General features: G+C 67.4%; 99 protein-coding genes, 1 tRNA gene, 2 pseudogenes and 1 CRISPR repeat array (2 of these 103 only partly in view). Of the genes and pseudogenes, 51 read left to right on the top strand and 51 right to left on the bottom strand.

The window, feature by feature from the left end; all coding sequences use genetic code 11:
• From AZL_RS04570 to AZL_RS04610, 9 genes are all read right to left on the bottom strand, one after another.
• On the bottom strand, window positions 1–94 hold the beginning of the coding sequence (locus AZL_RS04570) for a phage Gp37/Gp68 family protein (RefSeq protein WP_012973485.1). It extends 896 nt beyond the left edge of the window; 94 of the gene's 990 nt are visible here — the first part of the coding sequence; the start codon lies at window positions 92–94; its stop codon lies off the left edge, out of view.
• A complete protein-coding gene (locus tag AZL_RS04575) occupies window positions 87–371 on the bottom strand; it encodes a hypothetical protein (protein ID WP_042442546.1) in 285 nt (94 codons plus the stop codon). Before AZL_RS04575 ends, AZL_RS04570 begins: the two co-directional genes overlap by 8 nt.
• 5 nt (window positions 372–376) lie before the next feature.
• Window positions 377–2,362, bottom strand: a complete 1,986-nt coding sequence (locus AZL_RS04580; protein ID WP_012973486.1) for a DNA cytosine methyltransferase — start codon at window positions 2,360–2,362, stop codon at window positions 377–379.
• Between the two features lie 8 nt (window positions 2,363–2,370).
• Window positions 2,371–2,553 (bottom strand): hypothetical protein, encoded by a 183-nt coding sequence (locus AZL_RS04585; RefSeq protein ID WP_042442547.1) that lies wholly within the window; start codon window positions 2,551–2,553, stop codon window positions 2,371–2,373.
• A gap of 4 nt (window positions 2,554–2,557) precedes the next feature.
• Window positions 2,558–2,914 carry a hypothetical protein gene (locus AZL_RS04590; protein WP_052293628.1) on the bottom strand — a complete coding sequence of 119 codons (357 nt, stop codon included), beginning with the start codon at window positions 2,912–2,914 and terminating at the stop codon, window positions 2,558–2,560.
• Between the two features lie 17 nt (window positions 2,915–2,931).
• Complete coding sequence (locus AZL_RS04595; RefSeq protein ID WP_042442548.1) at window positions 2,932–3,249, bottom strand: hypothetical protein; 318 nt, start codon at window positions 3,247–3,249, stop codon at window positions 2,932–2,934.
• Window positions 3,246–3,590 carry a hypothetical protein gene (locus AZL_RS04600; RefSeq protein ID WP_012973488.1) on the bottom strand — a complete coding sequence of 115 codons (345 nt, stop codon included), beginning with the start codon at window positions 3,588–3,590 and terminating at the stop codon, window positions 3,246–3,248. The genes AZL_RS04595 and AZL_RS04600 overlap by 4 nt, the downstream gene beginning before the upstream one ends.
• Before the next feature lie 2 nt (window positions 3,591–3,592).
• A complete protein-coding gene (locus tag AZL_RS04605) occupies window positions 3,593–4,279 on the bottom strand; it encodes a hypothetical protein (protein WP_042442549.1) in 687 nt (228 codons plus the stop codon).
• Between the two features lie 172 nt (window positions 4,280–4,451).
• Window positions 4,452–4,706, bottom strand: a complete 255-nt coding sequence (locus AZL_RS04610) for a transcriptional regulator (RefSeq protein WP_086935385.1) — start codon at window positions 4,704–4,706, stop codon at window positions 4,452–4,454.
• A gap of 84 nt (window positions 4,707–4,790) precedes the next feature.
• Here AZL_RS04610 and AZL_RS04615 point away from each other — a divergent pair, with 84 nt between their 5' ends.
• The 4 genes from AZL_RS04615 to AZL_RS04625 all read left to right on the top strand — a co-directional run bounded on the left by AZL_RS04615 (window position 4,791) and on the right by AZL_RS04625 (window position 8,599).
• A complete protein-coding gene (locus AZL_RS04615; protein ID WP_086935334.1) occupies window positions 4,791–5,276 on the top strand; it encodes a helix-turn-helix domain-containing protein in 486 nt (161 codons plus the stop codon).
• A gap of 110 nt (window positions 5,277–5,386) precedes the next feature.
• Window positions 5,387–5,542 (top strand): hypothetical protein, encoded by a 156-nt coding sequence (locus tag AZL_RS36235; RefSeq protein WP_158305963.1) that lies wholly within the window; start codon window positions 5,387–5,389, stop codon window positions 5,540–5,542.
• 2 nt (window positions 5,543–5,544) lie between these two features.
• Window positions 5,545–7,182, top strand: a complete 1,638-nt coding sequence (locus tag AZL_RS04620; RefSeq protein WP_012973490.1) for a recombinase family protein — start codon at window positions 5,545–5,547, stop codon at window positions 7,180–7,182.
• A 166-nt stretch (window positions 7,183–7,348) separates the two neighbouring features.
• Window positions 7,349–8,599: a tyrosine-type recombinase/integrase gene (locus AZL_RS04625; protein ID WP_012973491.1), complete on the top strand. Its 1,251-nt coding sequence runs from the start codon at window positions 7,349–7,351 to the stop codon at window positions 8,597–8,599.
• A gap of 5 nt (window positions 8,600–8,604) precedes the next feature.
• Here the strand turns inward: AZL_RS04625 and AZL_RS04630 are convergent, their stop codons facing one another.
• Both AZL_RS04630 and AZL_RS04635 read right to left on the bottom strand, forming a co-directional pair.
• Window positions 8,605–9,285 (bottom strand): hypothetical protein, encoded by a 681-nt coding sequence (locus tag AZL_RS04630; RefSeq protein ID WP_148219199.1) that lies wholly within the window; start codon window positions 9,283–9,285, stop codon window positions 8,605–8,607.
• Between the two features lie 342 nt (window positions 9,286–9,627).
• On the bottom strand, window positions 9,628–10,020 hold the full coding sequence (locus AZL_RS04635) for a hypothetical protein (RefSeq protein WP_148219200.1): 393 nt from the start codon (window positions 10,018–10,020) through the stop codon (window positions 9,628–9,630).
• 228 nt (window positions 10,021–10,248) lie between these two features.
• Here AZL_RS04635 and AZL_RS04640 point away from each other — a divergent pair, with 228 nt between their 5' ends.
• The 5 genes from AZL_RS04640 to AZL_RS04660 are packed head-to-tail and all read left to right on the top strand — an operon-like array spanning window position 10,249 to window position 16,955.
• Entirely contained in the window at window positions 10,249–11,805 is a 1,557-nt protein-coding gene (locus AZL_RS04640) for a ferritin-like domain-containing protein (RefSeq protein ID WP_012973494.1), read from the top strand.
• Window positions 11,802–13,214 (top strand): hypothetical protein, encoded by a 1,413-nt coding sequence (locus AZL_RS04645; RefSeq protein ID WP_012973495.1) that lies wholly within the window; start codon window positions 11,802–11,804, stop codon window positions 13,212–13,214. The genes AZL_RS04640 and AZL_RS04645 overlap by 4 nt, the downstream gene beginning before the upstream one ends.
• Window positions 13,214–14,077 (top strand): hypothetical protein, encoded by an 864-nt coding sequence (locus tag AZL_RS04650; protein WP_042442553.1) that lies wholly within the window; start codon window positions 13,214–13,216, stop codon window positions 14,075–14,077. Before AZL_RS04645 ends, AZL_RS04650 begins: the two co-directional genes overlap by 1 nt.
• Window positions 14,074–15,516: a radical SAM/SPASM domain-containing protein gene (locus AZL_RS04655; protein WP_012973497.1), complete on the top strand. Its 1,443-nt coding sequence runs from the start codon at window positions 14,074–14,076 to the stop codon at window positions 15,514–15,516. Before AZL_RS04650 ends, AZL_RS04655 begins: the two co-directional genes overlap by 4 nt.
• The gene (locus AZL_RS04660) at window positions 15,513–16,955 is read left to right on the top strand and encodes a flavin-dependent monooxygenase QhpG (RefSeq protein ID WP_247894275.1); all 1,443 of its coding nucleotides are present in this window, start codon (window positions 15,513–15,515) and stop codon (window positions 16,953–16,955) included. The genes AZL_RS04655 and AZL_RS04660 overlap by 4 nt, the downstream gene beginning before the upstream one ends.
• Before the next feature lie 33 nt (window positions 16,956–16,988).
• On the opposite strand, the pseudogene AZL_RS04665 reads toward AZL_RS04660, so the two are convergent.
• Window positions 16,989–18,197: pseudogene (locus AZL_RS04665) on the bottom strand (IS701 family transposase); the annotation flags it as partial.
• 112 nt (window positions 18,198–18,309) lie between these two features.
• Entirely contained in the window at window positions 18,310–18,750 is a 441-nt protein-coding gene (gene nikR / locus AZL_RS04670; protein WP_012973500.1) for a nickel-responsive transcriptional regulator NikR, read from the bottom strand.
• Between the two features lie 213 nt (window positions 18,751–18,963).
• Here nikR and nikA point away from each other — a divergent pair, with 213 nt between their 5' ends.
• The 5 genes from nikA to nikE are packed head-to-tail and all read left to right on the top strand — an operon-like array spanning window position 18,964 to window position 23,968.
• Window positions 18,964–20,544, top strand: coding sequence for a nickel ABC transporter substrate-binding protein (nikA, locus tag AZL_RS04675; protein WP_052293629.1), 1,581 nt, complete (start codon window positions 18,964–18,966; stop codon window positions 20,542–20,544).
• 16 nt (window positions 20,545–20,560) lie between these two features.
• The gene (nikB, locus tag AZL_RS04680) at window positions 20,561–21,505 is read left to right on the top strand and encodes a nickel ABC transporter permease subunit NikB (RefSeq protein WP_012973502.1); all 945 of its coding nucleotides are present in this window, start codon (window positions 20,561–20,563) and stop codon (window positions 21,503–21,505) included.
• Window positions 21,502–22,365 carry a nickel ABC transporter permease subunit NikC gene (nikC, locus tag AZL_RS04685; protein ID WP_012973503.1) on the top strand — a complete coding sequence of 288 codons (864 nt, stop codon included), beginning with the start codon at window positions 21,502–21,504 and terminating at the stop codon, window positions 22,363–22,365. Before nikB ends, nikC begins: the two co-directional genes overlap by 4 nt.
• Complete coding sequence (locus AZL_RS04690) at window positions 22,362–23,144, top strand: nickel import ATP-binding protein NikD (RefSeq protein WP_148219201.1); 783 nt, start codon at window positions 22,362–22,364, stop codon at window positions 23,142–23,144. The genes nikC and AZL_RS04690 overlap by 4 nt, the downstream gene beginning before the upstream one ends.
• Window positions 23,141–23,968, top strand: coding sequence for a nickel import ATP-binding protein NikE (gene nikE / locus AZL_RS04695; RefSeq protein ID WP_012973505.1), 828 nt, complete (start codon window positions 23,141–23,143; stop codon window positions 23,966–23,968). Before AZL_RS04690 ends, nikE begins: the two co-directional genes overlap by 4 nt.
• A gap of 56 nt (window positions 23,969–24,024) precedes the next feature.
• On the opposite strand, the gene AZL_RS04700 is transcribed toward nikE, so the two are convergent.
• The 7 genes from AZL_RS04700 to AZL_RS04730 all read right to left on the bottom strand — a co-directional run bounded on the left by AZL_RS04700 (window position 24,025) and on the right by AZL_RS04730 (window position 32,003).
• Window positions 24,025–25,254, bottom strand: coding sequence for an ISAs1-like element ISAzs5 family transposase (locus AZL_RS04700; protein WP_012973506.1), 1,230 nt, complete (start codon window positions 25,252–25,254; stop codon window positions 24,025–24,027).
• Between the two features lie 98 nt (window positions 25,255–25,352).
• The gene (gene ftsY, locus AZL_RS04705; RefSeq protein WP_012973507.1) at window positions 25,353–26,561 is read right to left on the bottom strand and encodes a signal recognition particle-docking protein FtsY; all 1,209 of its coding nucleotides are present in this window, start codon (window positions 26,559–26,561) and stop codon (window positions 25,353–25,355) included.
• A gap of 22 nt (window positions 26,562–26,583) precedes the next feature.
• The gene (mtaB, locus tag AZL_RS04710) at window positions 26,584–27,855 is read right to left on the bottom strand and encodes a tRNA (N(6)-L-threonylcarbamoyladenosine(37)-C(2))-methylthiotransferase MtaB (protein ID WP_012973508.1); all 1,272 of its coding nucleotides are present in this window, start codon (window positions 27,853–27,855) and stop codon (window positions 26,584–26,586) included.
• Window positions 27,852–28,703 carry a diaminopimelate epimerase gene (dapF, locus tag AZL_RS04715; RefSeq protein WP_012973509.1) on the bottom strand — a complete coding sequence of 284 codons (852 nt, stop codon included), beginning with the start codon at window positions 28,701–28,703 and terminating at the stop codon, window positions 27,852–27,854. Before dapF ends, mtaB begins: the two co-directional genes overlap by 4 nt.
• An 89-nt stretch (window positions 28,704–28,792) precedes the next feature.
• Window positions 28,793–29,215, bottom strand: coding sequence for a GtrA family protein (locus AZL_RS04720; RefSeq protein ID WP_012973510.1), 423 nt, complete (start codon window positions 29,213–29,215; stop codon window positions 28,793–28,795).
• Between the two features lie 5 nt (window positions 29,216–29,220).
• Window positions 29,221–30,267, bottom strand: coding sequence for a glycosyltransferase family 2 protein (locus AZL_RS04725; protein ID WP_086935335.1), 1,047 nt, complete (start codon window positions 30,265–30,267; stop codon window positions 29,221–29,223).
• Window positions 30,268–30,350: 83 nt separating this feature from the next.
• Window positions 30,351–32,003: a hypothetical protein gene (locus tag AZL_RS04730; protein ID WP_012973512.1), complete on the bottom strand. Its 1,653-nt coding sequence runs from the start codon at window positions 32,001–32,003 to the stop codon at window positions 30,351–30,353.
• Window positions 32,004–32,388: 385 nt separating this feature from the next.
• Here AZL_RS04730 and leuD point away from each other — a divergent pair, with 385 nt between their 5' ends.
• Together leuD and leuB are read left to right on the top strand one after the other, a co-directional pair.
• Entirely contained in the window at window positions 32,389–33,000 is a 612-nt protein-coding gene (gene leuD, locus AZL_RS04735; RefSeq protein WP_012973513.1) for a 3-isopropylmalate dehydratase small subunit, read from the top strand.
• 72 nt (window positions 33,001–33,072) lie between these two features.
• Window positions 33,073–34,188: a 3-isopropylmalate dehydrogenase gene (gene leuB / locus AZL_RS04740; protein ID WP_012973514.1), complete on the top strand. Its 1,116-nt coding sequence runs from the start codon at window positions 33,073–33,075 to the stop codon at window positions 34,186–34,188.
• 82 nt (window positions 34,189–34,270) lie between these two features.
• Here leuB and AZL_RS04745 read toward each other — a convergent pair whose 3' ends face one another.
• Window positions 34,271–34,513, bottom strand: a complete 243-nt coding sequence (locus tag AZL_RS04745; protein ID WP_247894276.1) for a general stress protein — start codon at window positions 34,511–34,513, stop codon at window positions 34,271–34,273.
• A gap of 459 nt (window positions 34,514–34,972) precedes the next feature.
• Between AZL_RS04745 and AZL_RS04750 the strand changes: the two genes are divergently transcribed.
• Window positions 34,973–35,488: a response regulator gene (locus AZL_RS04750; RefSeq protein WP_247894277.1), complete on the top strand. Its 516-nt coding sequence runs from the start codon at window positions 34,973–34,975 to the stop codon at window positions 35,486–35,488.
• A gap of 24 nt (window positions 35,489–35,512) precedes the next feature.
• Window positions 35,513–37,051: a hypothetical protein gene (locus AZL_RS04755; protein WP_305729354.1), complete on the top strand. Its 1,539-nt coding sequence runs from the start codon at window positions 35,513–35,515 to the stop codon at window positions 37,049–37,051.
• Between the two features lie 13 nt (window positions 37,052–37,064).
• On the opposite strand, the gene AZL_RS04760 is transcribed toward AZL_RS04755, so the two are convergent.
• A complete protein-coding gene (locus AZL_RS04760; RefSeq protein WP_012973518.1) occupies window positions 37,065–37,934 on the bottom strand; it encodes an HpcH/HpaI aldolase/citrate lyase family protein in 870 nt (289 codons plus the stop codon).
• Between the two features lie 190 nt (window positions 37,935–38,124).
• Here AZL_RS04760 and pdxY point away from each other — a divergent pair, with 190 nt between their 5' ends.
• Window positions 38,125–38,985 carry a pyridoxal kinase PdxY gene (pdxY, locus tag AZL_RS04765; protein WP_012973519.1) on the top strand — a complete coding sequence of 287 codons (861 nt, stop codon included), beginning with the start codon at window positions 38,125–38,127 and terminating at the stop codon, window positions 38,983–38,985.
• A gap of 9 nt (window positions 38,986–38,994) precedes the next feature.
• Here pdxY and AZL_RS04770 read toward each other — a convergent pair whose 3' ends face one another.
• On the bottom strand, window positions 38,995–41,286 hold the full coding sequence (locus AZL_RS04770; protein ID WP_148219202.1) for an ATP-binding protein: 2,292 nt from the start codon (window positions 41,284–41,286) through the stop codon (window positions 38,995–38,997).
• 223 nt (window positions 41,287–41,509) lie between these two features.
• Here AZL_RS04770 and zapE point away from each other — a divergent pair, with 223 nt between their 5' ends.
• Window positions 41,510–42,700 carry a cell division protein ZapE gene (gene zapE / locus AZL_RS04775; RefSeq protein WP_012973521.1) on the top strand — a complete coding sequence of 397 codons (1,191 nt, stop codon included), beginning with the start codon at window positions 41,510–41,512 and terminating at the stop codon, window positions 42,698–42,700.
• A gap of 54 nt (window positions 42,701–42,754) precedes the next feature.
• Window positions 42,755–44,375: direct repeats of the CRISPR family, unit length 36 nt; unit sequence GTTGCGGCTGGACCCCCGATCCCCATCGGCTACACT.
• Between the two features lie 74 nt (window positions 44,376–44,449).
• Here zapE and cas2 read toward each other — a convergent pair.
• Genes cas2 through cas9 form a run of 3 tightly spaced genes read right to left on the bottom strand, consistent with a single transcriptional unit; the run spans window position 44,450 to window position 49,025 of the window.
• Window positions 44,450–44,749, bottom strand: coding sequence for a CRISPR-associated endonuclease Cas2 (cas2, locus tag AZL_RS04780; protein ID WP_247894278.1), 300 nt, complete (start codon window positions 44,747–44,749; stop codon window positions 44,450–44,452).
• A gap of 20 nt (window positions 44,750–44,769) precedes the next feature.
• Window positions 44,770–45,720 carry a type II CRISPR-associated endonuclease Cas1 gene (cas1, locus tag AZL_RS04785; protein ID WP_012973523.1) on the bottom strand — a complete coding sequence of 317 codons (951 nt, stop codon included), beginning with the start codon at window positions 45,718–45,720 and terminating at the stop codon, window positions 44,770–44,772.
• Window positions 45,717–49,025 carry a type II CRISPR RNA-guided endonuclease Cas9 gene (gene cas9, locus AZL_RS04790; protein WP_148219203.1) on the bottom strand — a complete coding sequence of 1,103 codons (3,309 nt, stop codon included), beginning with the start codon at window positions 49,023–49,025 and terminating at the stop codon, window positions 45,717–45,719. The genes cas1 and cas9 overlap by 4 nt, the downstream gene beginning before the upstream one ends.
• 651 nt (window positions 49,026–49,676) lie before the next feature.
• Here cas9 and AZL_RS04795 point away from each other — a divergent pair.
• Together AZL_RS04795 and AZL_RS04800 are read left to right on the top strand one after the other, a co-directional pair.
• Window positions 49,677–51,347: a methyl-accepting chemotaxis protein gene (locus AZL_RS04795; protein WP_247894279.1), complete on the top strand. Its 1,671-nt coding sequence runs from the start codon at window positions 49,677–49,679 to the stop codon at window positions 51,345–51,347.
• A gap of 168 nt (window positions 51,348–51,515) precedes the next feature.
• Window positions 51,516–51,980, top strand: coding sequence for a hypothetical protein (locus tag AZL_RS04800; protein ID WP_012973526.1), 465 nt, complete (start codon window positions 51,516–51,518; stop codon window positions 51,978–51,980).
• Between the two features lie 3 nt (window positions 51,981–51,983).
• Here the strand turns inward: AZL_RS04800 and lipA are convergent, their stop codons facing one another.
• The 7 genes from lipA to AZL_RS04835 all read right to left on the bottom strand — a co-directional run bounded on the left by lipA (window position 51,984) and on the right by AZL_RS04835 (window position 59,285).
• Window positions 51,984–52,898, bottom strand: a complete 915-nt coding sequence (gene lipA, locus AZL_RS04805) for a lipoyl synthase (protein ID WP_042442559.1) — start codon at window positions 52,896–52,898, stop codon at window positions 51,984–51,986.
• Entirely contained in the window at window positions 52,898–54,001 is a 1,104-nt protein-coding gene (locus AZL_RS04810; RefSeq protein ID WP_197540149.1) for a 2,3-butanediol dehydrogenase, read from the bottom strand. Before AZL_RS04810 ends, lipA begins: the two co-directional genes overlap by 1 nt.
• Window positions 54,002–54,048: 47 nt before the next feature.
• The gene (locus AZL_RS04815) at window positions 54,049–54,834 is read right to left on the bottom strand and encodes a glucose 1-dehydrogenase (RefSeq protein WP_012973529.1); all 786 of its coding nucleotides are present in this window, start codon (window positions 54,832–54,834) and stop codon (window positions 54,049–54,051) included.
• A 95-nt stretch (window positions 54,835–54,929) separates the two neighbouring features.
• A complete protein-coding gene (locus tag AZL_RS04820) occupies window positions 54,930–56,054 on the bottom strand; it encodes an acetoin dehydrogenase dihydrolipoyllysine-residue acetyltransferase subunit (protein ID WP_012973530.1) in 1,125 nt (374 codons plus the stop codon).
• Between the two features lie 58 nt (window positions 56,055–56,112).
• Window positions 56,113–57,147 carry an alpha-ketoacid dehydrogenase subunit beta gene (locus tag AZL_RS04825; protein ID WP_012973531.1) on the bottom strand — a complete coding sequence of 345 codons (1,035 nt, stop codon included), beginning with the start codon at window positions 57,145–57,147 and terminating at the stop codon, window positions 56,113–56,115.
• Between the two features lie 37 nt (window positions 57,148–57,184).
• Window positions 57,185–58,168, bottom strand: coding sequence for a thiamine pyrophosphate-dependent dehydrogenase E1 component subunit alpha (locus AZL_RS04830; RefSeq protein WP_012973532.1), 984 nt, complete (start codon window positions 58,166–58,168; stop codon window positions 57,185–57,187).
• A gap of 52 nt (window positions 58,169–58,220) precedes the next feature.
• On the bottom strand, window positions 58,221–59,285 hold the full coding sequence (locus AZL_RS04835) for an ATP-NAD kinase family protein (RefSeq protein ID WP_042442561.1): 1,065 nt from the start codon (window positions 59,283–59,285) through the stop codon (window positions 58,221–58,223).
• 363 nt (window positions 59,286–59,648) lie between these two features.
• Here AZL_RS04835 and AZL_RS04840 point away from each other — a divergent pair, with 363 nt between their 5' ends.
• Both AZL_RS04840 and AZL_RS04845 read left to right on the top strand, forming a co-directional pair.
• Entirely contained in the window at window positions 59,649–61,052 is a 1,404-nt protein-coding gene (locus AZL_RS04840) for an FAD-linked oxidase C-terminal domain-containing protein (protein WP_012973534.1), read from the top strand.
• Between the two features lie 306 nt (window positions 61,053–61,358).
• Window positions 61,359–61,631, top strand: a complete 273-nt coding sequence (locus AZL_RS04845; protein WP_012973535.1) for a hypothetical protein — start codon at window positions 61,359–61,361, stop codon at window positions 61,629–61,631.
• A gap of 97 nt (window positions 61,632–61,728) precedes the next feature.
• Here the strand turns inward: AZL_RS04845 and AZL_RS04850 are convergent, their stop codons facing one another.
• Window positions 61,729–62,193 (bottom strand): YaiI/YqxD family protein, encoded by a 465-nt coding sequence (locus AZL_RS04850; RefSeq protein ID WP_197540159.1) that lies wholly within the window; start codon window positions 62,191–62,193, stop codon window positions 61,729–61,731.
• A 174-nt stretch (window positions 62,194–62,367) separates the two neighbouring features.
• Between AZL_RS04850 and ettA the strand changes: the two genes are divergently transcribed.
• Window positions 62,368–64,044: an energy-dependent translational throttle protein EttA gene (gene ettA, locus AZL_RS04855; protein ID WP_012973537.1), complete on the top strand. Its 1,677-nt coding sequence runs from the start codon at window positions 62,368–62,370 to the stop codon at window positions 64,042–64,044.
• Between the two features lie 72 nt (window positions 64,045–64,116).
• Here the strand turns inward: ettA and AZL_RS04860 are convergent, their stop codons facing one another.
• Window positions 64,117–65,616 (bottom strand): pentapeptide repeat-containing protein, encoded by a 1,500-nt coding sequence (locus tag AZL_RS04860; RefSeq protein ID WP_012973538.1) that lies wholly within the window; start codon window positions 65,614–65,616, stop codon window positions 64,117–64,119.
• 159 nt (window positions 65,617–65,775) lie between these two features.
• On the opposite strand from AZL_RS04860, the gene AZL_RS04865 reads away from it, so the two are divergent.
• Window positions 65,776–67,041 (top strand): MFS transporter, encoded by a 1,266-nt coding sequence (locus tag AZL_RS04865; RefSeq protein ID WP_012973539.1) that lies wholly within the window; start codon window positions 65,776–65,778, stop codon window positions 67,039–67,041.
• A gap of 65 nt (window positions 67,042–67,106) precedes the next feature.
• On the opposite strand, the gene AZL_RS04870 is transcribed toward AZL_RS04865, so the two are convergent.
• The gene (locus tag AZL_RS04870; protein ID WP_148219204.1) at window positions 67,107–67,781 is read right to left on the bottom strand and encodes an MlaC/ttg2D family ABC transporter substrate-binding protein; all 675 of its coding nucleotides are present in this window, start codon (window positions 67,779–67,781) and stop codon (window positions 67,107–67,109) included.
• Window positions 67,782–67,909: 128 nt separating this feature from the next.
• Window positions 67,910–68,728 (bottom strand): MlaA family lipoprotein, encoded by an 819-nt coding sequence (locus AZL_RS04875; RefSeq protein WP_042442563.1) that lies wholly within the window; start codon window positions 68,726–68,728, stop codon window positions 67,910–67,912.
• Between the two features lie 455 nt (window positions 68,729–69,183).
• Between AZL_RS04875 and AZL_RS04880 the strand changes: the two genes are divergently transcribed.
• The 10 genes from AZL_RS04880 (at window position 69,184) to AZL_RS04925 (ending at window position 78,622) form a co-directional block, all read left to right on the top strand.
• Window positions 69,184–70,170, top strand: a complete 987-nt coding sequence (locus tag AZL_RS04880; protein WP_042442565.1) for an ArsR/SmtB family transcription factor — start codon at window positions 69,184–69,186, stop codon at window positions 70,168–70,170.
• Window positions 70,167–71,072, top strand: coding sequence for a methylenetetrahydrofolate reductase [NAD(P)H] (gene metF, locus AZL_RS04885; protein WP_012973543.1), 906 nt, complete (start codon window positions 70,167–70,169; stop codon window positions 71,070–71,072). The genes AZL_RS04880 and metF overlap by 4 nt, the downstream gene beginning before the upstream one ends.
• Window positions 71,073–71,134: 62 nt before the next feature.
• The gene (locus AZL_RS04890) at window positions 71,135–71,608 is read left to right on the top strand and encodes a DUF29 domain-containing protein (RefSeq protein WP_012973544.1); all 474 of its coding nucleotides are present in this window, start codon (window positions 71,135–71,137) and stop codon (window positions 71,606–71,608) included.
• Window positions 71,609–71,612: 4 nt separating this feature from the next.
• A complete protein-coding gene (locus tag AZL_RS04895) occupies window positions 71,613–72,086 on the top strand; it encodes a DUF29 domain-containing protein (RefSeq protein ID WP_042442567.1) in 474 nt (157 codons plus the stop codon).
• Between the two features lie 50 nt (window positions 72,087–72,136).
• Entirely contained in the window at window positions 72,137–75,628 is a 3,492-nt protein-coding gene (gene metH / locus AZL_RS04900; protein ID WP_012973546.1) for a methionine synthase, read from the top strand.
• Window positions 75,629–75,679: 51 nt separating this feature from the next.
• Window positions 75,680–76,012: a nucleotidyltransferase domain-containing protein gene (locus tag AZL_RS04905; RefSeq protein WP_012973547.1), complete on the top strand. Its 333-nt coding sequence runs from the start codon at window positions 75,680–75,682 to the stop codon at window positions 76,010–76,012.
• Complete coding sequence (locus AZL_RS04910; RefSeq protein ID WP_012973548.1) at window positions 76,002–76,406, top strand: HEPN domain-containing protein; 405 nt, start codon at window positions 76,002–76,004, stop codon at window positions 76,404–76,406. Before AZL_RS04905 ends, AZL_RS04910 begins: the two co-directional genes overlap by 11 nt.
• Complete coding sequence (locus AZL_RS04915; protein WP_012973549.1) at window positions 76,403–76,906, top strand: thioesterase family protein; 504 nt, start codon at window positions 76,403–76,405, stop codon at window positions 76,904–76,906. The genes AZL_RS04910 and AZL_RS04915 overlap by 4 nt, the downstream gene beginning before the upstream one ends.
• Window positions 76,907–76,956: 50 nt before the next feature.
• Window positions 76,957–77,493 (top strand): pentapeptide repeat-containing protein, encoded by a 537-nt coding sequence (locus AZL_RS04920; RefSeq protein ID WP_012973550.1) that lies wholly within the window; start codon window positions 76,957–76,959, stop codon window positions 77,491–77,493.
• A gap of 100 nt (window positions 77,494–77,593) precedes the next feature.
• Window positions 77,594–78,622, top strand: a complete 1,029-nt coding sequence (locus AZL_RS04925) for a GGDEF domain-containing protein (protein WP_012973551.1) — start codon at window positions 77,594–77,596, stop codon at window positions 78,620–78,622.
• A 24-nt stretch (window positions 78,623–78,646) separates the two neighbouring features.
• Here AZL_RS04925 and AZL_RS04930 read toward each other — a convergent pair whose 3' ends face one another.
• The 7 genes from AZL_RS04930 to AZL_RS04960 form a co-directional block, all read right to left on the bottom strand.
• A complete protein-coding gene (locus AZL_RS04930) occupies window positions 78,647–79,738 on the bottom strand; it encodes an NAD(P)H-dependent flavin oxidoreductase (RefSeq protein ID WP_012973552.1) in 1,092 nt (363 codons plus the stop codon).
• A gap of 108 nt (window positions 79,739–79,846) precedes the next feature.
• On the bottom strand, window positions 79,847–81,469 hold the full coding sequence (locus AZL_RS04935; protein WP_012973553.1) for an ABC-F family ATP-binding cassette domain-containing protein: 1,623 nt from the start codon (window positions 81,467–81,469) through the stop codon (window positions 79,847–79,849).
• Window positions 81,470–81,594: 125 nt separating this feature from the next.
• Window positions 81,595–81,789, bottom strand: coding sequence for a YbdD/YjiX family protein (locus AZL_RS04940; RefSeq protein WP_042443531.1), 195 nt, complete (start codon window positions 81,787–81,789; stop codon window positions 81,595–81,597).
• Window positions 81,790–81,936: 147 nt separating this feature from the next.
• Window positions 81,937–84,003 carry a carbon starvation CstA family protein gene (locus AZL_RS04945; protein ID WP_012973555.1) on the bottom strand — a complete coding sequence of 689 codons (2,067 nt, stop codon included), beginning with the start codon at window positions 84,001–84,003 and terminating at the stop codon, window positions 81,937–81,939.
• Between the two features lie 509 nt (window positions 84,004–84,512).
• Entirely contained in the window at window positions 84,513–86,381 is a 1,869-nt protein-coding gene (gene cysC, locus AZL_RS04950) for an adenylyl-sulfate kinase (RefSeq protein ID WP_012973556.1), read from the bottom strand.
• A gap of 1 nt (window position 86,382) precedes the next feature.
• Entirely contained in the window at window positions 86,383–87,180 is a 798-nt protein-coding gene (gene cysD, locus AZL_RS04955) for a sulfate adenylyltransferase subunit CysD (RefSeq protein ID WP_052293631.1), read from the bottom strand.
• The gene (locus AZL_RS04960; RefSeq protein WP_012973558.1) at window positions 87,177–87,884 is read right to left on the bottom strand and encodes a phosphoadenylyl-sulfate reductase; all 708 of its coding nucleotides are present in this window, start codon (window positions 87,882–87,884) and stop codon (window positions 87,177–87,179) included. The genes cysD and AZL_RS04960 overlap by 4 nt, the downstream gene beginning before the upstream one ends.
• Window positions 87,885–88,148: 264 nt before the next feature.
• Between AZL_RS04960 and AZL_RS04965 the strand changes: the two genes are divergently transcribed.
• The 4 genes from AZL_RS04965 to AZL_RS04980 all read left to right on the top strand — a co-directional run bounded on the left by AZL_RS04965 (window position 88,149) and on the right by AZL_RS04980 (window position 91,386).
• Entirely contained in the window at window positions 88,149–88,706 is a 558-nt protein-coding gene (locus AZL_RS04965; protein WP_012973559.1) for a precorrin-2 dehydrogenase/sirohydrochlorin ferrochelatase family protein, read from the top strand.
• Between the two features lie 139 nt (window positions 88,707–88,845).
• On the top strand, window positions 88,846–89,148 hold the full coding sequence (locus AZL_RS04970; RefSeq protein ID WP_042443533.1) for a DUF2849 domain-containing protein: 303 nt from the start codon (window positions 88,846–88,848) through the stop codon (window positions 89,146–89,148).
• A gap of 278 nt (window positions 89,149–89,426) precedes the next feature.
• Window positions 89,427–90,899: a nitrite/sulfite reductase gene (locus AZL_RS04975; RefSeq protein ID WP_371304229.1), complete on the top strand. Its 1,473-nt coding sequence runs from the start codon at window positions 89,427–89,429 to the stop codon at window positions 90,897–90,899.
• Window positions 90,886–91,386, top strand: coding sequence for a DUF934 domain-containing protein (locus tag AZL_RS04980; protein ID WP_012973563.1), 501 nt, complete (start codon window positions 90,886–90,888; stop codon window positions 91,384–91,386). The genes AZL_RS04975 and AZL_RS04980 overlap by 14 nt, the downstream gene beginning before the upstream one ends.
• 60 nt (window positions 91,387–91,446) lie before the next feature.
• On the opposite strand, the pseudogene AZL_RS34015 reads toward AZL_RS04980, so the two are convergent.
• From AZL_RS34015 to AZL_RS04985, 3 genes and pseudogenes are all read right to left on the bottom strand, one after another.
• A pseudogene (locus AZL_RS34015) lies at window positions 91,447–91,710 on the bottom strand (helix-turn-helix domain-containing protein); the annotation flags it as partial.
• Entirely contained in the window at window positions 91,698–92,006 is a 309-nt protein-coding gene (locus AZL_RS35270; protein WP_148219205.1) for a hypothetical protein, read from the bottom strand. The pseudogene AZL_RS34015 and the gene AZL_RS35270, both read right to left, overlap by 13 nt.
• 251 nt (window positions 92,007–92,257) lie before the next feature.
• On the bottom strand, window positions 92,258–92,893 hold the full coding sequence (locus AZL_RS04985) for a DUF882 domain-containing protein (RefSeq protein ID WP_247894280.1): 636 nt from the start codon (window positions 92,891–92,893) through the stop codon (window positions 92,258–92,260).
• Window positions 92,894–93,576: 683 nt separating this feature from the next.
• Between AZL_RS04985 and AZL_RS04990 the strand changes: the two genes are divergently transcribed.
• Window positions 93,577–94,764 (top strand): pentapeptide repeat-containing protein, encoded by a 1,188-nt coding sequence (locus tag AZL_RS04990; protein WP_247894281.1) that lies wholly within the window; start codon window positions 93,577–93,579, stop codon window positions 94,762–94,764.
• A gap of 33 nt (window positions 94,765–94,797) precedes the next feature.
• Here the strand turns inward: AZL_RS04990 and AZL_RS04995 are convergent, their stop codons facing one another.
• The 3 genes from AZL_RS04995 to AZL_RS05005 form a co-directional block, all read right to left on the bottom strand.
• Entirely contained in the window at window positions 94,798–96,510 is a 1,713-nt protein-coding gene (locus tag AZL_RS04995) for a sensor histidine kinase (RefSeq protein WP_247894282.1), read from the bottom strand.
• A gap of 114 nt (window positions 96,511–96,624) precedes the next feature.
• The gene (locus AZL_RS05000; RefSeq protein ID WP_012973567.1) at window positions 96,625–97,221 is read right to left on the bottom strand and encodes a response regulator transcription factor; all 597 of its coding nucleotides are present in this window, start codon (window positions 97,219–97,221) and stop codon (window positions 96,625–96,627) included.
• Entirely contained in the window at window positions 97,218–99,377 is a 2,160-nt protein-coding gene (locus AZL_RS05005) for a two-component system sensor histidine kinase NtrB (protein WP_042442570.1), read from the bottom strand. The genes AZL_RS05000 and AZL_RS05005 overlap by 4 nt, the downstream gene beginning before the upstream one ends.
• 169 nt (window positions 99,378–99,546) lie before the next feature.
• Here AZL_RS05005 and AZL_RS05010 point away from each other — a divergent pair, with 169 nt between their 5' ends.
• The 8 genes from AZL_RS05010 (at window position 99,547) to dusA (ending at window position 108,631) form a co-directional block, all read left to right on the top strand.
• Complete coding sequence (locus AZL_RS05010) at window positions 99,547–100,569, top strand: TRAP transporter substrate-binding protein (RefSeq protein ID WP_012973569.1); 1,023 nt, start codon at window positions 99,547–99,549, stop codon at window positions 100,567–100,569.
• A gap of 91 nt (window positions 100,570–100,660) precedes the next feature.
• The gene (locus tag AZL_RS05015) at window positions 100,661–101,230 is read left to right on the top strand and encodes a TRAP transporter small permease (protein WP_012973570.1); all 570 of its coding nucleotides are present in this window, start codon (window positions 100,661–100,663) and stop codon (window positions 101,228–101,230) included.
• Window positions 101,227–102,525 (top strand): TRAP transporter large permease, encoded by a 1,299-nt coding sequence (locus tag AZL_RS05020; RefSeq protein WP_012973571.1) that lies wholly within the window; start codon window positions 101,227–101,229, stop codon window positions 102,523–102,525. The genes AZL_RS05015 and AZL_RS05020 overlap by 4 nt, the downstream gene beginning before the upstream one ends.
• Before the next feature lie 191 nt (window positions 102,526–102,716).
• Window positions 102,717–104,768 carry a molybdopterin oxidoreductase family protein gene (locus AZL_RS05025; RefSeq protein WP_012973572.1) on the top strand — a complete coding sequence of 684 codons (2,052 nt, stop codon included), beginning with the start codon at window positions 102,717–102,719 and terminating at the stop codon, window positions 104,766–104,768.
• A gap of 112 nt (window positions 104,769–104,880) precedes the next feature.
• Window positions 104,881–106,677 carry a single-stranded-DNA-specific exonuclease RecJ gene (gene recJ / locus AZL_RS05030; protein WP_042442572.1) on the top strand — a complete coding sequence of 599 codons (1,797 nt, stop codon included), beginning with the start codon at window positions 104,881–104,883 and terminating at the stop codon, window positions 106,675–106,677.
• 119 nt (window positions 106,678–106,796) lie between these two features.
• Window positions 106,797–106,872 (top strand) — tRNA-Glu (locus AZL_RS05035).
• 120 nt (window positions 106,873–106,992) lie between these two features.
• On the top strand, window positions 106,993–107,559 hold the full coding sequence (locus tag AZL_RS35275; RefSeq protein WP_148219206.1) for a DUF6680 family protein: 567 nt from the start codon (window positions 106,993–106,995) through the stop codon (window positions 107,557–107,559).
• A 64-nt stretch (window positions 107,560–107,623) separates the two neighbouring features.
• The gene (gene dusA / locus AZL_RS05040; protein ID WP_012973575.1) at window positions 107,624–108,631 is read left to right on the top strand and encodes a tRNA dihydrouridine(20/20a) synthase DusA; all 1,008 of its coding nucleotides are present in this window, start codon (window positions 107,624–107,626) and stop codon (window positions 108,629–108,631) included.
• 19 nt (window positions 108,632–108,650) lie between these two features.
• Here dusA and AZL_RS05045 read toward each other — a convergent pair whose 3' ends face one another.
• Window positions 108,651–110,753: a methyl-accepting chemotaxis protein gene (locus AZL_RS05045; protein ID WP_012973576.1), complete on the bottom strand. Its 2,103-nt coding sequence runs from the start codon at window positions 110,751–110,753 to the stop codon at window positions 108,651–108,653.
• Window positions 110,754–111,401: 648 nt separating this feature from the next.
• Between AZL_RS05045 and thrC the strand changes: the two genes are divergently transcribed.
• Window positions 111,402–112,823: a threonine synthase gene (thrC, locus tag AZL_RS05050; protein WP_012973577.1), complete on the top strand. Its 1,422-nt coding sequence runs from the start codon at window positions 111,402–111,404 to the stop codon at window positions 112,821–112,823.
• Window positions 112,820–113,911, top strand: the 5' portion of a protein-coding gene (locus tag AZL_RS05055; protein ID WP_012973578.1) for a M16 family metallopeptidase. It continues 168 nt past the right edge of the window; 1,092 of the gene's 1,260 nt are visible here — the first part of the coding sequence; its start codon is at window positions 112,820–112,822; its stop codon lies off the right edge, out of view. The genes thrC and AZL_RS05055 overlap by 4 nt, the downstream gene beginning before the upstream one ends.

Genomic DNA, 113,911 nt, shown 5'->3' on the forward strand with positions numbered 1-113,911 from the left:
CGTAGCAGTTGGCGCACGCGGGGGACTTCGCCGTACACCCGACGATGGGCGTCCAGGTGTGATCGGTCCATTCAATGACGGAGCGTTCAGCCATGGGCCACCCCCGCTCCCTCGTTCGAGGGAAGGGCGGCGAGCGCGGCGGCCAGTTGCAGGCGCATCCGCTCGATGGCGTGCCGCTCCATCATTTCGTCGTGGCTGGCGCCGCTCCACAGCACCTGCTCCTCCGGGTGACGGGTGACGTCGCGGAGGACGTGCGGAGCCGTGAAATCCGGGCCGTAGCTGAAGCCCTGGATGCGGTCGGTCTTGCCGGCCTGGATGGCGGTACGGCACATTTCGTCGGTGATGACCGGCAGGGTGCTCTTGCTCGTCATGGGAATCACTCCGCGGCCTGGGGGGTGGGAAGCTGGCAAGAGGTGTCGACGGCCAGCGCCACGGTGACGGGCTGGACCCAGATCGGATCGGAACTGAGCAGGAAGCTCTCGCCGGCCCAGGCCAACAGCAGGGTCCGGGCGATCACGCCCATCATCGCCTGTGCGGCGTCGGGAGGGACCATGTTGCCGATGTGCTCGCGCCACAGGCTGTCCGAGGCGCCAGCCAACTCCAGGCCCGGCCGGTCGAAGTCGACCAGCGACTGGAGGGCCGCCAGTTCCAAGGTCGTGAAGGGGCGATGCCACGTCCCATCCATGGCGCGGATCACGGCGACGAGCTGCTGGTTCGGGGCGGGCAGTTCCTCCGCCTCGTCACCCGTGGCCGGCCGGGGATCGGCGACGGACCAGCGCCCGTTGTCGTGCTGGCCGGAGCCGGTCACGGCGCCAGCGGTATCCCGCATGTTCAGCACGCCATAGTGACCGCCCGTCACATAGCTTTCGCGACCGTCGCGGAAAGCCTCCGGTCGCGGGTCGGCGACCGCCAAAGCGCCCGAGGTAAAGCCGTGGCTGGAGGACGAACTACCGGTGATGGTCAGAGAGGTCTGGTCGTACCCAATCACCCGCAGCTTGCTGGTATGAGCGCGCGGATTCCAGGAGCAGCGCGGGTCGGCCACAGCCAACCCGCCAGAGGTCGGACCTTGGCCGGCGGATATGGTGGGAGCAGCCTCGCGCGTGCTGACCACCCGGTAGACATTCGCGAACCGAGGCTTGTCCCCATAGCGGGGGTCGGCAATCGAGAACCCGCCCTGGCCCGGCGCCTTGACATTGATGACGGAACCGGTCGACTGACCCCACCGGCGGACGCCATACTGCTGGTAATCGGCATGCCCCTGGCGCATGCGAGGATCGGCGACGCTGAAGGAGCCGGTCATCGGGCGCGCATTGCCGGTGACGGTGCCAGGGGTATCGCCCCAGGCGTTCACGCCGAGGATGCCGTTGTGGCAGGCGCTGAACGTCCGGACGTCCGCCACGGTGAACTTGCCGTTGGAGGGCAGAGACTCACCAGCCACCGTTCCCGTCGCCTCACCCCACTGGCAGACGCCGAGGGCGCCACCGCGAAGCGGGTGTTCCGGCACGAGGCCGTAATCGGTCAGCACCCCATTTGCGACGTTCAGCTTGTTCAGCGAGCGCCAGTCGGACCCGGCCTCCACGAACGCCAGCCGTATCCAGGTCTTCATCTGGAGGCGTGGGACGCGGTGCATCGGCCCGCCCAGCTGATCGCCCGGCAGCGGCAGGCGCTCCAACACCTCGCCCACGCTGCGGAGCGGGCGCTTCGGTGGTTCATAGAGGAAGGGCGGTACCTTGGCGATGTGCCGGGCGACCATGAGGAAGCGCTTGCGGCTCTGGGCCAACCCGCCAATTTCTCCGCAGTCGTGCGCGGTCTCCGCAATGGCATAGCCATAGGCCCGGAGCATCCCGCCGATCCGGTCCAGCAGCCGGCGGGACCGCTGCGCGATGCGCGGCACGTTCTCGAACAGCAGTATCTCGGGCGGATCGTCCGCCCAAGCCTCCATGGTCAGGAAGACCGCGCGGAGAGCCAGCTCGTTGAGAGCCACGTACTTGGGCGCCTCGCTGGTCTTCGTGCTGATCAGGCCGCTGTTGCCCTTGCACGGCGTCGACATGAAGACGACGTGTGGGCGCTCGCCGCCGGCAGCCCGGCGGAAGTCCTCGCCGGTCGCCTCACGCCAGCCGGCCGGCGGCTCCTGGCCATGGAAGGCGACGTACTGCCCTCGGTCGAACAGATCGAGCAGCGTGCCCTTGGTGCCGGTCACCATTTCCAGGCTGGCAAGGGCCACCGGATCGACATCGACACCGCCGATGCACCGCGGCGCGGCCACCATGTTGCCCACGCGGGCACCGCCCCGGTTGAACCCCTTCACACCGCCGCCGATGCCGCAGCAGACATGAAAATGCCGGATCTCGCGAAAATCCATGCTCACGATCAGCCCTCCCGCGAGGCGCCGAGCGCCATGGACAGGGCGGGGGAGGTGGCCGCCAGTTCGGCGAGCATGAACGAGGTCGACGCCTCTTCCGCCTCGCGGCCCTGGCAGTCGTCGCAGACGCCGATGCGCGGATCGAGCAGGGCGGCCTCGCCGCAGCAGGAGCAATTTCCTTCAACAATCATCGGGTCAGCCCTCCACCTTCTCGCCGGCCCGGAGGCGGCGGGAGATTTCGGCGACTCCGAGCGCCGCGCCACGCACCGCGTCACGCTGCGGGGTCCGCGGCTTCCACCACGGGTCAGCCCAGGGCCACAGGTTGCACGGCGTGCCGACCGGGTAGAGGTCGCGCCCTTCCTTGGTGGCGCCCGCGTGGAGCAGGTAGCAGCCACCGGCGGCGGCCAGAGAGCCGTCGATGTGGTGATCGTCATGGGAGGCGCAGAACTGCTCGGCCTTCCGCTGGCGAGCCACTTCGGCGGCCACGGATTGCAGCGCGGTAACGTCTTCGGGGGTCAGCCCCTCGGGGAGGGGCAGCATCATGGTCGACATGGAGTCGGTCTCCAGGGTCAGCGGCGCCCGCTGTTTGCGGCCAGCGCGGCGGGCGCGGTTTCTTCGGGGGGGAGGGCGGCCTGTTCTGCGGCGGCTACAGCGCGGCGCAGTGCGGCGGCATAGGTGGGCGACTCGGCGGCAAGCGTAGCCACCAGCGCGAGCACGTCGGACCAGATCAGGCCGGACGCACACTTCCGGGGCTTGTGCCCGAGCAGCCGCATCATCTCGGCCGCCACGTCACCGACGGTGCGGGGCGTGGTGGTCATGAAGCGGGCGGCCAGCGTACGGGCCTCGGCGGCGGCAAACTCCGCCATGATCTGGGCCGGGAGGCTCATGCTCTGCCGCCCCCCATGTTGCCGGAGGCGGCCCGGTTCAGCTCGGCGAGCACCTTGCCCATGCCATCGGCGATCTTCTGCGTGAGTTGCAGCGCCTCCAGCCGGTGGGCGTTCTCCAGCGCGGACATGCCCAGCACATAGGCCGTCAGCAGAACCACGTTGATGATCCGCTCGGGCTTGATGTCGCCGCAGCGTTCGGTGACCTCCATCAGCGCGGCAACCGGGCCGGCAATGTCCGGGGTCACCCCGCCAGCGCCGAGAATGCGAGCGGCGGCGGCGTCGAACTCGGTCAGGTCGAACGGGGTAACGTCGTTGAGGGGGTAACGTCGTTGAGGGGCCATGGTTAGCGCCCCTTCCGATGCAGGGCGGCACGGATCGCGCCCAGAACCTTCACCCCGAGCCAGTGGCGCGTGGAGGTGTAATCCGTCCCCTCCACCTCCAGCTTCTCGCCTTCCACCTCGACGGTGACGCCGTAGTAGCGCATCGCGGTATTGAAGCCGCGCTTGCGGGTCTGCCCCACCTCCATGGACACCGTGCCGATGGGCTGGCCGTCGAGGCTGACCACCTTGTTCCAGATATCAAGGTCCAGGCGCCGCTTGACCGAGCGCAGATGCAGTCCGTGGGACAGAGGCTTCATGCCGTCCATCGGCTCGCCGGCCGCCACCTGCTGGGCTTGGCCCATCAGCTTCGTCAGCTCATAGGCGGCGCGCTTCGGCACGCACTCCCACATGATGATCGGCTCGCCGGCGGCGCAGGAGATGCAGTGGAGCGCCGCCTGCTGGCCGTAGGCAGCCAGCGGCAGAGCGTCGGCGCCGTGCAACTCGCGCAAGGCCAGCTCATAGGCCCCGTGGATGCTGACCGGCACCACAGACCCAGGTGTCCACCAGGGGGCGCAGCCCGGTTCATATTCGGTGGTCGACGGGGCGATCCAGCCCCGCTCGGTCAGAATGCGCGCCATGGTGGCGAGCGTGGCCGCGGTGGTGATCCGCGGCGAGTCGGTCAGGTTGGCGGCGGCGAACTCGTCGCACATTGCCGCCAACCCCTCGGGTGCCCCCGTCGGGGTGCCCCCACAGGGCTGGACGAGCGGCTTGCCCTCCGTCCCTGCTGTGGTAGAGTGTTTAGACACCATGGATTTCCGTCCCATGCGTTAGTTGATGCCAGCGGCTGCTACCGCTGCATTCAGGGGAAGCGCCCGGCCGCTGCTACGGCTGGGCGCTTTGCTGTTTGGGGGTGTCGAGCGGCGCCCGGCGCTTGCGCGGGGCCGGGGCCGGGTACAGGTCCGGCCGCAGTTGGTAGGCTTTCACCTTTCCACCGGTCGCAGCGACCACAGCGAGCACTCGCCGCTGTGGGCACCGCTCCCATTGGTAGACGGCCTCGGTGGTGATCCCGAGAGCTTCCGCGAGCCGCGTCACGCCGCCCGCTTTGCTTATTGCCATACTAAGTGCTTCGTCTTTCATGCACGCCACGCTAAGCGAAACTTAGCATTGACGTCAAGCCCTCCACGACTTAGCTTAACTAAGCGTTTCTTAGTGGTGGCTCAAATGACTGTCGGTTCTCGCATCAAGCAACTTCGCGAAAAGATGGAACTTTCCCAAGTAGCTTTTGGGAAGTCTCTTGGTGTTACTGGGCCTTCCGTTGCCCAATGGGAAGCAAACCGCACACACCCAAAGCCTGCGCTGATGCGTGATATTGCGCGGCTGGGAGGCGTGTCTTTGCGGTGGCTTATGGAAGGCGTGCGAGTCGTTGATGAACCCGAATACAGCATCCCTGAAGGTGTTGGCGTTACTTTGGTGGGCAGCGGCGAAGACGAAGCGCTGGACACAAATTTTTTGATGGAATGCCAGCGCGCCGTGACCGATCTGTGCCGCGAGATGGGGATCGCCCCCACTTGGACCATCACGGAGGTGGTCAGGGCCGTCTATACCGACGCTGCCACGGGCGCGCGGACGGGCCATGAAAAGCTGACGAATATGGAGACGGTGCTCCGGGTTTACCGCCGGCACCCGGAGCTCCTTGGCGGCGCGTGATCGACGCGATCAACGCTAAGCGGATCGCTAAGCGTTGCTAAGCAGTGTTGACGCAGCGCTAAGCAAAACTTATCGTCGCCCCCGTGAGCATCATCACGGGAGCGCAAAGCATGGCCCACATCCCCACTTCGACCAGCGCCGCAACCGATCCGGAGGCGGTGGTGCAAGAAACGATCAACGGCCTCATCCGGATATTGGCGCGCAAGCTGGCGCGCCGTGACCACGAGGCAGCCCAGCAGGCTCGCGCACAGGCGCAACGGAGTTAGACATGCGGATCGCGATCTACGCTCGGTACAGCAGCGAGAACCAGCACGAGCGGAGCATCGACGATCAGATCCGGCTGTGCCGGGAGCATGCCGCCCGACTCGGCGGCTCGGTGGTGGAGGTCTACGCCGATTACGCCATCAGTGGCGCGCACCTGAAATCCCGCCCCAACGCGATGCGGCTGCTTGAAGACGCCCGCGCCGGGCTGTGCGACGCCATCGTGGCGGAAGCCCTGGACCGCCTGTCGCGCGACCAAGAAGACATCGCCGGCATTCACAAGCGCCTGTCGTTCGCTGGCGTCCAGCTTATCACCGTCTCGGAAGGCGCCATCAGCGAGTTGCACGTCGGCCTCAAGGGCACGATGAACGCCCTCTTCCTCCGCGATCTGGCGCAGAAGGTGCGACGCGGCCAGCAGGGAAGGGCGCTACAGGGGGAGATGGCCGGCGGCCTCTCCTACGGCTACGAGGTCGTGCGCGAGTTCGACGCGAAGGGCGAGCCGATCCGCGGGAAGCGCGTCATCAACGAGGCACAGGCGGAGGTGGTGCGCCGCATCTTCCGGGAGTACGCCGCCGGCAGGGGGCCGCGGTCCATCGTGTCCGACCTCAACCGCGAGGGCATACCGTCGCCGACCGGCAAGGCGTGGCTCGCCAGCGCCATCAACGGGAACAAGGCACGGGGGAACGGCATCCTCTGGAACGCCCTGTATATCGGGAGGCTGGTCTATAACCGGCAGACGTTCGTCAAGGACCCGGAGACAGGTAAGCGCGTCCCGCGCCTGAACCCGCCGGAAAAATGGACGGTGGTGGAGGTGCCGGATCTGCGCATCGTCACGGACGAGGTGTGGCACGCCGTCCAGGCCGTGAAGGAGGAGCACGCCCGGCTTCCTCTGACCGCCCGGCCGCGGGCAAAGCATCTGCTGTCGGGTCTGGTGCGCTGCGCCGTCTGTGGCGGCTCCTATGTGGTGAAGACCCAGGACTATATGGGATGCAGCACACATCGCGAGTCGGGAGCCGGCGCCTGCTCGAACAACCGCACCGTCAAGATCGAGGCGCTGGAGCAGCGCGTGCTGGCGGGCATCAAGGAGAAGCTGATGTCGCCCGCCTCCATCGCGGAGTTCGTGCGCCTCTACCACGCCGAGCGCCAGCAGCTGGAGGCGGCCAGCCGCCGGAAGCGCACGGAGGCGACCACGCGCCTTGCGGACGTGACCAAGCAGATAGAGCGGATCGTCGACGCCATCACCGAGGGCCTGGTGACGCCGAAGCTCAAGACGCGACTGGCCGAGCTGGAGTCGGAGCGCGTTCGGCTCGAACGCGACATTGCGCAGTGCGAGCAGGAGGACACGGTTGTCACCCTCCATCCGTCGGCCGCGAACGGCTATCGGCAGGAAGTCGAGATCTTGGAGCGGGCGCTGGGCGGGGTGGAGTCGGAGCGCATGGAGGCGATCACGCTGCTGCGCCGGATCGTCGACCGGGTAGAGGTGCACCCGCTAAACGGGCGGGGGAAATACGAGCTGCGTCTGGTCGGGCTGATCGCAGAAATGCTAAACCTCCCCAGGCGCAAGCCTGGAGAGGTTTTGCAGGGACATATTACTGTCCAGATGGTAGCAGCGGAGGGATTTGAACCCCCGACCAAGGGATTATGATTCCCGTGCTCCTGCTATCCGAAAGCTCTCCAAAGCACGCCGTAGTGCTATTTATCTAAATAATTCAACGCATTGTCTACTCCATACTTTTCCGCAGTTGCCCGCGACTCTCTTGCTGCTGCTTACTGGGTGCTTACTGGCGGGCAGCAGAGAAGGGGGAAGCATCATGGCGACCAGGCTCACCAAGCGAACCGTCGATGCGGCCCAGCCGGGGACCGGCGACACGTTCATATGGGATAAAGACATCAAGGGGTTCGGCCTCAAGGTGACCGCCAGCGGCGGTAAAGTTTACGTTCTGCAATACCGAAACCGCGAAGGTCAGAGCCGTCGCTACACCATTGGAAAGCACGGCTCCCCATGGACGCCTGAACTTGCCAGAAACGAAGCCGAACGGCTGTTGCGCCGTGTCGCCGAAGGGGAGGATCCGCAGACCGAGAAAAAGGCGGCACGAACACCTGACGCCACGCTCACCGTTGCAGCCGTCTTCGAAACGTTCATGCAGCGGCATGTCAGCCTGACGCGTGTCGAAACGGAGTATCGCGGCGCCTTCAGGAACGAGGTGCTGCCATACTGGGGCAGCCGGGCGATCGACCGCGTCGAACGGCGCGATATCATTGCCATGCTCGATCGGATCGTCGACCGGGGGGTGCCGATGCGGGCCAACCGGGTGTTCGCCTATGTCCGCAAGTTCTTCAACTGGTGCGTTTCCCGCGATCTCATCGCCGCATCGCCCTGCACTGGCGTCCGGCCACCGATGCCGGAACGGGATCGTGACCGGGTATTGTCGGACGATGAAGTGCGGGTGCTCCGACTCGCCGCCGAAACCCTCGACTGGCCGTTCGGTCCCTTCGTGATCCTGCTCCTGCTGACGGCCCAGCGCCTCAACGAGGTGGCGGGAATGCGATGGTCGGAACTCGATCTGGATGCGGCCTTGTGGACGCTGCCGGCTGAGCGGGCAAAGAACGGCCAAGCTCACCACATCCCCCTGTCGCCAGCAGCGGTGGACCTGATCCGTTCTCTGCCGCGGCTGGCTCATTCCGACTTCGTGTTCACCACCACAGGCGCCACCCCGATCTCCGGCTTCAGCCGTGCCAAGAGGCGACTCGACGCCGCCATGCTGAGCGTTCTGCGTAAGGAGGCCGAGGAGCGGGGTGAGTACCCCGACGCAGTTGTCACGCTGTCGGAATGGCGCTTCCACGATATTCGCCGGACCGCGACCACCGGAATGGCCCAGATGGGGATCGCGCCGCATATCGCCGACCGGATTCTCAACCACGTCCAGGGGACCATCCGCGGCGTCGCTGCGGTTTACAATCGGCACACCTATCTGACGGAGCGCCGACAGGTGTTGGAGCTTTGGGCCGAAAGGCTCATCGCCATCAAGGCGCAGGGTGCGAAGCAGGCGGATCGGGTGTGACCCCACTATTCAAAGGACTGTTCCCGCCGGGCGCGTTGTTGCTCGTCCCTGCGTGCGGCATCCGCCGCCTTCGCCAGGGTCCGGTCGGCCTCTACCGCCCAGGCCTTGACGGTAGCATCGGCGTGAGCCAGCAGCGGGCTCAACCGCTTGCGCCGGCTTTCCAGTTCATCGGACAGATTGCCCGACCAGCCGCAGGGCATCAGCGTTGGTTCGAATGCGGAGAGAACGGCGGCCTTGTCGGGGGCGTGGTCGAGCAGGGTCGCCGTGAGGGCAATCGAACCATCGTCTTCCCTGACTTCATCGAAAGCGATGCGCTCGAACGGCCCAATGTGCGCCGCAAGCCGAGGAATGCGCTCAGCTGGATCACCGTTCGCCCACGTCAGAAGCGACTCTTTGGGAATAGCGAGCAGAGGATTGCGAAAAGTCCTGTGGGAGAAACGGTAAGGGTCAGCCGTCGCGTCGTCCCTTTCGTTCCCGACGAACACGTCGAGGAAGGTGCCCGGCTGTAGGGAAGCGAGGGCCAGAGCAGTATCCTGGAAATCATGTACGGTCTGCCAGGACGTCATTATTGCTCCGGCGATGGCCCGGCACAGGCTGCGGGCCGGATCGACGGCATCGGTCCCGGACAGGCACACCTTTACCATCTCGGACAAGCGATAATCGTCGTTGGCGCGGTGATTGCTCACGTCGTAGCGCCTGAGTAACCCACGGCCGGTGTCGGTTTTACAGGATTGCTGGACAGAAGCCGGAAATCGCGGAAACGGCCGGATTACTGCCCAGGATCTCCGGACAAGTGGTGCCAGGATCACTGGACTCGAACCGGGCTCGGCGGACAGGTTCCGTCTTCCAGACCCTCCCGGTATCCTCTTCATGACCGCATTCTCACCGCTGTAGGCTGGTTGGCGGCCCTCTGCAACCGAGGCGGAACGCGGCCACTTCAATTCCGTCCGACAAGAGGCGACCGAAGGATTGCTGGCCGGTGATTGGAAGATCGCAGGACTCCCATAATGATCGGTCGAGTCGCCCTTTCAACCGCCGGGGCAACTCGCGCCGGTGGTGTCCAGCATCGGTTCGGCCCCGGTGGGCAGCACGCGGAAACGGATCAAGGAACAGAAATTCGTGATCCCGGTTCCATACACCTGCTGATCGACCAGCACATTGTACGCCATGGTGCAACCGGCCGTGTCGGGGAACTGCACGGCGGTCTGCGCCTGTTCGCCGAACTTCATGGCGATGGGACGGGTCTTCAACCACTGATTGCCGAACAGAATGTCCACGGAAATCGTTTTCTTTCCGGGGCCGCTGATTTCGTTGGTGATCTTGAATTGGCCGCAGGGGCCGGGCGCGCTCTGAGCCAACGCCGTCCCCGCCAACAGCGACAACATGGCGCCCACGCCCAAGCCACGAAGTATACGCTTCATCGATCTTCCTCCCGAAAAAGCAATTTTGGATTGCTCTGTGCGCCAATCATATAATTTTTGTTGCGCACATTCGATGATCACTATAACCATAACGGGAGAAAAATCCATAAATATCCTCATATACCGAGTCATATGCGCGGAACTATAAATGTGAGGTTGCTTTTGTATTCTAAAAGCAACCTTTCATAATGCCTATAGCCGCGCTCCGGTGCTAAGGGAGGTTTGACCGTGTCCACTCCTGCCACCCCATCATCCTGGAGCAACCCGCTCGGCGGCATCCGCTTCACCTCGACCCCGTTGGGGGAGATGGTGGAGATCGGCGATCCGACCACGACGACGTGGCGCGACCAGCTCATCAAGCTTCTGCACATTGATGCCGCCATCGAACATGGGCTGATGGTGGCCTATCTCTACGCCGCCTATTCGCTGGCGGACGTGGATTTGCCGCCCACCCTCGACGCGGCCACCCGCGACCGCCGCCGCAAGGCCCTGACGGGCTGGCAGGAGGAGGTCCTCGCCATCGCCAAGGAGGAGATGGGCCATCTGGTGATGGTGCAGAATGTGCTGTCGCTGCTGGGGGCGCCGCTGTGCCTGTCGCGGGAGGATTTCCCGTGGGACAGCCAGTTCTACCCGTTCCCGATCAAGCTGGAACCGTTGAGTCGCGGGTCGCTCGCCGCCTATGTCGTGGCGGAAATGCCCAAGGGCTGGCTGGACGGCGTCACCCCGGCGGCGGCGGCCGACACCGGCTCGCCGACCGACGACGCCTATGTCAAGCGGCGGCTGCTGGCCGATCTGATCACCTATCTGGGCTATGCCCCGACGCCGGAAAAGCCCATCGGCGTGAACCGGGTCGGGGCGCTGTTCAACGCGGTTCTCGCCATCATGGAGGATCCCGACCGGCTGCCTGACCGTCACTTCAACGACAACCGTTACGGTTTGCAGGCGCTGGAGGCCGAATGGGCCAAGTACTTCCCGTCGCCGCTCCAGGAACAGGACGCCGTCTACCGCGACAATCCCGAATTGCGGCGCGGCAACCGCACCGGCGACGCCCAGATGATCATCGAACCGCTGGCGACCCGTGACGAAGCGGTGGCGGCCCTGAAGCTGGTGGCGCATCAGGGGGAAAGCCCCGACACGGCGCCCGCCGCCTCCAAGGCCCCGTCGCAAGAGGCGAAATCGCATTTCGAACGCTTCTTCGCCATCTACAAGGAATGGCTGGCCCTGGGGATCGACGCCAACCCGGCGGCCCGTATCCCGGTCAACCCCACCGAGATTCGGGTGGACGAACGGCGGGATCCCGGCCCCTCCACCTACATCGCCGACGCCCGTTCGAACCGCTGGGCCAAGCTGTTCAATCTGCGCTACCGGCTGTTGCTGACCTCGCTCGGCCACACGCTGCAAACCCACCGCCACGCCGATTGCAGCGGAACGCCGGGGTTGCGCGGCACGCTGAACCACATGTGCTTCGGCGAAATGTACAATTTGAAGGCCATCGCCAACATTCTGGTGCGGTCGCCCCGCGACTCCCGCCGGGATCCCAAGCGCGCCGGGCCGCCCTTCCAGATGCCCTACGGCACCCAGCTTCCGGCGGCGGAGCTGGATCGCTGGCTGCTCTACGCCGACATTCTGGAAGCGTCGCAGTCGATCACCGCCTGGCTGCTCGACGGCGACTCCAACCAGGCGGAGCGCGCCTACCTCACCCATCTGAGCGCCATGGACCGCAACACCCTGACGATGGTCAACGGCCTGGTCGCTCGCTTCACTCTGACCAAGGGGGCGGAATGACCTCGCAACCCATAACCATCCAGGGCCTGCGCATTCTGCCGCCCATCGCCTTCGGCCGTCTCGGGTCCTCGGACACGCCGATGGACAATTATTCGGTGCGGCACGATCCGAATGATCCGTTGGGCTACCGCCATCTCGCGGGCGAGGAGACCTTTCTGGTCGATCCGGCGTCGGGGAACATCGTCCGCTCCTACGTTCCCGACACGCTGCGGCTGCGCGACGGCGGGAAGATCCGCCCGGTCTCGCCCTTCCTGGAGGTTTGGGCGATCACGGCGGCCGACCGGATGGAGCCACTGACGACCAGCCTGCTGACCGCCAACGGCCTGACGCCGCAAAGCGTGGTCTGGACCATCCAGGTGAGGAACAGCAAGGTGTTCCGCCGCACGGCCGACCCCAGGGACGACGTGCTGGCGGCGCCGAAGCCGTTCAGCGACCATGCCAATCAGGAGCTGCGCGGCACGGCGGCGAACTTCACCCCGAACAGCGCCATCAGCCTGGGATGGGTCCGCTACATCCGGCCGACGCCGGAGTTCCCGCAAATTCGTCTGCGCTTCACGCCGGGCAAGGGCGGCGTCTATGGCCCGGCGGGGCAGAACGACCCCTCGGTTCCTCTGGCGAACCGGATCTACGCCCCGGCCAAGGGGGTGGGCTGGTACGGCTGGCGCAACCGTGACGCCAACGGCAGGCAGAAAACGCCTGAAACGCTGGGACCGACGCTTTACGCCATCGAGCCGCCGGCCCCGGTCTGGATCAACCAGGGGGACATCGTCAGCCGGGGTTATCTGGACGACACCTGCGACGGCATCGTGACGGTCGGCATCGCCGGCCGACCGACTCTGACGGCCACCGCGCGCATCGCTTCGGCCCCGCACAATTTCGTGCTCGACGCCGGCTTCCCGCGCACCCTGGCCGACGATCTGGAGCAGGCGTTGCTGGGGCCGACCGTCGATCCCAACGAGCCGCACGAGGTGACGTTGCAGCGGACCGAGGAGATCATGCGGCGGGCCTTCGAAACCGTCCGCTTCATGAACGTGCCGGTGCTGAACAACAATCTGGTGAAGGGCCGCCCCAATCTGGCGGACAACATGCCGGTGAACGACGCCATCGACGCCCGTCGCCCCTCCGAACCGGCGGTCGCCACCGAAAACACCGACACGCTGGCGGTGACGCGCCTGCACCAGCAGGTGCTGACCACCATGCGGGCGTCGGTTCCCAGCTGGTTCCTGCGCCTGCTGCGCCAGCCGGAGGAGATCGGCGATCTGACGCCGCTGGGACGGCGCAAGATGCCGGCCCTGATGAGCGGGGCAGAGGGGCGTTACATGACCCTGACCCGCCGCCAGATCAGCTTTTTCCGCAAGGCGGCGGAAAGCGCGCTGTTCCGTCCTGACGGCTCGAAGGATGTCAAGTGATGAGCGACCAGAACAATCGACCCACGATCCTCGACCCGCGGAACCTGTCGGCCCAGCTGCATTACCGGCCGGCAGGGAACCCGCCGCCGGCGACGCTCGAAACCACCATCGGCAACACCTGCCCCGGTCTGGAGTTGGACTTCCGGGCGGCGTGGCGGATGCTGCTGGTCGGCATCACCCTGCTGGAACATGACAATTTGGTCATTGCGACCGACCCCCCCTTCGCCGCGATGAAAGGGCGGCGCCTGCTGCGGATCGAGGGCAAGCCGGTCATCACCAAGGTGATCGGCCCGTCGACCGACCTGACCACAACGGAGCTGCTGACGTCGGAGGACTACCCCGCCGGCGTCATCACCATGGAATGGTCGAACGGCTTCGCCGAGGTTCTGCGCAAAGCCGGCCAAACCGTGCTCTGTGAATTCACCGCCCGCCCGCAGGAGGTGCGGATCTCGTATGAACAGGCGGTGAAGGACCACAACGTCCAAACCATCCCGTTTCAGATCCGGCCGTTCTTCACCGCCAACACGGCGGCGATCGAACCGGCCACGGTTCCCGCCGGGGTGATGACCCAGGGCCTGTGCTCCCCCTGGCAGAACGATTACCGCGAATGCGTCTGCTACTATTGGGCGTCCAGCCGCCCCGATTTCGTGAACGCCGAGGTGACGCCCACCGGCGAGGTGCGCGGCGACAACTGGATGCAGAAGGAACGCACCGGCACGTACGTCATCGACAATTACGAAGACAGCCGGATGATCACCTATGACGACCTGTTCCAGAATTGGGAAGAGGCGCTGAAGTTCCAGCTTGCGGGGCACGATGCCCCCGACGCGATCCCTCTGCCCTTCCCGAAGGACAAGGCATGACCGCACGGCCCCGTTTTTCCCCTGTCATCGCAAGCGCGGCGGACCACTGTCACCCCAACGCCGCCGCGCTGGTGGCGGCGTCGGCTCCGCGGTCGGACGCCCTTCATCTGGTGGGGAGGGACGGGGACGATCATTTGTTCCTGGTCGATGGCAGCCGTCTGTTCCGTATCGATTCCGACCTGAGGATCCGCTTGGAACAGGCGACGGCCAACGGGCGGCTCGCCGGGCTTCTGGCCGAGCTGGGGTTGGACGGGCCGCCCCTGATCGACGACCAGCCGATCGCCGATCCGCCGCTGCACGCGCTGTCGCTGGCGGTCTCGCAGGCGTGCAATCTGGGCTGCGGCTATTGCTATGCCGGTCAGGGCAGCTTCGGCAAGGCGCCGCGCCGGATGCCGCTGGACACCGCCCTGGCGGCGGTCGAACGGCTGGTGAACGGCGCGCCGGAGGGAGGGCGGGTGACCCTGGCCTTCATGGGCGGGGAACCGCTGGTCAACCGGCCGGTGATCCAGGCGGCGACCCGCCACGCCTTTGCCCTGGCGGCGCGACGTGGCGTGCGGGTCAATGGCTCCATCACCACCAACGGCACGCTGGTGACGCCGGAAGACGGCGATTTCTTCGAAGAGTTCGGTTTCGCCGTCACCATCAGCCTGGATGGCCCGGCGGACCAGCACGACCGCTTGCGGCCCTTCAAGGATGGGCGCGGCAGCTTCGACCGCATCATGGCCAATGTCGCCCCGCTGCTGAAGCGTCAGCGGCGGATGCAGGTGTCGGCGCGGGTGACGGTGACGCCGGACAATCTCGATCTGCCCGATACGCTGGACCGCTTCATCGCCGACGGCTTCCATTCAGTGGGATTCTCGCCCCTGCTGCGCGCCTCAGCCGGACGGAATGTGGCCGGACGCAACGAGATGGACGGGGACGCGCTGCTGGTCATGCTGGATCAGATGATCGCCTGCGGGGCGGCGTTCGAGGCGGCGGTGATGGCCGGGCGGCGCTATCCCTTCGCCAATCTGGTGAACGCCCTGCGGGAAATCCATCGCGGCACCCACCGCCCCTACCCCTGCGGAGCCGGGGCCGGCTATCTCGGCGTGTCGGCGGACGGTGATCTCTCGGCCTGCCATCGCTTCGTGGAGGACGAGGCCGGGGCGATGGGCGACCTGACCACCGGAGTCGACGCCGCCCGGCAGGCGGAGTGGCTGCGCGACCGCCATGTCCATCGCCAGGAACCCTGCCGGTCCTGCTGGGCGCGCTATTTGTGCGGCGGCGGCTGCCATCACGAGGTGCTGGGCGGCGGCCGCACCTCCTGCGACTATGTGCGCGGCTGGTTGCATTATTGCCTGGAAGCCTATCTGCGCCTGTCGGACGCCCGCCCGGATTGGTTCGCCGGACCAACTGCCGGATTGCCCCCCGGATTGCCCGACGCGACGGCGGCTCCATGACCATGACCCTGGACGCCGACATCGCCGTGGTGGGAGCCGGTCCGGCAGGGTGTGCGCTCGCCATCCGGCTGACCCAGTTGGGCTGGCGCGTGCTATTGCTGGAGCGCAGCGCTCTGCCCCGGCGGCAGTCCGGCCAATCGCTGACGCCGGGGGTGCGCCTGCAACTGGCGCAGCTTGGGCTGGACGGGTTGCTGCGGCAGTGCGGCGCCCGCCCGGCCCCCCGCTCACGGGTCCGCTGGCAGGGGGTGGAGGCGGAGGACCGAGTCATGGCGCAGGATCCGCCGCTGCTGATCGATCGTGGCCGCTTCGACGGGCTTCTGCGCGGGGCCGCCGCGGGGGTCGGTGTTCGGCTGCTGTGCCCCGCCGTTCTGATCGACCGCCACCCGACCCCCGAGGGCTGGATTCTGGCAATCGGCGACGCCGCGGGCGAACGGCGGGTCTCCGTCGCGACGCTGGTGGACGCGACCGGGCGGGCCGGTCTGCTGGCACGCGCGCGGACAGCCTGCGGACCGGCGACGCTGGCGCTGTACGCCGATTGGCGGGGGCCGGTTTTCCCCGACCTTCCCTGCATCGACACCGGGCCGGAGCATTGGGCCTGGGGCCTGCCGCGCGAGGATGGGTTGTTTTCCACCCTGGTCTTCGTCGATCCCGACGCGATGCCCCGGCGGGCGGGCTTGGAGGCCTTTCTACGCCGCCTGCTTGCGGCCTCGCCCCTGCTGGGGGATTTCGCGGCGGCGACGCCGGTCGGGCCGGTGCGGGCGGTGGACGCCACCGCCTATCGCGCCGATGCGGTGAACGGCCCCGGCTGGATCGCCGTCGGCGACGCGGCGATGGCGCTGGACCCCCTGTCGTCCAGCGGCGTCCAGAAGGCGATCCGCACTGCCCTGGCGGCGGCCATCGTCCTCAACACCCGCCTGCGCCGGCCCGAGGCGGCGGCATTGGCCGACCGTTTCTATGCCGACGACGTACGGGATGGGGCCGAGCAGCACCAGCGCTGGACCGATGGCTTTTTCGCCGCCGTCCGGCAATCGGTCGCCAGCCCCTCGGACGACGCTCCTTTCGGCCGCGGAACCTTCTGGCATCGCCGGTCCGGGAGGATGGCGGCCTTGGCGGCGGCCCCGCCCACCCCGCACTCGGCGGTGCTGTACCCAGACCAGCCGCTCACCCTGGCCCCGACAGCGCGGTTGGCGACGACCAGTTGCCTGGTCGGGGATTTCGTGGAGGAGCGCGTGGCCCTGCACCACCCCGCACTTGGCCGCCCCGTCGCCTGGCTGGCGGGGGTGGAACTGGCTCCGCTAATGTCGGCCCTGCCGGCTGTCACCAACCGACGCGCCCTGATCGCCGACTGGTCGATCACCCTCGGTCCGCAACGGGCGGCCAGTCTGGTCGGCTGGCTGACCGGACACGACATCCTCCAAGCGGCGTGTGCCGAACGGTAAGCGGCATGGGGTGACGCCATAGAACGGGCGAAATTATACGGGCGGAGATATACACCACCCCGTGGGGCACGATCCCAGGAAGCCGTAGGCAGCGATGCAGAAGGTGGCATGGTGGTGGAAGCCCCGCCAGCCGCGGCCCTCGTAATGGCCCAACCCGAATTCCTGCTTGAGTTCCAGGTAATCGCGCTCGATCCGCCAGCGTCCCTTGGCGGTGCCGACCAGATCATCCAGCGACGTGGTGTCCGGCAGGGTCGACAGCCAATACTTGGTCGGCTCGTCTTCGTCCTCGGGCCACTCGACCAGCAGCCATTCGGCCGGCCGGAGTTCGGCGCGTTCATTGTCGCGGTGGGCGGGATGGACCCGGACGGCGGCAAAGCGGGAGGTGAGCGGCGCGTTCGTGCCTTCGCGCCAGGTGACGGTGGGCCAGGCCGCCGGCGCCAATCCCTGGGCCAGGGCCTTCGCCGCGACCGGTTCGTGCCCCGGCCCCCGGCGCAGCAGCTTCGGCGGCCGCCCTGTGCCACTCCAGGGTTTCGGCGGCAACGGAGTCACGCCCGGCGGCCAGAGGCTGGTCGATGACTGGATGCCGGCAACATAGATCAGCCCCAGTGCGCCGATGCCCGCGCGCAGGTCGGTGTCGGTGCCGTAGCCGGCGTCCATCAGCACCACGCCCGGCGGCAGTCCGGCCGCCACCGCCGCGCGGATTTGGTCGAGCGCGATGGCCGGCTTGGTTTGGAAGGCGACAGCATCCGGAATGCCCGCCTTGGCGCGCCGGATCGGATCATTGGCCCAGGTCTCAGGCAGATAAAGCCGGCAGGCAATGGGCAGGCTGGCATGATCGTTGGCCAGCGACAGCGATACGGCGACTTGGCAGTTGTCCTGCTTACCGATCTGGCCGCAGTACTGGCGTGCCACGCCGACCGAGTGGCGGCCCTTCTTGGGCATTCCGGTGTCGTCGATGATCCAGAACCGGAGCGGGCCGCCCTCAAGCAGGGCGGGAAGAACCAGATCGCGGACCGCGTCCAGAACGGCACGATCGTCCCAGGCGGCCTTGGCGACGAAATGATGCAAGGATTGGTGGGCGGCGCCGACCCGGCCCGGGTCTACCCGCGCCGCCATCGGTTCGACGCTCTTGCGTTCGCCCGGCAGCATCAGGCCGGTGCAATAGGCCCGAAACGGTGCCGCGCGGTCGGCGTGGCCGAGCGCTACCGTGAGGCGCTCGACATACGCTGCGAACCGTGATTTTAATACAACTTAAGGTATATAATGGGATCCATACTGCCGCCTTGAGCGAAGTGTGAATCCTCTCGCGACAACAGGCCCTTACCACATTCCACATTTTATGATATTACGTAAACTATTGACCGTGGTGGTCATGTCCGCCGTCTGCTTCCCCGTCGCGCATCGGGATCACGACCGCGCGGCCATGCCGCACACCGCGTTCGGCGATCACCCGTTCGGCCATGCGGCGCACAGCCGCTTCGTCTCCCTTAAGCACCGCCACTTCCATGCAGCTTCCATGGTCCAGGTGGACATGAAGCGTGGTCAGCGTCAGTTCATGATGCTCATGGAAGGTGGTGGTCAGCCGCTTCGACAGTTCGCGTGCCGCATGGTCGTAGACATACACCAGCGCGGCCACGCAGGCGCCCGTCTCCCCCTCCGCCGAGGCGGCCTCCGCCAGTCCGCTGCGGGCGAGGTCGCGGATTGCCTCCGACCGCCCCTGATAGCCGCGCCGTTCGACCAGCCGGTCGATGCCTGCCAGCAGATCGTCGTCCAATGTGACCGTAACCCGTTGCATGTCGTCTCCCCGTACCGGCCGGGACAAGATGCCGCTGCGATGGGAGTATGATGAATCTTGGTAGACATCATACTATGCCAGCCGTATCGTCCCTGCCGTGACCATAGGACCGGACGCTTCCATCGTCCATCCGCAACCGGCGGGTGGGCGAGGACGCATCATGCCACGAACGTGGCCGGGTACCGTGGCGGGCAGAACGGACGGGGTGATGTGATGGCGCAATGGCGGCAGAGACTAGCCGCGACGGTGACGGCCAGCTTTTTTCTGGCGGCGGCGATGGCCGGTGGACAAGCGGCGGCGGCCAGTTCGCAAGGCACGCTGACCTACTCCTGGAGCGCCAATGTCGGGCCGCTTGACCCACACCGTTATTCGCCCAACCAGATGTTCGCGCAGGCCATGGTCTACGAGCCGCTGGTGCACTACCGCGAGGGCGGCACTATCGAGCCGTGGCTGGCCACCGCCTGGACGATCTCGCCGGACGGCCGCACCTACGACTTCACCCTGCGCGAGGGCGTTGTCTTCTCCGACGGCACGCCGTTCGACCCGGCGGCGGTCAAGGCGAACTTCGACGCGGTCCTGTCGGAGCGGTCCAGGCATGACTGGCTGGAACTGATCGGGCAAATCCAATCGGTCGAGGTGCTGGACAGCCGAAGGATCCGTCTGGGCCTGAAGGACCCCTATTATCCGACGTTGCTGGAGCTGGCGCTGATCCGCCCGGTGCGCTTCGCCGCTCCGTCGGTGATCACCGCCGACGGCGTCCGCTCCCCGGTCGGCACCGGCCCCTGGATGCTGACCGAGACGAAGAAGGGCGAATACGACATCTTCACCCGCAATCCGTCCTACTGGGGGCCGAAGCCGGCCTATGAGCGCATCGTCGTCAAGGTCATTCCCGATCCGACATCCCGCGCCGTCGCCTTCGAAACCGGCGAGATCGACCTGATCTATGGCGGCACCGGGCAGATTTCGGCCGACAGCTTCACCCGCTTCAAGGCCCGCGGCACCGGCCGGACCGCGGTGTCGGCGCCGCTGGCCACCCGGACGATGGCGATCAACAGCGGCCGTGCCCCGACCAGCGACGTGGCGGTGCGCCGTGCCATCAACCACGCGGTGAACAAGGACGCCATCGTCGCAAAGCTGCTCTACGGGCTGGAACCACGGGCCGACACGCTGTTCGCCGCGAACTTCCCCTACACCGACCTCGGCCTTGCACCCTACGCCTTCGATCCGGCACGGGCCGCCAAGCTGCTCGACGAGGCCGGATGGACACTGCCGGCCGGTGGAACCGTGCGCAGGCGCGACGGCCAGCCGCTGCGGGTGGAATTGTGCTTCATCGGCAACGATGCGCGGGAGAAGGCGCTCGCGGAAGCGATCCAGGCCAACCTGAAGGCGGTCGGCTTCGACGCCGTTCTGGTCGGCGAGGAGGAGAATGCCATCGAGGCCCGGCAGAAGGACGGCCGCTTCGGCCTGATCTTCGGTGATACCTGGGGAGCCCCTTACGATCCGCATTCCTTCGTGAGCTCGATGCGGGTGCCGGCCCATGCCGATTACCAGGCGCAGCGCGGCCTGCCGATGAAGGCGGAGATCGACGCCAAGATCGGCGCCGTCTTGGTGACGACGGACGAGACGGCACGGCAGGCGCTCTACCGCGACATCCTGACCACCCTGCACGAGCAGGCGGTCTATCTGCCGCTGTCCTACCTGACCGCGATGTCGGTCAGCCGCGGTGTGGACGGGGTGGGCTTCGGTGCCAGCGTCTACGAGATTCCGTTCGGCGCCATGCGTCCGGCACCGTGACGCGGGGGAGCGGAGGATGTTGCGCTTCATCGTCGGCCGTCTGCTGACCTTGCCGCCGCTGCTGCTGGCGGTGTCGGTCGGCGTGTTCCTGCTGCTGCGGCTGGGGCGCGGCGATCCGGCGCTGGATTACCTGCGCCTGTCCAACATCCCGCCGACCGATGCCGCCGTCACGGCGGCGCACCAGCTGCTCGGGCTGGACCGTCCGCTGGCGGAGCAATACCTGTCCTGGCTGTGGCAGGCGCTGCATCTCGATTTCGGGCTGTCCTACGTCACCCGCCGGCCGGTGCTGGACGATTTGCTCTATTACCTGCCGGCCACCTTGCAGCTGGGGGCCGCCGCACTGGTCGTCACGCTGGCGGTCAGCCTGCCGCTCGGCATCTGGGCGGCGCGGCACCGCGACCGTCTGCCCGACCATCTGGTGCGGGCGCTCGCCTTCGCCGGCGTGTCGATCCCGAATTTCTGGCTCGGCTTCCTGCTGGTTCTGCTGTTCTCGGTGACGCTGAACTGGCTGCCGCCGCTCGGCCGCGGCGGCTTGAACCACTTGGTGATGCCGGTCGCCGCCGTCGCCTTGATGTCGCTATGCATCAACGCCCGGCTGCTGCGCACCAGCATGCTGGAGACGGCGGGGCAGCGCCATGTCCTTTATGCCCGGCTGCGCGGCCTGCCCGAGCGGCGGGTCGTCCAGAACCATATCCTGCGCAACGCCCTGCTGCCCATCGTCACCGCCACCGGGATGCACATCGGCGAGCTGCTGGGCGGCACGCTGGTGATCGAGAACATCTTCGGCTGGCCGGGGGTCGGGCGCTATGCCGTCTCCGCCATCTACAACCGGGACTATCCGGTGCTGCAGTGCTTCACCCTGCTGATGACGGTGATCTTCGTGCTGTGCAATCTGGCTGTCGACGTGCTGTATGCGTGGCTCGATCCGCGCATCCGGCCGGCGCGGGAGGTCGGACGATGAGCGTGCTTGTCCGGGACGACGGGCTGTGCGGTGACCGCCGCCGGCTCCGGCCGCGGCGCACGACACTGGCCGGGCTGGGCCTGCTCGGCGTCATCGCCCTGGCCGCCCTGGCCGCTCCCCTGCTTCCCTGGGATCCGGAGGCGGTCGATCTGATGGCGCGGCTGGAGGGGCCGAGCGCCGCCCATTGGCTCGGCACCGATCATCTCGGACGCGACCTGCTGGCCCGGCTGCTGCACGGCGCCTCGGTGTCGCTGGGGGCGGTCTCCGTCATCGTCGCCCTGATCCTGGCCTTGGGCATCGGCATCGGCGGGCTGTCGGGCTTCCTCGGCGGACGGACGGACCGGATCGTCATGCGGGTCTGCGACGGCTTCCTGACCGTGCCGACCTTCGTGCTGGCCATGTTCATGGTCGGCGTGCTCGGCACCGGCCTGACCAACGTGGTGCTGGCCATCGCCCTGTCCCACTGGGCCTGGTACGCCCGCATCGTCCGCGGCATGGTGCTGTCGCTGCGCGAGCGCGACTTCGTCGCCGCCGCCATCGTCTCCGGCGCGTCGCGGCCGCGCGTCTTCGCGGAGCATGTCCTGCCGGGGGTGCTGGTGCAACTGGTGGTGCTGGCGACGCTCGACATCGGGCACATGATCCTGCATGTCGCCGGCCTGTCCTTCCTCGGGCTGGGGGTGACGCCGCCGACGCCGGAATGGGGGGTGATGATCAGCGATGCGCGCGAATTCATCTGGACCCAGCCGATGCTGATGCTGTGGCCGGGGCTGATGATCCTGCTGACGGTGATGGGCTTCAACCTGCTGGGCGACGCCCTGCGCGACCGGCTCGACCCGACGCTGGCGGGAGAGGATCATTGACCGCGCACCGTCTGAGCGTGGAGGGGCTGCGGCTCTCCGCCCGCCGTGACGGCCGTCCGGTGGAGCTGGTGCGCGGCATCGATCTGGCGGTCGAACGCGGGCGCGTCACCGCTCTGGTCGGCGCCAGCGGGTCGGGCAAATCCCTGACCTGCCTGGGATTGCAGGAGCTGACGCCGCCTGGGGTGGAACGGCTCGGGGGCCGTGTCCGTCTCGACGGCGAGGCGGTCGAACCGGCGACGCTGCCCGGCCGGACGGTGGCGACGGTGATGCAGAACCCGCGCAGCGCGTTCAATCCGGTTCTCACCATGCGCGCCCATGCCCGCGAAACGCTGGCGGTGCGCGGCGGCGCCGGCGTGCTGGACCGGCTGCTGCCCGAGGTCTTGGCCGAGGTCGGCCTGCCGGAGCCTGACCGCATCGCCCGTCTCTACCCGTTCGAGATGAGCGGCGGCATGCTTCAGCGCATGATGATCGCCCTGGCTTTGCTGGCCGGGGCGCCCTTCCTGCTGGCCGACGAGCCGACCACCGACCTCGACCTGCTGGTCCAGGCCCACATCCTGTCCCTGATCGAGCGGCTGGTCGCCACGCGGGGGCTGGGAGTGCTGATCGTCACCCATGACATGGGGGTGGTCGCCCGGCTGGCCGACGAGGTGGCGGTGATGGAAGACGGCCGCATCGTCGAGACGGCTCCGGTCGCCTCGCTGTTCGCGGCACCGCGTTCCGAGGCCGCCCGCGCCCTGCTCGATGCCCACCGGGCGCTCTATCCGGAGGAATTCGCGTGACGATCCTGCTGGCCGCCGAGGCGGTGGAGAAGCGGTATGGCGGGCAAGGCGTCTTCGCTACGGGGGCGTCGAAGACGGTGCTGCGCGGCGTCAGCCTGTCGGTGAGGGAAGGGGAGAGCGTGGCGCTGCTTGGCACCAGCGGATCGGGCAAGAGCACGCTGGCCCGGCTGATGCTTGGCCTCGAACGGCCGGATGGCGGCACGGTGCGCTGTCTCGGCCGGCCAATCGAGGCATTGGACACCTCCGGCCGCCGGACCTTCCGGCGGACGGTGCAGGCGGTGTTCCAGGATCCGCTGGGCGCGGTCAATCCGCGCCATCGGATCGGCCGGATCATCGCCGAACCGCTGCGTCACCTGACCGGCCTCGACGCGCGGGAACGCGCCGCCCGTGTGGCGGAGCTGTTGCGGCTGGTCGGACTGGCGCCGGAGGACGCCGATCGGCTGCCCGGGAGCATGAGCGGCGGCCAGGTTCAGCGCGTCTGCATCGCCCGCGCGCTCGCGCCGGAACCCCGGCTGATCCTGCTGGACGAGGCGGTGTCGAATCTCGATCTCGTGCTGCAACTCCAGATCCTGGATCTACTGGCCGAACTGCGCGAAAGGCTGGGTACCGCCTTCCTGTTCATCACCCACGATGTCCGGCTGGTCCGCCGCTTCTGTCACCGGGTGGCGGTGCTGCATGACGGCGGACTGGTGGAGGATCGGCCGGTCGGCCCCTCTATCGCCTTCGACCATCCGGCGGCGCGGGCGCTCCTGGACGCCATGTTGCCTGCGGCTCCTTCACCGGCGTTGCGGAACCGGTCAGCGGAGTCACGGACCGCCCCCTGACCGGGACTTCCGCGGCATCGCGAAGACCGGAACGGCTCCAGGGCTCCGAATCCGTGTTAACGGATATTAACGTCGAGGATAGCGTTGAGGTAATCGGTGTCCCAGCCTGCCAGCTTCCTGCGGAGCTTGATGCTGGTGGGTCTGGGAGTGGCGGCCGGCTTTTTGGTGGCGCGCCGTAATCCGGAGCGCGGCCGGGCGGGTTCGGCGGCCTTGCGGACGAGGTTGATGGCGAAGTGGCGGACGACGGCCATGTTCAGGGCGCCGTGGCCTTTGCGCAAGCGGGACTGGTCCTCGTTGAAGACGACGTCGAGCAGCCAGTGCAGTTGGTTCTCGATGCGCCAATGGCCGCGCACGGCCTCGGCCGCCGCCTGGGCGGCGAGCGGGGCGGAGGTGATGTAATAGCGCGTGTCGGTGCGGCAACGATCCTTCAGCTCGGTCTTGCTGACCACCCGAACGATGGCGGCGACGGCGGGCAGGCGGACTTCGCCGGGAAAACGCCGCGCGCCGCTCAACCAATCGACCTGGCGCGCGACCGTGACCGCGCGCTGCTCGATCCGGCCATGGCCCTTGTCGATATCGGCGGCGTGATCGAGCGTCTCCGGCGGTGCGCTGGTGAAGAAACTCTCGATCTCGTCGCGCAGGGTGGGCTGGTTGGCTTTGACCGCCAGCAGATAGTCGGCCCCGGCGTCGCGAACGGCCTGGGCGATGGTGGCGTTGCAGGCGATGGCGTCGATGGTGACGATCGCGCCCTTGAGCCCGCCCTCGGTCGCCAGGCGCTCCAGCAGAACCGGAATGGCCGCCAGTTCGCTGGCTTTGTCCTCGACGGCCTCCTGGCCGAGGACCAGACGGCTGGTGGTGGCGAAGGCCGAGACCAAGTGCAAAGGGGCCTGCCCAAGGCTGCGGTCATGGCTGCGTCGCGAGGTCTTGCCGTCGATGGCGACCAGTTCCGGCCGGTCGGGCCACGCCTCGCGCACCCAGGACAGGAAGCAGTCCTGGAACAGGCCGGGAGGGATCCGGTTCATGAACACGGTCAGCCAGCGTCCGCTCGGCACCCCATGGTGATAGGGCTGGAAGCGCCGCAGAAAGTCGAGCCGCGCTTCACCCCAGGCGGCGATCGCCTCGTAATCCTCGCAATCCGCGATCGTCCCGCACACCGCCAGAAGCAGGATCTCCGGTAACGGATAGGCGACCCGCCAGGGAGCACGCGGGTCGTCGATCCGCGAAAAATGTTCCAGCAGCGCCTTCAGCCGCGATTTCTCACCAAAGCCGGCTTCGATCGAACTCATGGGAGGACCTTCCAAGACGAGAGCCTCCACCGAATCAGAAACTTCCCAATTCGTAAACCGCTGTTAACCCGACTTCGGAGCCCTGGGTCGGCACCCGGTCAGTCGGCGCTCAACCCCATCAGCGACTTGGCGAAGGCGTCGGCGTCGAAGGGCCGCAGGTCGTAGACGCCCTCGCCGACCCCGATGGCGTGGACCGGGATCCTGAACTTCTCGGCCAGCGAGACCAGCACGCCGCCACGGGCGGAGCCGTCCAGCTTGGTCAGGATCAGCCCGTTGACGTTGACCATGTCGCGGAAGATCTCGACCTGGCTGTGCGCGTTCTGGCCGGTGGTGGCGTCGAGCGTCAGAAGCGTGGTGTGCGGCGCCGTCTCGTCCAGCTTCTTGATGACGCGGACGATCTTGCGCAACTCCTCCATCAGGCCGGTCTTGTTCTGCAAGCGGCCGGCGGTGTCGATCAGCAGCACGTCGACCCCCTCGGCGCGTGCGCGTTCCAGCGCGTCATAGGCCAGCCCGGCGGCGTCGGCCCCGGTGTCGCGGGCGACGACCGGGCAGCCGGTGCGCTCGCCCCAGATCTTCAGCTGGCTGACCGCGGCGGCGCGGAAGGTGTCGCCGGCGGCCAGCATCACGCTCCGGCCCTCCGCCTTGAACTGGCGGGCCAGCTTGCCGATGGTGGTGGTCTTGCCGGTGCCGTTGACGCCGACGACCAGGACGACATGCGGCTTCAGCGCCGGGTCGAGCACCAGCGGCCTGGCGACGGGACTGACGATCTTCGACACCTCGGCGGCCAGCGTCGCCTTGACCTCGTCGGGCGAGACCTCCTTGCCGAAGCGGGTGCGCGCCAGCTCCGCCGTCACCTTCGCGGCGGTGGCCGGGCCGAGGTCGGCGGTGATCAGCAGCTCCTCCAGCTCCTCCAGCGCGTCGTCGTCCAGCTTGCGCTTGGTGAAGATGCTGGTGATGCCGTCGGTCAGCTTCGAGGAGGATTTGGACAATCCCTCCTTCAGCTTGGCGAACCAGCCCTTCTTGGTCGGCGGCGCCTCCTCGACACTGGCTGGCGCCGGGGCGGCCGGAGCCGGGGCGGCGGCGATGACCGGAGCCGGCTCCGGTTCGGGAACAGTCTCGGGTTCGGGCGTCGGGGCGGGCGGTGTGGGAGCGGTCGGCGCGGCCGGCGGTTCCGGGGCCTTCTCCGGTTCAGGCGCGGATTCCGGTGCGGGGGCGGTGGACTCCAGATTGACCGATTCGTCCTTCGCCGCCTCGCTGCCGGGCGTCGTCTCTTCGGGCTTCTTGCGGCCGAACCAGCGGAAAATCATGGAATATCCACTATGAAAGGGGTCAGAGCGGCGTGCCGGTCAGCACGCCGTCCTTGATGCCGGTGATGGCGGCGGGCACCAGCGCGCCGGGCGGGAAGGGCCGGCCCAGGCGGATCGCGGCGAAATGCTCGGTGCGGCCCAGATCCTCCTTCTCGACCAGCACCGTCGCGGTGCGGCCGACCAGGCTGGCCAGGGCGCGGGCCTCGGCCACCTCGCCGACGGCGCGCAGACGGGCGGCGCGCTCCTTGCGCACGGCGCCATCCACCTGCGGCATGCGCGCGGCCGGGGTGCCGGGGCGCGGGCTGTAGGGGAAGACATGCAGCCAGGTCAGGCCGCATTCCTCCACCAGCCGCAGGGTGTTCTGGAACATCTCCTCGGTCTCGGTCGGGAAACCGGCGATGAAGTCGGCGCCGAACACCACATCCGGGCGGACGGAGCGCACCCGCTGGCAGAAGGCGATGGAATCGGCGCGGCCATGGCGGCGCTTCATCCGCTTCAGCACCATGTCATCCCCGGCCTGGAGCGACAGGTGCAGGTGCGGCATCAGCCGCGGCTCGTTCCCGATCAGGCGCCAGAGATCATCGTCCATCTCGATGCAGTCGATGGAGGACAGGCGCAGCCGCGGCAACTCCGGCACCAGCGCCAGCAGCCGGCGCACCATCTGCCCCAGCGAGGGCGAGCCGGGCAGGTCGGGGCCGTAGCTGGTGATGTCGACGCCCGACAGCACCACCTCGTTGTAGCCGGCCTTCACCAGCGCCTGGACCTGCTCGACGATGCCGCCGATCGGGACGGAGCGCGAGGGGCCGCGGCCATAGGGGATGATGCAGAAGGTGCAGCGGTGGTCGCAGCCCTGCTGGACCTGGACGAAGGCGCGGGCGCGGTCCTCGAATCCGCCGATCAGATGGCCGGCGGTCTCCTTCACCGACATGATGTCGTTGACGAGCACCTTCTCGGCCGGCGGCAGGCCCCAGCTTTCCGGCTGGAGCTTCTCCTGGTTGCCCAGCACCTGATCGACCTCCGGCATCGCGGCGAAGCGCTGCGGGTCGATCTGGGCGGCACAGCCGGTGACGACGATGCGGGCGTCCGGCCGTTCGCGGCGCAGCTTGCGGATGGTCTGCCGCGCCTGCCGTTCGGCTTCCGAGGTGACGGCGCAGGTGTTCACGATCACCACGTCGTCCAGCCCGGCGCTGCGCGCATGGTTGCGCATCACCTCGGACTCGTAGCTGTTCAGCCGGCACCCGAAGGTGACGATCTCCGGCCCGTCCCGCGTCGTGCTGTCGGCCGTGTCGCTCATCGTGAAACCAGTTCGCCCGAAACCAGCTCCGCCGACAGCCGGCCGCTGAAGGCGAGCGCCACCGGGCCGGTCATCAGGACGCGGTCTTCCTCGGTCCACTCTATGGTCAGCGTGCCGCCGTCCAGGATGATGTCGGCCTTGCGGTCGGTCAGGCCGCGGCGCACCGCCGCGACCAGCGTGGCGCAGGACCCCGACCCGCAAGCCTGGGTGATGCCGGCGCCGCGCTCCCACACCCGCATGCGGATGGCGGTGGGCGACAGCACCTGGGCGAATTCGATGTTGGCGCGCTCGGGGAAGGCCGGATGGTTTTCGAACACCGGGCCGACCTCGTCCAGCGGCACCGCCTCGGCATCGTCGACGAAGAAGACGGCATGCGGGTTGCCCATGTTCACCGCGACCGGGGCGGCGAAACCGCCATGGGCGACCGTCTCGACCCGCAGCGTGTCGGCGGGCGCCGCCAGCGGAATCGCCGCCCAATCCAGGCGGGGCGGGCCCATGTCGACGGTGATCCGGCCATTGTCGGCGCGGCTGGCGTGCAGCAGACCCGCGGCGGTCTGGAAGCTGGCGCGGTCGCGCCCGCTCTCCTCCATCAGCAGCCAGCCGACGCAGCGCGAGGCGTTGCCGCAGGCGGCGGCCTCGCCGCCGTCGGCGTTGCGGATGCGCATGAAGGCGTCGGCGCCCGGCGCGTCGGTCCGCTCCAGCACGATGAACTGGTCGCACCCGACGCCGATCCGGCGGTCGGCGATGGCGCGCACCTCCGCCGCCGAGGGACGGTAGGGTTCGGAACGGGCGTCGATCACGACGAAGTCGTTGCCGAGGCCGTGCATCTTCAGGAATTCGCGGGTCATGACCGCCGTTATATGGCGAGCGGCGGGGATAAGTCCATAAGGCGCCGCGCAAGGCAGAATCGCGGGCGCTCCCCCGATCGGGTGCCCGGTCAGGCGCCCTTGAAGACCAGATGCTTCGACGCCGCGAAGTTGAAGAACATGCCGGCGATGGAACCGGCGGCCACCGCCAGGAAGGGATGGTCGGCGACCAGCCGCACGCCCGATTCCAACCCGACCGAGACGCCGTAATTCACCACGCCGCCGATGGCGTTGGCGGCGATGAACTTGGCCCATTGGCGATGCAGCGGCTCGCTCGTGGCGCCACGGAAGGTGAAGGCGCGGTTCAGGGCCCAGGTCGCCGTCGCCGCCGCGAGGAAGGACGGCACGCGGGCGGCGAAGAACTCCAACCCCAGCGCCAGCCCGCCATAGAGCACGGCGGTGTCAACCAGCAGCCCGATGATGCCGACCGCGCCGAACTTGGCGAACTGCACCCCCAACTGGCCGAGCCGGCTGTCCAGCAAAGTCGTGACCATTCCCGTCACCGCCGCTCGTCCTTGTGCGCGCCGGCCAGCGGCGGATGGGTGCCCGGCGCGCGCAGCGACAGGTAATGCATGCGCTTGGTCTCGCGCCGGCCATGGGTGACGGTGTCGAGGATCAGGCCGCAGGTCAGGCTGAGGAAGCCCAGCAGCATCAGCCCGGTGGCGAGCAGGGCGGTGGGGAAGCGCGGAACCAGCCCGGTCTGGAAATAGGTGGCGATCACCGGCAGGCCGAGGATCACCGACAACAACGCCAGCAGCGCGAAGGCGGCGGAGAAGAAGGGCAGCGGCCGCTCCTCCTTCACCAGGATGATGATGGTGCGCAGGATGCGGATGCCGTCGCGGATGGTGTTCAGCTTGCTGTGCGATCCGGGCGGCCGGTCCTTGTAGGGGGTCTTCACCTCGGCGATCGGCATGCGCAGTTCCAGCGCGTGGACCGTCAGTTCCGTTTCGGTCTCGAAACCGCTGGCCAGCGCCGGGAAGGACTTGACGAAGCGGCGGGAGAACACCCGGTAGCCCGACAGCATGTCGCCGATCCGGCTGCCGAAGATCTTGGCGACCATCCCGGTCAGCACGAGGTTGCCGAAGCGGTGGCCGGGGCGGTAGGCGGCGACGATCTCCGTCACCCGCGCGCCGTTGACCATGTCCAGCCGCTCGTCCCACAGTCGCCCGACCAGCTCCGGGGCGCTGGCGGCGTGATAGGTGTCGTCGCCGTCGACCAGCACATAGACGTCGGCCTCGATGTCGGCGAACATGCGGCGCATGACGTTGCCCTTGCCCTGCAACGGCTCGCGCCGGACCACGGCGCCGGCCTCCCGCGCGACCTCCACCGTCCGGTCCTTCGAGTTGTTGTCATAGACATAGACGGTGGCGTCGGGCAGGGCGGCGCGGAAGTCCCGCACAACCTTGCCGATCGCCGCCTCCTCGTTGTAGCAGGGGATCAGCACCGCGACGGTCGGGGCCGGGCCGGCCTCCGCAGCGGCCGACGGCACGCCGGACGCGTCGGCGGCCGGGGTGGAGGCTGGACGGTCGATGGTCGATACGGTCATGGCGCGGACTTCTGGCTGGGGACGGGACAGGGCGGGCTGTCGGCGGCGATGCTCAGCGGCGATAAACAGCACAGGCGCCGCGATTATTCCACTGTGTCCCTTTTCCCGGCGGCCCGGTCAACGGCGCAGAGGTTCAGGGTCTCCCCCAGATTGTTGGGGATCGGCCGGCAGCGCCGCGGGTCGAGCCGCAGCCCGAGCAACTCCGCCGCCTTCGCCGCACCCGGCGTATCGGGGATGGTGCTGAGCATCAGAAGGGGGCCGCGGTGGGAGGCCACCTTGTCCGTCATGATGGCGAGATAGCCGTTGCCGACCGAATCCGGTTGCAGGAAGTTGGACTGGATGCGCACGAAGGTCACCCGCTCCGGAAAGGACGGGATGACGTGCGATATCGCCCAATAGCCGGCCATCAGCACCATGGTGTCGTCCGGATTTTCGATCGGCGGCACCTCCGCCGTGACCCAGCGGTCCTGCGCTCCGGCCGGCCAGGCGATCCGTCCCCAGTCGGCCGGCTGGACGGACAGTTGCACCAGCGCCAGCAGCGTCGCCGCCAGCCCGATGCGCAGCCGGCGCGCCAGCGGCAGCAGCCCGACCGCCATCACCAGCCCCAGCGGCGCCAGCATCTCCAGCGGCACCAGATAGCGGTAGATGCAGAACATCACCACCCACAGCGCATAGGTGACGGTCATCGCCGCCAGCAGGAAGCGCGTCGCCGGACCCTCGGTCAGCCAGTCGTTCCGCTTCCCCATCGACCGGCCGCCAACCGCGCCGATGACGGCGCAGAGGAAGCCGACCGGCAGCAGAATGAACAGGGCCAGCACCCGCAGGTCGAAGAACGGCACCTCGCCCACCGTCAGGGGGGAGAATGTGAAGACGACAGGGAAGAACAGCCGCTGCCACGGGCCCGGCGGGAAGAAGCCGACATTGACGTAGTCGGACATGGCGGCGAAGGGCGATTTGAAGATGTGGTTCATGTGCGGGAAGACCGGATTCCCGTAATCGTGCCACAGATGCGCCATCCACAGGCCGCCGCCGGCCGCCAGCCCGGTCAGCACGCCGATGCCGAAGAAGAAGGCCAGCCACAATCGCCGCCACGGCCGGGCGGGCAGGGCCAGGAAGCCCAGGCACAGCCCGACCGCGTAGATCACCGTCGGGTTCTTCAGCCCCATCGCGGCACCGGCCAGCAATCCGGCCGCGGCGACCCGTGCGAAGCTTGGCGGCGCCCGGCCGTCGAGGATGGCGGGCAGGCCGGCGGCGACCACCGCCGCGGCCCCCAGAACGCCCAGGCTGACCACATTGTCCTGGAAGGTGGTGCCGATCAGCCCCAGCGTTCCGCCGCCCAGCCCGCCCATCACCGCGAGCGCCATGGCGACCAAGGTTCGTTTCAGAGGCGGAACGTTCCGCAGGCAGGATGATGCCAGCAAATACAGAAGCGACAGGTTGACGCCCTGTAGCGTTCCCCACAGGAAGCCGGCCACCCGCGCGGGCAGATGGGTCGCCAGCCAATAGAAGGGCGCATCCAGGAAGGGATTGTAGAAGGTCGGCATCTGCGCCGCCAGCAGGTCGCGCCCGATGCGTCCGGTCAGCAGCGCATAACCGTTGTACCAATGGTAGTTGCGCAGGTCCCAGTTGGCATCCATGCCGAAGGCCAGCGTCAGCAGCCCATAGGCCGGCGGGGCCAGCAGCAGGAAGGCGATGCCGATCAGGCGGCTGCGGCGGTGATCGTCTTGGATCGGCATCGGATCGGGCGGGCCTTCGTTCGGGGGTGGAGGGGCGGGTGGCGTTCGGCGGGAACCTTGGTATGCGGCCGGGACGCCGCCCGCAAGGGGGGCCGCGAGGGGAGCAGCGGCAGCGGCTTGAACAGCGCCGCCGCCGGGTCTATTCCCAGTCTTTCCCCGCCGCGGTTCCCCCGCCGTGTTCCGGAGGCCGCAACTGGGCCTGACCGGGACGATCGGGCGCCGTTTGCGCAACAATCATGCGCGCCGGCGCATTCGCGCATGCCTGTTCGCTCGTTGCGTGCCGGGAAAAGGGCAAGCTTCCTCTGGCAATGGCTGGTTCGGTCTGCTATTGACCACGCTCTGCATGCGCACGCTTGCGCCTTCTTGCGCGACAGGATTTCTGGCGATGGAAAAGTTCACGGTTCTCACTGGCGTCGCGGCGCCGCTGCCGATGATCAACGTCGACACCGACATGATCATCCCGAAGCAGTTCCTGAAGACGATCAAGCGGACGGGGCTGGGCAAGCACCTGTTCGACGAGATGCGTTACACCCCCGACGGGCAGGAGATCCCGGACTTCGTCCTGAACCGGCAGGCCTACCGCAAGGCCAGCATCCTGGTGGCGGGCGACAATTTCGGCTGCGGCTCCTCGCGTGAGCATGCGCCGTGGGCGCTGGCCGATTTCGGCATCCGCTGCATCATCGCCCCGAGCTTCGCCGACATTTTCTACAACAACTGTTTCAAGAACGGCATCCTGCCGATCAAGTTGCCGAAGGAACAGGTCGACCTGTTGCTCGACGACGCGTCGCGCGGGTCGAACGCCGTCGTCACGGTCGACCTTGAGAAGCAGACCATCACCGGCCCGGACGGCGGCACCCTTTCCTTCGAGCTGGACCCCTTCCGCAAGCATTGCCTGCTGAACGGCCTGGACGACATCGGCCTGACCTTGCAACAGTCGGCCCATATCGACGGGTATGAGGGCAAGCAGCGCGCCGGCCAGCCGTGGATGTGGGGCTGAGCGCCCCCGTCCTCCCCCGATCCTCCTCAACTTCTGTCTTCTTGACGTCTGACATTTGGGAGTGCGCCCGCCATGGCCGCCAACAACAAGCTTCTGTTCCTCCCCGGTGACGGCATCGGCCCGGAGGTGATGCGCCAGGTTCGCCGTGTCATCGACTGGATGGACCGCAAGCGCAAGATCACCTTCGACGTGTCCGAGGGTCTGGTCGGCGGTGCGGCCATCGACGCCCATGGCGTGCCGCTGTCCGACGCCACCCTGGCCGAGGCGCTGGCGGTGGACGCGGTCATGCTGGGCGCCGTCGGCGGCCCGAAGTGGGACAACCCCACAGACTACACCAAGCGTCCGGAAGCCGGCCTGCTGGCCCTGCGCAAGGAACTCGGCCTGTTCGCCAACCTGCGCCCGGCGGTGGTGTTCGACGCGCTGGTCGACGCCTCGACCCTGAAGGCCGACGTCATCCGCGGGCTGGACATCCTGATCGTGCGCGAACTGACCGGCGGCGTCTATTTCGGTGAGCCGCGCGGCATCACCGACATCGGCAACGGCGAGCGCCGCGGCGTCAACACCCAGGTCTACACCACGTCGGAAATCCGCCGCGTCGCCCGCGTCGCGTTCGAGCTGGCCCGCAAGCGCGGCAACAAGCTCTGCTCGATGGAAAAGGCCAACGTCATGGAATCCGGCCTGCTGTGGCGCCAGGAAGTGACCAAGCTGCACCAGGAGGAGTTCCAGGACGTCGAGCTGAGCCACATGTACGCCGACAACGGCGCCATGCAGCTGCTGAAGAACCCCAAGCAGTTCGACGTCATCGTCACCGACAACCTGTTCGGCGACATCCTGTCGGACGAGGCGGCGATGATGACCGGCTCGCTCGGCATGCTGCCCTCGGCCTCGCTGGGCGCGCCGGACGCCAACGGCAACCGCAAGGCGCTGTACGAGCCGGTGCATGGCTCGGCCCCGGACATCGCCGGACGCGATCTGGCCAACCCCTGCGCCACGCTGCTGTCCTTCGCGATGTGCCTGCGCTACTCGTTCAACCTGGACGAGGATGCCAAGCTGATCGAGCGCTCGATCCAGAATGTGCTGGGCGGCGGCATGCGCACGTCCGACATCATGGCCCCGGGCATGGCGCGCTGCTCCACCACCGTGATGGGTGACTCGATCCTGCGCGAGCTGGACAAGCTGGCCTCCTGATCCGCGTTCCCAAGAAGAAGCCCCCGTCCGCGAGGACGGGGGCTTTTTCATGCGCGGATCGCGACGCTTCACCCGTTTGCTTTCAATCGTCGCCGGTCGGACGCTCGGCGGACCGGCCGCCATGGCTCGCCTGTCCGCCCTTGCGGCCGGCTTCCGCCGCCAGGGACGGATTCTTGGAGAAGCTGCGCGAGGAGGCGGGCACGCTGCGCCCACCCTTCCGGCCGGCTTCCGCGGCGAGTTCCGGGTTCTTTGAGAAGCTGCGCTTGTCGGCCGGCACGCTTTCGCCGCCCTTGCTGGCGATCTGGCGTTGCCGGTCGGGGTCCATCGATGCGAAGCCGCGCCCCGATGTCCGAGTGCTTTCTTTCGAGGCCATAACCAACCTCCGACTGTGCCTTGCTGAAACGACAACCAATCGGTGGCGGTCTGGTTCCCGGCTCATCGCATTAAAATTGCCGGCCCCCGCGGGAGGGGAGGGGAGGCGCACCATCGGTTGCTAAACCAATTTTAGGATGGTTGTGTGATTCGACAAATGGCGCGTCTTTCCGATAGGAAGTGCGAATTTCTAGCGATATCCGGCGGGGCGCGGCAAAATGATGCAGGCATAACCCGCGCGGATGGCAAGGTTTGTTCCTGAAAAATTTCTTGGCTGGCTTCAGGAAGATAACTGCATAACTTAAGAGTATCACAGAAAATACCCGTCGATATTTCCGGGGTTGGCGCATATGTTTCCAAGGGAGTTCCAATATTTTTGAAAGTTAATACTTTGAGTTTATCGGAAATTTAAATGATTTCTCTGGATTTTTCGAGGATATCTTTAAGAGATTGGCAAGGCATTCCGGAGTTTGATTGTGAAGATGGCGGATCCGATGCCGGGCCGGGTCCCTTGGGGCAAGGGGGTGCGATGCCGACCGTGCTTGTGGTTGATGATGATCCCATGCTTCGTCTGACGCTGCGCCATCTTCTCGAAAGCGCGGGAGTTGAGGTGGTCGAGGCGGAGGATGGCGACGAGGCCATGCGGCTGTTCCGGGCGGGCCGGCCGGATCTGGTGATCTGCGATCTGGTGATGCCGTTCGCCGATGGCCTCCAGACGATCATGCGGATGCGGCGCCTTGCTCCTGCGGCCAAGATCATCGCCATCTCCGGCGGCGGCCGCAGCAAGGCGATGGATCTGCTGGCGGTCGCGCGGCAGATGGGGGCCGATCATGCGCTCGCCAAACCGATCGAACGCAGCCAGATCGCCCTCATCGTCGATTTCTGCGGCCGCGATGGCGGCGGCCCGCCGTTGCCGCGCGGCCTCTGAGACGGCGGGAGTGGCGGTGTCGTGATGCGGTCGCTCGCCTCGATGCGGCGTCTGCTGCGCCAATGGTTCGGCCAGGGCGGGGTGGACGGCGGGGCAGGGGGAGGGGGAGGGGGAGGGGCAGAGGGTGGGGCGTCGACGCCATCGTCCGACAGCCGGCCGGCCGGGACCGTCATGCCGTCGGTCGAGGCGGGGCAGGACCTGCGGGCTCTGGAACAGCGGCTGTGGCGCCTGCTGATGCAGCCGGCGGTCGCTTCGACCGGGCGGGTGCATCTGCTTGATCTCGGCATGATGCGGGATCGCCTGGGCTCGGGCTGGACGGCGCTGCGCCCGCGGGTCCTGACCGCCGCCGACAGCATCATCGACCGCTACCTGACCCGGAACGACATCCGCTTCAGGACCGCCGGCGACGATTACATCCTGGTGTTCGCGTCGCTCGAACGCCATGCGGCGGCCCTGGTCTGCGCCAGGATCGCGCAGGAGCTGCTGCACCTGTTCCTGGGCGACGACCGCTCGGCCGACCTCCGCGTCTCGACCGCCGTCGGCGTGGCGGATGGGCAAATCCGGTTCGAACATGCCCTCGCCAGCACCCTGCTGGCCGAGGCGCGGCTGCGGGCGGAGCCGGCGGGCGGGCGGGAAGCCTCCTCCTCCGCTTCGGTCAATGGAACTACGGGCGGAACTACGGGCGGAACTGCGGGCGGTGCGGTCTATGATGCGTACGCCGACGGTTCGCCGATGGTGACGGGCCCGATCTTCTACGCCGAGGAGGCCGGCGGCAAGGCCCGGCCGGTCCTGCGCCAGTTGCGCCTGTCGCCCGACGATGCCGGCCGGTTCGGCATCCGCTACCGGCCGGTCTGGGACATCACCCAGCAGGTGATCTCCACCTATATGGGCACGCCGGTGCGCATCTTCCCCGACGACTCCTTCATCGAGGGAGCGGCGGCGTTGAATTCGCTCAGCGACGCCATGGAGATCCTGCAACTCGACGCCGATGCGCTGGTCGGGTCGGTGGAAATCCTGAACGGGCTGTTCCGCAACAAATCCCGGCTGATGATGTCGGTGCCGATCTGTTTCGAGACGCTGGCGGCCCGCCGCACCCGGCTGCCCTTCCTGGAGATCTGCCAGTCGATTCCCGACTATCTGCGCCGCTTCCTGATCTTCGAGCTTCTGCGCTTTCCGCCGGGGGTGCCGACCGGGCGTCTCAGCGAACTGCTGCACGAGATCAGGCCCTATTGCCGTTGGACCTTCATGCGGGTGGAGTTCAAGTCGCAGAGCTTGTCCGGCTTCGCCGGCACCGGGCTGAACGGCATCACCGTGGCGATGCCGGCCGACCGCTCGGCCGAGGCCCGGCTGATGGAGGAGATGAACGGCATCGTCACCGCGGCGGAGCGCGCCGGCCTGATGATCTGCGTCGCCGGGCTGTCGACCACCAGCATGGTGGTGGCGGCGCGGGCGTCGGGGGTCAGGCTGGTCGCCGGCAACCGCATCGGCCCGCCGCAGGACCGGCCGCGCGCGATGATCCGCTTCGACTGGCCCGACCTGTACCGCGACGGCGAGGAGGAGTGAGGATCGGCCGTCCTCAGAGCGCCGCGATGGCCTCGGCCAGCGTCACCAGCCGGCGGGCGTTCTCGACATGCAGGTTCTCCACCAGCTTGCCGTCCACCAGCACCACGCCCTTGCCGGCTGCGGCGGCCTCGGCATGGGCGGCGATGATGCGATGGGCCTGGGCGATCTCCCCGGCGTCGGGGGCGAAGGCGGCGTTGCAGGCGCCGATGGTCTTGGGATGGATCAGCGTCTTGCCGTCGAAACCCAGCTCGCGCCCCTGCCGGCAGGAGGCGGCGAAGCCCTCGTCGTCGTTCAGGTCCAGATGCACGCCGTCCAGCACCGCCAGCCGATAGGCCCGTGCCGCCAGCAGGCACAGCCCCAGGCTGGTGATCAGCGGCAGCCGCCCGGCGGTGTGGGCGGCCTGCAAATCCTTGGCGAGGTCCGAGGTGCCGAGCACCAGCGCGCCGACCGCCTGGGTGGCGCCGGCGATCTCCTTGGCGTTCAGGATGCCGAGCGGCGTCTCCATCATGCACCAGATCGCCTGTCCGGCCGGCGCCCCGGCGGCGCGCAGGACCGCTTCCGCCTGCCGGACGGCGTCGGCGCTCTCCACCTTCGGCAGCAGCACGGCGTCGGCGCCGCTGGCCGCCGCCATGCGCAGGTCCTCATAGCCCCAGGGGGTGTTCAGCCCGTTGACGCGCACGATCAGCTCGCGCCGGCCATAGCCGCCGGCGGCCAGCGCCTGGGCGATGCCGTCGCGCGCCGCCGTCTTGGCCTCGGGGGTGACCGCGTCCTCCAGGTCGAGGATCAGCCCGTCGGCGGGCAGGCCGCGCCCCTTCTCCAGCGCGCGGGGGTTCGAGCCCGGCATGTAGAGCACGCTGCGGCGGGGGCGGACGGTCGTGGCCATGGTGATATCCCGGGGATGCGGATGATTGGAGACGGCAGCTTTAGCGGCCCGCCGCCGCCCTGTCCATGGCCCATGCCGCCACGGCCTTTTCCGGATACGGGCATATGCATGGCTGCCATGCCGCCCAGCCGGGCCACCGCCCTGGAGTCGGCCGCTTTACGCCCGCCCGGCCGTCGCATAGGCTTGGCCCATGAAAAGCGTCCTGACCATCCAATCGCATGTCGCCTATGGCTATGTCGGCAACCGCGCCGCGGTGTTTCCGTTGCAGCGCCTGGGGATCGACGCCACGGCGGTGAACACCGTCCAGTTCTCCAACCACACCGGCTATGGCGCCTGGACCGGACAGGTCTTCACGGCGGAGCACATCGCCGACATCGTCGACGGCATCGCCGCCCGCGGCGCGCTGCCGGCGCAGGACGCCATCCTGTCCGGCTATATGGGCGCCGTGGAGCTGGGGCGGGTGATCCTGGAGACGGCGGCGCGGGTCAAGGCGGCCAATCCCAAGGCGGTCTATTGCTGCGACCCGGTGATGGGCGATGTCGGACGCGGCTTCTTCGTGCGGCCCGGCCTGCCCGAATTCATCCGCGACCATGCGGTTCCCGCCGCCGACCTGATGACGCCCAACCAGTTCGAACTGGAATATCTGACCGGCAGCAAGGTCGAAACGCTGGACAACGCCCTGGCCGCCACCGCCGCGCTGCGGGCGCGCGGGCCGCGGCTGGTGCTGGTCACCAGCCTGACCCGCGCCGATGCCGATCCCGACAGCATCGAGATGCTGGTGGACGGCACCGACGGCGCCTGGCTGGTGGCGACGCCGCGCCTGACCTTCGACCCGCCGCCCAACGGATCGGGCGACGCGGTGGCGGCCCTGTTCCTCGCCCATTACCTGAACGCCTTCGAGCCGGCCGACGCGCTGGAGAAGGCGGCGGCGGCGATCTTCGCCATCTTCGAGACCACCAAGCGCCTGGGCACGCGGGAGCTTCAGCTGATCGCCGCCCAGGACGACTTCGTCGCTCCGCCCCGGCGCTTCGCCGCCACCCGCCTGCGCTGACCGGCCGCTTCAGGCCGGTGCCTTCATGCCGGCCTGTGTCGTGCCGGCCTGCTTCATGCCGGCCTGCGCCCCTGCCGGGCAGTCGATCACCCGGCAGGCGGGCAGCCGCACCGTCATGCTGGTGCCGGCCCCCAGCCCGCTCTGGCAGCTCAGCGTCCCGCCATGCAGGTCGATGAAGTTCTTGGAGATCGACAGGCCGAGCCCGGTACCTTCATAGCGGCGGTTGGCGGTGTTCTCGGCCTGGCGGAAGGGCTGGAACAGGTCGGCCATGAACGCCGCCGGAATGCCGATGCCGGTGTCGGCCACCGTCAGCCGGAAGCCGCCATCCGCCTCCAGCCCGGCGCTGACGGTGATTTGTCCGCCGTCGGGCGTGAACTTCACCGCGTTGGACAGCAGATTGAGGATCACCTGCTTGAAGGCCCGGCGGTCGACCCACAGCAGGGCGATGGCGGCCGTCACCTCGTTGTGGATGGCGATTCCGGCGGCGGCGGCGCGATCGCGCACCATCATCAGGCATTGCCCGATCGCCTCATGCGCCTCGACCGACTCCTCGCTCAGATCGAACTGGCCGAATTCCAGCTTCGACATGTCCAGCACGGCGTTGACGATGTCCAGCAGGTGGCGGCCGCTGTCATGGATGTCGGTGATGCAGGATTTCTGCCGTTCGTTGACGGTGCCGAAGAACTCGCTGGACAGCACCTCGGCGAAGCCGATGATGGCGTTCAGCGGCGTGCGCAGTTCGTGGCTCATGTTGGCGAGGAATTCGGTCTTGGCCCGGTTCGCCAGTTCCGCCTGGGTCTTGGAGGCGATCAGCTCGGCCTCCTGCTGCTTGCGGCGGGTCATGTCGCGGATGACGCCGACGCAGATGCGCGGCTCGTCCGGGCGCACCCCCCCGAGTGCCGCGGGTAAGGCGGCCGGGGTGCAGGGGCCGCCGTCCAGCCGCAGGTCGCCGACGGTGAAGCTGACGGGGAAGGCGTGCCCGTCTCGGCGCAGCGCGGTCAGGTCGCGGTCGTCGGCGCCGCCGCGCGCGCCGGGGATCAGCGCCTCGATCGGCTGGCCGACCATCCGGTGCTCCGGCATGCCGAACATCAGCTCCGCCGCGCGGTTGAAGGTGATGATCCGCCCGTTGCTGTCGAAGGTCACCACGGCGTCCAGCATGGAATCGAGGATGCCGCGGATCCGGCGCGAGGCGCGGGCCAGCCGGGCCTGATCCTGCTCGCGCCGGGCATGCTGGCGGACGATGAAGGCGGTCAGCAGGGCGATGGCGATGGTCATGACCGCGCCGATGCCGGTCCAGACCGCCGTGTTGCGCCGCCATTCGCGCAGCGCCGCGTCCACCGGCAGCGTCGCCACGATGACGAAGGGATAGTCCCGCACCCGTCTGACGCTGACCAGACTGTCGATGCCGGAGGCGCCGATGGAGGCGGGCTGGGCGGGAAAGGCGGTGCGGATGGTCGCCTCGTCATGCGCCGCCAGCGCCGCCCGGACAGCCGGCCAATCCGACAGCCCGCCCAGCCCGTTCCGTTGCGGCCCGCCCTCCGCCCCGCCCTCTGCCCCGCTCTGGGCCTGCGGCCGCTCCAGCAGGACGGTGCCGTCCCGCAGAGCCAGGATCACGCCGCCCTTGCGGTCGATATGCTGGGATTCCAGCGTCGCCGCCAGCCGCGTCGGATCGATCATGGCGACCATCACGCCGCGGAAACCGCCCTGATCGTCGGTCCAGCGCCGGCTGAAGGGGATGACGCGCTGTCCGGTCATCACCCGGCTGGAGATGGTGGCGCCGACGAAGAGCCGCTGGTCGGCGCTGTCGCGCGGTCCGGTGAAATAGGCGCGGTCCGTCAGGGTGGCCGTCGGCAGCGGCGCGTCGGCCGAATGGTGCAGGGCGATGCCGTCGGCGCCGATCACCACGAGGTCGGCCAGTTCGCTGACGGCGTCGCGCCGTTTGCGCAGATGGTCATGCACGGCCGGGCTGCCCCGGCCGCCGCCGTCGGAATAGGTTCCGAGCGCGAAGCAGAGGTCGCGCAGCAGATGATCCACCACCATGGCCACCCGCAGGGTCTGCGCCTCCAGCATGCGGGCGAGATCGCGCGTCGCCCGTTCCCCCGCGTCCAGCGCCTCGCTCCGGCTCTGAAGGATGCCGTAGCCGATCAGCGCGTTCACCACCAGGATGAAGGCGAGGCCCGAGGCGGTCATCAGGAAGCGCACCGATGTCAGCCGGTCGCGCAACGCCCGTGCCGGACCGGAGATCGGGTGGAATGGCGGCGGGCGGGAGGGTGGCGCGGAGGAGGACCCGGAGGCGGGCATCGGCGGAAACATTTCCTCTTTGGCTTGCGTCCGGACGGCGCAGGTCGATTAATCGACGTGATTGCCTAAGAAAAGAATAAACTGTCCAAAATCGCGGCTTGCGCCTGCGCCCCTACGCCGCGCCACCCAGCCATTCCCTGTTCCCGCCCGGTCGGCGGTTGCCGGGGCCGGTTCCATCGGCTAGGTAAGGGACCGTCTCGACAGCCGGATCGCCCATATCCCCATGACCGACGGACCGCTTTCGCTCTACCGCGCCCGCCGCGGCAGCGGCACGCTTCGCCCCGATCCCGACCAGGAACTGGCGGCGGAGAAGTTCCAAAGCCTGTATCAGGCGCTGAAGGGCTATCAGCCGCCCTGCGCCGGCGACGGCGCCCAGGCCGGCGGCGACAGGCCGGGCGGCGGGGGCTGGCTGGAGCGCTTCGGGCTCGGCCGCCGCCGGGCCGCGCCGCCGCCGCCGGACATCGCCTCCACCGCGCCGCAGGGGCTGTATATCTACGGCAGCGTCGGGCGCGGCAAGTCGATGCTGATGGACCTGTTCTTCGAGACCGCCCCGGTCGGGAAGAAGCGGCGCGTCCATTTCCATGAATTCATGCTGGAGATTCACCAGCGCATCCACGAGCATCGCCAGTCGGGCAAGGGCCGGAACGACGGTCCCGACGAGGCGCTGCCCGAACTGGCCCGCGCGCTGGCCGGCGAGGCGTGGCTGCTGTGCTTCGACGAGTTCCACGTCACCAACATCGTCGACGCGATGATCCTGGGCCGGCTGTTCACCAACCTGTTCGACCTTGGGGTCGTGGTGGTGGCGACCTCCAACTGGCCGCCGGACATGCTGTACAAGGACGGGCTCCAGCGCGAGCTGTTCCTGCCCTTCATCGCCCTGCTGAAGGACAGGCTGGACATCCTGTCGCTGGACGGCCCGACAGACTACCGGCTGGACCGGCTGAAGGGCGTGCCGATCTACCATCATCCGCTGGGACCGGCGTCGGACGCCGCCCTGCGCAAGGCCTTCTCCGACTTGACCGGCGGCGCGGCGGGCGAGCCCTGCACCCTCACCGCGCAGGGCCGGCGGGTCGAGATCGACCGCGCCGCCAAGAGCGTGGCCTGGGTCGATTTCTGGAACCTGTGCGGCAAGGCGCTGGGGGCGGCCGACTATCTCGCCATCGCCACCCATTTCCACACGGTGCTGATCGACCGCGTCCCCACCATGAAGGACGAGCTGCGCAACGAGGCCAAGCGCTTCATGACGCTGATCGACGCGCTGTACGAGCACAAGGTGAATGTCGTCATCGCCGCCGAGGGGCCGCCGGAACGCCTCTATCCCGAAGGCACCCACGCCTTCGAGTTCGAGCGCACGGTCAGCCGCCTGATGGAGATGCAGAGCGAGGACTATCTGCAACGGCAGCATCTGACCTGATATTTTCCGGGTGTTCGCGGGTCGGTGTCACACCCGCGTCGCACGAGCCATGCCCGTGGGGGTGGACTCCCGACCCCCATCGGCTACACTGATCGGCCTTGTCCTCGACGTCGCGCGGGTGTTGCGGCTGGACCCCCGATCCCCATCGGCTACACTCATCGGCTCCACGCCGCGCGCCGCTGGCAAGTTGCGGCTGGACCCCCGATCCCCATCGGCTACACTTCCCCTTGGCGCGCCCCCAAGAGTCACACAGTTGCGGCTGGACCCCCGATCCCCATCGGCTACACTCGACAAGGCTGGCGGCCACACCGGTTGTACGTTGCGGCTGGACCCCCGATCCCCATCGGCTACACTCCGCGATCATGTCGCCCGACACGCTGCCAGGTTGCGGCTGGACCCCCGATCCCCATCGGCTACACTTGTCCTTAAGCGCCGCGCCGTACTCTCTGAGTTGCGGCTGGACCCCCGATCCCCATCGGCTACACTTGGCGTTGACCGGGTGATAGGTTTCCCGCAGTTGCGGCTGGACCCCCGATCCCCATCGGCTACACTGTCGAGGATGTCCATCAAGCGACCCTCCCCGTTGCGGCTGGACCCCCGATCCCCATCGGCTACACTTGGGACGACAAGGTGCTGGCCGACTGGAACGTTGCGGCTGGACCCCCGATCCCCATCGGCTACACTGCACTGGCGAAAGTGCCGCCGACCGCAACGGTTGCGGCTGGACCCCCGATCCCCATCGGCTACACTTCCACATGTTCGATGTCGAGCGCGCCGATCGTTGCGGCTGGACCCCCGATCCCCATCGGCTACACTGAACGCCGGGCCGATGAGATGCACGAGGGCGTTGCGGCTGGACCCCCGATCCCCATCGGCTACACTCCCCGAACACCGCTACTGAGGGCCAGAAGGGTTGCGGCTGGACCCCCGATCCCCATCGGCTACACTTCTGCTCGGATGCCAATAGCCGTGTCGAATGTTGCGGCTGGACCCCCGATCCCCATCGGCTACACTCAACCTGTGAGGACCAAGCCATGAACATGATGTTGCGGCTGGACCCCCGATCCCCATCGGCTACACTGTCAGCGCGCCGCTCGCGCCGCCCAGCGTCGTTGCGGCTGGACCCCCGATCCCCATCGGCTACACTTCAGCCCCGAGTATCTGCAACTGCTGGGCAGTTGCGGCTGGACCCCCGATCCCCATCGGCTACACTAACCCTGCGCCTTGTGACAGGTGATCGCATGTTGCGGCTGGACCCCCGATCCCCATCGGCTACACTTCCTGCCCGCCAAAGACGCAGATCGGCGCTGTTGCGGCTGGACCCCCGATCCCCATCGGCTACACTCCGGTTCCGTGGTGTCCGCCAGGAAGGACTGTTGCGGCTGGACCCCCGATCCCCATCGGCTACACTGCATCGGCGATGGACAAGGCCAGCGAGAAGGTTGCGGCTGGACCCCCGATCCCCATCGGCTACACTCAACCGCATTGCGACCGCGCTGAACGCCGCGTTGCGGCTGGACCCCCGATCCCCATCGGCTACACTCCGCGGCTGCGATGGCACTGGTGCCCACCGGTTGCGGCTGGACCCCCGATCCCCATCGGCTACACTAGCCTTCGCATTCGCGGCATGGGACTTGTCGTTGCGGCTGGACCCCCGATCCCCATCGGCTACACTGGATGTCCGGGTAAGTCCTTGTTTCGGCATGGACTTTCCCGGTTTCCGGCAGCGTCGAATCCGGGGCTTCATGGTTAAAACAGGACATATTGCTCCGGATTCCTGCGTTGCGCCGCGCGGATGCGGCCGTCGAAGCACACCATAGTTTCGTATTGGCGATCGGTGAAACACAAGATATGGACCTTGCCGGTCGAGGGGACGTTCTGCCCGATTCGCCGGGTCAGCGCTTCCACCTGCTCCTTGCCGGTGCAAAATCGCATGTAGACGGAAAATTGCGACATCTCGAATCCCTGGTCGAGCAGGAACTGGCGGAACTTCGTGGCGGCCTTCCGTTCGGGCCGGGTCAGGACGGGCAGGTCGAACAGCACCATCATCCACATCATCCGATACCCGCTCAGCATCCCGTTTCGCCTCCCGCCGGGGGCGCGGCGGGCCATTCCAGCGGCATCGGCGCCCAGGGGCGGTCGAGAGCCGGCAGGTCCAGGTCGCCCTTGCCCTCCTCGACCACCTGCGCCAGGGAGCCGGCCAGCCGGATCAGCACCGTGCCGATCGGCGTCGTCCCCTGCGCCGTCAGCATGTCGAGCGACGGCACGAGCGCCAGATAGCGCTTGGTCTCCCGCGTCACCTCCCGGTGTCCGGCCTCGGCCAGCCGCAGCACGGCCAGATCGACGAACGGGCGGAAGGGCTCCATCAGGTCGTCCACCAGGCACAGCGGATTGCCGCGATTGGCGTGATGCAGGCCGATGGACGGGTGCAGCCCGGCCGCCGTGACCGCCCGCGCGGTGGCCGAGCGCAGGATCGCATAGCCGTAGTTCAACAGCGCGTTGGCGCCGTCGCCGTCCTGGTCGCGGCGGAATTCCCGCCCGAACAGCGCCGGCCAGTAGCGGCGGGCGGCCTGCGCCTCCAGATTGTCGGGATCGCCGGAGCGCACGCGGCGCGCCATCTCCACCAGGCCGCCGGCGGGCAGGCCGCGCGCCTCCAGGGCCGCGGCCTGCTGGCGGATCTTGGCCCGCACGAGCGCCTGCCAGAGCCGCTTGGCGAGCGGGGCCGGGGCGTCCACCTGGGCCCGCATGCGGCGGGACTGGACGTGATGGGCGTCCACCGGCCAGACGAAGGCGGCCGGCAGATGGTTGGGGCCGCACATCACCACCACGGCGCCGCGCTCCATCAGCGCCATCAGCAGGGCGTTGGAATAGGTGAGGCCATGGGCGTTGGCCATCACCACCGCGATGTCGTCCAGCGGCACGCGGCCAAGTTCACGCCCCTCCGCGGTCACCACCAGGAACCCGCGGGAGAGCGACAGGTGCCGGCCGTCCTCGGCGATCTCGACGATACGGCCGGTCATGAGATGTCCTCCGCCGGCTCCATCGCCGTCCGGCCGGCATCGCCCCCGATCCCCACACGGGCGCCCGGCGCGTGCACCCGGACCCGGCCGAGCGGATCCACCGTCACCCGCCGCGCGCCGCGGGCGCGGAGCTGGTCGCAGGAGATCTTCACGTGCTTCGACCGGTCGGTCTTCACCTGATGCGGCTCGACCACCACCACGCTGTTGGACGAGGGTTCCAGCTTGACCACCTGCATGACGCGCACCCGCCCCTTGTGCTCCAGCTTCAGGCAGTCGCCCTTGTGCAGGCGCATCAGGAAGCGCTCGCCGTCGCCGAGCCGGGGCGGGGCCGCGGCGCCGTCCGCGCCGCGGCCGCCATGCGCCTCGAACAGGGTGACCCAATGCCCGACCCAGCGGCGCCCGTCGGCGCGCAGCGCGACGTCGACATGGTGCACCTCGCCGGCCAGCAACAGCTTGTGGAAGGGTCCACCGGACCGGGGGCCGGACGGGTTCCCGCCATGCTCGACGCGGATCGGGTTGGACTCCTTCTTCAGCACCCGGACGCGGCGGATCCCGCGGGAGGCCGGCTGGGCGGCCAGATCCTCCGCCGCCTTGGCCAGCGCGGTGGCCGGGTCGTTGGCGTCCCGCCTGCGGATCGCCAGCCGGTCGATCAGGGCCCTGCGCAGCCGGGGGTCGCGGACGCTGTTGATCTCATCCTTGCTCAACCCGTCGATCGGTTTGCGGACGACGAGGTTGAAGCCCTCTTCCGGCGGATCGACCGGGCCATAGGCGGTTTCCTTGTGCAGCGCGCCGCCGATGCCGTGCTCCGGACGGTGGGAGACGACGATGGTCCGCGCGCGCCGTTCCAGCTCCGCCCGGAACCCATCCCACGGCTCCTCCTTGAAGCCTTCCAGGACGCGGCGGATGTTGTCCTCGCGCGCCGCCGCCTCCCGCTCGGCGCTGGCGGCTGCAAGCTGGACCCGCTGCACCATGCTCCGGTCGATGCAGCCGATCACCACGGCGTCCAGCGCATGGTGGCGATGGTCGGCGCGGTTCTTTTCCGCCGGGGAGGGGTCGAGCGTTTCGGCCGGCACCTCCGGCGGCGGCCCATCGGCTTCCGCCAGGATGGCGTCGATCCCCCAGCGGCGGCGCAGCAGGGCGGTCAGCCGGCCCGGCGACACCCGCACTTTCGGGCAGACGCAGCGCAGATACTCGACGGCAAGGCGCGACAGATGGCGCGTGTCGTTCAGGTGGCGGGCCCGTAAGCCGCCCTCGCCCTCCAGCTTCTCCAGGGCGTCGGGGGCGAAGCGCCAGCGCTTGTTCTTGGGCAGCGCCTCCGCCCGCGCCAGGATGCCGGCCCAGCGCTCGGAATCATGGCCGAAGGCCTCCCAGGGGGAACGGTTGCGCTTGATCCGGTTGGCCTCGCGCAGGCACACCACCTTGTTGGCGGCGCTGTCGTCCAGGCTGACCGAGAAGGGCAGGATATGGTCGATGTCGACCTGTTCCGACAGCAGCATGCGCATGCTGATGGTTTCGCCGCTATAGGGGCAGCGGCGGTTCTCCACCGGCCCCTGTTCCTCCCACAGGCGCAGCTTCAGCAGGTTGCGCGGCGTCGGCCGTTCGCCCAGCGACAGGATCAGGCGCTTGCGCTCCTCGTTGCGTTTCTGGTTGTCGGCCTGTCGCTTGTCCTCGCGGCGGCGGTCCTCGGCGGAGCGCTTCAGGTCGCGCGCCAGCTCGATGACGATCTCCTCGGGTCGCCCGTGCCGCGCCAGGATGGCGTTGACGAGGTGGCGGAGCTGGTTGAGCGCGATGTGGACCGTGGGGTTGGCGACGCGGCCGACCCGCTTCTCCTCGGGATCCGCCGGGTTGCCGGTGCCGAACGCGACATGGCGTTCCAGGACCGCGCCATAATAGGGCAGCGCGTCCAGCAACGCCCCCTCGCGGGAGAAGTCGGAATGGTCCTTGCCGCCGCGCAGCAGCTTGACCGCTTCGTCCAGGCGGATCGGGCGGACCCGGCCATCCGGATCGCCGCGGGTCTCCCGCTCCAGCACCGGCAGCAGTTCCGCCACGGCGCGGCGGCCGTAGCGCCCGTGGAAGTCGGGCAGGGTGGCGCCGGCCAGCTTCGCCGCCGTTGCCTCGTCCAGGGCCCAGCGGGCGGTCAGCGCCGCGATCGCCCGTTCCGGCTCCGCCTCGGTCAGCAGCAATTCGACCAGCGCGTCCTGCTCCTCCAGCGGCAGCGCGGTCCAGCCGGGTCCGAAGGCCGGGGCGATTCGGGCGCCGGTCTCATCCCCCAGCAGTTCCGGGCGCTTGTCCGATTCCAGCGAGAAGCCGGTCCCCGGCGGCAGCTCCAGAAGGCCGCGCAGCTTTTCGAAGGGCACCGACTTCTGCACCTTGCCCGGCTTGCGGCCGGCCTTCGGTGGGCGGCCCTGGACGAAGGCGACGATCCGGTCGCGCTCCGCCGGGGTCAGCGGCCGTTCCGACAGGTCCAGATGGATCACGCGCAGGCTGGCCAGCTCCTGAAACAGGCGCAGCCGCTGCGCCGACGGCAGGGCGCGCGGCGCGCGCCCGTCGTCCGGATACAGGGTGCAGCGGCCGACCGGCGGCGGCTTCAGCGGGCGCTGGTGGAAGATGCGGTGGCGCAGGATTTCGCGCGCCTCCGCCGTCAGCAGATCGGGGTGATGCCGGGCCTGTTCGGCCCACAGGGTGTCGAACTCCGCCTCCAGCATGCGGCGGGCGGGGTAGAAGGGATAGGCGGCCTCCTTCCCCTTGCCGGCCAGCCGGGCGCGCAGCGTCTCGCCCCGCGTCTTGCGCCATGCGAACCATGCCCCCAGCGTCGGCGCGCCCGCCGCCGCGATCGCCGCCTCCAGCCGTTCGACCGCCTCCTTGACCTTGCCGGCCTCCTCGTCCGGCTTGGTGGCGGTGCGCACCGGCTTGTAGCCGCGGCGCTGGTTGAGGTGGAACAGGGCGCGTCCAATCTCGAAGGGCTCCAGCCGCTCGCGGGTGGCGCGTTCGCGGGCGAGGTAGGGATCGACGGCCACCTCCAGCCGCTTGCGCGCCGCCGGGTCCGCCGGCATCAGCCCGAAGCGGACCAGCGCCCCCATCAGGCGGGTCCGGCGCGTCAGGTAGCGGTCGCGCCGCCGCCGCATCTGCCGCGCCAGCCGCCGGGCCACCGCGAGGGAGGCCTTGTCCTGCGGATCGCGCCCGTCGGAAAAGATTCGCGAGCCGAGCGCGCGAATCTCCCGCGGCTTGCCCTGGCGGTCCAGGTTGAGCAGGCCCCAGCCGATCGAGTTCGTGCCGAGATCGAAGGACAACCGGTATGGCTGCACGGCGCACTCCCACTCTGCAAATTTGTCCGTATGGTCTCGGGAAGTTCCCGGAAAACAACCTGATGACGAGTCTATAACAACCCTTGACAGAAGATGCCAGGAGACTAGGATGAAGAACGGCTTGGAAATTCGATGGGGATCGGGGGTCCAGCCGTTAACATGTTCCCTTCGGGGAGCACGAAATGCGGGGCGGGCCACGGTCCGCCCCTTTTCATTCGAGAGAGCCCGGCAAGAGGGCGCGCCGAACAGATGCGTGCCTGTTTGATCTTGCCCCGTTTCGGTGGGGCAAGATCAGTTCCCCGATTCCCGATTTCCCGCTCCCCGATCACCCGGTGCCGACTGCCCAATCCTATCCCGCCCATGGCGCGGAAAGGACCATCCGGTTCGTGGTGAGAAATTCGCATGGATGGAAATCCAGAAATTTCCATGTATCGTATACAGACGATCGTCCAGATCATGCGGTATGAATCAAACGGAAACATCCATTGTTAAAGAAAATAAATCTCCGTTACATTCGGTAAGATGATCTCGGGGTTTTCCCTAGTCAGACAATCATGGACTGAATGTATAAAATTACCCTATGAATTATTTCCAGCGTAACTGTTCCATCTGTGGGGGTGGCTGATGTTCGCATGGTTCGGCAATCAGAAAATGATCGTGAAGATCCTCACGCCTATCGTCCTGCTTCTGCTCATCATGACGGCGATCTCGGTGGAGTCCGTGCTGCGGCTGGCTTTGCTCCAGCGGACCGCGGAATATGCGCTGACCATCGAGGCGACCCGGCGCACGGTCATTCTCGACATCGGCCGTCATCTGAACGCGGCGACCGTCGCCGAGAAGAACGCGATCATCGAGAAAAGCCAGGAGGGCATGCAACGCTTCGCCGGCCAGTTCAACCAGTCGATGGCCCAGGTGGACAGGTTGATCAGCGAACTCGCGCTGACCGCCGACAGCGCGGTGCGGCGCGAGACCGGCGTGAAGATCAAGGCGGTGGTCGACGCCTACCGTCAGACCGCCTCGAAGGTGATCGACCTGACCCTTCAGGGCAGGGACGAAGAGTCCTTCGCGCTCAGCGGCGGTGACGGGGCGAAGACCCGCCAGGCGGCGATGGCGCTGATCGACGAGCGTGTCGAGGTCAATCGCAAGGGGATGGAAAAGTCCATCGCCGAGACCCGCGAGGTCGCCGAGGAGACCAGGAGCATCATCCTCGCTCTCGCGGTGGCGGGCGTGGTGGTCGGCTTGTCGCTGTCGCTGGCCATCGTCATCCTCATGATCGTCAGGCCGCTCGGCCGCATCACCGGGGCGATGACCCGCGTGTCGCAGGGCGAGCTCGATTTCCCGATCGACGGCACCGCGCGCCGCGACGAGGTCGGTCTGCTGGCCCGCACGCTCGATGTCTTCAAGGGCAACGCGCTGGAGGTGCGCCGCCTGACCGCCGAGCAGGAGCGGGAGAAGACGCAGGCGGAGGTGCTGCGCAAGGCGGAGATGCTCCAGCTCGCCGACCGCTTCGAGGGCAGCGTCAGCGCCATCGTCGAGAATGTCGCCTCCTCGGCCTCCCAGATGCAGGGGGCGGCCGGCACCCTGTCGTCGAGTGCGACCCAGTCGTCGGCCCAGGCCACCGCCGTCGCGGTGGCGTCGGAACAATCCAGCGCGAACGTGCAGACCGTCGCCTCGGCCACCGAGGAGCTGGCCGCCTCGATCCTGGAGATCGGCCGGCAGGTGGCGAACCAGAGCGCCATCTCGGCCACCGCGGTGCAGGAGGCCGACCGCACCAACGCCAGCATGCTGCTGCTGGTCGAGACCGCCAACCAGATCGGCGCGGTGGTCGATCTCATCAACTCGATCGCCGGCCAGACCAACCTGCTGGCGCTGAACGCCACCATCGAGGCCGCCCGTGCCGGGGAGGCCGGCAAGGGCTTCGCCGTGGTGGCGAGCGAAGTGAAGGCGCTGGCCAGCCAGACGGCCAAGGCGACCGAGGAGATCCAGGCGAAGGTGAAGGAGATCCAAAGCGCCACCGGCGGCGCCCAGGAGGCCGTCGCCGGCATCGCCGGCATCATCGGCCGGATGAGCGAAATCTCGTCGGCCATCGCCGCCGCCATTGAGGAGCAGAACGCGGCGACCGCCGAGATCTCCAGCAATGTCGCCCAGGCGGCGCGCGGCAGCGAACAGGTGTCGACCAACATCGTCGGCGTGACCAGGGCGGCGAGCGAAACCGGGACGGCGGCCGGTCAGGTGCTGAGCGTCGCCAACGGTCTGGCGACCGAGGCCGACCGGTTGAAGACCGAGGTCTCCAGCTTCATCGCCACCGTCCGCGCGGGGTGATGGGCCGCGGGGGGGCGAAGGGTCATTACGCCGGGGGCTGTTCTTCCTGGGGTTGCCGTCCATCGGCGCCGTGGTCCGCTCTCGCGAAATCCACGCCGCCGATGGATGATTCCGTGTCCGTGGGCTGTTGATGCCAAGTGACGGTATTCCACGGCGGAGCCACCCATCATGACATGGCGTTCCATTCTGTTCGGCTGCCTGCTGGCGGCCGTGACCTCCGGTTGCACCCCAACCCCCTATTTCGAGACGCGGACATTCCGGTATTTGCCGGTCGGCGAGGCGGGGAACCGGTGCGTCGCCCAGTGCAAGCAGGCGCGATCCGTCTGCGACTCCGCGAATGAGCTCGCCCTCCAGACCTGCCGGGCCGAAGGGCTCACCCGCGCCCATGCCGAATATCAGGCCTATCTGAAAGAGCTGCCCAAGGACTATAACAAGAAGAAGATGAAGACCTTAAGAGACTTCGAGTGGGGAATCAGCTGCTCCACCAGCCTCTATTGCTCCTCCGATTACGACAGCTGCTTCAAATCCTGCGGTGGCCGGATCGAACAGCAGACTTATTGCGTCAGCAATTGCAAGCTGATGACGCCGCCTCAGCCGGACGGGGCCGAGGTCGGTCCCAAAACCGCGCTGTGAGGTTCAGCCCTTCTCCGCCGCCCGCCGCCGCAGCTCCGCGAAATCACGGCCGGCATGGTGGGAGGAGCGGGTCAGCGGCGTCGCCGACACCGTCAGGAACCCCCTGGCCCGCGCCACCGTCGCATAGCGCTCGAACTCCTCGGGCGTGACATGGCGGGCGACCGGGTGATGGGTGGGGGTGGGGCGGAGATACTGGCCGATGGTCAGGAAATCCGCCCCCGCCGCCCGCAAATCGTCCATCACCTGAAGTACCTCCGCCGGTTCCTCGCCCAGGCCCACCATGATGCCGGATTTGGTGAAGATCGACGGATCGCGCTCCTTCACCCGCTCCAGCAGGCGGAGCGAGCCGTAGTAGCGCGCCCCCGGCCGGACCTCGGCGTAAAGGCGCGGCACGGTCTCCAGATTGTGGTTGTAGACATCCGGCCGGGCGTCGGCCACGGTCTCCACCGCCCCCGGCTTGTTGCGGAAGTCCGGCGTCAGCACCTCCACCGTCGTCGCCGGGGAGCGGTCGCGGATGCGGGCGACGCAGCGGGCGAAATGGCCCGCCCCGCCGTCGGGCAGATCGTCGCGGTCGACCGAGGTGATGACGACATGGGCGAGGCCAAGCTCGCCCACCGCCTCGGCCAGCCGGTCCGGCTCGTGGGGATCGAGCGTGTCCGGCCAGCCGGTGGCGACATTGCAGAAGGCGCAAGCCCGCGTGCACACGCTGCCCAGGATCATCACCGTGGCGTGCCGCTTGCTCCAGCACTCGCCGATGTTGGGACAGGCCGCCTCCTCGCAGACCGTGTTCAGGCCATGGCGGCGGACGAGGGATCGGGTATCCTCGAACGCCGCCCCGGCCGGTGCGCGGGCGCGGAGCCAGGACGGCTTCTCCGCCCGATGCTCCGGGCGTGGGCTGCGCATCGCGGGCAGGGCCATCAGTGGACAAGCTCCGGCTGTTCGGCCGCCGCCCGCGGCTGCACGATGATCTTCACATTGCGGTCCTTGTGGGCGACCAGCTCCTCGAAGCCGCCGCTGACGATGTCGTCGAGCGTGATCCGGCCGGTGATCAGCGGCCGCACGTCGATGCGGCCGTCGGCGATGAAGCGGATGACGTCGGCGAACTCGCCATTGTAGGCCAGCGAGCCGATGACCTGCTTCTCGGTGGCGACGATCTCGAAGAAGTTGAAGGCGCTCGGCTCCTCGAAGATGCCGACCAGCACGGTCTTGCCGGCCTTGCGGATGACGTCGATGGCGAGCTTGGCGGTGTCGCGGTGGCCGATGCACTCGAACGACACGTCGGCGCCGTAACCGCCGGTCAGCGCCTTGACCTCCGCCACCGCGTCGCACTCCTTGGGATCGAGCACCAGCGTGGCGCCGACCTCCAGCGCCTTGGCCTTGCGGGCCGCCGACATCTCCAGGACGATGATCCGGCCGGCGCCGGCCGCCTTGGCGCACATGATGGTGCACAGCCCGATGGTGCCGGCGCCGACCACCACCACCGTCTCGCCGACGATGCTTGCGGCCTTCTTCACCGCATGCATGCCGACCGCCAGCGGTTCGATCAGGGCGCCGGCCTCGGTCGGGAAGCCGTCGGGCAGCTTGTAGAGCAGTTCGGCCGGGACATTGACCAGACTGGCGAAGGCGCCGTTGTTCATCAGGCCGGTGAAGGCCAGCTTCTCGCAGATGTTGTACATGCCGTGCTTGCAGTAATAGCACTCGCCGCAATGCTGGCAGGCGTCGGCCGCCACTCGGTCGCCGACCTTGAAGCCGGTGACGCCCTCGCCCAGCGTCGCGATCTCGCCGCTGAACTCGTGGCCGAGGATGCATTGCCCCTTCAGGCCGGTCAGCGGGTGGGGGGTGTCGACCGGGATGAAGACCGGGCCGGCGACATATTCATGCAGGTCGGACCCGCAGATGCCGCACCAATGCACCTTGATCTGGACCCAGCCGGCGGGCGGGGCGCCCGGCAGCGGCACATCCTCGACCCGGATATCCTTGCGGCCATGCCAGACGGCGGCCTTCATCGACGTGGCACTCATGGTGTTGTCCTCCGGTTTTATCGTTATGGGCGAGCGCTGAAAGGCGGTCAGGCGAAGACCATCCCGCCATCGACCAGCAGGGACTGGCCGGTCATGAAGTCGCTGTCGGACGAGGCGAGGAAGCGGGCGACGCCGACCAGATCGTCGGGCCGCGACGGCCGGCCCAGCACCGCGCCGGCGGCGAACATGTCGAAGGCCTCGTTTTCCGACTTGGTGATGCCGGTGTCGCGGAAGCCCTGGTCGATGATCTTCCACATCTCGGTCGCCACCACGCCGGGGCAGATGGCGTTGGCGGTGATGCCGTCCTTGCCGAAGCCGCGGGCGGCGGCCTGGGTCAAGGCCACCACGGCGAATTTGCTGGCGGAGTAGTGGGCCAGCGGCTCGTAGCCCTGCTTGCCGGCGATCGAGGCGGTGTTGACGATCTTGCCGCCGCCGCCTTGGCGACGGAACGTCTTGATCGCCTCCTGCATGCCGATCAGCACGCCCAGCGCGTTGACGTCGTTGATCGTGTGCCAGTCCTCCTCGGTGATGTCGAGGAAGGGCTTGGTCTGGGCGACGCCGGCATTGTTGAAGATCACGTCGAGCCGGCCATGGGCCTTGACCGTCTCGTCGATCATGCGGCGGACGGCGGCGCGGTCGCGGACATCGACGGTGACGGCGATGGCGCTGCCGCCGGTGGCACGGATGGATTCGGCCACCTGTTGGGCGTCGGCCCCGGTACGGTCGGCGATGGTGAGATTGGCGCCGTCGGCGGCCAGCGCCTTGGCGATGGTGGCGCCGATGCCGCGGCCGGCGCCGGTGACGATGATGCACTTGTCCTTGAGATCGGGCATGACGGAACTCCTGCCGGCGCGCCGGCGGATGGCCCGCGCGCCGGTTGCGGGTGGTTCGGGAAGCTGGATCGGGGGAGGGGGCTGGTCGGGCCGCCTCATTCCGCCTTGGCGATGTGGTCCTTGAGCAGCGCGTTCACTTTGCCGGCCGCCTCCATCTGCACCATGTGGCCGGCGCCGGGGATGACGGCCACATGGGCCGTGTTCGCCAGCGCCTGGGCGTGGTCGGCGGGGATGACGCGGTCCTCCTCGCCCCACACGACAAGGGTGGGCGTCTTCGTATCCGCGACCCCGGCGGCGAGGATGCCGGCCTGCCGGCCATCGGCGAACAGCGAGGCCGACAGCGCCCGCAGCGCCTCGTCGACGCCGTCCAGCCGCTTGTACTTCAACAGGTCGTCGACCATCTGGCGGCTGACAAGGCTGGGGTCGGCGAACAGCGTCTCCAGGACCGGCTTCAGGTCGCGGCGCGATGTCGCACCGACGAAACCCTGGATGTAGCCGCCGTCGATCCGCTCGCCCAGTCCGGCCGACGCGATCAGCGACAGCGACGCCACCCGGCCCGGCGCGTCGAGCGCCGTGCGCATCGACACCGCCCCGCCCATCGAATGGCCGACGAAATGGGCGCGCTCCACCCCGACCGCGTCGAGGAAGCCCAGCACCGCCTTCGACAGGCCGGACAGGCTGGGATCGGCGAGCCGCTTGGTCGACTGGCCATGGCCGGGCAGGTCGAGCGCGTAGACGGTGGCCTTTTCCGCCAGCGCGTCGATGGTGAACAGCCAATTGTCGAGATCGCCGCCGAAGCCGTGGACCAGCAGGACGGTCGGCCCGCTTTCCCCTCGCTTGGCGTAGCGGATGGTGCCGGCCGGGGTCTCGGCGGTGTGGTATCGCGGGCCCGCCTCGGCCTCGCTATCCTCTTCGCCGGCCGGGACGGCATAGGCGCTGATGAAGGCGTCGATGTCGTCGTCCGGCACATCGGGTTCGGCCAGCACGGCGATCAGCGCCTTGACCGGATAGATGGTGCCGGGTTCGCCCAGCACGCGGCGCAGCACGCCGGTCTCGCCGGCCTCGACCACGTTGGTGATCTTGTCGGTCTCGACCTCCAGCAGCTCGTCGCCGATGGAGATGGTGGACCCCGGCCGCTTCAGCCAGCCGGTGACCTTGCCCTCCGACATGGACAGGCCCCATTTCGGCATGACGATGGGCTTGATGCGCTCGTTCAACATGTGGTGCAGGCTCCTGGAAGTGCTTTTTTTGATTGGGGCATTCAGGCCGGCGCTTAGCTCACGCCGCGATCCGCGGCGACGCCCCCTTGGGCGACAGGGTGCGGCGCACGGCGCCGGCGATGCTGTCGGCGCTGGGGACATACAGATCCTCCAGCGACGGCGCGAAGGGCACCGGGGTGTGCGGCGCCGTCACCATCTGGATGCCGGCCTTCAGCGCGCCGAAGGCGTTCTGGCCGACGAAGGCGGCGATGTCGGTGGCGAGGTTGCAGCGCGGATGCGCCTCGTCCACCACCACCAGCCGGCCGGTGCGCTCGACGCTCTCGATGATGGTGTCCCAATCGATCGGCGACAGGGTGCGCAGGTCGATCACCTCGGCCTCGGTGCCGTCCTTGGCCAGGGCGGTGGCCGCCTCCATCGCCCGGTGCACGGTCAGGCCGTAGCTGACGATGGTCACGTCGTCGCCGTCGCGCAGCACGTTCGCCTCGCCGAAGGGAATGGCGTAGCTCTCGGCCGGAACCTCGCATTCCAGGCCGTAGAGGTTCTTGTGCTCGCAGAAGATGACGGGATCATTGTCGCGGATCGACTGGATCAGCAGGCCCTTGGCGTCATAGGCGTTGCTGGGGCAGACCACCTTCAGCCCCGGAATATGGGTGAACAGCGGGGTGAGCATCTGCGAATGCTGCGCGGCGGCGCGGAAGCCGGCGCCGACCATGCCGCGGATCACCACCGGCGTCTCCGCCTTGCCGCCGAACATGTAGCGGAACTTGGCGGCCTGGTTGAAGATCTGGTCGAAACAGACGCCCATGAAGTCCAGGAACATCAGCTCCGCCACCGGGCGCAGACCGCAGGCGGCGGCGCCGATGGCGGCGCCGATATAGGCGGATTCCGACAGCGGCGTGTCCATCAGCCGGTCGCCATGCTTGGCGTACAGCCCCTTGGTGACGCCCAGCACGCCACCCCAGGCGTCGTCCTCGCCCTTCGCGCCGGTGCCGCCGACGATGTCCTCGCCCATGACGATGACGGTGGGGTCGCGGCGCATCTCCAGATCCAGGGCCTCGTTGATCGCCTGCTTCATGCTGATCTTGCGGGACATGTGTTTCCTCCGCGCGTTTGGCGTTTCTTGAATGGGCTCAGTAGGCGACGTAGACGTCGCGCAGCAGGTCTTCGGCCACCGGCAGCGGGGCGGCCTTGGCGGCGCGCGTGGCGTCCTCGATCAGCGCGTTCACCTCGCGGTCGATGGCCTGCAACTCGTCCCGGCCGATCACGCCCGCTTCGATCACCCGTTCCGACAGGATGGTCAGGCAGTCGCGCGACGCGCGGATCGCCTCCAGCTCGCCCTTGGCGCGGTAGGTCTGGGCGTCGCCTTCGAAATGGCCGTAGAAGCGGACCATGTTGCATTCCAGCAGGGCCGGGCCGCCGCCGTCGCGGGCGCGGCGGATGATCTCGCCGGCCGCCTCGTACACCGCGAAGAAATCGGTGCCGTCGACGGTGACGCCCGGCATGCCGAAGCCGGTGGCGCGGTCGACATAGCTGTCGCAGGATACCGCCCATTCCATCGCGGTGGATTCGGCATAGCCGTTGTTCTCCACCACGAAGACCACCGGCAGGTTCCACACCGCGGCGAGGTTCAGGCTTTCCAGGAAGGTGCCCTGGTTCGACGCGCCGTCGCCGACGAAGGTGATGCCGACGCCGCGGTCGCCGCGCACCTTGGCCGCCAGCGCCGCGCCGCAGATCAGCGGTGCCCCGGCGCCGAGGATGCCGTTGGCGCCCATCATGCCCTTGGACAGGTCGGCGATGTGCATCGATCCGCCCTTGCCCCGGCAGGCGCCGGTCGAGCGGCCATAGATTTCCGCCATCATCGCATGGACATCGACGCCCTTGGCGATGCAGTGACCGTGGCCGCGGTGGGTGGAGGCGATGCGGTCATTGTCGTTCAGGTGCATCATGATGCCGGTGGCGCAGGCCTCTTCGCCGGCATAGAGATGGACGAAGCCGGGAATGTCGCCCTTGGCGAAATCGACGTGCAGCCGCTCCTCGAACTCGCGGATCGTCCGCATGGTGCGGTAGGCCGTCAGCAGCTCGTCCTTGCCGAGGGGGAAGGGATTCTGGGCCATGAGGTGTTTTCTCCCTGGTTCAGGTCTTTGGGGGTGATTTGGGTTGTGGTCGTCAGAAGGCGGCGACGGGCACCGGGGTGCCGGTCAGCAGCCTGTTCTGGCCGGCGTGCCGCATGACGGCGGCGACGTTGACCGTGCGGAAGGCGTCGTCCCGGAGCGTCAGGGACAGGCGGTCGCGTTCGCTGAAGGACAGCTCGCGCTCGCCATCCAGCGCGATCGAGCCGGCGGTGACCTCCGGCTCGAAGGCCACGCCGGCCGGCATGCGGCGCCAGTCGGTGATCCCGACCTCCGCCATCATCCCCGGCGCGATGGGGGCATGGAGCGTGGTCGCGCTCTTGCGGCGGTCGCCGTCAGGGGACAGGCGCACCATCAGGCCGCCGCTCTCCTCGCGGCCGACGGGTTCCAGCAGGCCGGCGATGGCCGACATGCCGATCACCTCCGGGTCGGCGAAGGTGACGTAGAGTTCGCGGAAATTCTCGGTCCGCCACAGGGCGCGGGCGCCGATGTAGCGCTCCGTCACCAGCGCGACATCGACCAGCGCCATCTCGGTGACGGCACCGTCATTGAGCGACACGTCGATGCGCTTGTTGGCGGCGAAGGCGATGTGCGGCGGCACCCGGCCGGTGACAGCCAGCCCGGTGGCGAGCCCGGTGATCGTCGGCTCCCGGTGTTCGGGGAAGGCGTTGTTGGTGCCGGTGGAGATGCCGGCGATCGGCACCGTCCCGCATTCCGCCGCCACCGCCCGGTGGGTGCCGTCGCCGCCCAGCACCACCAGCGCCGACACGCCGGCCCGCCGCATCTCCGCCGTGGCGCGGTGGGTGTCGGCGACGGTGCCGGTGATCGGCATGGCAACCGGATGAAGGGCGGGGTACAGATCCGCGCCGCGCGTTCCGCCATTTCCCCTGGCCCGCATCAGGCCGCGCTCGACATGGGCGCGGATGCCGCCATTCTCCGGCATCATCAGCACGTCGCGCACGCCGCAGGCATGCAGCGCCGCCAGCACCCGCAGCAGGATATTCGCCCGGTCGGCGATTTGCAGGCTGGTGGCGTTGGCGACGACCCGGCGGATGTCGCGGGCGGATACCGGATTGGCGACGATGCCGACGACCGGAGCCAAGATGCGCCTCCCCCTCAATGCGGCGCGCCGTTGATCGACGCGCGGTTCGAGGGGGGTAAGAGCAACCGCCGTGCCAGATTGTCAGTTCGGCGGATTTTCCTGGATTTCAATGGTTGGCGGTGTTGCGGCGGTGCGGGGCGTTGCAACAGCTGTTGCATGGACTGTGGCGCCGACGGTGCAACAGGTGTGGCGGCGGCCTTGCGGTCAGGGACGGCCGCGCCGCTTTCCCGCAGTCCGGGGGAGTGTCCGGCATTCCGCCGCCGGTATTCCACCTCTGCGCAACGCCCGGCTTGCCAAGCGCTCGCCCGCCGCTCTAGCTTCCTTTGGTCATACCAATGAACCGTTCAGCGGAGAGCACAGCCCATGACCGCCATCGCCACCACCCTGCCGCGCGCGGCCCTGACCGAGGAGGCGCGGGCCGAACTGACGGTTCTATTGGGCGACCGGTTCACCACCTCGCTTCCGGTGCGCGAGCATCACGGCAAGGACGAATCCTATCACACGCCCTGCCCGCCGGATGGCGTCGCCTTCGCCAATTCGACCGAAGAGGTCAGCGCGATCGTGAAGATCTGCGCGAAGCACAAGCTGCCGATCATCCCCTTCGGCACCGGCACCTCGCTGGAGGGCGGCGTCGCGGCGCTGGCCGGCGGCATCACCATCGACCTGTCGGGCATGCAGCGGATCCTGCGCGTCAGCGCCGAGGATCTGGACGTCACCGTCCAGGCCGGCGTCACCCGCAAGCAGTTGAACGAGCATCTGCGCGACACCGGCCTGTTCTTCCCGATCGATCCCGGCGCCAACGCCTCGCTCGGCGGCATGACGGCGACGCGGGCCAGCGGCACCAACGCCGTGCGCTACGGCACGATGCGCGAGAATGTCCTGGGCCTGACGGTCGTCCTGGCCGACGGCCGCGTCATCAGGACCGGCGGGCGGGCGCGCAAGTCGGCGGCCGGCTATGACCTGACCCGGCTGTTCGTCGGCTCCGAAGGCACGCTCGGCATCATCACCGAGGTGACGCTGAAGCTCTACGGCATTCCGGAAGCGATCTCCTCGGCGGTCTGCGCCTTCCCCACCATCAAGGGCGCGGTCGACACCGTGATCCAGACCATTCAGATCGGCGTTCCCGTCGCCCGCATCGAGCTGCTGGACGAGGTGCAGATCGACGCCGTCAACAAATACTCCAAGCTCGACTATGCCGTCGCCCCGACCCTGTTCTTCGAGTTCCACGGCACCGGGGCCGGGGTGAAGGAACAGGCGGAGATGGTCGCCGCCATCGCCGCCGAGCATGGCGGGATGGAGTTCGCCTGGGCCACCCGGCCGGAGGACCGTTCCAAGCTGTGGCAGGCCCGGCACGACGCCTATTACGCCGCACTCGCGCTCCGTCCGGGATCGAAGGGCTGGCCGACCGACGTCTGCGTGCCGATCTCCCGCCTCGCCGACTGCATCCTGGAGACCAAGGCCGATCTGGCCGGGTCCAACATGCTGGCGCCGATGGTCGGCCATGTCGGTGACGGCAATTTCCACCTCGTCTATGTTCTCGACCCCGAGAACCCGGCCGAATTGGCCGAGGCGCAGCGGCTCGCCGACAAGATGGTGACCCGTGCCTTGGAGATGGGCGGCACCTGCACCGGCGAGCATGGCATCGGCTATGGCAAGATGGCCTTCCTGGAGCAGGAGACCGGCGAGGCCTTCGCCGTCATGGGCGACCTGAAGCGGGCCTTCGATCCCGACAATCTGCTGAATCCGGGCAAGGTGGTGCGCGTCTGACCCCTGTGCTTTGGAAACGAGAAGGCCCGGCATGTCGCCGGGCCTTTTCGTTTGGGCCGATAGCGATGTCGTGGAGTTGTTATCACAAGCATGATCGCGAACAATAAGGGTGCTGCAAGTTGGAAATATTAATGTCTCATGCGATATTTATTGTGCGATATGCGGTAATAATCTTCGGAGATATTTTCGCCCAAGATCTCTGAATTCTTCAATTGTATTGGTTTGATTATCGGTCGTACCGTTTTCTATGCCGACTTCCGGCGCTGCGCCGCGGTTTCACCGTGCCTTCCATTCTGGAGACCGATCATGAAGTTTTCCGCTCTCGTCCTCTCCCTTGGCGTTCTGTCTTTTGGCACGCTGACGCTGGGTGCGCCCGCCATGGCCGATGACAATGCCAAGTGGATCGCCCAGTGCCTGAAGGACAATTCCGACGCCAAGGTTTCGGAAGCGGTGGTGCGCGCCTATTGCACCTGCATGAACAACAAGATGGACGACAACGAGACCCGGACCATCACCCAGTGGGAGAAGGCCAACCCCGAAGCCCGCAAGGCCTGCGAGAAGGTCGCCGGCTGGCAGTGATCCGCCGCCGTCCGCCCGAGGCGTTCGAGCCATGAAAAAAGCCCGCCTCCCATTCGGGGGCGGGCTTTCCCGTCTCTGTTCGGCCGTTGGACCGCGTCTATCTGAACTTCGGCCGTCGCCCCGCCTTCAGCGCCTGCACCGCCTGATCGAGCGTTTGCAGGAACTGCGATTTGTCGCGCTGGCTCATCGGGGCGTTGCCGCCGCTGACCACGCCCATATCGCGCAAATCCTGCATCAGCGCGCGGGTCGCCAGCGCCGAACCGACGCTGTCCGGCGTGAAGGGGCGCCCGGTCGGGCCGATCACCACGGCGTCGCGCTTCACGCAGCGGTCGGCCAGCGGGATGTCGGCGGTCACCACGATATCCGTCGGCCCGGCCCGCTCGGCGATCCAGTTGTCGGCGGCGTCGAAGCCGTCGCTGACCACCACCAGTTCCGCCATGCACTCCGTCGGCAGGCGCAAGGGCGCGTTGGCGACCAGCCATACCTTGCAGCCGGTGCGGCCGGCGACCTTGTAGATCTCGGCCTTGACCGGGCAGGCGTCGGCGTCGATGTAGATTTCCACCTTGGGGCTGACCAATCCTTTTCCTCCCGCCTGTCCGCTCCGACCCGGTCCCATCCGGGTGGGGCGGCTCAACAAGGTTTCATGCAGGCCTCTTATGCGCTAAAACCGGACCCAAGCGACAGGGTGCCGTGGCGGCCCCCGCTTTCACATCTTTTCGGAAGGTCGGAGCGGCGCATGGCGTCCTACCAGTATGTCTATGTCATGAAGGGCCTGACCAAGGTCTATCCTGGCGGCAAGAAGGTTCTCGACAACGTCTGGCTCTCGTTCCTGCCGGGTGTGAAGATCGGCGTGCTCGGCGTCAACGGCGCCGGCAAGTCGACCCTGATGAAGATCATGGCCGGTCTGGACAAGGATTATTCCGGCGAGGCCTGGGCGGCCGAGGGCGCCAAGGTCGGCTATCTGCCGCAGGAGCCGCAGCTGGACCCGACCAAGACCGTCCATGAGAATGTCATGGAGGCGCTGGGCGAGACCAAGGCGCTGCTCGACCGCTTCAACGAAGTGTCGAACCTGATGGCCGACCCGGACGCCGATTTCGACGCGCTGCTGGCCGAACAGGGCGAGTTGCAGGAGAAGATCGACGCGGCCGACGCCTGGGACGTCGACCGCACGGTCGAGATCGCCATGGACGCGCTGCGCTGCCCGCCGGGCGACGCCGACGTGACCAAGCTGTCGGGCGGTGAGAAGCGCCGCGTCGCGCTGTGCAAGCTGCTGCTCGAGAAGCCCGACCTGCTGCTGCTCGACGAGCCGACCAACCATCTCGACGCCGAATCGGTCGCCTGGCTGCAAAAGCATCTGGAGGACTACAAGGGCACCGTCGTGCTGGTCACCCACGACCGCTATTTCCTGGACAGCGTCACCGGCTGGATCCTCGAACTCGACCGCGGGTCGGGGATTCCGTGGGAAGGCAACTATTCCTCCTGGCTGGAGCAGAAGCAGAAGCGTCTGGAGCAGGAAGGCCGCCAGGAGGAATCGCGCCAGAAGCAGCTGGCCACCGAACTGGAGTGGATTCGGCAGAGCCCGCGCGCCCGTCAGGCCAAGAGCAAGGCGCGCATCACCGCCTACGAGACCTTGCTGGCCGAAAGCGGCAAGGAGCAGGCCGGCGAGACCAGGATCGTCATCCCGGTGCCGCCGCGTCTCGGCAACGTCGTCATCGAGGCGGAGAGCATCGCCAAGGGCTTCGGCGACCGGCTGCTGATCGACGGCCTGTCCTTCCGCCTGCCGCCGGGCGGCATCGTCGGCGTCATCGGCCCGAACGGCGCCGGCAAGACCACACTGTTCCGCATGATCACCGGGCAGGACGGGCCGGACGCCGGCACCTTCCGCGTCGGCGACACGGTGAAGCTCGGCTATGTCGACCAGAGCCGCGACAGCCTGGACGCCAAGAAGACGGTGTGGGAGGAGATCTCCGACGGGCTCGATCTGGTGGAACTGGGCAAGAAGACCATGCCCAGCCGCGCCTATGTCTCCAGCTTCAACTTCCGCGGTCCCGACCAGCAGAAGAAGGTCGGCCAGCTGTCGGGTGGTGAGCGCAACCGCGTCCACCTCGCCAAGATGCTGAAGTCCGGCGCCAACGTCCTGCTGCTCGACGAACCGACCAACGATCTCGACGTCGATACCCTGCGGGCGCTGGAAGACGCGTTGCAGAGCTTCGCCGGCTGCGCCGTGGTCATCAGCCACGACCGCTGGTTCCTCGACCGCATCGCCACCCATATCCTGGCCTTCGAGGGTGAAAGCCACGTCGAATGGTTCGAAGGCAACTTCCAGGATTACGAGGCCGACAAGAAGCGCCGTCTGGGCGCCGACGCCGACCAGCCGCACCGCATCAAGTACAAGCCGCTGGTGCGCGGGTAAGGGAAGAGGGGCGGATTTCCGTCCTTGCGAGAAGGGCCGCCGGTCACACCGACCGGCGGCCCTTCTTTATGCTCACCCCGCCATCTTCTGGTGTTCCAGAAAGGCCGCCTTCAGCAGGGACTTGAGGTCGTCGCCATATTGGTGGAAGCGGACGGAGAGCTGGCCGCGCTCCTCGTCGCGGTGCAGGACGACCAGATTGGCGACGGCGGCCACCTCCTGCTTGTCGGCCAGCACGACGCGGGCCTGGAAGGTCTGGCCGCGCTGGTAGGGCTGGTTGACCGCCAGCAGGCAGAGGCCGCCGACCGACCAGTTGCGGGCGGGGAAGCTGCCATGGTCGGTGTGGACCACCATGCCGGGCCGGACGAAGCGTTTCTGCCGCCGCCGTTCCTCCGGCGGGGGAGGGGGGAAGGGGCTGGAGGCTTCCGGCATGTCGATGCCCGCCCCCTCGGTCAGCGCGTTGGTGAAGACCGCCCCGCGCACCACCGCCGGCCCCATGGTCGAATCGCGCAGATCGGCGTCGGAGAAGTCGGCGCCCTCGAAATTCGCCGGCCAGTCGCGGCCGCCGGCCAGCGCCACCGGGCGGGCGTCGACCCCGTTCATCAGCGTGTGCGCCAGATAGGCACGGCGCAGCGTCGCCCCGCGCAGCACCGCGTCGCGCAGGTCGGCCTCGTCCAGATCGATGTAGGACAGCTCCGCCATCTCCAGGCTGGCCTTGGTCAGGCGGGCGCCGGGCAGGCGGCAGCGGCGCAGCCGGGCCGCGGCCAGCGTCCGCCCATGCAGGTCGGCCCCGGCCACCGACACGAGGTCGAGGTCGAGCCGGGCCCCCTCCGCCCCGCCGCTGTCGACCCAGCGCTCATGCTGTTCCACCAGCGCCAGGAACTCCGCCACCGGCATCGCCGTATAGTTGGGCTGGACGATGGCGTCGGGCGGCAGGGCGAAGGGGATGAAGGTGCGGGTCAGGGTGGCGTTGTCCATCACCGTGTTGCCGAACACCACCCCGTCCAGGTTGGCGCCGCAGAAATCGGTGCCCATCAGCACGGCCGAGGTCAGTTCCGCCCCGGTCAGGTCGGCGTCGTTCAGGTCGGCTCCGGTCAGGTCGCAGCCGGCGAAGTTGGCGCCGGCCAGGATCGAGCGCTCCATCTTCGCTTCGGTCAGCCGCGTGGTCCCGGTGCCGCGGGTCACCTTCTGGCCGGCCTCCGGGCCGCCGCTGTCCACCAGTTCGCCGGCGCGGAAATCGGCGCCGCGCAGGTTGGCGTCGGTCAACAGCGCGCGGTGCAGGTTGGCGCCGCGCAGGTCGGCGCCGGTCAGGATGGCGCCGGTCAGGTTGACCGCCTCCATGTCGGCGCCGAACAGGTCGGCCTGCGACAGGTCGGCCTTCACCATGCGGGTATTGCTGAGATTGGCCCCGGCCAGCTTGGCCCCGGCCAGCGAGACGCGCTCCAGGTTCAGCCGCGACAGGTTGCGGAAGCTGAGATCGGCGCGCCGGCCGCTGGAGGGCCGTTTCAGCCACGCCTGATGCGCCTGGATGATCGTCCGGAGTTCGTCGATCTCTTTCGGATCACGTTCGGCCATGGCGTCGGGTTCCCGGATCCACCGTATGACGAGGACAGCAGCGTCCGCGCAACGATAGCTCCTTCCCGCCGGCACGTCACGGGTTCTGAAAAGTGCTGGACCAAATCGGTCCGATAACCGTTCTCTAGCCGCAGCTTCACCTTGGGCAGGACCCCTCCCATGACGACCGACGCGGCGGGACCCCACCGTTCTCTCGATCTGCTCAATTTCTTCCTGGCGGATGTCCGTGACGGACTCGGCCCCTATCTGGCGATCTATCTGCTGACCATCCAGCGTTGGAACGAGGCCGATATCGGGCTGGTGATGACGCTGGCCGGGCTCGCCGGGCTGGCGGCGCAGATGCCGGCGGGCGCGCTGGTCGACGCCACGCGCCACAAGCGTGCGGTCATCATCGTCGCCGCGCTTCTGGTCACGGTCGGGTCGCTGTCGCTGCCCTGGCTGAACGGATTCGCCGTCGTCGCCATCCTGCAATCGGCGATCGGTGCCGCCGGGGCGGTCTTTCCTCCGGCCATCGCTGCGATCACGCTCGGGCTGCTGGGGCCGCGCGCCTTCGTCCGCCGGATCGGGCGCAACGAGTCCTTCAACCATGCCGGCAACGCGGTGGCCGCGCTGCTGGCCGGGGCGGCGGCTTATGCCTTCGGACCGGTGGCGGTGTTCTGGCTGATGACCGCGATGGCGGTTTGCAGCATCGCCGCCACCGCCGGCATTCCCGCCGGTGCCATCGACCATGCGCTCGCCCGTGGGCTGCACGCCACCAGCCAGGGCGGTGACCACGAGACGCCGTCGGGCCTGCGCGTGATCCTGGGATGTCGTCCGCTGCTGGTCTTCGGCGGATGCGCCGCCCTGTTCCACTTCGCCAATGCGGCCATGCTGCCGCTGGTCGGCCAGAAACTGGCGATGAAGGACCCGGCGCTCGGCACCAGCCTGATGTCCTTCTGCATCGTCGCGGCGCAGCTGGTGATGGTGCCGATGGCGATGCTGGTGGGCGCCAGGGCGGATCGCTGGGGGCGCAAGCCCCTGTTGCTGGCCGCCTTCCTGGTGCTGCCTGTGCGCGGCTTTCTCTACACCCTCTCCGATCATTCCGCCTGGCTGGTCGGCGTCCAACTGCTGGACGGGGTTGGGGCCGGGCTGTTCGGCGCGCTGTTTCCGCTGGTGGTCGCCGATCTGACCGAGGGCACCGGCCGCTTCAACGTCAGCCAGGGGGCCATCGCCACCCTTCAGGGCATCGGCGCCTCGCTCAGCACCGCCGCCGCCGGGCAGATGGTGGTGCGGGAGGGCTATGACGCCGCCTTCCTGATGCTGGCCGGGGCGGCGGGTGTGGCCCTGGCTCTTGCCGTGCTTCTTCTCCCGGAAACCCGCGCCGTGGGGGCCGGTACGGGCGAGATGGAAGGGGACGGCGTCGCGAAGGCGGCGTCGGAGGCCTGAAACGACGAAGCCCGGCCTCCCGATGGGGCCGGGCTTCCCGGAAAAGGCGGCGGCCGCGGATGATATCAGCCGGCGCGGCCGACCTTCTGGCGCAGCGCCTGGATCAGGCCATCGACGCGGCCATTGTTCTGTTCGATGACCGAGGCGAATTCCTGCCGCTGGGTCACGCCCATGCTGACATTCTCGACCACCACATCGATGATCTTGTAGTCGGCGCCGGTCTTGCGGACGCGCCAGCTGACATTCACCGGCGGGCCGTTCGGGCGGACGATCTGCGTCGTCACCATGCTGTCCGCCTCGCCGGCGGGGGTGACGCCGCTGATCTTGAAGGTTTCGCCCGAATATTCGACGAAACGCTCGGCATAGGTGTTGACGATCAGCTGTTCGAACAGCTTCTGGTATTCGGCCCGCTGCGCTTCGCTGGCGGAGTTCCAGTAGCGGCCCAGAACCCAGCGGCCGATGTAGGGCACATCGAAGCCGGCATAGAGCAGGGTGCGGAACTTCTGCACCGCCTGATCGCGCGGAACGCTCTTGTCCGAGAAGGTGGCGATGGCGTCGTTCCCCAGCTTCTGGATGAACGCGCTGGCCCCCTGATCCGCGCTCTGCGCGGCGGCCGGGGAGATGAGGGTGTGGCCGGCCCAACCGCTTACCGCGAGCAGGGCAGCGCACGCGACGAAGTGGCGGCGTGTCAGCATGGTGTGGCGAAAGGTGGCTGTTGCGGCGGCATTGTCAACGGTCATCTTGCCTTTGATGGAAAACCGCGCCTTTTGTCAGGGCGCGTCGACGGGCAAGCCTATCTCCTCCGCGTCCGTCCATTCCGTGACGCGCGCGCCCGGCGGGCGCCGCGTCACGGAATGCCGACGGCCGATCAGGGCTTCGGCGCGCTCGCGGCGGGGGCGTTGCCGGCGCCGGAGCTGTTGGTGAAGTCCGGGAACTCCGGCTGCGCCGCATTCTTGTTGTTGGCGATCGCCGCCTCGCGCTGCTGATGGTACAGGCTGCGCACGGTGGCATAGAAGTCCAGCGAATTGCGGCGCAGGTCGTCGACCTCCTTCAGCACCTCCGACCGACGGTCGACGGCGTTGACGCCGGCGCGGGTGAACATCAGGCCCTGGCCGTTGTGGGCGTAGGCCCAGATGCGGACCGGGTCGCCGACGGTGTCGACGCCATAGCCGGTGGCGTCGCGCAGGTTCGACGGACCCAGCAGCGGCAGCACGAGATACGGGCCTTCGCCCACGCCCCACACCGCCAGCGTCTGGCCGAAATCCTCCTGAGCCTGCGGGATGGCCGCCTGCGACGCGACATCGGCGATACCGCCGGCGCCCAGGATGGTGTTGGTCAGGAAACGGCCGGTTGCGTTGGTCGCCCCGTCGAAATTCCCCTGCAACAGGTTGTTGGCGATGTAGAGCGGCGACATCAGGTTGTCGATGAAGTTATGGATGGCGTCGCGGATCGGATCGGGAACCACGGCGACATACACTTCGGCCGCCGGGCGCAACGCCACCGTGTCGACGGCGTCGTTCACCGCGAACACCACGCGGTTCGCCCCTTCCAGCGGATCATTGACCTGATAGGCGGCATCCTTCGCGCCCGAGTCGCCCGGGTTGGTCGCGCAGGCCGTCGCGGTCAGGGCGAGGCCCAGGACGGTGGCCGTCCGGAGGAGGGAGCGGGAAAAGCTGGCCAGCTTCATGTGCGACGGCTCTTTATCTGTGGGCTCGACTCGGTGCGGGTCGCCGCATGTCCTGTCCACAATCGAGGACACCGGTTACGGAAGTCCTCGGCTTTGGCAAGGCGACCACGCGGTCGGGAGGAAGATTGGGCGAGATATCGCGGAATTTCCACCGTTTCCTGACCTAACACAGGCTCGGCCGTTTGACCAGCATGCGCGGGCATGGTCTCCGGAACGGCGCGGCGAATGTGACGACGGTGCCGCGGGCCGTTCGGAAGGCTTGTGGACCGGCGGTTTCCCGCAACGACGGAACAGGTGCCGATGGTCCGCGACCATCCGATCGGCGGCTTGGAGAGCGTGGCCTGCGAAAAGCGGTTTACGACGCATAAAGATATCTTTATATCTGTATTCGGCTTGACCGGGCATGGTGCCTCGGCTGGCCGGTGCCCGTTGTGGCCCGAATCGGACGTGAGGCGATGGACGATCTGCTTGCGACGCTGAAGGCGGCGGCCGAGACGACGCGGCTCAGGCTGCTGGCGCTGTGCGCGCATGGCGAGCTGACGGTGACGGAGCTGACCCAGATCCTGGGGCAGAGCCAGCCGCGCGTCTCGCGCCACCTGAAGCTTTTGTGCGACGCCGGGCTGCTCGACCGTTTCCGCGAGGGAACCTTCGCCTTCTACCGCCTTGCCGAAAGGGGGGCGTCGGCCGAGCTGGCGCGCGTGCTGGTTGACGCGATCCCCGGCGACGACGCCACCCTGACGCTGGATTTGGAGCGGCTGGAGGCGATCAAGCGCGCCCGCTCGGAGACCGCCGCCGCCTACTTCCGCGAGAATGCCGCGCGCTGGCACGAGATTCGCTCCCTTCACATCGCGGAAGGCGAGGTCGAGGCCGCTCTGCTGCGCCTGTTCCCGAAAGAGGGGGTGGAGGAACTGCTCGACATCGGCACCGGCACCGGACGGATGCTGGAGGTGCTGGCCGGGCGCGTCCATCGCGCGATCGGGGTAGACCAGTCGCGCGAGATGCTGGCCGTCGCCCGCAACCGGCTGGAGGAGGCGGGCTTCCGCCATTGCCATGTCCGGCAGGCCGACATGTACCAGCTGCCCTTTTCCTCCGGCTCCTTCGACGCCGCGGTGATCCATCAGGTGCTGCACTATACCGAATCGCCGGCCGGCGTGCTGGCCGAGGCGGCGCGGGTGCTGCGCCCCGGCGGGCTGCTGCTGGTCGTCGATTTCGCCCCCCATCATCTGGAAGCCCTGCGCGAGGAGCATGCGCACCGCCGCCTGGGCTTCGCCGATGCCGAGGTCGCCGGCTGGTGCCGCCAGTCCGGCCTGGACTGCGGTCCGGTGGTGCATCTGCCGGGTGATCCGCTCACCGTTTCGATCTGGCCGGCGACCCGTCTTGCCGCCGGCGTTCCTGTTTCTTCCCCGAAGCCCGCCCACTCGCTCAGCGGAGTTCCGTCATGACCGCGCCCATCTCTGCGCCGCCGTCCATCAGCTTCGAGTTCTTCCCGCCCAAGACGGAGAAGATGGAGCAGAGCCTGTGGCAGTCGATCCGGCGGCTGGCCCCGCTGTCGCCCGGCTTCGTGTCGGTGACCTACGGCGCCGGCGGCTCGACCCGCGAGCGCACCCACGCCACCGTCTGCCGCATCCAGGCGGAGACCGGCATCCCGGCCGCCGCCCATTTCACCTGCGTCGGCGCTACCCGCGACGAGATCGACGCCATCGCCCGCACCTATTGGGACGCCGGCATCCGCCATCTGGTGGCGCTGCGCGGCGACCCGCCGGAGACGGCGGGCGGCGTCGGCGGCAAGTACGAGCCGTTTCCCGGCGGCTACGCCTATGCCGCCGATCTGGTGGCGGGGATGAAGCGGATCGCCGACTTCGAGATCTCGGTGGCGGCCTATCCCGAAGCCCATCCGGAGGCGCCGAGCGCCCAGTTCGACCTGGACAATCTGAAGCGCAAGATCGATGCCGGCGCCACCCGCGCGATCACCCAGTTCTTCTTCGACAACGATGTCTATTACCGTTTCCTCGACCGCTGCGCGGCGGCCGGCATCCATGTGCCGATCGTGCCCGGCATCCTGCCGATCACCAACTTCGCCCGCGCGGTGGAGTTCGCCGACCGGTGCGGCGCGTCGATGCCGGCCAAGCTGGCCGAGACCTTCGAGGGGCTGGACGACGACCCGGAGACCCGCCAGCTCGTCGCCGCGACCGTGGCGGCGGAGCAGTGCCAGGAGTTGCAGGCGCGGGGCGTGAACGACTTCCACTTTTACACGCTGAACCGGTCGGACCTGACCATCGCCATCTGCCGCATGCTTGGGGTGAAGGCGAAGGCAGCCCCGGCTGCGGCGCCAGTGGCGGGGTAGGGCGTTGTTGTAACGGATTCATGCTAGAGTCGCCGAACTTCCGCCGAAGGGGGCATAGCGCCATGGACAGCCGGATCGGATACGACACCGACTTCTACGCCTGGACCCAGGAACAGGCGCGGTTGCTGCGCGAAGCGGCGACCGAGCGCTCCAACTCGCCCATCGACTGGGAGCACATCGCCGAGGAACTCGACATCATGGGCGGGCAGGTCAAGGACGCGATCCGCAGCCATCTGGCCACGGTGATCGAGCATCTTCTGAAACTCGAACATTCACCCGACCCCTATCCGCGTCGGAAATGGCGGATCTCGGTAACCAAGGCCCGCCGTCATCTTCAGGACAAGCTGGAGGAGCATCCAAGCCTGCATCGTTGGCCCGCCGAGGTCCTGGGCAAAGCGTGGCTGGACGGCCGTGACGACGCCTGTCAGGACGACAGCGTCGCCATCGACGCGCTGCCGAAGGACTGCCCCTACGCTCTGGAGGATCTACGCGATCCCGACTGGTGGTCGGTGAGCCGGCATGGGCTGGAGGGCTGACGCCATGGACAGCCGGATCGGATACGACGCCGACTTCCTCGCCTGGACCGAGGAGCAGGCTCGCCTGCTTCGCGGCGCGGCGCGCGAGCGCATCAACACGCCCATCGACTGGGAGAATGTCGCGGAGGAGATCGAAAGCATGGGCCGGTCGGAATTGCGCGCGGTCGAAAGCGCGCTGCTCCGTGTGATCGAGCATCTGCTGAAGCTGGAATACTCTCCCGCTGAAGGTCCTCGCGGTGATTGGAAGATTTCGGTGCTCGAACACCGCGATCGCGTTGCCCGCGATCTGTCCGCAAGTCCAAGCCTTCGCGAGCGGATCGACACCGCCGGCATCTACAAGACCGGCCGCAAGATCGCGGCTCTCGGTCTGGAGCGCGACGGCATCCGGTTGAACGACTTGCCCGCCGATTGCTCCTATTCCCTGGACCAGCTTCTCGACGAGGACTGGTGGCCCGCCAACCGCAACGGCCTTACTTAAAATCCCGCTTTTGCCCCGAACCCGCCAAATAACGGACAAGACGCATTCCCATGCCCCACATCCTCGACACCCTGCGTGACCGTGTTCTGCTTTGCGACGGCGGGTTCGGCAGCCGCATCCAGGCGCTCGACCTCGACGTCGAGAAGGATTACTGGGGGCACGAGAACTGCACCGATATCCTGCCCCTGTCGCGTCCCGACATCGTCCGCGACATCCACCGCGGCTATTTCGAAGCCGGCGCCGACATGGTGGAGACCGACACCTTCGGCGCCTCGCCGGTGACGCTGGGCGAGTTCGGCATCTCCGAGAAGGCGTTCGAGATCAACCGGCGCGCCGTCGAGCTGGCGCGCGAGGCGGCGGAGAGCTTCACGGACGGCCAGCCCCGCTTCGTCATCGGCTCGATCGGGCCGGGCACCAAGCTGCCGAGCCTGGGCCACATCGCCTACCAGCCGGCCGAGGACAGCTTCCACGTCCAGGCCGCCGGGCTGATCGCCGGCGGGGCCGACGCCATCCTGGTGGAGACCTGTCAGGATCCCTTGCAGATCAAGGCCGCCGTCAACGGCATCAAGCGCGCCCGGCTGGAAGCGAAGTCGGACACCCCCGTCTTCGTCCAGGTGACGGTCGAGACCACCGGCACGCTGCTGGTCGGCACCGACATCGCCGCCGCCGCCACCATCATCCAGGCGCTGGACGTGCCGCTGATGGGGCTGAACTGCGCCACCGGGCCGCTGGAGATGAGCGAGCATGTGCGCTGGCTGGCGCAGAACTGGCCGGGCCTGATCTCGGTCCAGCCGAATGCCGGGCTGCCCGAGCTGGTCGACGGCAAGACCCATTACCCGCTGCTGGCCGGCGACTTCGCCCATTGGCTGGAGCGCTTCGTGGTCGAGGATGGCGTGAACCTCGTCGGCGGCTGCTGCGGCACCAATGTGCCCCACATCGCGGCGGCCAACCAGATGCTGCGCAAGCTGGCTCCGGCCGGCTCGCACCGGCCCAACCCGAAGGGCCGCACCGTCCATTGGGTGCCGGCGGTGGCTTCGCTCTATTCCCAGGTCACGCTGCGCCAGGAGAACGCCTTCTTCGCCATCGGCGAGCGCTGCAACGCCAACGGTTCCAAGAAGTGGCGCGAGTTGCAGGAGAGGAACGACTGGGACGGCTGCGTCGAGATGGCGCGCGAGCAGGTGAAGGAGGGCAGCCACTCGCTGGACGTCTGCACCGCCTTCGTCGGCCGCGACGAGGTGGCGGAGATGAACGCGGTGATCTCCCGCTTCGCCGGCTCGGTGACGGCGCCGCTGGTCATCGATTCGACCGAGTACAAGGTGCTGGAACAGGCGCTGGCGCTCTATGGCGGCAAGGCGATCCTCAATTCCATCAATTTCGAGGATGGCGAGGAGCCGGCGAGGCTGCGTCTGGAACTCGCCAAGAAGTTCGGCGCCGCCGTCATCGCCCTGACCATCGACGAAGAGGGCATGGCGAAGACGCCCGACCGCAAGCTCGCCATCGCCAAGCGGCTCTATGATCTGGCGGTGACCGAATACGGCCTCGCCCCGTCCGACCTGCTGTTCGACCCGCTGACCTTCACCATCGCCACCGGCAACGAGGACGACCGCAAGCTCGCCATCTGGACGCTGGAGGGCATCGAGGCGATATCCCGCGAGATGCCGGGCTGCCAGATCATCCTCGGCCTGTCCAACGTCTCCTTCGGCCTGAACGCCGCGGCGCGCCATGTGCTGAACTCGGTCTTCCTCGACCATGCGGTGAAGAAGGGGATGACGGGCGCCATCGTCCATGTCTCCAAGATCCTGCCGCTGCACCAGATCCCGGAGAAGGAGGTCAAGACCGCCGAGGATCTGATCTTCGACCGCCGCTCGGAAGGCTACGACCCGCTCCAGGCCTTCATCGCCCTGTTCGAAGGCCGCAAGGCGGCGGACGCCAAGAAGAAGGCGCGCGCCGAGACCGTCGAGGAGCGGTTGAAGGAGCGCATCGTCGACGGCGACCGCACCGGGCTGGAGGACGACCTCGCCGAGGCGATGAAGACCCATCCGCCGCTGGAGATCATCAACACCTATCTGCTCGACGGCATGAAGGTGGTGGGCGAGCTGTTCGGCGCCGGCAAGATGCAGTTGCCCTTCGTCCTCCAGTCGGCCGAGACGATGAAGGCCGCGGTGGCGTGGCTGGAGCCGCACATGGAGAAGGTGGAAGGCCAGCAGAAGGGCACGCTGGTGCTCGCCACCGTGAAGGGCGACGTCCACGACATCGGCAAGAACCTCGTCGACATCATCCTGACCAACAACGGCTACAAGGTGGTCAATCTCGGCATCAAGCAGCCGGTGAGCGCCATCATCCAGGCCGCCAAGGAGCATAAGGCCACCGCCGTCGGCATGTCCGGCCTGCTGGTCAAGTCCACCGTGGTGATGCGCGAGAATCTGGAGGAGATGACCCGCGAGGGGCTGGAGGTTCCGGTCCTGCTCGGCGGTGCGGCGCTGACCCGCGCCTATGTCGAGGGCGACTGCGTGGCCTCCTACGGCTCCGGCCGCGTCGCCTATGCCGGCGACGCCTTCGACGGGCTGACCCTGATGGACAAGGTGGTGGAGGGCAGCTTCGACCAGCAGCTCGCCATCCAGCAGGCCAAGCGCGCCGGCAAGGCGACCAACCGCCGCCGCGTGCTGGGGCAGGCGACCAGCGCCGCCACCGGCCCGGTGGACAAGGATGCCGTCCGCGCCCGCCGCCACCGTCTGGCCGAGGGCGTGCCGGTGCCGACCCCGCCCTTCTGGGGGCCGAAGCTGATCGACCATGTGCCGCTGAAGACGCTGGTCACCTACCTGAACGAGCGGATGCTCTATCAGCTGCAATGGGGTTATCGGAAGGATGGAAAATCCTTCGAGGAGTTCAAGGAGTGGGCGAAGAAGGAGCTGCGGCCGGTGCTCGACCGCATTCTCCAGATCGCGGCGAAGGAGGAGATCCTGCGCCCGACCGCCGTCTACGGCTATTGGAAGGCGGCGGCCGACGGCAACGATGTCATCCTGTTCGAGGAGGACGGCACCACCGAGGCCGCCCGCTTCTCGCTGCCCCGTCAGGCCAAGGAGGATGGCGAGTGCATCGCCGACTTCCTGCGCGACGTGACCGATCCGGAGCGTGACGTGATCGGCCTCCAGGTCGTCACCATGGGCCAGCATTGCGCCGACGTGGCGCGGGACTGGTTCGCCGAGAACCGCTACCAGGATTATCTCTACCTGCATGGACTGTCGGTGGAGATGACCGAGGCGATGGCGGAATATGTCCATGCCCGCATCCGTGCCGAGCTGGGTTATGGCGCCGAGGACAGCCGCGACAAGGAGAAGCTGCTACAGCAGGCCTATCGCGGCAGCCGCTACAGCTTCGGCTATCCGGCCTGCCCGAACCTGAAGGACCAGGAACAGCTGTTGAAGCTGCTCGACGCCGGCCGCATCGGCATCGAAATGTCGGACGAGGACCAGCTCCATCCCGAGCAGAGCACCTCGGCGATCGTCCTGCACCACCCGCGGGCCAAGTATTTCTCGGTGTGAGCGGCCCCGCCGCCGCCCGTTCCGTGTTAGGATGGGCGGCGGAGGCTTCTGATGACGGTCATCGACGCGCGGAACGATGAGAGGTTGCGGATCCTGCTGGACCGGATCGTTCCGGCTCTGGAGCCGGAGGCCGTCTATCTGTTCGGCAGCCGGGCGCGCGGTGATTTCGATGAGGACAGCGATTACGACCTGCTGGTGATCGTCCCGGACGATGCGCCGAAGGAACGGCGGTCGATCCGCTACGCCTATGCGTCCAAGATCGGCACCGGTATCCCGGCTGACGTGCTGCCCTGTTCCCGCACCAATTTCGAACGCTACAAGGATTCCGTGGGGACCCTCTGCTACGAGGCCAATCACAACGGCGTAAGGGTCTATGGACACTGACGTCGTCCGCTCCTGGATCATGGTGGCCGAGCGCGATCTCGCCATGATCCGCAAGGCCATCGCAGGCCCGGATCCCGAACCGGCGGGCGCCGCTTTCCATTGTCAGCAGGCGGTGGAGAAGCTGATCAAGGCCCTGCTGGTCGCTGCCGGTATCAACCCCCCGCGCAGCCATGATCTGGGGAGCCTGATCGACCGTTTGCCCGCTGAACATGGGTTGCGTGAGGCGCTGCTTCCGCTTCAGCGCTTCACTGAACTTGCCGTCGCCTATCGCTATCCGACCGCGCAGCTTTTCGACGATCCACCCGACGAACCCACTGTCGAGGAGGTCGCCGGCTGGCTGGCGGAGATCGAGACGCTGCGAACCGACATCATCCGTTTCCTTGGTATGCCATGACCGCTGATGCCTCCGCCCCCCTGAGCCTCCACCACGAGACCGTCCGTCCGGAGTGGATCGACTACAACGGGCACATGAACGTCGCCTATTACCTGCTGGCCTTCGATCATGCGACGGACGCCGTGCTGGACCGGTTCGGCATCGGCAAGGCCTATGTGGCGGCGGAGAACCGGTCGGTCTTCGTGGCAGACGCCCATCTGACCTATGCCCGCGAGGTGACGGAGGGAACGCCGCTGCGATTCGAGTCCCTGCTGCTCGGTGCCGATGCCAAGCGGCTGCACCTGTTCCACGAGATGCGCCATGCCGAGGAGGGATGGCTGGCGGCGACGGCGGAGTTCATGCTGCTGCATGTCGATCTCGGCATTCGCAGGACCTGCCCCTTTCCGCCATCCGTCGCGGCGACGCTCGCCGAAGAGGCGTTGGCCCATGCCACCCTTCCCCGGCCGCCGCAGGCCGGGCGGGCCATCCGGCGACTGGATGGCGCCGGACCGGACCGCTAGGATTGCGCCGGGTGGTTGAGTCGACGTCCGCTCTCCCCATCTATCGGAGGATGACAACCGCATCCGTCCCGCCCGCCCGCACCGGACCATGGTCCGGCATCCGTCCCGCCGCCGCCGCTGTCCTGATCCTCCTGGCCGCCGGGCCGGCGCTTGCCGACTGTACCGAGGCGGCACAGCCGAAGGTCAACTGGCGGCGTTGCTCGCTGGAGGGACAGACGCTGACCGGGGTGAATCTCGGCGGGGCGATGCTGCGCGACACCACTTTCCAGCGCGCCACGCTGGGACAGGCGACGCTGGCCGATGCCGACGGTTATCGCGCGAAGTTCATCAGCGCCAGCGCTCCCGCCGCGGTCTTCGACCGGGCGAGGCTGATCGAGGCGGACTTCACCCGTGCCGACCTGACCGGCGCCAGCTTCCGCGAGGCCGATCTGCGCAACGCGAAAATGGTCGGGGCATCGCTGGCGCGGGCCGATCTGACCGGAGCGAAACTGTCCGGGACAGACCTGCGGCATGCCGACCTGTCCGGCGCGCGCTGGACGGATGGCACGCATATCTGTGCGGAAAGCTCGGTCGGGCAATGCAATTAAAAGCTTTCGACCATCCCGCCCCGGCGCTTAAAACCTCCTTGCTGTAGGGGCTTGCTCCGCGTAACGTTCGAAATCGAACGATTTTGGATGGACGGCGGCCGTGGCGACTGTGGGGGATTTCGAGTTTTCCAGCGGTCTCGCCAACAAGGCCATGGATCGGATGCGGACCGATCGGCTTCCCCCCACCCCCGAGAATTTCACGCTCTGGTACGTGTATTTCAGCGGCAACAATCCCGACCTGACCCGCGCCATCGATCTGGCGCGACGAGACGGGCTGGCCGCCTCGCAAACCCTGTGCGAGGAGCTGTATAAGCGCTTCTTCACGATGGATGCCGAAGCCCAGGCGATCAGAGAGACGTCCGACAAGGCGCGTTATGCTCTGGGGCGCATATTGGAGCAGCTCGGCACTGTCGGATCGGAGACCGAGCGCTATGGCAACGCCCTGTCCGGCTTCCGGGAGGAGCTGGACCAACCGCTCAGCCTGGCGGAATTGCGCGCCATGGTCGCCGCCATCGCGGCCGAGACCAGGGAGATCGTCGACCGCCAGACCGCCCTGCAACTCCAGCTTCAGGAATCGAGCCATCAGCTGGCGGAGATGCGGGTCAGCCTGGACAGCGCCCGGCGCGAGGCGCTGACCGATGCGCTGACCGGGATCGGCAACCGCAAGGCCTTCGACCAGATGCTGGAGGAGGCGATGGAGACGTCGGTCCGCGATGAACAGCCGCTCTCGTTGCTGATGGTCGACATCGACCATTTCAAGACCTTCAACGACATCCACGGCCATCTGGTCGGCGACCATGTGTTGAAGCTGGTGGCGCGCATGCTGACCGAATGCATCAAGGGCCGGGACACCGCGACCCGCTATGGCGGCGAGGAGTTCGCCATCATCCTGCCGCGCACCAGCCTGGAGAACGCCTCCAAGCTGGCCGAGCAGGTGCGCGGCTTCGTCGGCGCCCGCCAGATCGTCAACAAGGCGCGCAACGCCAATTACGGCACCGTCGCCCTGTCGGTCGGCGTCGCCCAGTACCGTCCCGGTGAACCGGCGATGTCGCTGGTCCGCCGGGCCGATCAGGCGCTCTATGCCGCCAAGCGCGGTGGCCGCAACCGCGTCACGGTCGAGGCCGTCTGAGCCGGGCGGCCCCCGGGACGGGCGTCAGTCAGCGAGTTTCCGGCATATCGCCCCGGTTTCCCGCAGCAGTTCCGTCACCAACTCGCCGGCGGGTCGCCGCCGCGCCATCCGCAGCCCCTGGCCGGCCCATAGCGACAGGAACTCCGCCCGCCCGGATTTGCCGGCGGCGGTGCGCAGCGGTCGCGTCAGCGCGTTCTGCAACGGGAAGGGCAGCACGGCGTCGGGCATCAGCGGGTCCTCCACCGTTTCCATGAAGCGGTTGACGATGCCGCGCGCCGACCGACCGGAAAAGGCTCGGGTGATGCGGGTCTGGTCCTCGCGCGCCGCCAGGATGGCCGCCTTGTGCGCCTCCGAGATGCCGGCCTCGTCGGTGGTCAGGAAGACGGTGCCCATCTGCACCGCGCTGGCCCCGAGAGCCAGCGCCGCGGCGATGCCGCGCCCATCCATGATGCCGCCGGACGCGATCACCGGCACCCCGACCGCATCGACCACTTGCGGCACCAGCGCCATGGTGCCGACCAGATTGGCCCCCCGATCTTCCCAGGGATCGCCGATGAAGCTGCCGCGGTGGCCGCCGGCCTCGCCGCCCTGGGCGATCACCGCATCGACGCCGGCCTGCTCCAGCGCCACCGCCTCCGCCACCGTCGTCGCGGTGCCCAGCACCCGCATGCCGCGGGCCTTGGCCGCGACGATGCTGTCGGCCGGCGGCAGCCCGAAGGTGACGCTGTAAAGAGCAGCCCCGCTGTCGAGCACCGCCGCGAATTGCCGGTCGAACGCATCGCCGCCATAGACAGGCTCCTCCGCCTCCGGCAGCCCGAGTTCGGCATGGAAGGGCGCCATGCGGGCCATCGCCTCGGCCATCATCGGCGCGGGGCCGGGCGCCGGCGTCGGCGCGAACAGGTTGATGCCGAAGGGCAGGGCGGTGCGCTCACGAATAGCGAGCGCTCGCTCGGAAATCTGCGCGCCGGTCAGATAGGCGGCGCCGACGAAGCCGAGCCCGCCGTTCTCGTTGACCGCCGCCACCAGAGCCGCCGTATCGCCGCCTCCCGCCATCGGCGCCTGGATCACCGGAGACCGCAATCCCAGCCGTTCGAGGGAATCCGTGAGAGAGGGCATGTCCGCCTCCGCCGCTTCGACAACGGAGGCGATGCTACGCCCGTGGCGCTTTCATGACCAATGACTTGTTCTGAAGGAAACGTTCACTTGAAGTGATGGGGCGGGGCCTTAGCTGCGCAGCCCCGGCGCCTCCTGACCGGTGCGCTCCACATACTCGGTGTAGCCGCCGCCATACTGGTGGATCCCCTCCGGCGTCAGCTCCAGCACGCGGTTGGACAGGGCCGCCAGAAAATGGCGGTCGTGCGACACGAACAGCATGGTGCCCTCATAGGCCGCCAGGGCGGAGATCAGCATCTGCTTGGTGTCGAGGTCGAGATGGTTGGTCGGCTCGTCCAGCACCAGGAAGTTGGGTGGGTTGAACAGCATGATCGCCATCACTAGGCGCGCCTTCTCGCCGCCCGACAGCACCCGGCATTTCTTCTCGACATCGTCGCCGGAAAAGCCGAAGCAGCCGGCCAGCGCCCGCAGCGAGCCCTGGCTGGCCTGGGGGAAATGGGCCTCCAGCGCCTCGAAGATGGTCTGGTCGCCGTCCAGCAGCTCCATCGCATGCTGGGAGAAATAGCCCATCTTGACGCTGCCGCCGATGGTGACGGTGCCGCTGTCCGGTTCCGACGCCCCGGCGATCAGCTTAAGCAAGGTCGATTTGCCGGCGCCGTTGACCCCCATCACGCACCAGCGCTCCTTGCGGCGGATGGTCAGGTCCAGCCCCTCATAGATGACCCGGCTGCCATAGCCCTTGTGGACATTCTTCAGCACCGCGACGTCGTCGCCGGAGCGCGGGGCCGGTGGGAAGTCGAAGGTCACCACCTGCCGGCGCTTGGGCGGCTCGAAGCGCTCGATCTTGTCCAGCTTCTTGACGCGGCTCTGGACCTGGGAGGCGTGGGAGGCGCGGGCCTTGAAGCGCTCGATGAATTTCAGTTCCTTCGCCAGCATCGCCTGCTGGCGTTCGAACTGCGCCTCCTGCTGCTTCTCCTTCAGCGCCCGCTGCTTCTCGTAGAAGCCATAGTCGCCGGAATAGCTGGTCAGCGTGCCGCCATCGATCTCGATGATCTTGGTGACGATGCGGTTCATGAACTCGCGGTCGTGCGAGGTCATCAGCAGGGCGCCCTCGTAGCCCTTCAGAAAACCTTCCAGCCAGATCAGGCTTTCGATGTCCAGATGGTTGCTCGGCTCGTCGAGCAGCATGGCGTCGGGGCGCATCAGCAGGATGCGGGCCAGCGCCACGCGCATCTTCCAGCCGCCCGACAGGCCGCCGACATCGCCGTCCATCATCTCCTGGCTGAAGCTGAGGCCCGCCAGCACCTCGCGCGCCTTGCCCTCCAGCTCATAGCCGCCCAGCTCGTCGAAGCGGGCCTGGACCTCGCCATAGCGCTCGATGATGGAGTCCATCTCGTCGGCACGGGCAGGGTCGGCCATCGCGGCTTCCAGCTCCGCCAGTTCGGCGGCGACGACGCTGACCGGCCCGGCGCCGTCCATCACCTCCGCCACGGCGGAGCGGCCGGCCATCTCGCCGACATCCTGGTTGAAATAGCCGATGCTGACCTGCTTCTCGATCGCCACCTGCCCGCCGTCCGGCAGCTCCTCGCCGGTGATCATGCGGAACAGGGTGGTCTTGCCGGCGCCGTTGGGACCGACCAGCCCGATCTTCTCACCCCGGTTGAGCGCGGCCGAGGCCTCCAGGAACAGGATGCGGTGGCCGTTCTGCTTGCTGACGTTATCGAAGCGGATCATGGGCGACAGGGGTCCTTGACGGCATGGTGCGGGGACGCGTGATGGCGGCCCCTTATGCCACAGGATCCAGGGATGGGGGAGGTTTGATGGCGGCCCCCATCACCCGCACGTCTCTCCCGAGCCGGTCAGCAGCAGCCGGCCTTCCCGGCGCCGTAGCGGGCCTCCAGCCGGTTGTCGAGGAACTCCTGATAGGTCATCACCGGCTTGTCGGGATGCCGCTCCCCCATGTGCGCGACATAGCGGTCGTAATCCGGCACCCCGATCATGAGCTTGGCGGTCTGCTCGAAATAGCCGCGGAAGCGGCTGAGATTGCTTTTCAAGCTGCTCATCAGGCGGCCTCCCGGACAGATGCGGCGGACGTGGCGCGTTTCCCGGTCTCATACCCGGACCGGCGTCCCGTCCGCCGCTTAAGAAGGAATGACCTTACCGGCATCGCGGGGCGATGCTCAACACCGCCCGCGATGCCGTCAGTCGCCCGCCCCGGCGACGGCGCCGCTTGCCGGGACCTCCCGCGTGGTCGGGCGGTCGCTGCGCAGCGCCTGAAGGCAGGAGCGGATGCCGAAGCCCAGCACCGCCAGCACGACCACGACGAACAGCGACGCCAGCGCCGCGTCGAGATAGTCGTTGAAGATGACCTGGCGCATCTGCTCCATCGACTTCGCCGGAGCGAGGAGCTTGCCCTCGTCCGCCGCGGTGCGGAAGCGCTCGGCATGGGCGAGGAAGCCGATCGCCGGGTTGCTGTGGAAGACCTTCTGCACGCCCGCCGTCAGGGTGCAGATCAGCAGCCAGACCGCCGGCACCATCGTCACCCAGGCGTAGCGTTCCCGCTTCATCCGGAACAGCACCACCGTGGCCAGGATCAGGGCGATGCCGGCCAGCATCTGGTTGGAGATGCCGAACAGCGGCCAGAAGGTGTTGATGCCGCCGAGCGGATCGACCACGCCCTGATAGAGGATGTAGCCCCAGGCGGCGACGCAAAGGCCGGTCGCGATCAGGTTGCCGGCCCAGGACGCCGTCTTCTGTAGCGGCTTGAAGAAGACGCCCAGCAGATCCTGAAGCATGAAGCGGCCGGCGCGGGTGCCGGCATCGACGGCGGTCAGGATGAACAGCGCCTCGAACAGGATGGCGAAATGGTACCAGAACGCCATCATCGACTTGCCGCCGAACAGCTCGGAAAAGATCTGCGCCATGCCGACCGCCAGGGTCGGGGCGCCGCCGGCGCGCGACAGGATGCTGACCTCGCCGACATCCTTGGCGGTCTGGCTGATCATCTCCGGGGTGATGACGAAGCCCCAGCCGTTGATCACCTGGGCGGCGGTCTCGGCCGTGGTGCCGAGCACCGCCGGCGGGCTGTTCATGGTGAAATAGATGCCGGGCTCGATGCAGGAGGCCGCCACCAGGGCCATGACCGCGACGAAGGACTCGGTCAGCATGCCGCCATAGCCGATGAAGCGGGCCTGCACCTCGTTCTCCACCATCTTGGGCGTGGTGCCCGACGAGATCAGGGCATGGAAGCCCGAGACGGCGCCACAGGCGATGGTGATGAACAGGAAGGGGAACAGGCTGCCCGACCACACCGGGCCGGTGCCGTCGACGAACTGGGTGATGCTGGGCATCCGCATCGGCGGGGCGACCAGCAGGATGCACAGCGCCAGGATCATGATGGTGCCGACCTTGAGGAAGGTCGACAGATAGTCGCGCGGCGCCAGCAGCAGCCACACCGGCAGAACCGAGGCGACGAAGCCGTAGCCGATCAGGATCCAGGTGATCTGGATGCCGGTCAGGGTGAAGATCGGCGCCAGGGTCTCGCTCTGCGCGACCTGGCCGCCGAGCAGGATGGCGGCGATCAGCAGGAAGAAGCCGATCACCGAGATCTCGCCGATCCGGCCGGGGCGGATGAAGCGCATGTAGACGCCCATGAACAGCGCGATCGGCACCGTCGCGGCGACGGTGAAGAAGCCCCACGGGCTGTTGGTCAGCGCCTTCACCACCACCAGGGCCAGCACCGCCAGGATGATCACCATGATCATGAAGGTGCCGAACAGGGCGATCACGCCGGGAATGTCGCCCAGCTCGGACTTGATCAGCTCGCCGAGCGAGCGGCCGTCGCGCCGCATCGAGACGAACAGGATCATGAAGTCCTGCACGGCGCCGGCGATCACGACGCCGGCGAGGATCCACAGCATGCCCGGCAGATAGCCCATCTGCGCGGCCAGCACGGGGCCGACCAGCGGGCCGGCGCCGGCGATGGCGGCGAAATGATGGCCGAACAGGACATATTGGTTGGTCGGAACATAGTCCAGCCCGTCATTGTGGCGGACCGCCGGAGTCGTCCGGTTGGGGTCGAGCCGCATGACCTGCGAGGCGATGAAGAGGCTGTAGTAGCGGTAGGACACCAGATAGGTGCAGACGGCGGCCACCACCAACCAGAGGGCGTTGATGGTCTCGCCCCTGGTCAGCGCCACCGTGCCGAGCGCGAAGGCCCCCAGCACGGCGATGACCAGCCACGGCAGGTGGCTGACGATGCGGGACATGTGGACTCCTCCCAAAAGATCGTTCTTGCCGGCAGGCATGGCGGTTCCGATCGACGGAATTCCGGCGGACGGGACACTGGCCTGCGCGCAGCCTCCACCGGCCGGAGGATTCCGCCTTCAGCGTGCCCAAATGTCGGCAGTCTGGGGAACTCGGCTGTAAGCCATTCATCCAGTTAGGGGAATGGCGGAACTGTAAGCCCGGCCAATCGCGATGTCAGCAGCAAAATCCACCACCGACCCGTGCTGATCGGCCCACGGCCAGCCGGATTGGCCGGGCATGCCGGGCGGAAATACCTCCTGTTCCGGCCGCGGTGCGGGGAGAATCCAGCCTGAAACCGGGGATCGTCATCATGGAGCGGCGGACATTTGCGCATCCTCTCATGCGTCGGTGTGCCGCAACCGCTCCTTTCCCCCAAAACACCTCTTTTCCCAAAAACACGTCTTTTCCCAAAAACACGTCGGGCGCGGTCTTTCCCCCGCGCCCGACGCCCCACCCCATGAAACCGGCCTCAGATCACATAGGTCAGCTCTTTTCCCGACTTCAGGCTGTTCTTGCCCAAGGTCTCGTCGACATAATCCAGCAGCCGGGCCAGCGCCTCGCCGCGGCTCAGCGCGTCGGTGTCGATCACCAGTTCGGGCTGGTCCGGCGCCTCGTAGGGGGCGGAGATGCCGGTGAACTCGGCGATCTCGCCGGCCCGCGCCTTCTTGTAGAGGCCCTTGGGGTCGCGCTCCTCGCAGGTGGCGAGGTTGGCCGCCACGTGCACCTCGTGGAAGCGCTCGCCGCCGATCACCCGCGCCCGCGCCCGGTCGGCCTTCAGCGGCGAGATCAGCGAGGCGATCACCACCATGCCGGCGTCGGCGAACAGCTTCGCCGTCTCGGCCACCCGGCGGATGTTCTCCGCCCGGTCATCGGCGGAGAAGCCCAGCCCGGCGTTCAGGCCGTTGCGCACATTGTCGCCGTCCAGGACGAAGGTCTGCCAGCCGCGGTCGAACAGCGCGCGTTCCAGCGCCATCGCCAGCGTCGACTTGCCGGCGCCCGACAGGCCGGTCAGCCAGACGATGCCGCCCTTGTGGCCGTTGGCCTGGGCACGCTCCTCCTGCGAGACGGTGTGCGAGACCTCGGTGATGTTGGCCGCAGCACTGTCCTCGATCTCCACCACCAGGCAGCCGCCGACCACGTCGTTGCCGTCGATCAGGGCGCCGCGGCCGGTGCGCGGCAGGTTCGCCGCCAGATCCAGCGCGATCGGCGAGCGGGAGCGCAGGACGACCTCCGCCACCTCGTTGCGGTGGACCGACTTGCCGGGGGTGCTCGACAGATCCTCGACATTGATGACCGCCGTCACCTGCTCCACCGTCACCCGGTGTTCGGCGGTGGCGATCTTCAGGGTATAGGTCTTGCCGATCACCAGCGGGTCCGACACCAGCCAGAACAGCCGGACGCTGAGCCGGTGGGTCAGGGTCGGGGCGTCGGCCTGATGATGGGCGACATGGCCGCGCTCGGCGAAGATGCGCTTGTCCAGCGTGATGCCGATGCTCTGCCCGGCCTGGGCCGACAGCACGGACTCCGGATGGTTCCACGCCTCGATGCTGACCACCTTGGCGCTGGCCCCGGTCGGGGAGAAGTGCAGGGTGTCGCCGACGCGCAGCCGCCCGCTTTCGATGCGGCCGGCCAGGATGCGGCGATCGTCCGGCTTGTAGACGTCCTGCAAGGGGAAGCGCAGCGGCTGGTCGGGCGAGGTCTGTTGCGGTCGGAAGGCGTCGAGCTGCTCGATCACCGTCGGGCCCAGATACCAGTCCGCCTGTTCGCTGCGGCTGACGATGTTGTCGCCGTTGCGGGCCGACACCGGGATCACCGCCTTGGGCTGGAGACCCAGCTCGGCCAGATACTCCTTGATCTCCTGGGCCACGGCTTCATAGCGGCGGCTGGAGAATTCGACCTTGTCCATCTTGTTGACGACGACCGCGACCTGACGCACGCCCAGCAGATGCAGCAGGAAGGCATGGCGGCGCGACTGCTCCAGGGCGCCCTCGTCGGCGTCGATCACCAGCAACGCGGCGTCGGCCTGGGAGGCGCCGGTCACCATGTTCTTCAGGAACTCGGTGTGGCCGGGGGCGTCGATGATGACGTAGGGGCGCTGCTTCGTCTTGAAGTGGATCTGGGTGGTGTCGATGGTGATGCCCTGGTCGCGCTCGGCCTGGAGCGCATCCATGACGAAGGCCCATTCGAAGGGCATGCCGCGCTTGCGGCTCATCTCGCGGACCTGATCGACCTTGCCGTCGGGCAGGCTGCCGGTGTCGTTCAGCAGGCGGCCGATCAGCGTGGACTTGCCATGGTCGACATGGCCGACGATGACAATGCGGAGTTGAGAATGCGGCATCTTACATGTACCCCACGCTGCGCAGGCGCTCGAAGCTGTCTTCGGATTCATTGTCCATCGCCCGGCCGGCGCGTTCCGGAATGCGGGTCACCTGAAGCTCGGCGATGATCTCGTCGATGGTGGACGCGGTGCTGTCGACCGGGAAGGTGATGTTCTTCTCGCCCAGCGAGCGGTAGCGCTTGCCGTCCTTGGCGAAATACAGCGGGACGATGGGAATTCCCTCGCGCTGGGAATAGCGCCAGATGTCCAGCTCGGTCCAGGCCAGCAGCGGGTGGATGCGAACATGGACGCCTTCGGGGAAGCGGGTCTTGTAATGGTCCCAGAATTCCGCCGGCTGGTCCTTGACGTCCCAGTCGCCCTCCAGCGAGCGCGGGGAGAACACGCGCTCCTTGGCGCGGGTCGCCTGCTCGTCGCGGCGGATGCCGACCATGACGCCCTGGTAGGCGTGGTCGCGCAGCAGGTTCTTCAGCCCTTCGGTCTTGCGCGCGGCGGCGCGGGTCAGCGGCGGGAGGGTCTGGTCCATCTCCTCTTCCGGCGGGCAATGCTCCACCTTCAGGTCCAGGTCCCATTCCTTGGCGATGCGGTCGCGGAACTCATAGACCTCCGGCAGTTCCATGTCGGTGTCGAGTTGCACGACGGGGAAGGGGATGCGGCCGAAGAACGCCTTGCGGCAGAGCCAGAGAAGCGCGTTGCTGTCCTTGCCGATCGACCAGAGCATCGCCAGCTTGTCGATGCGGTTGTAGGCTTCACGCAGGATGTAGATGCTCTGGTTTTCGAGCTGGTCGAGATCGGCGCTCATCGGGCGGTTCCAATCATGGTGGTGTGTATGCCGCATTCGGTCTTGGCGCTGCCGGCCCAACGGCCGGAACGCGGGTCGGCGCCGGGCGCCACGCGCTCGGTGCAGGTGTAACAGCCGATCGACAGGAACCCGTCGGCCTCCAGCGGGTGGCGCGGCAGGTCGCGCCGGGTGAACTCCTCCTCCAGACGGTCCTTGTCCCAGTTGGCCAGTGGGTTGACCTTCACGCGGCTGCCCTCCGCCTCGAAGAGCGGCAGGGCGGCGCGGGTCGCGGACTGGAAACGCTTGCGCCCGGTCACCCAGGCCTCGAGCCCGGCGGCGGCGAGCGCGCGGTCCAGCGGCACCGTCTTGCGCAGGTGACAGCAGGCGTCGTAATCGCGCTTGAACAGCAGGCCGTCCTTGTCGCCGGTGGCGAGGTCGTCGGCGGTCGGCCCGATCTCCCGCACGTCGGTCAGGCCCAGCCGTTTCACCAGCTGGTCGCGGTAGCGCAGGGTTTCGCCGAACAGCTTGCCGGTATTCACAAACAGGACCGGGAAATCCGGGGCCGCTTCCGCCGCCAGAGCCAGCAGCACGGCGGATTCGGCGCCGAAGGACGACAGCAGAGCGATGCGTCCGCCGAACACCCCGTGCATGGCGGCCAGCAAGGGCGCGCCTTCCAGCGTGCCGTAGCTGTCGGTCAGGTGCTTCACCCGTGTCGCGGCGTTCATCGTCAGCTGCCTTTCGCGGTGGCCTTTAAATCCTACTAAAAGAGTAGGTTTCTGTTCCGTGTTTGCACATTAACACCACAGGAAAACCCGCGCAACGAAAATACATTCTCTACTTGTTTAATAGGCTTGTGCTGCGCCGCACAGTGTTGTGTGAAATATGTTGATTGTCGTGTGGAGGCTGGGCTAAATACCGGCCATGCACATGATCCCGGTCATAGGCGCTGAAATCCGCCAATCGCCTCCGCCCATTCTGGCGGTGCGGCCATGATTCCGCTGGCGCTCGACCCGGCGCGGGTGGCGATCGCCCTGGCCGGCAATGGCCCGCTCGCGCTGCGCCGCCTGACGCAGCTGCGCGAGGGCGGGGCCGATCCCCAGGTCTTTTCACCGGAACCCGATGGGGAATTGGCCGCACTCGCCGGTGACCGTCTGGTGCGGGCTTTGCCGGACGGCGCCGCCCTCGATGGGATCGGCGTGCTGTACGTCATGGGGCTGGGGCCGGAGACCGAAACGGCGCTGGCGGATCTGGCGCGGCGGCACCGTGTGCTGGTCAATGTCGAGGACGTCATTCCCTTGTGTGATTTCCACTCGCCCTCCGTGGTGAGGCGTGGCGATCTGGTGATGACGATCTCAACCGGCGGCCGCAGCCCGACGCTCGCCAGCCTGCTGCGCCAGCGTCTGGAAAGCCTGTTTCCGGAGGAGTGGGCGGAGCGTCTGCGCCGCATCGCCGAGCTCCGCAACCGCCGCCGGGCGGAGGGGGCGACGATGTCCGAGGTTGCCCGCGAGACCCGCGAGATGATCGACCGGGAGAAGTGGCTGCCATGACGTTCGTCTTCCCATGGACCATATCGATGGCGAATTCACTGCCGGACCGTCACCGGTTCGGGTAAGACACCAAAAGCGTTCGAGAACGACCAGCCAGGAGAGCCAGATGTCGGCCAAGGATCGATCGAAGGAAGGATCGATGAAAGCCATCACCGCCAACCGCCTGCGCGACGGGGAAGTCGTGTTCCTGGGCGAGGGCGGCGTATGGGTCGAGTCCTTCGGCGAGGCCGCGCTGTTCCAGCGCGCCGAGGCCGATGCCGTGCTGGCCGAGGCCAAGGCGAAGGCCGAGCGTGAGCAGTTCGGCGTCGACATCTACGCCTTCGAGGTGGTGGAGCAGGATGGCCTTCCGGTTCCGGCGACGATGCGCGAGCGCATCCGCACCGCCGGCCCGACCGTCCGCCTGGATCTGGGAAAGCAGTCTCTCGGCAAGCAGGCCGCCTGATCACCGATCACCGATCACCGATCGCCGGCCGTCCTGGCGGCCCTTTAGGGTTTATCGACATGAACCACATCGCGCCCGGCGCCCGTGCCGGCATCTATCACTATGACGAGATCGACCGGCAGTTCGTCGCCGAGCGCGTCGAGCAGTTCCGCAAACAGGTCGAGCGCCGCCTGTCGGGCGAGCTGACGGAGGAGGAGTTCAAGCCGGTCCGGCTGATGAACGGCCTCTATCTCCAGCTTCACGCCTACATGCTGCGCATCGCCGTGCCCTATGGCGTGATGTCCGCCACCCAGCTTCGCAAGCTGGCGGCGATCGGGCGCAAGTATGACCGTGGCTACGGACACTTCACCACCCGCCAGAACCTGCAATACAACTGGATCAAGCTGGAGGACACCCCGGCCATCCTGCACGAGCTGGCCGAGGTCGACATGCACGCGTTGCAGACCAGCGGCAACTGCGTGCGCAACGTCACCACCGACCCCTTCGTCGGCGCCGCCAAGGACGAGGTGGTGGACGGCCGCGTCTATGCCGAGATCCTGCGGCAGTGGACGACGATGCATCCCGAATTCACCTATCTGCCGCGCAAGTTCAAGATCGCCATCTCCGGCGCCGAGAGCGACCGCGCGGCGGTGCGCATCCACGACGTCGGCCTGCTGGCGCGCCGCAACGACAAGGGGGAGGCCGGCTTCTCCTTCTATGTCGGCGGCGGTCTCGGCCGCTCGCCCTTCGTCGGCAAGCTGGTGCGCGAATGGGTGGCGCAGGAGGATTTCGTCGCCTATCTGGAAGCCATCCTGCGCGTCTACAACCAGTATGGCCGCCGCGACAACATCTACAAGGCGCGCATCAAGATCCTGGTGCATGAGCTGGGGCTGGAGAAGTTCACCCAGGAGGTCGAGGAGGAGTTCGCGCGGCTGCGCGGCCCGAAATACCGGCTGGATGCCGAGATCGTCGAAGGGGTCCGTCAGCATTTCGCCCCGCCGCCCTTCGAGGAGCTGCCCGACCATTCCGACGCGCTGGAGCGCGCCAAGGCCACCGACCCGGCCTTCGCCAACTGGCTGGCGGTGAATGTCGCGGAGCACAAGGCGCCGGGCTACGCCATCGCCACCATCTCGCTGAAGCCGGCCGGCGGCATCCCCGGCGACGCCACCTGCGACCAGATGGACCTCGTCGCCGATCTGGCCGAGCGCTACAGCTTCGGCGAACTGCGCGTCACCCATGTCCAGAACCTCGTCCTCGCCCATGTGAAGAAGGACGATCTCCACGACCTGTGGAAGCGGCTGGACGCGGCGGAGCTGGGCAGCGCCAACGCCGGGCTGATCGGCGACATCATCGCCTGTCCGGGGCTGGATTACTGCGCGCTGGCCAACGCCCGCTCGATCCCGCTGGCCCAGGCGATCTCCGCCCGCTTCGCCGATCCGGTGCGCCAGCGCGCCATCGGTGAACTGGGCATCAAGATCAGCGGCTGCATCAACGCCTGCGGCCATCACCATGTCGGCGCCATCGGCATCCTCGGTGTCGACAAGAAGGGCACCGAATATTACCAGATCACGGTGGGCGGCGACCCGACGCTGACCACGGCCATCGGCGACATCCTCGGCCCGGCGGTGACCGAGACCGAAGCGGTGGATGCCATCGAGGCCATCGTCGACGTCTATCTCGCCAACCGCCGGGATGAGGGCGAGCGTTTCATCGACACCCTTGCCCGTGTCGGCCATGCCCCGTTCAAGGAGAGAATCTATGCCGCTGATTGAGAATGGGCGCATCGGCGAGGACGCCTGGAGCTTCATCCCCGACGGGGAGCCGGTTCCGAATGATCGCCCGGTGATCATCAGCTTCGAGCGCTGGCAGGCGGAGCGCGACAGCTTCGACGGCCGCAACGCCCGGCTGGGCGTGCGGCTGAAGAGCGGCACGCTGGCGGGCGCCATCGCCGCCGATCTCGACCGCTTCTCCCTGGTGGCGGTGGAGTTCCCGAAGTTCCGTGACGGCCGCGGCTTCTCCACCGCGCGCGAACTGCGGGAGCGCTATGGCTATACCGGCGAGATCCGCGCGGTCGGCCATGTCATCCCCGACCAGTATCTGTATCTGGTCCGTACCGGCTTCAGTTCGGTCGAGGCGCCGGAGGGCACCAATCCGGACAGCTGGGCCAACGCGCTGACCGAAGTGACCATCGCCTTCCAGCCGAGCCTGGACGATACCGCTCCGCTGTCCCTGCTGCGCCGCAAGTTGAAGGTGGGGTAAGCGAACATGGAGTAGGACGGACTCCGCCCGTCGAAGAGGCAAAGAAGGCGCCGCTCTGGCCAGGGCGGCGGCCAGCAGCGGCGGCCGCCCGCTGCGCGCCCGATCCCGCAAGCCTTCCACAGCTTCGGCGTTGTAGCGCCCGATCCGGTCGCGCGGCGTCTGCCGCTCCATACCGGTTCGCCGCGCCGCTGCCTCCCGGCTGACGCCATCCAGCGCCATGGCAATCGCCAGAAGGCGCCGGCAAACTCGCCCATCGCTCTCACCGCGGGCCAAGCGGCGCAGGTCCCCGGAGGCCAGATCGCTACGGATCCTCAGGGCGGCCATGGTTGTACTTCGCTCAATGGTGAATCCATCGACAGGGACTCACCACCGATGCCGAACCGCAAGCCACAGCCGCCACGAGTCAAAAATTTCCGGCTCTGGTATGAGGCGATCGCACTCTTGATGGTTATGAACCAGGAACTCGATACGGTCTCAGCGTTCACGCCGGCAAGCGTGTCGTCTCCGTCTGCTCCATCCATGAAAAGCGCGCTGGCGGCCCCGGTTCCAGTCAACTCGTCGTTTCCTGAACCGCCATAGGCCCGTTCGATACTGCTTGCCGCCAGATCGAGTCGGGTCACAGGGCCCTCGAGATTTGCGAGCAATGGCCGTCGCAATCCAGTCTGGAATCGAGATGCGGGCAGGGCGTTGACCGTATGGAGGAGTTGGGTTGGGGTTATCTCAACCAAGCCCCGGAAATTCTTTGAAGTGGTGCTTGGAGGGGCAAAAAGATTGTGGCGCCGAATCCTGTCTGGATTGGCGCCACATCGCATTGGAAAAAAGCTATTGAGCGGAGTCTATGCCGACCCCGACATGGTCACGCCATGTCCACTCACCAGTGGCGCAGCGGCCCGACATCGACATGGACGAAGTTGCTGTCGGGGTAATAGCCGACGCCGCCGCCGCGCAGGCTCAGCGCCGCGCGCTGAAGCTGGCGGGTGGAGAGGTTCGGCATCCGCAGGTCGATGGCCATGCCGCGCATGTGATAGCTGTTCTGGGCGACGCCGCTGTGATCGGCCTCGCGCAGCAACGCGTTGGTCTCCGGCGAGCGATAGCCCGACACGATCTCGATCGGACCTTTGCGGCCGATCTTGCGGCTCAGCGCATGGACCAGATCCAGCAGCTTCGGGTCGATCTGGTGGACCGAGTTGTTGCGGTGATCGCGCAGCAGATGGTTCACCGCCCGCATGGCGTCGCGGACATATTTGCCCTTGGACCAGTATTCGGCGTTGATCTTCTCGCCGGTGTGCAGATTCACCAGGGACAGCACCCGCGGCGGGGCGCGGAGCGCCGCGGCTTCCGCCTCTTCGCTGGTGAACAGGGTTCCCCCAGCGGAGGTGATCGCCGCCAGGCCCATGCCGGCGCGCAGAAGAGAGCGGCGATCGAGATGACGGCGTTCGGTGGCGTGGCTTTTGCCAACGCTCGGGCGTGCGGCCATGATCGACCGGGCGTCCGCATCCTTCATCATTCTTCCTTCATATCCCGTTTTTCCGCCCCGGCGGCCGGGATCAGAGCCTGACCCCACCGTCCCGGTTACGGCCATCGTCGCGTCCCGGCCAAGGTCGGGGCGCGCTGCGGTGCGTTAATCCGAAAGGTGGGACACTTTTAGGATGCTTGTGGCCTTTTCTGTCAAGAAACCATTGCTTAACCGATGCTGGTTTTTGACGGAGTCGAGGGTTTCCGCCGACCGGCGCCCGGAGCGGATGCGAGCCGAGTCGCGGCTGTTCGCGACTCGTTCGCAGCTGGTTCGATTACAGAACGGTAACAGACGCGACTCGGGGGGAAGCCCCGGATATGGCCCTCGGAAATGGGCGCGGCTTGTTGCCCGCTCCATGACCGGACCTCCGGTTTCCATATCGTTCCCATGGGCATCCGCCGACGGCACCATGACGGCGGCATGGGCATCCACCGAACCGCCTTCCCCGAAAGTGAGTGCGCGAAAGGGTGATTCATTCAGCCTTCGGTAAGGAATGAATCGCATGATTGTAGCGATGTAATCATTTTCATGGCGTCGCCTTCCCCGTGCCAACAGCCGCCACCCCGACCGCTTCTTCCGTATCCTTCTTTCGGCCCGATCAATTGGCCGAGGTGTTGGATCGGCATGCCCGCTGGATCAAAGGCCAGGCCGGTGGCGTTCGTGCGAACCTCGCGATGGCTGATCTGGAGGGGGTCGACCTGTCGCAGTGCGATTTGCGCGGCGCTCGTCTTGTCGGCGCGCGGCTCGCCCGCGGGCGGTTGAGCGGGACCAATCTGGCCGGCGCCGACCTGTTCGGTGTCGATCTGCGCGATGCCGATATCAGCCGCGCCAACCTGATGCAGACCGATCTGCGCGGCGCCCGGCTGCGGTCGGCGGATTTCTCCAACGCCAATCTCAAGGGGGCGGACCTGCGGGCCGGCACACTGGAGCCGGGAGGGGCCGCCCACCGCGGTGCCGGTTCCGATAGCGGTCCCGACGGGCAGGACGACGGCGCCCGGCAGATCCGCAAGGCCGCGCTCGCCCGCCTGCAGAACGGCCTGACGGCCGAAGGGGGCATTCCCACCGACCTGACCGGCGCGGTGCTGCGCGGCGCCAACCTGTCGGACGCCGACCTGTCGGGCGCGGTGCTGCAGAATGCCGACCTGTCGGGCGCGGTGCTGAACGGGGCGGACTTGACCGGCGCCCGGCTGAATGGCGCCAACCTGTCGGGGGCGGCGCTGGACGGCACCCGTTTCGACAGGGCCGACATGGTCGGCACGCGGATGGCCGACTGCGATCTGTCCTCCACCCGGATCGCCACCGCGCAGATGACCCGCCCCATCGACAGCATGGGGTCGGAAATCCAGCGCGCCATCTTCGATCACGAGCGCTGGATCGACAGTTTCGGCCAGCGTGGACAGCGCGCCGACCTCGACGGTGCCGACCTCAGCCGCGCCGATCTGCGCAGCGTCAATCTCAGCGCCGCGTCGCTGCGCGGGGCGAACCTGTCGGCGGCGGCGCTGACCGGCGCGCGGCTGATGATGACCGACCTGTCCGGCGCCAACCTGGAGGGCGCCAACCTGATGGGCGCCGACCTGTCGGGCGCCAACCTCAGCTATGCCGTGCTGACCGGTGCCGACCTGACGCGGGTGCGGCTGGGGCCGGCGGCGATCAAGGACCCGTCGGGCCGTCCCACCGGCCGTTCCTGGGCCGCCAATCTGATGGGCGCCGACATGCGCGGCACCCTGCTGGTCGGCACCTGTCTGGTCCAGGCCAATTTGTCCGACGCCAACCTCGACAGCGCCGATCTCGACGGCGCCGACCTTGCCGGCGCCAAGTTGCAGCGGGCGACGCTTCCCGGACGTCCAACCCGCCGGGGCTAGAAACCCTTCCGTCCATGGGAGGTAATCCGGTGTCTATGGTAGACGGATCGTCACCGTCGTTCCGGCGCCCGGTCGGCTGTCCAGCGTCAGGGTGCCGCCATGGGCCTCGACGAAACGGCGGGCGAGCGGCAGGCCCAATCCGGTTCCGGCCTCCGCCTTGGTCAGATAGTTGTGGACCTGACGGAACGGCTCCATCGCGATCAGCATTTCTTCGGCATTCATGCCGATGCCGCTGTCGCGGACGGTGATGACCGTCCCGCTGCCGTCTGGATCGGCGGTGGCCTCCAGCCGCACGGTGCCGCCGGCCGGGGTGAATTTGATGGCGTTGGACAGGAGATTCAGCACGGCCTGACGCATGCGGACCCCATCAGCCGTGACCAGCAGGCCAGGAGCGATGGCGTCGCCGGTCAGCGTCACCCCCTTGCGCAGAGCCAGCGCCTCCACCAGCCCCAGGCAATCCGTCAGAAAATCGTCCAGCGCGATTCTGGTCGGGAACAGCTCCAGCCGTCCGGCCTCGATCTTCGCCATGTCGAGCAGTTCGTTGACGAGGTCCAGCAAGTGGCGTCCGGACTGGTGGATCGCGGTCAGATATTCGGCATGTTTGGGCGGGGCCGGGCCGAAGATGCCGGACATCAGCACGTCGGCGAAGCCGATGATGGCGTTCAACGGCGTGCGCAGTTCGTGGCTCATGTTGGCGAGGAATTCGCTCTTGGCCTGGTTGGCCGCCTCGGCAAGTTCCTTTTCCGACTGAAGCCGGCGGCGCTGCTCGATCAGCACCGCCTCGCGTGCGCGCCGTACCTCCCCCTCGGCGCTCCGGCGGCGGCCGTAGGCGCGTGATACCAGCAGGGCAAGACCCAGAGTCGCGGCACAGGCTCCGGCGGCACCGCCGACCACCGTCATGCGCTGGGCCGTCAGCCGCTGATGCACCAATGCGACCGGAACGCCCAGCGCCACCGCCCACCCGGTCTCCTGTGACCGGCTGAAGACGGTATAGGCGTCGTCATCATCCTTGGTGCGCGCGGTGAACAATCCACCGGACCGGGTGGTCAATTCCGCTTCCAGCGAGGAGGTGACGCGATGGCCGAGGAAGGAGTCGGCGTCATTGGAGCGCGCGGCGATCAGCATCGTCGGGTCGATGACCGCCACCGTCCATTCCGGCGGGATCCGGCGGGTTTGCATCGCTCCCGCCAGCCCCTCCAGGCTCAGTGCCAGCGAGAGGACATAGCGCACCCGCTCGCTCTGGCTGGCCGGATCGAAGCGGATGATCGGAGCGCGCAGGATCAGCGCCGGTCTTCCCGGCGGGCCGCCCGGTGGCAGGACCCCGCCGATCACCGCCCGGCGGCTCTGGATCACCTGACGGGTGACTTCATCCAGCCGGGGTGGCGGCAGCGGCTGGACGCCCGGCGGATACTGGGTGTGAAAGACGAACCGGTTGCTGTCCGCGTCGATCAGCCCCATCGCCAGCCAACCCGTCTGACTCCGGGCGGCGCTGGTCATCTCGACATAAAGCGTGGCAGGATCGTCGGCGTGGGGCTGAAGCAGGGCGGACAGCAGTTCCAGCGGGCGCAGCTGGCTCGCCAGTTCGCGGTCGATCACCAGCGACAGCGAGCGGGCGACCGATTGCAGGTCCTGCTCCATCTCGGCACGCTCGCGGCTGTCGAGCTGCCAGACCAGGATCGCGCCGAACAGCAGCAGAGGCGCCGTCACGGCAAGACCGATGGCGAGCAGAGAGCTGGGAAACCGCAATCGCAACCTTCGATGCTCCGATCCGCCGATGGAAATCGTCTGGGTGGTGGCGGAAGAGTAGTACACCACCCGGACCGACTCCAGGCGCTTTATCCCTTTCCCGAGGCCTCGTCCTCAGGGCGCTCCGCTCAGCAGCCGTGTCAGCTCCACCGCCGTCTTCACCCGCATCTTCTCGAAGACATGGCTGCGGTGGACCTCCACCGTGCGCATGCTGATGCCGAGTTCATCGGCGATGATCTTGTTCAGGCGGCCGGCGACGACCAGTTCCATCACCTGCCGTTCGCGCTGGGTCAGGGTGGCGAGACGGGCGGCCAGCCCGGCCTGTCCGGCCTCGCGCTCGCGCTGTTCGGCGTCGGCGGCGAGCGCGTCGATCACCCGGTCGACCAGCTCGTTGTCGTTGAAGGGCTTTTCCACGAAGTCGCGGGCTCCCTTCTTCAGGGCGCCGACGGCGATCGGCACGTCGCCATGGCCGGTCAGGAAGATCACCGGCATGCGGCTGCCGCGGGCGAGCAGGCGGTCGAACAGTTCCAGGCCGCTCATCCCCTCCATGCGGATGTCCAGCAACAGACAACCGGCGGTGTCCGGCCGCCACGCCTCCAGGAAGGCCTCGGCGGACGGCCAGCCGGCGACCGGGACATTGCGCGACTGGAACAGCCAGCAGAGAGCGTCGCGAATGGCCTCGTCGTCGTCGACGATATGGAGCGTTGTCATTCGGCGGCCTCGGCGCTGTGGTCGGGGGCATGGACGGGCAGGGTGAACAGGAAGCGCGTCCCGCCGGGAACCGCCTCGGCACCATCGCCGTCCATCGCCGCCTCGAACCACAGCCTGCCGCGGTGATGTTCGACGATGGACCGGCAGATGTTCAATCCCATGCCCATACCCTCGCGCTTGGTGGTGAAGAAGGGGGAAAACAGGCGGTCGGCCACCTCGGGCAGGATGCCGCAGCCATGGTCGCGGATTTCCGTCAGAAGCAGGCCGTCGCACTCTCCGGGGCCGCCTCCCGCCGCGGTGCCGGCGCAGCGGCGGACGGTGACGGTCAGGCGGCGGTCGGCTCTCGGGGTGCGGGCCATCGCCTCGATGCCGTTGCGCATCAGGTTCAGCACAACCTGTTGCAGCAGGATGCGGTCGCCGGTGACCGGCGGCAGGTCGGCCGGCGCGTCCAGCTCCACCCGCACGCCCAGCCGGGCGGCGTCGCTGCCGGCCAGCCCGACGCAATCCTCCAACACCTCGGCCAGCGAGCAGGGGGCGACCTTCGGGTCGCGCTTGCGCACGAAATCATGGATGCGGCGGACCACCAGCCCGGCGCGTCTGGCCTGGGCCGCCAGCTTCTCCAGCGCCGCCGCCACTTCCGTCACCACTTCCTGCGTGTCGCGGCGGTCGGAGCGCAGCCGGTTCAGGCAGCCGGTGCAATAGCTGGCGATGGCCGACAGCGGCTGGTTCAGCTCATGCGCCAGGGTGGAGGCCATCTCGCCCATGGTGATCAGGCGGGAGGTCTGTTGCAGCCGTTCCCGCTGCTGGCGGGCGAGATCCTCGGCGCGCTTGCGTTCGGTGATGTCGAGGACGGATCCCATCCAGCCGGTCTGGCGTCCGTTGGCGTCGATCAGCGGCGCCTCGTAGATCAGGGCGTCGAACCGCTCGCCGTTCGTCCGCTGGAACCGCATCTCCAGCCCGCTTTCCGGCGCCCGGCCGGCAAGAACGTCCTGGAAGGCGGCCTCGGCCTGGTCGATCTCCTCCGGCAGCCAATAGGGCATCGGCGGGCCGCGCCCGACGAGATCGTCGGCCTCCAGCCCGACCATGCGGCAGAAGGCCGGGTTCACATAGGTGATCCGTCCCTCCAGGTCGCGGGCGCGCATCCCCACGGTCAGGCTGTCCTCCATCGCCTTGCGGAAGGCGTGCTCCTCGCGCAGGGCCTCCTCGGCACGCAGGCGGCCGGCGATGTGGCGGCGCAACGACCACAGGCTCCATAGCGCCGATCCGGTCAGCGCGAAGATCGCCGCGACCAGCACGGTGCGGGTGACGTTGGACTCGCTGGGATAAGCGGTGACGACCAGCGCCAGACCATGGCCGGGCGGGTCGAAGGGGATGACGTGGCTGCGCGCCGGGTCGGGTGCCGGCCCCGTTCCAGGCCCGGTTCCAGGCCCTGCTTCAGGCCCGGACCCGGAGCCCGATGCCGCCACGGGCACCGCCATGCGCGATTTCGAACCGAGAACCATTCCCGTCGCGTCGACGACTTCAAGTTGATAGCGTTGGGCGAACCACCAGGGAACATGGTGGGTCAACATCGCCTCGAACGAGAAGACGCCGACCAGCGTGCCGGCGAAGGCGCCATCGCGGAACAGCGGAAAGGCGGCGTCGAAGCCGCGGTCGGTGGCATCGATCCGGTAAGGGGCGCCATAGGCCCGCAGGCCGGAGATGCGGGCCATCCGCATCGCGTCGTCGCGCGACGGGACGCCTGGCTTGTTTTCGTCCGGCGCGCCGCTGGCCGGAAGCGGCGGTTCCGCCAGCAGGGGACGTCCCCCGGCATCCAGCCAGACCACCCGTTCGATCGCCGGGTTGGTGTTCACCACCAGCCGGGCCATCGCGGCGAACTGCCGCATGTCCGTGTCCGTCCTGCCCAGCGTCTCGGCCAGCCTTTCCAGTTTATCCTCGTCGGAGGCGAGCTGGAAATGCAGGTTCTGCTCGATCCACAGCGCGTCCTTGATCAGCGCCAGCGCCTCCTCGTCGCGTTCGTTACGCTGAAGCAGCCAGAGGAAGGCGCCAAGCAGCACCACGACCAGCAGCATCGCCACCACCGGCATGGCATGCGGCACCGCCCGCCCGATGCGGGCGGCGGAGGGGAGGGCCGGGGAGGGGCGTGGGATCGGCATCGGCACGAAAGCGTGGTGGGAAGGATGATGGAGCGATGTGAAAGTGGAATAAGCCGACTTTGCGGATATCCACAATAGCGGCAATTCGCCCGATCATGAAGAATAGGAAACAAGTTCGAGACCAAACATTCCGTAAAACCGATAAATGACACCAGAGGGGGACGCACCTATGAAACTCGTGAAGCTCCTGTGCGCGGCGGCGGTCGGCTGCGTGATGTCGGCGCCGATGGCCCTGTCCACGGCCTGGGCCCAGGACCAGATCGTCATCAAGTTCAGCCATGTCGTGGCTCCGGAGACGCCGAAGGGCAAGGGTGCCGAGAAGTTCAAGGAGCTTGCGGAAAGGCTGACCGCCGGCAAGGTCAAGGTCGAGGTCTATCCCAACAGCCAGCTCTACAAGGACAAGGAGGAGCTTGAGGCTCTCCAGCTGGGTGCGGTTCAGATGCTGGCTCCGTCGCTGGCCAAGTTCGGCCCGCTGGGGGCCAAGGAATTCGAGGTCTTCGACCTGCCCTACATCTTCCCCAGCAAGGAGGTGCTCCAGCGCGTCACCAAGGGCGAGATCGGCAAGAGCCTGTTCAGGAAGCTGGAGTCCAAGGGCATCGTCGGGCTGGCCTATTGGGACAACGGCTTCAAGATCATGAGCGCCAACAAGCCGCTCATCAAGCCGGAGGACGTGAAGGGCCTGAAGATGCGCATCCAGTCGTCCAAGGTGCTGGATGCCCAGATGCGGGCGTTGGGCGCCCTGCCGCAGGTGATGGCCTTCTCCGAGGTGTATCAGGCGTTGCAGACCGGCGTCGTCGACGGTACGGAGAACCCGCCGTCCAACATGTACACCCAGAAGATGCATGAGGTGCAGAAGAACGCCACGCTGACCGACCATGGCTATCTCGGCTATGCGGTGATCGTGAACAAGAAGTTCTGGGAGGGTCTGCCGGCCGACGTGCGCGGCAAGCTGGAAGAGGCGATGAAGGAGGCGACCGACTATGCCAACGACATCGCCCAGAACGAGAACGACGTGGCGCTGGCCCAGATGAAGGCGTCGGGCAAGACCGAGTTCCACAGCCAGACCAAGGAAGAGCGCGAGGCCTGGATCAAGGCGCTGAAGCCGGTCCACAAGGATGCCGAAGCGCGCGTCGGCAAGGATCTGATCGAGGCGATCTATAAGGAATCGGCGGCGGCCGGCTTCAAGATGTGATGTGAGGCTCCCTCCCCTCCGTCTCCCCCCGGGGAGAGGGAGGGGGGTGTCAGGTCACCGACCATCTCCGCCGACCGGGAGAGTCCCCGACATGTTCATGAAGATACTCGACCGCCTCGAGGAGACGCTGATCGCGTCGCTCATGGCGGGGGCGACGCTCGTCATCTTCGCGTCCGTCGTCCATCGCTATTTCTCCGGCGTCCCCTACATCCAGGATTATGTGCTGCACTGGAACTTCGCCTGGGCGCAGGAACTGTGCATCTACATGTTCGTGTGGATGGCCAAGTTCGGTGCCGCCTATGGCGTGCGCACCGGCATCCATGTCGGCGTCGACGTCATCATCAACCGGATGGAGCCGAACCTGCGCGGCAAGTTCGTGCTGTTCGGGCTGGGCGCCGGCGCGCTGTTCACCTTCATCGTCGGCTCGCTCGGCGCCCGCTTCGTCTACCACATCTCCGAGACCGAGCAGGTGTCGGCCGATCTGGAATGGCCGATGTGGATCATCTATCTGGCGGTACCGCTCGGCTCCTACCTGATGTGCTTCCGCTTCCTCCAGGTCGCCTGGGCCTTCGTCCGCACCGGCGAGTTGCCCCATCACGACCATGCCCAGGTCGACGGCATCGATCCGGTCGAAGCCGCCAAGGAAGGAGGTCCGGCATGAACGCTGCCATCATCTTCGGGCTTTTGCTGGCCCTCATGCTCACCGGCATGCCGATCTCCATCTCGCTCGGCCTGACGGTGCTCTCCTTCCTGTTCTTCATGACCGACGTGCCGATCGACGCGGTGGCGTTGAAGCTGTTCACCGGCATCGAGAAGTTCGAGATCATGGCGATCCCGTTCTTCATCCTGGCCGGCAATTTCCTGACCCATGGCGGCGTCGCCCGCCGCATGATCAACTTCGCCACCTCGATGGTCGGCCACTGGTATGGCGGGCTGGGTCTGGCCGGCGTGATGGCCTGCGCGCTGTTCGCCGCGGTGTCGGGCTCCAGCCCGGCGACGGTCGTCGCCATCGGCTCGATCATCCTGCCGGCGATGGTGGCGCAGGGCTTCCCGAAGAATTTCGGCGCCGGCATCATCACCACCTCGGGCGCGCTCGGCATCCTGATCCCGCCGTCGATCGTCATGGTGATGTATTGCGTCGCCACCACCGGCCACCCGCAGGCCGCCTCCATCGGCCAGATGTTCATCGCCGGCGTGGTGCCGGGCATCCTGCTGGCCTGCTTCCTCGGTTTCACCACCTGGTTCCGCGCCCGCAAGTTCGGCTATCCGCGCCTGCCCAAGGCCAGCTTCGCTCAGCGCATGCATGCCCTGCGCGAGAGCTTCTGGGGCCTGCTGCTGATCATCGTGGTGATGGGCGGCATCTACAGCGGCATCTTCACCCCGACCGAGGCGGCGGCGATGGCCGCGGTCTACGCCTTTGTCGTCGCCGTCTTCATCTACAAGGACATGCCGCTCAGCCGCGTGCCGAAGGTGCTGCTGGACAGCGCCAGCATGTCGGCGATGCTGCTCTACATCATCACCAACGCGGTGCTCTTCTCCTTCCTGATGACGTCGGAGCAGATCCCGCAGAACATGGCGGCCTGGATCCTCGACCAGAACATGGGCGTCTGGGTCTTCCTGCTGGTGGTGAACATCATCCTGCTGGCCGCCGGCAATTTCATGGAGCCGTCCTCCATCGTCCTGATCATGGCGCCGATCCTGTTCCCGGTCGCCATGAAGCTGGGCATCGACCCGGTGCATTTCGGCATCCTGATCATCGTCAACATGGAGGTCGGCATGTGCCACCCGCCGGTGGGCCTGAACCTCTATGTCGCCTCGGGCATCACCAAGATGGGCATCACCGAGCTGACGGTGGCGGTGTGGCCGTGGCTGCTGACGATGCTGATCTTCCTCGGTCTCATCACCTATGTGCCGGCGATCACCCTGTGGTTCCCGCGCATGCTGGGCTTCATGTAAAGGCGCAAGCATAGCGGGGATATTCGCCCGGCCGGCGGCGGGGCCGCGAAGTCCGGACCTGGGACTTCGCGGCCCTTCTGCTTGCTGGAGCCTTCAATATTGTACCCATACATTGTTGTGCATTGATGCGGGTGCGCGGCAGGGCCTAGAGTTGGCGCATTCCCCGCCGCCAGCCAGACCAGAGGTTAGCCTTGTCGGCCCAGTTCCTCCCCACCGCCTGTCCGCATGATTGTCCCAGCACCTGCGCCCTGGAGGTCGAGCGTCTCGCCCCCGACCGCATCGGCAAGGTGCGCGGTGCCGCCGAGAACAGCTATACCGCCGGCGTCATCTGCGCGAAGGTCAGCCGCTATGCCGAACGGGCGCATTCGCCGGACCGGCTGAAGACCCCGCTGCTGCGCAACGGCCCCAAGGGCTCCGGCCAGTGGAAGCCGATCGGCTGGGACGAGGCGCTGGACCGCATCGCCGACGCCTTCCTGACCGCCGAGCGGACCTATGGCCCGGAAGCGGTCTGGCCCTATTTCTACGCCGGCACCATGGGGCTGGTGCAGCGCGGCGGCATCCAGCGCCTGCGCCACGCCAAGGGCTATTCGCGCCAGACCAGCACGGTGTGCGACACGCCGGCCAACATGGGCTGGCTCGCCGGCTATGGCGACATCCGCGGCGCCGATCCGCGCGAGATGGCGGAGAGCGACCTGATCGTCAATTGGGGCGGCAACCCGGTGGCGACCCAGGTCAACGTGATGACCCATGTCAGCCGCGCCCGCAAGGGCCGCGGCGCCAAGCTGGTCACCATCGATCCCTACCGCACCGGCACGGCCGAGGTCTCCGACCTGCATCTGATGCTGCGGCCGGGCACCGACGGGGCGCTGGCCTGCGCGGTGATGCATGTGCTGTTCCGCGACGGTCACGCCGACCGCGCCTATCTGGACCGGCTGGCCGGCGACACCACGGCGCTGGAGGCCCATCTCGCCAGCCGCACGCCGGAATGGGCGGCATCCATCACCGGCCTGGGCGTGGCGGAGATCGAGGAATTCGCCCGTCTCTACGGCACGACCAAGCGCAGCTACCTGCGGGTCGGCTACGGCCTGTCGCGCGCCCACAATGGCGCGGCGCAGGTTCATGCCGTATCCTGCCTGCCGGTGGTCACCGGGGCGTGGCAGCACAGGGGTGGCGGCGCGCTCTATTGCTCGTCCGGCATCTACAAGCTGGACAAGACCCTGTCGGAAGGGCTGGACCGGCTCGACACCGGCGTGCGCAGCTTCGACCAGTCGCGCATCGGCGCGGTGCTGACCGGCGACCCGCGCGACCTGACCAGCGGCCCGCCGGTGACGGCGATGCTGATCCAGAACACCAACCCGGTGACGATCTGCCCGGATTCGACCCGGGTCCGCCAGGGCTTCCTGCGCGAGGATCTGTTCGTCGCGGTGCATGAGCAGTTCATGACCGACACCGCCAAGCTCGCCGATCTGGTGATCCCCGCCACCACCTTCCTGGAGCATGACGACATCTACCGTGGCGGCGGCCAGATGCACATCCTGATCGGCCGCAAGGTGATCGAGCCGCAGCATGAGGCGCGCGAGAACCATTGGGTGATCAGCGAACTCGCCCGCCGCGTCGGCGCCGAGCATCCGGGATTCGGCATGACCGCGCTGGAGATCATCGACGCCATGTTGAAGGCGTCCAACCTGGGCGACGCGGCGACGCTGACCGAACGGCGCTGGATCGACGCCCAGCCGGATTTCGAGACCTCGCATTTCCTCAACGGCTTCGCCCATCCCGACAACAAGTTCCGCTTCGCCCCCGACTGGGCGGCGCTCGGCCCCTATGGCGGCATGCCGGCGATGCCCGACCATATGCCGCCCGGCCGCGACGCCGACGCCGATCATCCGTTCCGCCTCGTCACCGCGCCGGCCCGCCAGTTCCTCAACACCTCCTTCACCGAGACGCTGACCGCCCAGCGCCGGGAAGGCCGTCCCACCGCGCTGATCCATCCGGACGACGCGACCGGGCTGGGTCTGGCCGACGGCGACGCGGTGCGGCTGGGCAATCCGCAGGGCAGTGTCGTGGTCCATGCCAAGCCCTTCGCCGGGGTGCCGCGCGGCGTGGTGATCGTCGAGGGCATCTGGCCGAACGGCGCCTTCGTCGAGGGCATGGGCATCAACAGCCTGACCTCGCCCGAGCCGGTGCCGCCGGCCGGTGGGGCGGCGTTCCATGACACGGCGGTGTGGATGCGGGCGGCGTAAGTACGGCGGCGGGTGGGTTGGATCGCCACCCCACCCCCGGCCACGCCCATAGTGCCGCGTGCGTATGTCTGCTATGGCTGTGCCCCCGTCCCCGATACCGCGCAGCACCGCCATGACCGAGCCAGCCGCCTTCCTCAACGTCGCCAACTCCCTGTCCGGCAAGCGCTGGCAGGCGCGGCCCTGCGACGAGCGGCAGGCGCAGGCGCTGACCCAGGGGCGCGGGCTGCCGGAGATCGTCGGCCGGGTGCTGGCCGCGCGCGGCGTGACCGAGGAGAGTTGCGAGACCTTTCTCAACCCGACGCTGAAGGCTCTGCTGCCCGACCCCTCGCGCTTCCGTGACATGGACCCGGCGGCGGAGCGCATCGCGCGGGCCATCCGTGACGGCGAGCCGGTGGCCGTCTTCGGCGACTATGACGTCGACGGCGCCACCTCCGCCGCGCTGCTGCGCCGGTTCTTCCGTGCGCTTGGCGCCGATATCCGCGTCTATGTCCCCGACCGCATCAAGGAGGGCTACGGCCCGAACGCGGCGGCGTTGCTGCGGCTGAAGGGGGAGGGGGTGCGGCTGGTGGTGACGGTCGATTGCGGCATCTCCGCCTTCGCCGCGCTGGAAGCCGCCGCCGAGGCCGAGCTGGAGGTGGTGGTGCTCGACCACCATGCCGCCGAGCCGCGCCTGCCGCCGGCCGTCGCCCTGGTCAACCCCAACCGGCTGGACGAGGACGGCGCCTATCGCACCCTTTGCGCGGCTGGCGTCACCTTCATCACCATCGTCGCCGTCAACCGCGCGCTGCGGACATCCGGCTTCTACCGTGATCGGGCGGAACCCAACCTGATGGAGTGGCTCGACCTCGTGGCGCTCGGCACGGTGTGCGACGTGGTGCCGCTGACCGGGCTGAACCGGGCGTTGGTGGCGCAGGGGCTGAAGGTGATGGCGCGGCGCGCCAACCCCGGCCTTGCCGCCCTGTCCGACGTCGCGGGGGTGAAGGAGAAGCCCGACGCCTATCATGCCGGCTATGTCCTCGGTCCCCGCGTCAATGCCGGCGGCCGGGTGGGAGCGTCCGATCTCGGCGCCCGCCTGCTCTCCACCGATGATCCGGTCGAGGCGATGGAACTGGCCCAGCGGCTGGAAGGCCACAATGCCGAACGCCGCGCCGTCGAACAGGCGGTTCTGGACGAGGCGCTGGAGCGCGTCGCCACCGAGGCCGGGCGCGAGACCGATCTGGTCTTCGTCACCGGCGCCGGCTGGCATCCCGGCGTCATCGGCATCGTCGCCGCCCGGTTGAAGGAGCGCTACAGCCGCCCGGCCTGCGTCGTCGCCCTGGAGGAAACCGCCGACGGCACACTCATCGGCAAGGCGTCGGGCCGCTCGGTGCGCGGCGTCGATCTGGGGGCCGCGGTGATCGCCGCCCGTCAGGAGGGATTGCTGCTGGCCGGCGGCGGCCACCGTATGGCGGCGGGCTTCACCGTGGCCGGCGACAAAATCGACGCGCTGCGCGACTTCCTGCACGGCCGCATCTCCGAACAGGTGGCCGCCGCCCCGCTGGTGCCGATGCTGGAGTTGGACGGCGCGCTGTCGGTCGGCGGCGCCAGCGTCGGTCTGGTGACCATGCTCGACAAGCTCGGCCCCTATGGCACCGGCAATTCGGAGCCGCGCTTCGCCATCGCCGACGCCCGCGTCGTCCGTGCCGACGTGGTCGGTGCCAACCATGTCCGCTGCATCCTGCAAGGCAACGATGGGGCCCGGCTGAAGGCCATCGCCTTCCGCGCGCTCGACAGCGACATGGGGCAGGCGCTGCTGACCGGCCGCGGCACGCCCTTCCACCTCGCCGGCGTGCTGCGGATCGACCGCTGGAACGGGTCCGAGGGCGTCCAACTGCTGATCGACGATGCGGCTCCGGCGCGGTCGGTGTGAGGCTTCCAAGGGGGCGGTGGGCCATCGGGTGGGGCGGGGCGCAAAAAGTATCGGGGCATGCGAAAAAGCGCTTGCGCTTCGCGGCGTCGATCTTTAGAAAGCGCGTCACCGCGAACGACGTCCCCGTCGTCTAGAGGCCTAGGACACCGCCCTTTCACGGCGGCGACACGGGTTCGACTCCCGTCGGGGACGCCACTTCGCGGTTTTTTCTTTTTTGCGCCGCTTCCAGGGTTTCGGTAAAGCGAGCGCCTTTTTGTGTTTAGTAATTGCGGTCCGGCGTCTATCTCCCTAAGTTTAAGGGAGATAAGATTACGCATGGTGCCTGCTATGGAACCCGATAAACAGGAATTTCTAGCGTGGGCAACGGTCTTCGCGACTTTTGTCGGTCCTATTGTCGCAGTATTTGCGACCAGGGTGATTGACCGGCTCCGCGAAAAGAGAGATGCAAAGCTCAATGTATTTCGTGCGCTGATGAGGAATCGTCGGCTGTCCTTGTCTCAGGATTTTGTTTCCGCATTAAATTCTGTCGAAGTTGAGTTTTACGGGGATAAGAGCGTTATTAGCGCTCTAGAGGAATTAAGCCAACATTATAACAAAAACATACAACTTGAGCCCCAAAGATGGGAGCAAGAGAGGCAATATAAGCTTGCTAAGCTGCTTAGGGTGATGGGCAGAAGCTTGGGTATTGAAATTGAGCAGCTCGATATTCTGTCCGGTGGGTATGCACCACAGGGATGGGATGAGACAGAAACGCAGCAGAAAATTGCGCGAGCGCTTCTAATTGAGGTTTTGAGTGGCCATAAGCCAATCAACGTAACCCTGACGCCTATATTGCAGCAGCAGGAACAATCGGCACCCAGAAACGATGAAGGAAAAGTCTGAGATCAGGGTAATATTTAATCCACGTTCTGTTGAGTGTTTTTATGTTGATCGCACGGTAAGAACAATGTCAGCTATCCTCCTCAGCGTCGCCCCGATGATGGACTGGACCGACCGGCATTGCCGGTACTTCCACCGTCTGCTGTCGGCATCGACCCTGCTCTATACCGAGATGGTGACCACCGGCGCCGTGCTGCATGGCGACCGCGAGCGGCTGCTGGGGTTCGACGCGGCGGAGCATCCGGTGGCGCTGCAACTCGGCGGATCGGACCCGGCGGATCTCGCCGCCTGCGCCCGCATCGCCGAAGAGTGGGGCTATGACGAGGTGAACCTCAATGTCGGTTGCCCGAGCGATCGGGTGCAGTCCGGCCGCTTCGGCGCCTGCCTGATGGCGGAGCCCGATCTGGTGGCCCGTCTGGTCGGCGCCATGCGTGACGCCGTGGCGATCCCCGTTACCGTCAAGTCGCGCATCGCCATCGATGAGATGGAGGAGTGGCCGACGCTGGACCATTTCGTCCGCACCGTCTCCGCCGCCGGCTGCACCCACTTCATCGTGCATGCCCGCAAGGCCTGGCTGAAGGGGCTGAGCCCCAAGGAGAACCGCGACATCCCGCCGCTGCGCTACGACCTCGTCCACCGGCTGAAGGCGGAGAACCCGCATCTGACCATCGCCATCAATGGCGGGATCAGGACGCTGGACGAGGCCGAGGAGCATCTGGGCAAGGTCGACAGCGTGATGATCGGCCGCGCCGCCTACGAGACGCCCTATCTGCTGGCCGATGCCGACCGCCGCCTGACGGGTGGAGCGCCCGGTCCCGACCGCCATGCGGTGATCGCGGCCATGCTGCCCTTTATCGAGGCGCGGATGGCGCTCGGCACGCCGCTCTCCGCCATCACCCGCCATATGCTCGGACTGTTCCAGGGGTTGCCCGGCGCCCGTGCCTACCGCCGCCACATCGCCGAGAACGCCCACCGTCCCGGCGCCGGGCCGGAGGTGCTGGAGTGTGCCGCCGCCCTGGTGCGCCGGCGCGACGCGGACGAAACCGGCCAGGACGACGGCGAAGCCGCCGCCTGACCGGCTGGGCCGTTCGGCCTCAGACCGCGCGGACCGAGGCGATGAAGGTCATCACCTCGCCGCGCAGCTTTTCCGCCTCGCGGGCGAGGTCGTTCGACGCGCCGTGGACGTTCGACGCCGCCGATCCGGTTTCCGACACCGAACGGGTGACGCCGGCGATATTCGACGACACCTCGCCGGTGCCGCGGGCCGCTTCCATCACGTTGCTGGCGATGTCGCGGGTGGCGGCCCCCTGTTCCTCGATGGCGGCGGCGATGGTGGTGGTGATCTCGCTGATCTGGCCGATGGTCAGGCCGATGCCCTGGATCGCCGTCTGCGCCCCGGCGGTGGCCGACTGGATTTCCTTCACCTTCGCCTGAATCTCATCGGTCGCCCGCGCGGTCTGGGTGGCCAGCGCCTTGACTTCCGAGGCGACGACGGCGAAGCCCTTGCCGGCCTCGCCGGCGCGGGCGGCCTCGATGGTTGCGTTCAGGGCCAGCAGATTGGTCTGGCCGGCGATGGAGTTGATCAGGTCGACCACCGCGCCGATCTGGTGCGCCGTTTCGACCAGCGCCTGCATGCTGGCGTTGGTCTGGTCGGCCTGGGTCACCGCCTCGCCCGAGATGCGGGTGGAGGAGGAGACCTGACGGCCGATCTCGCGGATCGAGGCCGACAGCTCCTCCGTCGCCGAGGCCACCGTCTGCACATTGACGGAGGCCTGCTCCGCCGCCGCCGCCACCGTGGTCGCCATCTGGCTGGCGGTGTCGGCGTTGCTCGACATCACGCCGGCGGTGTTCTGCATGTCCTTGGCCGCGGCGGCGACCTGTTCGACGATGTGCATCGCCTGCCGGTCGAAGGCCTGGATCAGCGCCTCCAACTGGCTGGCGCGGCGTTCCTTCGCCGCCTGTTCGGCCGCCTGCTCGGCGGCCATGCGGTCCGCCGCGATCATGCTCTCCTTGAACACGGTGACGGCGGCGGCCATGCCGCCGATCTCGCAGCGGCGGTCCAGACCGGGGATGTCGATGCTCATGTCGCGGTCGGCCAGCCGGCGCATGGTGTCGGTCAGCCGGCGGATCGGCAGGGCGACACGGCGGTTGGCGACGGTCAGGCCGCCCGCCGTCAGGCCGGCGGTCAGCAGCAGAAGCAGCAGGGCGAACAGCGCGTCCATGCGGGCATTGTCGAGATCGCCCGCCGACTGGTCGACGATGCGGTCCACCGCGGCCAGCGCCACATCGACGATGTAGCCCTGGGTCGCGGTCTCCTCCGGCCGCAGCTTATCAAGCGGCACGGGGGAGGGCTTGCCGGACGCCAGCGCGGCCAGGATGGCCTTGCGCTGGTCGGCGAAGCTGCCCTCGAAATTGCCCTTGGCCTTCTGCATCGCGTTCAGGATGCTGGAATGGGTGCCGGGGCGGGCCGCCGATTCGGTCACCTGCGCCCAGGTCTGGGTGCCGCGGCCGAGATAGTCGGCGACGATCAGGTCGTCGTCCCGCGTCCAGCTCTGTCCGGTGCCGATGGCGTTCTGGATGCGGAAGGCCATGATGCCCAGGTTGAGCCGGGTGGCCCAGGCGGCGCGCTTGATCGTCAGCAGATTGCCGACCTCGGACGACGCCCCGCGGATGGTGGAGTCGAGCAGGTCGGTGGCCGCCGCCAGCGCGTCGAGGAACTCGTTCTGGGTCTTCAGCCAGCTGTCGGACAACCCCTTTTCGCGGGCCGACAGCGGCTTGCGCAGGGCCTCGTCGGTGGCCTTGCGCGCCTGTTCCAGCTTGTCGAAGCTGTTGCGCAGCCGATCGGCCACCGCCGGGACGCCGGGCAGTTCGGTGGTGGCGAGCGCCTTGGCGATGGCGCGGTACCCCTCGGACGAAATACGGCGCTGGCTTGCGATATCCTGTTCATCGCTGCCGCCCAGCGTCTTGTCGCTGCCCAGGGCCGGGCTGACCAGACCGCGCTCCAGCCGGGTGGCGAGCAGCGTCTTCAGCAGGTCCCGGCTGGTCACGGTCAGCGTCGCCACGCGGTCGGCGCTTCGGTAGCGCGACACCGCATCGACCAGCAGATAGGAATTCTGTGCGATCAGCAGCAGGCCAAGCGCAAGAGTCACCAGCCCGATCGTCGCGCGGATGGAAAGCGAGGACAGGAAGGATTTCATTATTCTTTTCCTTTGCAAAACAACATCAGCCTTGGTGTTATCCAACCCCAGTTTTGAAATTTCCGGCAATATGGTTTCGCAAAAATTAATCTCAGCAGAGATGCGGCAATTTCCCGCAACAAATCCATTCTCTGTTTCCGCTTGATAAAGTTGATGGTTTGCGAATCCTGAGGATTTTTGGTTGCCGTGATCCAATATTTATATAACATTGATTGGATACAATTCTTCTGCGGCGGATATTATTTCCCAGGAGGAATAAATCCGCCAGCTTCCGGGCAAGAGGATGAGCATGGGGTGCGCAGCCCTATTGAGCGGTGGGAGGGCGCTATTTCTTACATAAAGGAATGATGCGGGCGGAGTCTCTTCCTGGCGATTGCCGCGCTCATACCCCCCAGGGTGATCGCATTTGGCGACCCTCTCCCGCCCGTTCCGTTCTCCCCATGCTTCCCGGATCGCTCTCCGACGGCGGTGAACGGAGCGACAGCGTCGCGGATGCTGTTTCACGCTGCTCCAAGCCTTCCGGCCGCCCGGATCGGACGCGCGATCGGGCCTGTCCGGTTGGGGAATAGGCGCCGTGCGTCCCGCACCGCTTGCGTGCGGGCGGGGTCCTCGCTAACTATGCCGTCTTCATCGGACGGAGTGGAAACGGTGCGGTACGTCAGCACGCGGGGCGCGGCCCCGGTCCTGGGTTTTGAAGACGTCCTCCTGGCCGGGCTGGCGCGGGACGGCGGCCTCTATGTGCCGGAGAGCTGGCCGCAATTCACGGCCGACGATATCCGTGCCCTGCGCGGTCTGCCCTACAGCGAGATCGCCGTCCGGGTGATGCTGCCCTTCCTGGGCGGCTCGATCGCCGAGGACGAGTTTCGCGCCATCGTCCGCGACGCCTATGCCAGCTTCGACCATGCCGCGGTGACCCCGCTGGTGCAGGTCGATCCCACGACCTGGGTGCTGGAGCTGTTCCACGGCCCGACGCTGGCGTTCAAGGATGTGGCTCTGCAACTGCTTGGCCGTCTTTTCGACCATGTGCTGGCCAAGCGCGGGCAGCGGGTGACCATTGTCGGCGCCACCTCCGGCGATACCGGCTCCGCCGCCATCGAGGCCTGCCGCGACCGCCAGAACGTCGACATCTTCATCCTGCATCCCAAGGGCCGCACCTCCGAGGTGCAGCGCCGGCAGATGACCAGCGTGCTGTCGTCCAACGTCCACAACATCGCGCTGGACGGCACCTTCGACGATTGCCAGGATCTTGTTAAGGCCATGTTCAACGATGGCGCCTTCCGCGACCGGATGGGGCTGTCCGCGGTGAACTCGATCAACTGGGCCCGCATCATGGCCCAGATCGTCTATTACTTCACGGCGGCGGTGGCGCTCGGCGCCCCGGATCGCAAGGTCGCCTTCACCGTGCCGACCGGCAATTTCGGCAATGTCTATGCCGCCTACGGCGCCCGCGCCATGGGGTTGCCGGTGGAGACGCTGGTGGTCGGCTCCAACAGCAACGACATCCTGGCGCGCTTTTTCGCCAGCGGGAGCATGGTCGCGGCGCCCGTGGTGCCTACCTTGTCTCCCAGCATGGACATCCAGATTTCCTCCAACTTCGAACGGCTGCTGTTCGATCTACTCGACCGCGACGGCACCGCGGTGACGGCGGCGCTGAACCGCTTCCGCGCCGAAGGCAAGTTCACGGTGACGGACGCTCAGCTCGCCCGCGCGCTCGCCATCTTCTCCGGCCATCGGGTGGACGAGGCCGCCACCATGGCGACCATCGCCGACGTGTGGAAGGGCAGCCTCTATCTGCTCGACCCGCACACGGCGGTCGGCATCGGGGCGGCGAAGGCCGCGGTCGCCGCCGGCCGGGTCGATCCGACGGTCGCGATGGTGGTGCTCGCGACCGCCCATCCCGCCAAATTCCCCGACGCGGTGGAAAAGGCGACCGGCCGCCGGCCGGACCTGCCGCCGCGTCTGTCCGATCTTTATGTGCGCGAGGAGCGCCTGTCCGAGCTGCCGAACGATCTGTCGGCTGTCCAGGATTTCGTCGCCAAGCGCGCCCGCGCCGCCCAGGAGGCCGCATGAGTTCCATTCGTGTGACGACGTTGCCCAACGGGCTTCGCGTCGCGACCGACACCATGCCCGACGTGCAGTCCGTGTCTCTCGGCTGCTGGGTCGGGGTTGGCACCCGCAACGAGGCGGCGAGCGTCAATGGCGTCGCCCACCTCGTCGAGCATATGCTGTTCAAGGGCACCCGCCGCCGTTCCGCCTTCCGCATCTCGGAAGAGATCGAGAATGTCGGCGGGCAGCTGAACGCCTACACCACCCGCGAGCAGACCGCCTATTACGCCAAGGTCCTGCACGAGGATGCGCCGCTGGCGCTCGACATCCTCTCCGACATGATCCAGCATTCCACGCTGGACGCCGAGGAGCTGGTGCGCGAGCGGACGGTGGTGCTTCAGGAGATCGGCCAGAGCGCCGACACGCCGGACGACATCATCTTCGACCATTTCCAGGCCACCGCCTATCCGGGCCAGGCCATCGGCCGCCCGGTCCTGGGCTCGGCCGAGATCGTCGGCGCGCTGCCGCGCGAGGCGCTGGTCGACTATATCGCCGGCCATTACGGCGCCCCCGGCATGGTGCTGTCGGCCGCCGGCCGCATCGAGCATGAGCGGATGGTCGATCTCGCGATGAAGGCCTTCGGCGACCTGCCGAGCGCCGCGCCGCCCAAGCCGGAGCAGGCCCGCTACGCCGGCGGCGACTTCCGCGAGGACCGCGACCTGGAGCAGATGCACCTCGTGCTCGGCTTCGACGGGGTGGGGGTGCATGATCCCGACTTCTACGCCCATTCGGTGCTGTCCACCCTGCTGGGCGGCGGCATGTCGTCGCGCCTGTTCCAGGAGGTGCGCGAGAAGCGCGGGCTGGTCTATTCGATCTACACCTTCACCGGCGGCTACCATGATGGCGGCCTGTTCGGCGTCTATGCCGGCACCGGCGAGGACGAGGTGGCGGAACTGGTCCCCGTCGTCTGCGACGAGATCGCCAAGGTCGGCGTCGACGTGACGGAAGAGGAGGTCGCCCGCGCCCGCGCCCAATTGAAGGCCGGGACGTTGATGGCGCTGGAAAGCAGCATGTCGCGCTGCGAGCAGCTGGGCCAGCAGATGCTGATCTAC

Origin of the sequence: Azospirillum sp. B510 (assembly GCF_000010725.1) — a bacterium.
GTDB lineage: Bacteria > Pseudomonadota > Alphaproteobacteria > Azospirillales > Azospirillaceae > Azospirillum > Azospirillum lipoferum_B.

What these genes read in the sequence shown, in the direction of transcription:
- AZL_RS04575 (WP_042442546.1), bottom strand. Translation starts at nt 371, where the DNA reads ATGACGAGCAAGAGCACCCTGCCGGTCATCACCGACGAAATGTGCCGT.
- AZL_RS04580 (WP_012973486.1), bottom strand. Translation starts at nt 2,362, where the DNA reads ATGGATTTTCGCGAGATCCGGCATTTTCATGTCTGCTGCGGCATCGGC.
- AZL_RS04585 (WP_042442547.1), bottom strand. Translation starts at nt 2,553, where the DNA reads ATGATTGTTGAAGGAAATTGCTCCTGCTGCGGCGAGGCCGCCCTGCTC.
- AZL_RS04590 (WP_052293628.1), bottom strand. Translation starts at nt 2,914, where the DNA reads ATGTCGACCATGATGCTGCCCCTCCCCGAGGGGCTGACCCCCGAAGAC.
- AZL_RS04595 (WP_042442548.1), bottom strand. Translation starts at nt 3,249, where the DNA reads ATGAGCCTCCCGGCCCAGATCATGGCGGAGTTTGCCGCCGCCGAGGCC.
- AZL_RS04600 (WP_012973488.1), bottom strand. Translation starts at nt 3,590, where the DNA reads ATGGCCCCTCAACGACGTTACCCCCTCAACGACGTTACCCCGTTCGAC.
- AZL_RS04605 (WP_042442549.1), bottom strand. Translation starts at nt 4,279, where the DNA reads ATGTGCGACGAGTTCGCCGCCGCCAACCTGACCGACTCGCCGCGGATC.
- AZL_RS04610 (WP_086935385.1), bottom strand. Translation starts at nt 4,706, where the DNA reads ATGAAAGACGAAGCACTTAGTATGGCAATAAGCAAAGCGGGCGGCGTG.
- AZL_RS04615 (WP_086935334.1), top strand. Translation starts at nt 4,791, where the DNA reads ATGACTGTCGGTTCTCGCATCAAGCAACTTCGCGAAAAGATGGAACTT.
- AZL_RS36235 (WP_158305963.1), top strand. Translation starts at nt 5,387, where the DNA reads ATGGCCCACATCCCCACTTCGACCAGCGCCGCAACCGATCCGGAGGCG.
- AZL_RS04620 (WP_012973490.1), top strand. Translation starts at nt 5,545, where the DNA reads ATGCGGATCGCGATCTACGCTCGGTACAGCAGCGAGAACCAGCACGAG.
- AZL_RS04625 (WP_012973491.1), top strand. Translation starts at nt 7,349, where the DNA reads ATGGCGACCAGGCTCACCAAGCGAACCGTCGATGCGGCCCAGCCGGGG.
- AZL_RS04635 (WP_148219200.1), bottom strand. Translation starts at nt 10,020, where the DNA reads ATGAAGCGTATACTTCGTGGCTTGGGCGTGGGCGCCATGTTGTCGCTG.
- AZL_RS04645 (WP_012973495.1), top strand. Translation starts at nt 11,802, where the DNA reads ATGACCTCGCAACCCATAACCATCCAGGGCCTGCGCATTCTGCCGCCC.
- AZL_RS04650 (WP_042442553.1), top strand. Translation starts at nt 13,214, where the DNA reads ATGAGCGACCAGAACAATCGACCCACGATCCTCGACCCGCGGAACCTG.
- AZL_RS04655 (WP_012973497.1), top strand. Translation starts at nt 14,074, where the DNA reads ATGACCGCACGGCCCCGTTTTTCCCCTGTCATCGCAAGCGCGGCGGAC.
- AZL_RS04660 (WP_247894275.1), top strand. Translation starts at nt 15,513, where the DNA reads ATGACCATGACCCTGGACGCCGACATCGCCGTGGTGGGAGCCGGTCCG.
- nikR (WP_012973500.1), bottom strand. Translation starts at nt 18,750, where the DNA reads ATGCAACGGGTTACGGTCACATTGGACGACGATCTGCTGGCAGGCATC.
- nikA (WP_052293629.1), top strand. Translation starts at nt 18,964, where the DNA reads ATGGCGCAATGGCGGCAGAGACTAGCCGCGACGGTGACGGCCAGCTTT.
- nikB (WP_012973502.1), top strand. Translation starts at nt 20,561, where the DNA reads ATGTTGCGCTTCATCGTCGGCCGTCTGCTGACCTTGCCGCCGCTGCTG.
- nikC (WP_012973503.1), top strand. Translation starts at nt 21,502, where the DNA reads ATGAGCGTGCTTGTCCGGGACGACGGGCTGTGCGGTGACCGCCGCCGG.
- AZL_RS04700 (WP_012973506.1), bottom strand. Translation starts at nt 25,254, where the DNA reads ATGAGTTCGATCGAAGCCGGCTTTGGTGAGAAATCGCGGCTGAAGGCG.
- ftsY (WP_012973507.1), bottom strand. Translation starts at nt 26,561, where the DNA reads ATGATTTTCCGCTGGTTCGGCCGCAAGAAGCCCGAAGAGACGACGCCC.
- mtaB (WP_012973508.1), bottom strand. Translation starts at nt 27,855, where the DNA reads ATGAGCGACACGGCCGACAGCACGACGCGGGACGGGCCGGAGATCGTC.
- dapF (WP_012973509.1), bottom strand. Translation starts at nt 28,703, where the DNA reads ATGACCCGCGAATTCCTGAAGATGCACGGCCTCGGCAACGACTTCGTC.
- AZL_RS04720 (WP_012973510.1), bottom strand. Translation starts at nt 29,215, where the DNA reads ATGGTCACGACTTTGCTGGACAGCCGGCTCGGCCAGTTGGGGGTGCAG.
- AZL_RS04725 (WP_086935335.1), bottom strand. Translation starts at nt 30,267, where the DNA reads ATGACCGTATCGACCATCGACCGTCCAGCCTCCACCCCGGCCGCCGAC.
- AZL_RS04730 (WP_012973512.1), bottom strand. Translation starts at nt 32,003, where the DNA reads ATGCCGATCCAAGACGATCACCGCCGCAGCCGCCTGATCGGCATCGCC.
- leuD (WP_012973513.1), top strand. Translation starts at nt 32,389, where the DNA reads ATGGAAAAGTTCACGGTTCTCACTGGCGTCGCGGCGCCGCTGCCGATG.
- leuB (WP_012973514.1), top strand. Translation starts at nt 33,073, where the DNA reads ATGGCCGCCAACAACAAGCTTCTGTTCCTCCCCGGTGACGGCATCGGC.
- AZL_RS04745 (WP_247894276.1), bottom strand. Translation starts at nt 34,513, where the DNA reads ATGGACCCCGACCGGCAACGCCAGATCGCCAGCAAGGGCGGCGAAAGC.
- AZL_RS04750 (WP_247894277.1), top strand. Translation starts at nt 34,973, where the DNA reads ATGATTTCTCTGGATTTTTCGAGGATATCTTTAAGAGATTGGCAAGGC.
- AZL_RS04755 (WP_305729354.1), top strand. Translation starts at nt 35,513, where the DNA reads ATGCGGTCGCTCGCCTCGATGCGGCGTCTGCTGCGCCAATGGTTCGGC.
- AZL_RS04760 (WP_012973518.1), bottom strand. Translation starts at nt 37,934, where the DNA reads ATGGCCACGACCGTCCGCCCCCGCCGCAGCGTGCTCTACATGCCGGGC.
- pdxY (WP_012973519.1), top strand. Translation starts at nt 38,125, where the DNA reads ATGAAAAGCGTCCTGACCATCCAATCGCATGTCGCCTATGGCTATGTC.
- AZL_RS04770 (WP_148219202.1), bottom strand. Translation starts at nt 41,286, where the DNA reads ATGCCCGCCTCCGGGTCCTCCTCCGCGCCACCCTCCCGCCCGCCGCCA.
- zapE (WP_012973521.1), top strand. Translation starts at nt 41,510, where the DNA reads ATGACCGACGGACCGCTTTCGCTCTACCGCGCCCGCCGCGGCAGCGGC.
- cas2 (WP_247894278.1), bottom strand. Translation starts at nt 44,749, where the DNA reads ATGATGGTGCTGTTCGACCTGCCCGTCCTGACCCGGCCCGAACGGAAG.
- cas1 (WP_012973523.1), bottom strand. Translation starts at nt 45,720, where the DNA reads ATGACCGGCCGTATCGTCGAGATCGCCGAGGACGGCCGGCACCTGTCG.
- AZL_RS04795 (WP_247894279.1), top strand. Translation starts at nt 49,677, where the DNA reads ATGATCGTGAAGATCCTCACGCCTATCGTCCTGCTTCTGCTCATCATG.
- AZL_RS04800 (WP_012973526.1), top strand. Translation starts at nt 51,516, where the DNA reads ATGACATGGCGTTCCATTCTGTTCGGCTGCCTGCTGGCGGCCGTGACC.
- lipA (WP_042442559.1), bottom strand. Translation starts at nt 52,898, where the DNA reads ATGGCCCTGCCCGCGATGCGCAGCCCACGCCCGGAGCATCGGGCGGAG.
- AZL_RS04810 (WP_197540149.1), bottom strand. Translation starts at nt 54,001, where the DNA reads ATGAGTGCCACGTCGATGAAGGCCGCCGTCTGGCATGGCCGCAAGGAT.
- AZL_RS04815 (WP_012973529.1), bottom strand. Translation starts at nt 54,834, where the DNA reads ATGCCCGATCTCAAGGACAAGTGCATCATCGTCACCGGCGCCGGCCGC.
- AZL_RS04820 (WP_012973530.1), bottom strand. Translation starts at nt 56,054, where the DNA reads ATGTTGAACGAGCGCATCAAGCCCATCGTCATGCCGAAATGGGGCCTG.
- AZL_RS04825 (WP_012973531.1), bottom strand. Translation starts at nt 57,147, where the DNA reads ATGTCCCGCAAGATCAGCATGAAGCAGGCGATCAACGAGGCCCTGGAT.
- AZL_RS04830 (WP_012973532.1), bottom strand. Translation starts at nt 58,168, where the DNA reads ATGGCCCAGAATCCCTTCCCCCTCGGCAAGGACGAGCTGCTGACGGCC.
- AZL_RS04840 (WP_012973534.1), top strand. Translation starts at nt 59,649, where the DNA reads ATGACCGCCATCGCCACCACCCTGCCGCGCGCGGCCCTGACCGAGGAG.
- AZL_RS04845 (WP_012973535.1), top strand. Translation starts at nt 61,359, where the DNA reads ATGAAGTTTTCCGCTCTCGTCCTCTCCCTTGGCGTTCTGTCTTTTGGC.
- ettA (WP_012973537.1), top strand. Translation starts at nt 62,368, where the DNA reads ATGGCGTCCTACCAGTATGTCTATGTCATGAAGGGCCTGACCAAGGTC.
- AZL_RS04860 (WP_012973538.1), bottom strand. Translation starts at nt 65,616, where the DNA reads ATGGCCGAACGTGATCCGAAAGAGATCGACGAACTCCGGACGATCATC.
- AZL_RS04865 (WP_012973539.1), top strand. Translation starts at nt 65,776, where the DNA reads ATGACGACCGACGCGGCGGGACCCCACCGTTCTCTCGATCTGCTCAAT.
- AZL_RS04870 (WP_148219204.1), bottom strand. Translation starts at nt 67,781, where the DNA reads ATGACCGTTGACAATGCCGCCGCAACAGCCACCTTTCGCCACACCATG.
- AZL_RS04875 (WP_042442563.1), bottom strand. Translation starts at nt 68,728, where the DNA reads ATGAAGCTGGCCAGCTTTTCCCGCTCCCTCCTCCGGACGGCCACCGTC.
- AZL_RS04880 (WP_042442565.1), top strand. Translation starts at nt 69,184, where the DNA reads ATGGACGATCTGCTTGCGACGCTGAAGGCGGCGGCCGAGACGACGCGG.
- metF (WP_012973543.1), top strand. Translation starts at nt 70,167, where the DNA reads ATGACCGCGCCCATCTCTGCGCCGCCGTCCATCAGCTTCGAGTTCTTC.
- AZL_RS04890 (WP_012973544.1), top strand. Translation starts at nt 71,135, where the DNA reads ATGGACAGCCGGATCGGATACGACACCGACTTCTACGCCTGGACCCAG.
- AZL_RS04895 (WP_042442567.1), top strand. Translation starts at nt 71,613, where the DNA reads ATGGACAGCCGGATCGGATACGACGCCGACTTCCTCGCCTGGACCGAG.
- metH (WP_012973546.1), top strand. Translation starts at nt 72,137, where the DNA reads ATGCCCCACATCCTCGACACCCTGCGTGACCGTGTTCTGCTTTGCGAC.
- AZL_RS04905 (WP_012973547.1), top strand. Translation starts at nt 75,680, where the DNA reads ATGACGGTCATCGACGCGCGGAACGATGAGAGGTTGCGGATCCTGCTG.
- AZL_RS04910 (WP_012973548.1), top strand. Translation starts at nt 76,002, where the DNA reads ATGGACACTGACGTCGTCCGCTCCTGGATCATGGTGGCCGAGCGCGAT.
- AZL_RS04915 (WP_012973549.1), top strand. Translation starts at nt 76,403, where the DNA reads ATGACCGCTGATGCCTCCGCCCCCCTGAGCCTCCACCACGAGACCGTC.
- AZL_RS04920 (WP_012973550.1), top strand. Translation starts at nt 76,957, where the DNA reads ATGACAACCGCATCCGTCCCGCCCGCCCGCACCGGACCATGGTCCGGC.
- AZL_RS04930 (WP_012973552.1), bottom strand. Translation starts at nt 79,738, where the DNA reads ATGCCCTCTCTCACGGATTCCCTCGAACGGCTGGGATTGCGGTCTCCG.
- AZL_RS04935 (WP_012973553.1), bottom strand. Translation starts at nt 81,469, where the DNA reads ATGATCCGCTTCGATAACGTCAGCAAGCAGAACGGCCACCGCATCCTG.
- AZL_RS04945 (WP_012973555.1), bottom strand. Translation starts at nt 84,003, where the DNA reads ATGTCCCGCATCGTCAGCCACCTGCCGTGGCTGGTCATCGCCGTGCTG.
- cysC (WP_012973556.1), bottom strand. Translation starts at nt 86,381, where the DNA reads ATGCCGCATTCTCAACTCCGCATTGTCATCGTCGGCCATGTCGACCAT.
- cysD (WP_052293631.1), bottom strand. Translation starts at nt 87,180, where the DNA reads ATGAGCGCCGATCTCGACCAGCTCGAAAACCAGAGCATCTACATCCTG.
- AZL_RS04960 (WP_012973558.1), bottom strand. Translation starts at nt 87,884, where the DNA reads ATGAACGCCGCGACACGGGTGAAGCACCTGACCGACAGCTACGGCACG.
- AZL_RS04965 (WP_012973559.1), top strand. Translation starts at nt 88,149, where the DNA reads ATGATTCCGCTGGCGCTCGACCCGGCGCGGGTGGCGATCGCCCTGGCC.
- AZL_RS04970 (WP_042443533.1), top strand. Translation starts at nt 88,846, where the DNA reads ATGAAAGCCATCACCGCCAACCGCCTGCGCGACGGGGAAGTCGTGTTC.
- AZL_RS04975 (WP_371304229.1), top strand. Translation starts at nt 89,427, where the DNA reads ATGTCCGCCACCCAGCTTCGCAAGCTGGCGGCGATCGGGCGCAAGTAT.
- AZL_RS04980 (WP_012973563.1), top strand. Translation starts at nt 90,886, where the DNA reads ATGCCGCTGATTGAGAATGGGCGCATCGGCGAGGACGCCTGGAGCTTC.
- AZL_RS04985 (WP_247894280.1), bottom strand. Translation starts at nt 92,893, where the DNA reads ATGATGAAGGATGCGGACGCCCGGTCGATCATGGCCGCACGCCCGAGC.
- AZL_RS04990 (WP_247894281.1), top strand. Translation starts at nt 93,577, where the DNA reads ATGGCTGATCTGGAGGGGGTCGACCTGTCGCAGTGCGATTTGCGCGGC.
- AZL_RS05000 (WP_012973567.1), bottom strand. Translation starts at nt 97,221, where the DNA reads ATGACAACGCTCCATATCGTCGACGACGACGAGGCCATTCGCGACGCT.
- AZL_RS05005 (WP_042442570.1), bottom strand. Translation starts at nt 99,377, where the DNA reads ATGCCGATCCCACGCCCCTCCCCGGCCCTCCCCTCCGCCGCCCGCATC.
- AZL_RS05010 (WP_012973569.1), top strand. Translation starts at nt 99,547, where the DNA reads ATGAAACTCGTGAAGCTCCTGTGCGCGGCGGCGGTCGGCTGCGTGATG.
- AZL_RS05015 (WP_012973570.1), top strand. Translation starts at nt 100,661, where the DNA reads ATGTTCATGAAGATACTCGACCGCCTCGAGGAGACGCTGATCGCGTCG.
- AZL_RS05020 (WP_012973571.1), top strand. Translation starts at nt 101,227, where the DNA reads ATGAACGCTGCCATCATCTTCGGGCTTTTGCTGGCCCTCATGCTCACC.
- recJ (WP_042442572.1), top strand. Translation starts at nt 104,881, where the DNA reads ATGACCGAGCCAGCCGCCTTCCTCAACGTCGCCAACTCCCTGTCCGGC.
- AZL_RS35275 (WP_148219206.1), top strand. Translation starts at nt 106,993, where the DNA reads ATGGTGCCTGCTATGGAACCCGATAAACAGGAATTTCTAGCGTGGGCA.
- dusA (WP_012973575.1), top strand. Translation starts at nt 107,624, where the DNA reads ATGTCAGCTATCCTCCTCAGCGTCGCCCCGATGATGGACTGGACCGAC.
- AZL_RS05045 (WP_012973576.1), bottom strand. Translation starts at nt 110,753, where the DNA reads ATGAAATCCTTCCTGTCCTCGCTTTCCATCCGCGCGACGATCGGGCTG.